This window comes from Micromonospora sp. CPCC 205739 (genome assembly GCF_036906795.1).
GTDB lineage: Bacteria > Actinomycetota > Actinomycetes > Mycobacteriales > Micromonosporaceae > Micromonospora.
Genome location: NZ_JBAKHS010000009.1, coordinates 111,234 through 226,576 on the forward strand (window position 1 = coordinate 111,234; position 115,343 = coordinate 226,576).

A 115,343-nucleotide genomic window follows, 5' to 3' on the forward strand; every position below is an offset into this window, starting at 1 on the left:
GTGGTCTTCCTGGTCGGGGCCGAGGACGGGCTGCTGCCGCTGCGCTGGCCCGGCACCGAGCCGGACGACGACGCGGTCGCCGAGGAGCGGCGGCTCTTCTTCGTCGGCCTGACCCGCGCCCAGGACCGCCTCTACGTCAGCCACGCCGCCCGCCGGGTCCGGCACGGCTCGGAACGGGAGTGCCGCCCGTCGCCGTTCCTCGACGTGATCGACCCCGGGCTGTTCGAACGCTTCGGTGAGACCGAGCCCCGCCGGCCCAAGGACCGCCAACTCCGGCTGATCTGACCGCCGCCCGGCTGACGCCGACCACTCACCGTCCCTGAGTTGGAGGGCATGCCCAGGTGAGCCATATGCCTGTCAGGCATAAATATGCCTCCCAGGCATATTGCTCGCAGCGGTTGTCCGACCCGTCCCGCGACTCGCCCGGCGTCTCGGGAGGCCGTGGGTGCGGTCGCGGGCGCCGGTGGCCCCGGCGGCGGATGCGGCAAGCCGGCCCAGCGGCATCAGCGCAGCGGCGAAACACCGGCCGGGTCATCCGGTGGACCGGCCACAGGCGGCTCAGGACAGCAGCACGGCCAGCCAGGCGCCGGCGAGCAGCGCCGGGCCGAACGGCAGGGCGGTGTCCCGGCGTACCCGGCGGGCGGCCAGCAGGGCGAGCACCACCACGCCGTTGAGCAGGTGCGGCAGGAGCAGCCCGTAGCCGAGGGTCGACCAGCCCAGCCAGCCGAGCGGCGGGCCGAGAGCGGCGGCGAGCTTCACGTCGCCGAAGCCGAGCCGGGCGCCGGGCAGCAGCGCCAGCGCCACGTACCCGGTGAAGGAGAGCGCGGCCCCGGCGAGGGCGACCGCCAGGCGGCCCGGCGTGCCGGCGGCGAGCGCGGCCACGCCGAGGCCGGCGCAGCCGCCGAGGGCGGCGGCGCCCACCAGCGGGTCGGGCAGTCGCAGGCAGGCCAGGTCAACCGCCGCGAGCACCACCCCGCACCCCGCCACCAGCAGGTACGCCGGCAGGGCAGGGTCCGGCCCGAGCGCGGCGGCCAGCCCGCCGCACACCACCGCCCCGAGCACAGCCCAGCCACCCGACGGCCGGACCGGGGTGGGGGCGGGCGGGTCCGGGACGGGGGCGAAACGGCGGGCGGACGCCGGCGCCATCGCGCCGACCAGCGCGCCGCAGAGCGCGGCGACGGTCACCAGCCCGACGGACACGGGCCGGGACGTTACCGGTGCGCCGGGTCCGTGGCTGTCCCGTCGGCGCTCTCCGCCGCCGGCCGCCGGGGTCGCTCGGTGCTCACCACCAGTGCCACACCGGCCACGATCACCGCGCCGCCGAGCAGCACCTGGGCGGTGATCGGCTCGGCGACCAGCAGCGCGCCGAGCCCGACCGCGACGGCCGGGTTGACGTAGGCGTAGGTGGCGACCAGGGAGATGGGCGCGTGGTGCAGCAGCCAGACGTACGCGGTGAAGGCGACCAGGGAGCCGGCCACCATCAGGTACGCCAGCGCCGCCCAGGACCGGGTGCTCACCTCGGCCGGCGAGAAGCCGCGCAGCTCGCCCCGGGCCAGGGCGAACCCGGCGAGCGCCGCCGCGCCGGCGAACATCTCGTACACGGTGGCGACGAACGGGTCGGCGGGCATGGCCAGCCGGCCGGAGAGGAACGAGCCGACCGACCAGGAGGTGGCCGCCGCGACCACGGTGAGCGCGCCGGCCAGCGGCACCGCGCCCGTGCCGCCGGTGGGGAGCACCAGCAGCACCAGGCCGAGGAAACCGAGCGTCACCCCGGCGAAGGTCCACCCGCGCGGCCGGTCCCCGGTGGCGGTGCGCAGCAGCACCACCAGCAGCGGCACGGTGGCCACCAGCAGCGCGGCGATGCCGGACGGCACGGCCACCCCGGGCGGACCCGACTCGGCGAGCACCACCAGACCGTTGCCGCCGGCCAGCAGCAGCACCCCGACCAGGGCGGCGGAGCCGAGTTGACGCCGGTCGACCCGCAGCGCCCCAGGTCCGCGCCGCAGCCGCAGGACGACGGCGAGCACCAGCCCGGCGGCGCCGAACCGGAGGGCCGCCGACCCGAGCGGCGGCAGCGTCTCCACGGCGATCCGGATGCCGAGATAGGTGGAGCCCCACAGGACGTAGACCAGCAGCAGCGCGGTCCAGATCAGACCGGGCCGGGCCGGTGTCGCACTTGCGGGAGGTGAGCTCATCGGTGGACCACGCTACGGTGACCACGGCGTCGGTGTCCCATACGGGTGGCCGGCCTCTCAGCACGAGTACGCAGGAGGCGTGCATGGCGAACTACGGGCCACCGGGTGGCGCCCCGGAGCCGTGGGGCGGGCGACGCCCGGACGACGCGTACGGCGCCGCACCGGACCCGCACGGCGCGCCGGGTTGGGCCCCGCCGCCCGCCGGCTACCCGCCCTACCAGCAGCCGGGCTACCCGGCCACCGAGGTGCACCCGGCAGCCGAGCCGTACCGGTCGGCCGGCCCGAGCGCGTACCTCGGCGACCCGGCACCGCCGCGCCCGGCGCGGGGCCGGGGTCCGCTGATCGCGGTGGTGGCTGTGCTGGCGGTGCTCGTCCTCGCCGGTGCCGCCACCCTGTGGTACCTGGCCGGGCGGGACGACGATTCGGCGCCGACCACCGCGCCGAGCGCCTCCGCCGAACCGGGTGGGGCGCTGCCCGGGCCGGCCGAGCCGGCACCGACCACCCCCGCGCCGGCCTCCTCCGCCGACCCGCGCTTCGTGAAGGCGGGGCAGTGCGTCCGCAACGAGGGCACGGCGGGCGGCAAACCCAAGCTGCTGATCAGCGACTGCGCCGCGAAGACGTACGAGGTGCTGCGGCGCTTCGACGGGGAGACCAGCGGGGAGAAGGACGCCGAGGCGAAGTGCGCCAAGGTGACCGGCTACACCAACTGGTACTTCTTCGACAGCGAGCTGGACACCCTCGACTTCGTCCTCTGCCTGAAGCAGCGCTGACCTCGGTAGGCCAATCTTGTCCTGTCTAGCGTCTGCGCTAGACAGGACAAGATTCCGGTCGAGGACCGGAGACACGCCGGTAGCCCCATCTATGCATCTCTAGTCCTGCGGCTAGACGGCCCGATACTGTGCGATGCGTGGATCCGGTCCGCAACCCGTACGCCCCCGGCGCCGGCCAGCGCCCGCCCGAGCTCGCCGGCCGGGGGCGGGAGCTGGACGTCTTCGACGTGGTCCTGGAACGCATCGCCCGGGGCCGCCCCGAACGCAGCCTGATGCTCACCGGGCTGCGGGGCGTCGGCAAGACGGTGCTGCTCAACACCCTCCGCTCGCAGGCGATCAACCACCTCTGGGGCACCGGCAAGATCGAGGCTCGGCCGGACCAGTCGCTGCGCCGACCGGTGGCCGCCGCCCTGCACATGGCCGTCCGCGAGCTGGCCCCCCGGCACCGCGCCCCCGACCGGATCGACGCCTTCCTCGGCGTGCTCAAGGCGTTCGCCCAGCGCTCCGCGCCGACCGGGCGCGGGGCCGCCGCCCCGAAGCTGCGCGACCGCTGGCAGCCCGGCATCGACGTGCCGGCGAGCAGCGGCCGGGCCGACTCCGGCGACATCGAGATCGACCTGGTCGAGCTGCTCACCGACGCGGCGGGGGTGGCCGCCGACGTGGGCACCGGAATCGCCGTCTTCATCGACGAGATGCAGGACCTCGGCGCGGAGGACGTCTCCGCGCTCTGCGCCGCCTGCCACGAGCTGTCCCAGCTCGGCGCGCCCCTGATCGTGGTGGGCGCCGGCCTGCCGCACCTGCCGGCCGTGCTCAGCGCCGCCAAGTCCTACTCCGAGCGGCTCTTCCGCTACCAGCGCATCGACCGCCTCGACCGGATCGCCGCCGACCACGCGCTCTGCGCCCCGGCCGAGCGGGAGCAGGTCGAGTACGAGCAGAAGGCCCTCGACCTGCTCTACGAGAAGTCCGGCGGCTATCCCTACTTCGTCCAGGCGTACGGGAAGGCGACCTGGGACCACGCGCCCCGCTCCCCGATCACCGCGGCTGACGTCCGGGTGGCCGCGCCCGAGGCGGAGGCCGAACTGGCCGTCGGCTTCTTCGGCTCCCGCTTCGAGCGGGCCACCCCGGCCGAGCGGGAGTACATGCGCGCCATGGCCACGCTGTCGCTGGTGGAGGGGGAGGCCGACGGCGGCGGCCGGGACGACATGGACGCGGCCGTGCCGACCGCGGAGATCGCCCGGGCGCTGGGGCGCAAGCCGGCCAGCCTGTCGCCCGCCCGGGACGCGCTGATCAAGAAGGGGCTGATCTACTCGGGTGAGCGGGGCACGGTCGCCTTCACCGTCCCGCACTTCGGCCGCTACCTGCGTACCCAGCCGGCCTGACCGCCGCCGCGGGCGTCCGCGACGGGCGGGTTGGGGTCAGACGCGGGACCAGGGCGCGGGAAAGAGCACCTCGCCGCGCGGCGGCGGGCCCTCGCCGCTGACGCTCGGCGGCAGCACCAGCGCCTGCCAGGGCTCTCCCAGGCCCGACCAGGGGCTGGTCAGCCCCATCCGGTCCGCCCGGCTGAACCCGAACCGGCGGTAGTAGCCGGGGTCGCCGAGCACCACCACCAGGCGCTCACCCAGCTCGGTCGCCGCGTCCAGCACGGCCTGCACCGCCGCCGTGCCGTGCCCGACCCGCTGCCGGTGCGGGGCCACCGCGACCGGTCCGAGCGCCAACGCCGGAGCGCGGTGGTCGTCGGAGCTGACGAAGACCCGGCTGAGCAGGGCGTAGCCGACCACCTCACCGCCGTACTCGGCCACCATCGCCAGCTCGGGGATCCACGCGTCGCTGTCGCGCAGGTCGTCGACGAGCGCCACCTCGCCGGGGACCGCGGCGTCCGGGCGGGCGAAGGCGGCGGCCAGCACCATCCGGACCGGGGCGATGTCCGCCGGGTCCTCGGGGCGCAGCCGCAGGGTCGTCACCCGCGCGACGTTACCCGTCCGGGCGCGTCCATCAGCGACGGTCGCTCGAATCGGCGTGGCGTCACGTCCATGTCGGAAGGTCCCGGATCGGCCGTTGCCGGGGTAGCGGACGCCCGGACGGGGTATGACTGATCCATGAAACCCGTGCGCTCCCTCGCCCGCGTCATGTTGAGCGGCATCTTCGTGGTCAGCGGCGCCCGCAACTTCCAGAACCCCCAGCGCCTCGCGGCCGCCGCCCAGCCGATCGCCGACCGGATCGCTCCCCTGATCTCCAACGCCGCGCCGCAGCTTCCCACCGACACCACCACACTGATCCGCGCCAACTCGGCGGTGCAGTTCGCCGCCGGCCTGATGCTGGCCACCGGAAAGTTCGCCCGGCCGGCCGCGCTGGTCCTCGCCGGCACGCTGGTGCCGGTCACCGTGGCCGGGCACCCCTTCTGGAAGAACGACGACCCGGCCATGCGCAACAACAACCAGATCCACTTCCTGAAGAATCTCGGGCTCTTCGGCGGCCTGCTGCTCGCCGCCGCCGACACCGAGGGGAAGCCGGGTCTGCGCTGGCGGACGGGCCACCGCATCGATCACTCTCGCCGTTCCGTGACCCGCGCGGTGCGTACCGCCCGCCGGGAGGCGCGGATCGCCGCACTCTCGGCCTCCACCGCCCGGCGACTTCCGGGCTGACCTGCGTCAATACGGCCACCACCCCCCGCAAGGCCGCGAATTACCTGAACCACCCGACTGCCGTTAACGCGGTGGAAATGTCAAAAACATGTGTGGGATCGGACACGGTCGCATAACGCGGGAGGCATCAACGTGAGGCGCCGTTCTAGGCTCCGTACCGGACCTGGACGGGTAGGACGACCTTGGTACGGGGGTGGCCACGCCATGCCGGCGATCGTCGGTAGACGGCTGGACCGCCTCGCCCCAGTCCGTCGCGCAACGCGTGGGATCGATCGTAGGACAGTCGTACGGACCGGCATCGTGGCCGCCGTCGCCTATGCCGCATGGCTCGCCATCGGTGCTTTCGGGCGGCCGTACAACTTCTTCGACATGAAGATCTACCACGGCGCGGTGGTGTGGTGGGCGAGCGGTCACGAGCTGTACGAGTTCATCGCGCCGACCACCACCCTCGGCTTCACCTACCCGCCGTTCGCCGGCCTGATGATGCTGCCGATGGCGCGACTGCCGGTCGAGGCGGCGGGCTGGATCAACGCCGCGGGCAGCATCGCCGCCCTCGCTCTCGTGCTGGCCGCGCTGCTGCGCCCGATCGTGGACCGGCTCGGCTGGCCGCTCTGGTTCACCGTGGGCATCGCGACGTCGATGTCCGTCGCCATCGAACCGGTCCGGGAGACCCTCGGGTACGGCCAGGTCAACGTGCTGCTCTTCGGGCTGATCATGGCCGACCTGATCGGGCTTCGCTGGCGGTCCCGGCGGGGCACCCACGGCCGCCCGACCGACGGGGTGTTCCTGCGCTTCCTCTACAGCGGGGCGTGGGCCGGCATGGGCATCGGCCTGGCCACCGCCGTCAAGCTGACCCCCGCGCTCTTCATCGTGTACCTGCTGATCACCCGGCAGTGGCGGACGGCGGCCACCGCCGTCGGCACCACCATCGGCGTGACGCTGGGAACGTTCGCGCTGGTCGGGACCGAGTCCCGGGCCTACTTCGGCGGCGTGCTCTGGCAGACCGAGCGGGTCGGCGCGGCGGACATGACCCCCAACCAGTCGCTGGCCGGCCTGCTCGCCCGGCTGTACGACTCGATCGAGACGCCCGGGCTGCTCTGGCTGTCGTTCTCGGTGCTGATCCTGGCGGTCGGGCTCTCCCGGGCCGCCACCGCCCGCGCCGACGGCGACGAACTGACCGCGTTCACCCTGGTCGGGCTGACCGCCAACGTGATCAGCCCGATCTCCTGGACGCACCACCTGGTGTGGGTCATTCCCGCGATCGTCGTGCTCGCCGACGCCGCCGTACGCCGCCGCGAGGCGAGCCGGGGCCTGGCGGCGCGCGGCGGCCAGGCGTCCTCGTACGGGGGGCCGCCCGGGGTCAACGGGCTGCGCCCGCCGATCTGGTACCCGACGCTGACCGGCCTGCGGCACGCCGTCGCGGCGATCGGGCTCTACCTGCTCTTCCTCGTCTCGCCCATCTGGCCGTACGAGCACCAGCTCCCGGAGGTGTCGCACTACCAGGACGGGCTCTTCGGCGCGCTGATGGAGAACTCCCTCGCGCTGGCCCTGATCGTGCTGGTCGCCGCGCTGCCCTGGCGCCCCGGCGCGGAGCCCGCCTTCTACACCGACCGCCTGGCCCGCACCGCCACCACCGCCCGGCGCTGACCTCCGCCGGCCGCCCCACGGTCAGGGGCAGTTGACCCATTCCTCGGTGCCGTCGGCGAAGACCTGGCGCTTCCAGATCGGCAGGCGGGCCTTGACCTCGTCGACCAGGCGGGCGCAGGCCGCGAAGGCGGCGGCGCGGTGCGCGGTGCTGACCGCGGCGACCAGTGCCACGTCACCGATCTCCAGCCGGCCGATCCGGTGCGACACCGCGACCGCGTACACGTCGGGGTCGGCGGCGACCTCGGCGGCGACCTCGCGGAGCACGTCGGCGGCGCTCGGGTGACCCTCGTACTCCAGCAGGGTGACCGGGCGGCCGTGGTCGTGGTCGCGGACCGCGCCCTGGAAGGAGACCACCGCGCCGGCCCGGCGGTCGGCGACCGCCGCCTCGTGCGCGGCCAGGTCGAGCGGCTGGTCGGTGACCGCCAGCACGGGCACCGTCGGATCGGCGGTCACCACGAGCGCTCCCCGGGCAGCAGCGGCAGCGGCACGACCGGCACCCGGGCCCCGGCCTCGCCGGTGGTGCCCGGACGGATCACCGCGAACCCGTCGGCGCCGGCCAGCCCGCGCAGCATCGCCGAGCCGACGTGGCGCAGCGGGTGGGCGGTGCCGGCGGCCCGGTCCAGCCGGACCAGGGCCAGGTGGGTGTAGTCGCCCCGGCCGGGCACCGGCTCGGCGAGCGTGGCGTGCGGCAGCGCCGGCATCGGCCGGCCGGTCAGCCCGGCGAGCAGCGGTGCGACCAGCGAGACCAGGGCGACGATCGCCGACTGCGGGTTGCCCGGCAGGCCGGCGACGAAGCGGACCCGGCCGTCGGCGCCGGCGAGCCGGGCCAGCAGCATCGGGAAGCCGGGGCGGACCGCGACGGTGTTGACCACGTAGTCCGCTCCCAGCGCCTCCAGCGTGGGGTGCAGGTGGTCGACCGGGCCGTGCATCGTCCCGCCGGTGGTGCAGACCAGGTCCGCGTTGGTCAGCGCGGACCGCAGGGCCGCCACGTGGGCGGGAAGGGTGTCCGCCACCGGGCCGACCACGTCGGAGGAGCGCACCTGGCAGCCGTACCGGCGCAGCCAGGCCGGTACCGCCGGGCCGAGCGCGTCGCGTACCCGGCCGGCGCCGGGCGGGCCGGCGGTCAGCAGCTCGTCGCCGAAGACCAGCAGCGCGGCCCGGGGCTGCCGCCGCACCGCCAGCTGATCGTGGCCGCAGGAGGCGGCCAGCCCGATCAGGGCCGGGTCGACCGGGGTGCCGGCGGGGAGCAGTTCCTCCCCCGCGTACGCCTCCTCGCCCGGCTCCCGCCATTCCGGGTTGGACCGCGGCATGCCGGTCACCCGTCCGTCGGCGGTACGGCTCGACTCCTCGATCCGGAGCACGGCGGTGGTGCCCTCGGGAACCATCGCGCCGGTGGCGATCTCGACGGTGGTGCCGTCGCCGGTCAGCGGGGGCGGGGTGTTGCCGGCCAGCACCCGCCCGACCACGTCCCACGGACCGTCGCCGCGCACCGCCCAGCCGTCCACGCTGGAGGTCGGGAAGGCGGGCAGGTCGGTGCGCGTGGTCAGCGGCTCGGCCAGGGTGTGCCCGTCGACGTCGGCGAGGGGGCGCCGGACCGCAGGGAGCACGGCGGCGAGGCCCACCGCGTACACCCGGGAGCGGGCCTCCTCCCAACCGGCCGGCGGCGGCGCCGCGACCTGCGCCGCGGCGGCGGCGGTTTCCGTGCTCACCGGGGGGCCTCCGTTCACCGATGTGCGGTGCGCGCGTCACTCCGCGCGCTCACCGGGCGAGCCTATCGCCGTGGACGCCGGACCGGCGTCAGTGGTCGCCGCCCCGTAGCTGATCGACGGCGTGGACGAGGATCGGGCCGAGCACGGCGAGGCCGTCCCGCGCGCCGCCGGTCGACCCGGGCAGGTTGACCACGAGCATCCGGCCGGCCACCCCGGCGACCCCCCGGGACAGCGCCGAGGTGGGGACCCGGTCACGGCTGTGCGCCCGGACCGCCTCGGCGATGCCGGGAATCTCGTAGTCGAGCAGCGCCCGGGTCACGTCGGGTGTCCGGTCGGTGGGGGTGATGCCGGTGCCACCGCTGGTCAGCACCACGTCGATCCCGTCGGCCAGGGCGACGCGCAAGGCCTCGCCGACCGGCTCACCGTCGGGGACCACCACCGGCTCGTCGACGGCACAGCCCAGCTCGCGCAGGCCCGCGACGAGCAGCGGACCGCTGGTGTCGGCGTAGACACCGGCGGCGGCCCGGTTGGAGGCCACCACCACCCGGGCCCGGATCACGGCCGACCCTCCGGCCGGACCCACTCGCCGGTCTTGCCGCCCTCCTTACGGAGCACCCGCACCGCGTCGACCGAGGCGGCCGGGTCGACCGCCTTGACCATGTCGACCAGGGCCAGCCCGGCCACCGCCACCGCGGTCAGCGCCTCCATCTCCACGCCCGTCCGGTCGGCGGTGCGCGCCGTGGCGGTGATCTCGACGGTGTCCTCGGTGAGCCGCAGGTCGACCGTCACGCCGTGCAACGCGATCGGATGGCAGAGCGGAATCAGGTCGGGGGTGCGCTTGGCGCCCATGATGCCGGCGAGCCGACCGACCGCCAGCGCGTCGCCCTTGGGCAGGCCGTCGCGACGCAGCAGGTCGACCACCTCGGCGGTGGTACGCAGCCGACCGGCGGCCACGGCGAGCCGGCCGGTCACCGGCTTGGCGGAGACGTCGACCATGCGGGCCGCGCCGGCCGGGTCGACGTGGGTGAGCTGCGCGGGATCGGTCACGATGGCGAGCCTATCCGCCGGGTACGACCGGAACTGTCGCCGACGCCGACGACAAGGCGGCCACTGACACGTTCCGTCACCCCGGAATTGCGCGGTGAACTCGAATCGCATCGGTTCCCGGATCGTCCGGACGGGTATTCAGATGATCACCCAGGGGACTCGCTGCGGACCGAGAATGTTCGCACGCACGTCATCCGCGATGTGCGGCACCTTCACCTTCGACACACGCCACAGAGGTCGTCGGGCATCACCGCAGGAGATGGTCCGATCCGTCGATTGAAACGAGGGGCGGCAACGTCACACTGAAGATTGTTCGGGTTCGGTCGCCCACGCCACGTACCGCATCCGATCACCTGAGCTGGGATGACCGGCGAGGGGCCACAGCGCTCCGCACCGAATGCATGGACAGACTGTTACAAATCCCATCGACTTCACTGATATTGCGCATACAGACATTTATCCGTACAAGGCCGGGTGAATTCGCTTTACGCTTCCCCCATCGGAAAGACCGGAACGCAACAGTTGGGGGTCGCGGTGAAGTCGCACGAGTGGGCGTGAGGAACCTTCTACAACAACACAAAGAGCAGTACGCTTGCGGAGCGCGCAGCCATCGGTGACTGAATGAGGACGATGGGTGGCTCCACAAGACCGACGAAACGGGACCGATCGGCGACTGTTGTCGCTAGTCGGTCTCGTCGTCGTTCTGGCAACCGTCTCCGCCGTCGTATCGATCGTCGACCTTCAGGGGCACCCGGGCTCCCCGGCCGGTGCCCCCGCGATGTGGCTGGCGCTGATCTCCCTGGCCGCGGTCGGCTTCACGGTGAAGGTGCGGATCCGGATCCGGGCGACCAACCATCACATCGCCTGGACGGAGACGGCCATCGTGATCGGGCTGACCGTGGCCCCGACCTCGATGGTGGTCCTCGCCACGGGCCTCGGCCTCGCGGTCGCCACGTCGCTCGCCCGACTGCCCCCGATCAAGATCGCCTTCGGCGTGTGCAAGAACATGCTGGTGGCGGCGGTCGCGGGAAGCGTCCTCCAAGCCGCCGGCTGGCGGCTCGACGAGGAGTCCGTGGTGAGCGCGATCCTGCCGCTCTCCCTCGCCTACCTGGCCGCGGTCCTGCTCGACGAGGTGGTCACCCTCCCGGTCATCGCCCTGGCCACCGGTGAACAACTCGCGGACCTGTTCCGGGAGGACGTCGGCCTCCGTTTGGCCGCCGCCCTGGCCCGACTCGTCGTCATCATCGGCACCGTCCTCATCCTCCTGGGCGACAGCCGGCTCCTGCTGGCGGTGCCGCCGCTGGTCCTCAGCCTCCACCTGCTCTACTCCAACCGGGTCAAGGCCCGCACCGAGCAGCAGGCCTGGCAGCGCCTCGCCCGGACCACCGACGCGCTCAACGTCGTCGACCTGGACAGGGTCCTCACCACCGCGGTCACCCAGGCCGGCGAGCTGTTCTCCGCCGACGAGGTCGAGATCGAACTGCACGACGGGGGCCGCACCGTCCGCGGCGCCGGCGGCACCATCGGGTACGACGGGCCGGCCGGCGAACCGAGCACCGTCGACGGCGCGGTGCTCTCGGCCCGGCTGGAGGGGCACGACGGCAGCGCCGACGTGGGCGTGCTGCGGCTGCGCTTCCGCGGCCCGGTCCAGCTCTCCGAGCGGGAGCAGTACACGCTGCGCACCTTCGCCTCGGCGCTGTGCACCGCGGTCCGCAACGCCCAGGCGTACGCCGAGCTGGCCCGGGTGGCCGCCGAACACGCGCACGCCGCCACCCACGACGCGCTGACCGGGCTGGCCAACCGACGGCACCTGCTGGAGCGCGGCACCGAGCAGCTCAGCACCCGGCACGCCGAAGGGGTGACCGCGCTGGTGCTGATCGACCTCAACCACTTCAAGGAGGTCAACGACACCCTCGGCCACGCCGCCGGGGACCAGGTGCTGATGCAGGTCGCCGACCGGCTGCGGGCGGCCGCGCGACCCGAGGACCTGGTGGCCCGCCTCGGCGGCGACGAGTTCGCCGTGCTGCTGCGCGGGCTGCCCGCCCCGGCGGTCGCCGCGCACCGGGCGGAGGCCCTGATCGGCACCCTGCACGAGCCGCTGGACGTGGACGGCATGCGGATCAGCGTCGAGGCCAGCGGCGGCATCGCCGCGGCCCCGGCCAGCGGCGGCATGCCCGAGCTGCTGCGCCGCGCCGACGTGGCGATGTACCAGGCCAAGCGGGCCGGCCAGCGGGTCTCCACGTACGCCCCGACCCGCGACACCGCCGACCTCGGCCGGCTCACCCTCGGCGGCGAGCTGCCCAGGGCGGTGGCCGACCACGAGTTCACCGTCAACTTCCAGCCGATCGTGGACCTGGGCAGCGGCGAGGTGACCGGCGCCGAGGCGCTGGCCCGCTGGCACCACCCCACCCACGGCATGATCGACCCGCTGCGCTTCCTGGAGGCCGTGGAACGCTCCGGCCTGCTCCCCGCGTTCGCCGAGGCGATCCTCGACCAGGCGCTGCTGGCCGCCGGCAGCTGGCGGGCGGCCGGCTTCGACCTGCCGGTCTCGGTCAACGTCTCGCCGCGCAGCCTGCTCGACGCCCGCTTCCCCGGCGCGGTGCTGGCCCGGCTGCGGGCGCACGACCTCCCGCCCGACCGGCTGGTGCTGGAGCTGACCGAGACGCTGACGCTGAGCCAGCTCGACGTGGTCGACCAGGTGCTCAGCCGGCTCCGCGACTCCGGCGTACGGCTGGCCCTGGACGACTTCGGGACCGGCTACTCCTCCCTCTCGCTGCTCTCCCGCATCCCGGTGCACGAGCTGAAGATCGACCGCAGCTTCGTCACCGCCATGGAGAGCTCGGCGGAGGCCGCCGCCGTCATCCGCTCCACCCTCGACCTCGGTCGCAGCCTCGACCTCACGGTGGTCGCCGAGGGGGTGGAGAGCGAGCCGCAGCGCCGGGCGCTCTGGGAGCTGGGCTGCGCCGCCGGCCAGGGCCACCTCTTCGCCCGCCCGCTGCCCGCCGGCAGTCTCCTCGCCGCCCTGCAACGCGGCTCGGGCGGCCGCCCGGGCACCCTCGTCGCGCCGCTGCACGACACCGGCGCCGTCATCCGCCTCGCCCCCGGCCGTCGCCAGCCCGGCCGGAGCCGTCCGACGGGTCTGCCACACTTGCCGGCGTGACCGCCGCCTCCCGCACCTGGCGGGCCCTCGACTCCGCCGCCGGCGGCCTCGCCCTCGACCTCGGCCTGTACGCGCTCTCCGCCGCGTTCGCCGCGATCACCGCCGCCACCTCCACCCTGCCCCCGCACCGCGCCTGGGGCAGCGTCGCCGCCGTCGGCTACCTGCTGGCGACCCTGCTGGTCGTCGGCCAACTCCTGCTCCGGGGGCGCCGTCCCGGGCTGGCCGGGGTGCCGGCCCGCTGGGCGGTCACCGGGCTCGCCTGGGCCACCACGGCCCTGCTGCCCCTCGTGCTGCAGAGCGCGCAACGGGCGTCGGGGCGTACGGACCGGGCGCAGGAGGAGGTGGTGGTCGTCGAGCACGCCGGGATCCGGCTCGCCGAACACGGCACCCCCTACCTGGGGCACGACGCGATCGCCGCGCTCCCCGCCGACGAGCGGCTGCTCGGCTACACGCCGTACCAGCCGGGGATGGCGCTGTTCGGGCTGCCCCGGGCCGCCGTCGACGCCTGGTGGACCGACTCCCGGGTCTGGTTCGCGCTGGTCACCGCACTGGTGCTGGCCGTCGCGGTGGGGGCGCTGCGCCGCGCCGGCCGCCCGTCGGCGACCCGCCCCGACGCGGCGGCGGTACTGCGCGGCGTGCAGGCCGCGACCGTGCTGCCGGTCTGCGCGCTCACCCTCGCCACCGGCGGCGACGACCTCCCCGTACTCGCGCTCTGCCTGCTGGCGCTGGCGTTCGCCGCCGTCGACCGGCCCGGCGCGGCCGGGGTGGCGGTCGGGCTCGCCGGCGCGTTGAAGCTCTTCGCCTGGCCGGTCGCCCTGGTCCTGATCTTCTGGGGCGCCACCCGGCGGGCCGGCCTGCGGGTCGCCCTCGGCGCGCTCGGCCTGCCCCTGCTCGCCCTGGTCCCGGCACTGCTGGTCGACCGGGACGCGCTGGTGGAGAACGTGCTGCGGTTCCCGCTCGGCCACGGACTGGTGACCAGCCCCGCCCAGTCCCCCTTCCCCGGGTACCTGATCGCCACCGGGCTGCCCGGGGGCCGGGTGATCGCCGCCGCGCTGCTCGTCGCGGTCGGCGTGGCGATCGGCGTCCGGCTGCTGCGTCGCCCGCCCGGCACCGCCGTCGTCACCGCGCTGATCTGCGGATACGGCCTGCTGGCGGCGATCCTGCTGATGCCCACCACCCGCTTCGGCTACCTGCTCTACCCGCTCGCCCTGCTCGTCTGGGCACCCGCGCTGGCCACCCGACCGGCCACGGTTTCGCCGGAGTCGCCGACGCGAGCCCTCAACAGGGCGTAGACCTGAGGACATGAGCAGCACCTACCGCGATCGTGAGGACGCCGGCCGCCAGCTCGCCGAACGGCTGGCCGGTCTCGTCGGGGAACCGGACGTCATCGTGCTGGGGTTGGTCCGGGGCGGCGTGCCGGTGGCCCGGGTGATCGCCGACCGGATCGGCGCGCCCCTGGACGTCCTGGTGGTCCGCAAGCTCGGCATGCCCTGGGCGCCCGAGGTCGCCTTCGGCGCGCTCGGCCCCGGCGGCGTCCGGGTGCTCAACGACGTGGTCGCCGCGCGGCTGGGCCCCGACGACATCGCCGAGGTGCAGCGCCGGGAGCAGGCCGAACTGGAACGCCGCGAGGCCCGGTACCGGGGCGGCCGGCCGCCGCTGGACCTCACCGGCCGGACCGCCGTGATCGTCGACGACGGGCTGGCCACCGGCGCGACGGCCCGGGTCTCCGTCCAGGTCGCCCGTCACCTCGGCGCCCGCCGGGTGGTCGTCGCCGTGCCGGTCGGCTCCCAGGAGGCGTACGAGATGCTCGCCGCCGAGGCCGACCAGGTGATCTGCGCCCAACGCCCGCCCGAGTTCGGCGCGGTCGGCGCGTACTACGAGGACTTCCACGAGGTCTCCGACGACGAGGTCAACGAGGCGCTGATCGCCACCGCCTGAATCTCGCGCCGACCGGGTACGGTCGAGCGATGCAGCTCACCTGTCCCAAGTGTCACGGAGACATGCGCCAGTACGAGCGCAGTGGAATCGTCATCGACCAGTGCACCGAGTGCCGGGGGATCTTCCTCGACCGCGGTGAACTCGAGAAGCTGTTCGAGGCCGAGGCGAACTGGAACCAGCAGCACGTCGCCGCCCCGACGCCCGGGCAGCCCACCGGCCACGGCCCTCAGCCCGGCGGGTACGCGCCGCCCCCGCCGCCGCCCCCGCACCAGCCGGGCTACCCGGCCGCCCCGCCGCCGCACGCGCCGGCCTACCCGCCGCAGCCGGCGTACGGCCACAGCGGGCACCAGCAGCAGCATCACGGCTACCACGGGCACTACAAGCGCAAGAAGCAGAAGAGCTTCCTCGACGAGATGTTCGGCTGACGGCACCGGGGCCGGGGCACCCGCCCCGGCCCGTTCCGTCCTGCCGACCGGGGAGCTCCGTGGCAGGCTGCACCCCATGACGCCGATCGCGCAGCACGAGGCGCTCGCCCAGGCGTACCAGGGGATCACCGCCGTGGTCACCGGGCGGGACGACGCCGACCTGCAACGACCCACGCGCTGCCGGGGCTGGCTCGTCGCCGACCTGCTCTTCCACGTGCTCTGCGACGCCCAGCGCGCCCTGGTCGCCCTGGCCACCCCCGCCGACGGACCGCCGGATGTGGACGACGTCAGCTACTGGCGCTCCTTCCCGGCCGGCGGTGACGGCGACGGCGCCCGGCACGCCTGGTGGGCCCGCCGCTCCGCCGCCGCCTTCGACCGTCCGAGCGGCGTGGTCCGCGTCTGGGCGGACACCGCCCCGGCCGCCGTCCGCGCCGCGGCCGCCGCCGACCCGGCCGGCTGCGTCCGCACCCAGGGGCACGTGCTGCGCGTACCCGACTTCCTGGCCACGCTGACCACCGAGGCCGTGATCCACCACCTCGACCTGGTGCTCGACCTGCCCGATGCACCGGCACCCGGGCCGCTCGCCTGCCGCGTCGCGGTGACGACCATGGACGGGCTGCTCAGCGACGAGGCGGTCCGCCCGGGTGACTGGGACGACGCGGAATACCTGCTCAAGGCCACCGGCCGCGAGCCGCTCACCGACCGGGACCGCGCGCAGCTGGGCGAGGCGGGCGGCTGGTTCCCGCTGCTCGGGTGAGTCGCCGCCGTCAGCCCAGCATCGCCGCAGTCGTGGTCACCGTGCCGCCGGCCGGTTGGCGGGCAGATACGCGCCGGTCACGGGACCGGTGCCGGCGCCTGCAACCGACTGCGCTGCGCGGGGTCGGCGGGCTGCAGGCCAGGCGGTTCTGGGGCGACGCTCAGACGATCGCCATGTCGACGAAGCGGGAGAGGTGCAGCTGGGCAGCGACCGTGATGCTGTCGGTGGGCCCGTTTCTGTGCTTCGCGACGATGAAGTCCGCCTCGCCGGCGCGGGGCGACTCCTTGTCGTAGTAGTCGTCGCGGTGCAGCAGGATGACGACGTCGGCGTCCTGCTCGATCGACCCGGATTCACGCAGGTCAGACAGTTGTGGCCGCTTGTCGGTGCGCTGCTCGGGGCCACGGTTCAGCTGGCTGACCGCGATCACCGGGCATTCGACCTCCTTGGCCAGCAGCTTCAGGCCCCGGGAGAGGTCCGCGACCTCCTGCTGACGGCTCTCGGTCCGCTTCGGCGAGGTCATCAGCTGGAGATAGTCGACCACGATCATCTTGAGGTCGTGCTTCTGCTTGAGCCGGCGCGCCTTGGCCCGGATCTCCATCAGGTTCATGCTGGGCGTGTCGTCGACGAAGAGCGGCGCCTCGCTGATCTCACCCATGCAGCGGGCCAGCTTGGTCCAGTCGTCGTCGGAGAGCTGGCCGCTGCGCAGCACGTGCAGCGGGACCCGCGCCTCGGCCGAGAGCAGTCGCATGACGATCTCGACCTTGCTCATTTCCAGGGAGAAGATCGCCGCCGCCTGGTTGGCGCGAATCGCTGCATTTCGGGCAAAGTCCATACTGGCCGTAGATTTACCCAAACCAGGCCGGCCAGCCACGATGATGAGCTGCCCCGGGTGCAGCCCGTTGAGCAGCCGGTCCAGGTCGGTGAAGCCGGTCGGCACCCCGGTCATCACCCCGCCCTGCGCCCCGACGGCCTCGATCTCGTCGAGGGTCGGCTGGAGCATGTCGGCCAGCACCGCGAAGTCCTCGCTGACCCGACGCTCGGTCACCTCGTAGACGGCCTGCTGGGCGAGGTCGACGATGTCGTCGACGTCCCGGCTGCCGCCGTTGGCGGTGCCGTAGCCGAGCTGCACGATGCGGGTGCCGGCCTCGACCAGCCGGCGCAGCACCGCCCGCTCGCCGACGATCCGGGCGTAGTACGCCGCGTTCGCGGCGGTGGGCACGCTGGCGATGAGGGTGTGCAGGTAGGGCGCGCCACCCACCCGGGCGAGGTCGCCGGAATCGGCCAGGGCCGCCGCGACGGTGATCGGGTCGGCCGGCTCGCCCCGACCGTAGATGTCGAGGATCGCGTCGAAGATGGTGGCGTGCACCGGCCGGTAGAAATCGTTCGTCTTGAGGATCTCGACGACGTCGGCGATGGCGTCCTTGGACAGCAGCATGCCGCCGAGGACGCACTGCTCCGCGGCCACGTCCTGGGGCGGGGTCTTGTCGAACTGCCCGTCGCGCTGTGCGGGGGCGGGCGACTGCCCGCCGGATCGGGGCTCCGCCCGCATGTCGTCGGTGACCGACACGGATCCCCCTCCACTGCGTCGGGTCGATACCAGCTCTACCGGCCGGGTGCGACAACTTCCGATCGACCCGGCCGGTCGATCGGGGGCGATCGCGCGACCGGTCGGTGCCCCACGATACGGATCCCGAGGTCAGACCCCAACCAGGCCGGTGGACGAGCCTCGGGACAACCTGTGGACGGCGGTGGACGAGCATGTGCGCAGCGTGTGCACAGGTTGTGGAAAACCAATGGGGATTTCTGGGCCGCTCGGCTCTGACCTGCGGAAACACGATCCCCACCCTGTGGACGGGTATTTTCCGGTAAAGCTTTGGGGTCGGATTTCCCGTACTATCTCCTGCGAACGGCTACACCTGGACAGCGGATTGCGCTTTCGGTTGAGAAGGGTCACGCTCCGGCCGTGAGTTACCGGGACTGGGAGCGCGGGGAGGGCAGCCCGCGCGAGCGTCAGCCGGTCGCCCCGTGGGACGACCTCGGCGAGGCTGTCCCGGCTGATCCCTACAGTTCCGCGACCGACCGCTACCGCGCGCCCAGCCGCCGCCGCGCAATCGAGCGGGGCCAGCGGGAGCCGGTCGACGCCTACCTGCCGCGCTGGGCCGTGGAGTCGGGAATCGCGCACGCCGACGGCCGGGGGCGGCACGCCGCGCCGGACGACGACGAGGACGACGACCGCCCGGTGTCCGGGGGCGGGCGGCGTTCGGCCGGGCGGCGCAGCGAGCGCAGCTGGGGCGAGGTGCGGGCGATCGGCGCCGCACCCGAGTCCGACCACACCCGGGAATGGACCTTCGACCGTCCGCAGGAGCAGGGGTACGTCGGCAGCCGGCGCGCCGACGACGATCCGGTCTCCGGTGCGGCGCCGACGCCCCGTCCGCGCCGGTCGGCGTCCCGCCGGCCACAGGTGGTCTGGTCCGGTGTCGAGGAGTCCGACGACGAGTCGGGCGCGGCGGCCCGGGAGGTGGAGCGGCCGACCCGGCGCAGACGGCGGGCCTCGGCCGAGGGCTGGTCCCGTCCGGCGGTCGACTCGTGGAGCCGTAGCGAGCCGGTGGCCGAGCCGGAGCCGGAGTACCGGCCGGCGGTGGACCCGTGGGACGCCTCCGGGGTGCACGCCTGGCAGCGCTCGGAGCCGGAGCCCCGCTGGGACGGCGCCGGTGGCGCCGCCGGCTGGGATCAGGGCGACAGCACCGGTCAGTGGGACCGGTTCACCGACACCGGCCAGTGGGACCGTGGCGACCTGGCCCGGCGCGGGCGGTACGACGAGCCGAGCCGGTGGGAGGACCGCACCGACGTCGGCCGCTGGGACCGCACCGAACCACCCCGGTCGACGGAGCCGGTGACGGGTGAGGGTTGGTCCTGGCCGGAGCAGCCGGAGGGGTTCTGGTCGGGCACGCGGCTGGCCGGAGACGATCCGAGGTGGATGGATCCGCCGCCGTCGGCACCCCGCTCCCCGGCGGTCGCCTACACCGCGCCCCGGCCCCGGCCGGCACCTCGGCGTCGAGTGGAGCCCGCCGCCGCCGTTCCCGCGTCGTCGTGGCGCGACCGCATCGAGTCGGTCGGCGGCGGAGGGTGGAACCGCCGGCTCGAGGACGATCTGCTGGACCCGGATCCGGGTGGCCCGCTGCGCCCTCTGCTCTACACCGCCGCCTGCTACCTGGTGCCGGCGGCGCTGGTCTTCGCGTGGCTGTTGACGCTGGACGGCCAGGCACCGGCGGGTTGCGTGACGGACATCAGCGGCGGCGGTTGCGACTCGGCGCGGGCGCACGCGTTCGCGTCGCTGGTGGCCGGGGGGCCGCGTTTCGGGCTGGCGCTGGTGAGCAGCCTCGTCGTCGCGGTGCTGCTGCGCCGGGTGGGTACGACCTGGCGGTCGGCGACGGTGGCGCTGGCCGCGGCGGTGGTCGGCGGCGGACTGTCGACCGTGATGATCAGCGCGGTGACCGGTCAGCCGATCGGCTGACGCCACCCGGCGGCGCCGGGAAAATGCGGAAAGGCCCGCACCGGGCGTCCGGTGCGGGCCTTTCCGTCGTGCGGTGGGTGTCAGCCCTGAACGACGTTGAGGTCGAACGTGGCGGTCACCTCGGGGTGCAGCTTGATCCGCACCGGGTAGGTGCCGGTCGACTTGATGTGACCGGGCATCTCCAGCCGACGACGGTCGAGGGCCGGGCCGCCGGCCGCCTTGACGGCGTCGACGATCTCGGCCGAAGTGACCGAGCCGAAGAGCCGGCCACCGTCACCGGCGCGGGCCTTCAGGTTGACCTTCAGACCCTCGAGCTGGGCCTTGACCTCGTTGGCGTGGCCGAGGTCGCGGATCTCACGGGCCGAGCGGGCCCGCTTGATGACCGTGACCTGCTTCTCCGCACCCTTGGTCCAGCTGATCGCGAAGCCCTGCGGCAGCAGGTAGTTACGGCCGTAGCCGTTCTTGACCTCGACGATGTCGCCGGGGGCACCGAGACCGGAAACTTCCTGGGTCAGGATGATCTTCATGTCGGTGCCTCCTCTCAGCGGGCCGTGGCGGTGTACGGCAGGAGCGCCATCTCACGGGCGTTCTTGACCGCACGGGCGATCTGCCGCTGCTGCTGCGAGGTCACGCCGGTCACCCGCCGAGCGCGGATCTTGCCGCGGTCGGAGATGAACTTGCGCAGCAGCGCGGTGTCCTTGTAGTCGATGTAGGTGATCCCGTCCTTGTCGAGCGGGTTCACCTTCTTCTTCGGCTTGCGAAGTGCCGCAGCCTTGGCCATTGCTCGTGCTCCTGGTTTGCGATCGCGGGCGCTCGGCGCCATTAGAACGGGGGCTCCTCGTCGAAGTTGCCGCCGCCCGAACCGGAGCGCGACGGAGAGGGCGCGGCCGAAGCCCAGGGGTCGTCGAAGTTGCCTCCGCCGCCACCCTGGCCACCACCGCCACCAGAACCGAAGCCACCGCCTCCGCCACCCGAGCGCGACATCTTCTGCACCTTCGCCGTGGCGTAGCGCAGCGACGGGCCGATCTCGTCGACCTCGAGCTCGATGACGGTGCGCTTCTCACCCTCGCGGGTCTCGTACGACCGCTGACGCAGCCGACCCGAGACGATCACGCGGGCGCCCCGCTGGAGCGACTCGGCGACGTGCTCCGCCGCCTGCCGCCACACGGTGCAGGCCAGGAAGAGCGGCTCGCCGTCCTTCCATTCGCCGGAGGCCTTGTCCATGAACCGGGGCGTCGAAGCGACCCGGAACTTGGCGACCGCCGCACCGGACGGGGTGAACCGCAACTCGGGGTCATCGGTCAGGTTGCCGATGACCGTGATGGTGGTGTCTCCTGCCATGACCATCTCCTCGCGCACTCATCAGTTCTGCCGTACAGGCTCTCAGAGCCCTCCGACAGCGCCGATGAGGCTGATCCGGGCGAACCGGGATTTGAATGCTTAGCGCATCTCCGGCCGGATGACCTTGGTGCGCAGCACGGACTCGTTGAGCCGCAGCTGACGGTCCAGCTCGGCCACCGCCTCCGGCGTCGCCTGCAGGTCGATGACGGCGTAGATGCCTTCGGCCTTCTTGTTGATCTCGTACGCGAGGCGCCGGCGGCCCCACACGTCGGTCTTCTCCACCGAGCCACCCGCGGTCCGAATCACGTTCAGGTACGTGTCGAGCGACGGGGCGACGGTGCGCTCCTCGAGGCTGGGGTCGAGGATCACCATGACTTCGTAATGACGCAAGACGTGCTCACCTCCTGTGGGCTGTGCGGCCACGGTCCTTCCGTGGCAGGAGGTCGTGCGTCGCTGCCGCTCCGGATCCGGGGGGACCCGGCCGGACGCGGACAACCGGACCAGGATACCCGGTCCGGACGATCATGCCCGGGCAGGTCCGACGACCGTCCGGGCGTGGTGACAGGGGCCCGCCCCCGACGCCCGAAGGCCGGTGGCGGACCCCTGTCCACGAGACCGCGGGGCGTCCCGTCCGCATTCCTTGGGTGGGACCTGGGGAGGAACGACCACACCGATGAGGTTGGATCGAGGCGCCCCGCGGAGCTTTTTCCTGTTGTTATCCGACGGTACAACGGCTCTCGTCACCAGTAGGTGGAAATACCACTTTTAGTCCGAGATTCCTGTTGGGGACCGGTGCTACCGGCCGGGGGTCCCGCCCCCGACGTGCCGGGCCGCACGACGGGGGGGTGACCCGCACCGGGATCGACCGCCGTGACCCCGGCCGCCGTGGCGGAAGAGCCCAGCATCGATCCCACCCCGGTCAACGACCGCCCGCCCCGACGGTGACGCAACGGGGCCCGCGACTCCCCGCCACCGTCACCCCGACCGTCGGGGAGGCGACGTAGGCTCGCCTGCATGCGTATCGGAGCCCACGTCGACCAGGCCGACCCGTTGGCGGAAGCGGCCGCCCGTTCCGCCGAGGCGGTGCAGTTCTTCCTCTCCGACCCGCAGGGCTGGAAGGCCCCGAAACCCCGGGAGGACGCGGAACGGCTGCGCGCCGCCGAGGTGGACCTCTACGTCCACGCCCCGTACGTGATCAACGTGGCCACCCTGAACAACCGGATCCGGATCCCCAGCCGCAAGCTGCTGCTCGGGCACGCGGCCGCGGCGGCGGAGATCGGCGCCAAGGGGCTGATCGTGCACGGCGGCCACGTCAACGCCGGTGACGACCTGGCGGTCGGCTTCGACAACTGGCGCAAGACCTTCGCGTACGCGGCGGACTCCGGCGGCTTCCCCCTGCCGGTGCTGATCGAGAACACCGCCGGCGGCGACAACGCCTGCGCCCGGCGCCTCGACGGGCTGGCCCGGCTCTGGGACGCCCTCGGCGACTACGAGGTCGGCTTCTGTCTGGACACCTGCCACGCGTACGCGGGCGGCGAGGAGCTGCTCGACCTGGTCGACCGGGTCAAGGCGATCACCGGGCGGATCGACCTGGTGCACGCGAACAACTCCAAGGGCGGCTTCAACTCCGGGCAGGACCGGCACGACAACCTCGACGGCGGCACGATCGACCCGGACCTGGTGGTCGCGGTGATCCGCGCCGCCGACGCCCCGGTGATCGTGGAGACGCCCGGCGGGGCGGCGGGTCAGGGGGCGGACATCGCCTTCCTGCGTGACCGGCTCGGCACGGGGGCCTGACCCGGATGACCACGCACGCGACCGGCGGCCAGCCGACCGGACAGACCGACGGGACCGAGGACCGGAACGGCACGCTCCCGGGCGGCACCGCAGCCCCGACCTCCGGCCGGGCCGACGCCGGCGAGGTGGCTACCGCCGACTCCGCGAAGACGGCGGGCGCGGACACCAGCCCACGCACCCCCGCCGACGACACGCAGCCCGGTACCGCCGACCCGGCGAAGGCCGGAAGCGCGGGTGCCGCGACGTCCACGACCAACGACGCCGGAGGAAGCGACACCACCGACGCGAAGCCGACGACCGCCGCGAGCGACAGTGCGCAGGGCGGGAAGACCGGCGACGCGAAGCCCACGAAGCCCGCGACCGACCCCGGACAGGGCGACGCCACCGGGGCGAAGGCCACGACCGGCACGAAGACCGCGAGCGACGGCGAACAGGGCGCGAAGACCGCCGACACGAAGCCCACGAAGGCCGTGACCGACGCCAAGGCAACCACCGAGACGAAGACCGTGACCGACACGAAGGCCGTGACCGACGCAAAGGCCACGGGCGACACGGAGCCTACGGGCGACGGCGCACAGGCTGGAAAGGGCGACGCCACCAGTGCGAAAGCCACCGCCGGCACGAAGACCACGAGCGACAGCGAACAAGGCGGGAAGACCGGCGACGCCGGCGACAGCAAGAAGAAGGACGGCGACGCCGAGCCGCCGGACCGCTGGTCGGCGTTCGCCCCGGCCCCCGAGCCGGTGCCCGGCCGTCCGCGTCGCGCGGTGCGCGCCGTCGGCCGGCTCCTGGTTCACGAGTGGACGCTGGCCGCCTTCGCGTCGCTGGCCCTCGCCGTCGCCATGACCTGGCCGACGCTGCGCTACCCGCTCTACACCCTGCCCCAGGACTACTGGGACCCGAGCCTGCAGGCCTGGCAGATGGCCTGGTCGGGGCATGCCCTGCGGACCGAGCCGGCGCAGTTGTTCCACTCGAACACGTTCTTCCCGGAGCAGTGGAGCTTCGCCTTCTCGGACATGCTGCTCGGCTACGCCCCGGCCGGCATGATCGGCACCGGTCCCGAGGCCGCCGTGCTCCGCTACAACATCATGTTCGTGCTGGCCCACGCGCTGGCCACGTTCGGGGCGTACGCGCTGGCCCGGCAGCTGGGTGCGGGCCGGGCCGGTGCCGCGGTGGCCGGGGTCAGCTACACGTACGCCCCGTGGCTGCTCGCCCAGGCGGGGCACCTGCACATCGTCTCCAACGGCGGCATCCCGCTGGCGCTGGCCATGCTGGCCCGGGGCCACGGCTGGTCGCTGCGGTACGGCTACCGCCCGGAGCGGCGGCACGAGGGCTGGACGTACACCGGTTGGATGGTGGCGGCCTGGCAGCTCAGCCTGGGCTTCGGCATCGGCCTGCCGTTCGCGTACGTGCTGGCCGGTACGGTGCTGGTCGCGGCGACGACCTGGTTCCTGCGGCGCTGGGTGATCCGGCCGGTGAAGCGTCCGTTCGGCACCCGGCTGCTCGTCGCCGACCTGGTCGGCGGGCTGCTCTTCGCCGGTGTGGGCGCGCTGCTGGCCATTCCGTACTTCAAGGTCGCCGACCTGCACCCGAACGCCGCACGCACGCTCGCCGACATCGGCATCTACTCGCCCCCGGCGTCGGGCTTCTTCACCGCTCCCGCAGAGTCCCGGGTCTGGGGCGGGCTGCACGAGGGGGCGCGGGCGACGCTGCCGTGGCACCCGGAGATGACCCTGCTGCCCGGCTTCGTGCTCTACGCGCTGGCCACTGGCGGCCTGTTCTTCTCGGTCTGGCGGCTGCGGCACCGGCTGCTGCTGCTCGCGGGGGTGCTGGTCACCATGGTGCTGGCCATGGGCACCCGGTTCTTCGACGGCACCTTCACCTACGGCCTGCTCTTCGAGTATCTGCCGGGCTGGAACGGGCTGCGCACCCCCGGCCGGATGATGCTCTGGACCACCCTGCTGCTCGGCCTGCTCGCCGCCGGTGCGGTGAGCGCCCTGGCCGAGCGGGTGGGCGAGATCGCCGCGGAGCGTGCCCCGTACCGGCCGTCGCCGTGGCTCCGGGTGGCCGTCCTGCTGCCGGTGCTGCTGGTCCTCGCAGAGGGGTTGAACGCCACGCCGCACCCGGTGGTGCCGGAGCAGCCGGTGGCGATGCGGACCGTGGACGGCCCGATGCTGGTGCTGCCGAGCAGCCAGAACCTCGACCAGCCGGTGATGCTCTGGTCCACCAGCACGTTCCCGGACGTGGTCAACGGCGGCAGCGGCTTCACCCCCACGCAGCTCGACGAGGTACGCCGGGTGACGCTCGCCTTCCCCGACCAGACCAGCGTCGACTACCTGCGTACCCTCGGCGTCCGCAACGTGGTGCTGCTGCGCGACCAGATCGTCGGCACCCCGTGGGAGGTGACCGTCAACTCTCCGGTCGACCAGCTCGGCATCACCCGCGAGGAGGTCGGCGACGCGGTGGTCTTCCGGCTCTGAGCGCGGCTCGGGTCGTCAGGTCGCGGCGGCGGCCAGCGGTTCGGGCGTCCGGGCGGTGCGGCGGTCGGCGAGCCAGGGGGCGTCGGGGGTGCCGTCGAACACCCCGCCGTCCGGATCGTCGGCGTAGGTGCGCCGCACCACGTCGCGTTCCGGGTGCAGGATGTCCCGGATCACCAGCACGCAGAGCAGCACGACGGTGCCCAGCCGGAGCGTCGAGGCCAGCACGAACACGCCCTCGGGGAAGACCGGCCGGCTGGTCGCCGCGCCGAGCAGCTCGCCGTAGAAGGCGGTGAAGTAGCAGACCTCGGCGAGCTGCCAGGCGAGGAAGGCGCCCCAGCGGGGACGGGCCAGCACCGCCAGCGGCAGCAGCCAGAGCACGAACTGCTGCGACCAGACCTTGCTGAAGATCAGGAACGCGGCGACCACCAGGAAGGCGAGCTGGGCCAGCCGGGGACGGCGGGGCGCCAGCAGGGCCAGCGCGGCCACGCCCAGGCAGGCCAGGATGAACAGCGCGTACGACAGGATGTTGAGCGTCGGGATGTGCGCGTTCAACCACTGGAACGGCCCCTGGTCACCGGCCACGCCGCTGTTCACCTTGCCGTCCAGGTACCGGCCGATGTACCAGAGCGTGCCCCAGTCGATGGGCCGGGTGCTGTTCAGCTCGAAGAAGCGGTTCCAGTTGTCGTGGTACGGGATCGCGGCCGGCAGGTTGACCACGATCAGCGCCGCCGCACCGGTGCCGATGGCGGTCAGCGCGGCACGGATCCGGGCGCTCCGCAACGCGAGCAGCAGGATGGGCCAGAACAGGAACAGCGGCCACAGCTTGGCGGCGCCACCGAGGCCGAGCAGCAACCCGGCGAGCGCGGGTCGGCGGCGGGCCCACGCGGCCAGGCCGAAGGCGGCCAGCCCGATGGCGAGGAAGTCCCAGTTGACGGTGGTGGTGAGCAGCAGCGCCGGAGCCAGCGCGAAGAGCGCGGCGTCCCAGGGTCGTCGGCGCCGCAGGGCGAGGATCACCGCGACGGTGGCGACCGCGAGCGCGCTGAGCGTCAGCGCGTTCAGGTTGTAGAACCACTGGCCCTGGTTGAGCTGCGGGTCGTCGGCGCCGAGGCTGTGCACCGGAAGGCCGAGCGCGCCCATGAAGTAGCCGGTGAGCACCGGGTACTCGACCGGGTGGTCCCGGTAGGGCACCTTGCCCTCGTTGAGCCCCTCGGCGTAGTAGAGGGCGAGCACGTCGGTGTAGCAGAGCCGGGTGTACTGCACGTTGTTCTGCCAGGCGCCGTCCTGGCAGGGCGACTTCTGCACCCAGTGCAGCGCCAGGGTGAGGCAGGCCAGCGCGAGGACGATCCGGGTGGCGGTCCAGAAGCGTCGTTCCCGACCGGCGGGCCGGTCCAGCGCGACCGCGTGGTCGCCGAGCGGGCCGCCGATCACCTCGGAGACGCCACGGACGAAACCGTCCGACCGGGACGGGTGGTCGCTGGTCCCGGAGTCGTCCAGGCCGGCCGTCGACTGGGTGCTCATGAAGAGGCATCCTGCCGTACGCCCGGGGTCTTCGTCCCGTCCCGTGGCGCGGCGTTGAAGAAAATCGACGCGCGACCGCGTCGTCGAACGCCGACGGCGGCCGGACCCTGAGGTCCGGCCGCCGTCGGCGGTGTCACGGGTGGTTACTCCCGGGGGCGGGGTGACAGGGTCGGCAGGATGCCGCCACCACCACCACCGTCGTTGTCGCCGCCACCGCCCGGTCCGCGGGGATCGTTCGGCGTGTCCGGGCCCTGGTTCCCGCCGCCGTTGGGGTTCAGCGGACAGAACAGGCCGCAGTCCTGCGGCTGCCCGGGGTCGGTCGGCGGGGGCGGCGGCGGCGGGGGCGGGGTGCCGTTGCCCGCTTCCTTGTCGCCGATGTTCGCCGCCGGCGGGAAGTCCATCTTCTCCTCGCCCTTGAGCGAGTCGTCCATCACCCGCTCCCAGATGTCACCGGGCATGAGGGAGCCGCTGATGTTGCGGCCGTCCTTCATCTTGATGGCTTCCCGCTTGCCCTTGTTGCCCACCCAGACGGCGGTGGCGAGCTGCGGGGTGTAGCCGATCATCCAGGCGTCACCGTTCTCGTTGGTGCCCTCCTTGAGCTCCCACGTACCGGTCTTGGCGGTCGCCTTGCGGCCACCGTCGAGCGAGTGTTGAACCTTGGCCGGGTAGTCCTCCAGCACGTTGGTGACGTCGGCGACCACGTCGGGGTTGATCCGCTTCTGGGGCTTGAGCTGCTCGCCCCCGAGCTTCTCCCACTTGCCGGTGTTCTTGTTCTGCTTCTCGGCCGACAGCAGGAAGTGGGCCTTGTTGTAGACGCCCTTGTTGGCGAAGGTGGCGATGCCGTTGGCGTGGTCGAGCACGGTGATCGGGTACTGACCGTAGGAGACCACGTGGTAGAAGGGGTCGGGCGCCAGGTCCTTGGCGTCCGCCTTGGTGAGGTCGTGACCCTTCGGCGGGTTGGTGTTGGTCTGCCACATCATGCTGACGCCGGCCCGCTTGGCCATGTCGACGATCTTGTCCGGCCCGATGTCGAGGCTGACGTGGTAGAAGGGCACGTTCAGCGACTGCAAGGTCGACTCCCGCAGCGTGCAGGAGTCACCGCAGCGGGGGTTGTCGGTGCCGGCGTTGCTGACCCGGAACTGCACGCCGTCGGGCTTGAAGGCCTTGCCCTTCCAGCGCGAGTCGATGGCCTTGCCCGCGTCGATCGCCGCGGCCAAGGTGTAGATCTTGAAGCTCGAGCCCGGCGAGTGGCCACCGGTGACGTTGCCGCTCGCGTCGGTGTTCTTACCGGCGTAGTCGGTGCCCGTGCCGTCGTCACCGCCGTAGTAGCCGAGCACCCGGCCGTTGCGCGGGTCGATCGACACCACGGCCGCCATCAGGTTCTTCTTGGTGCCTTCCAGCTCCGAACCCTTGGTGCTGCGCTGGGCCGCGCCGGTGATCGCCTTCTGGACCTTCGGGTCGATGGTGGTCCGGATCCGGTACCCGCCCTGCTTCAGCATGAGCGAGCAGAGCGGCTTGCGATCCGTCGCCTCGGCCTCGTTGTCGGTGCAGAGCTTCTTCTCCCGCATCTCCGGCACGAGGTAGTTGACGACGTTGCCGATCGGGTTGTTGACGCCGAACTTCTGGCCGGCCCTCGACTCCTTCGGCGTCTGCAGCGTCTTGCTGGGATACGCGGTGGGGCGCTTTGCCGCGTCGACCCAGCCCTCGCTCACCATGTTGTTGATGACGTAGTCCCACCGGAGCTTGGCGTCGGTCGGGTTGACCGCCGGGTCGTAGCCCTTGTGGCCCCCCGGGGTGAGGCTGGGCTCCGGCTGCTTGATCAACGCCGCCAGCACCGCGGCCTCCGCCACGTCGACCTTGGAGACGGACTTGCCGAAGTAGGCGTACGAGGCTGCCTCGATGCCGTACGCGTTCCGGCCGAAGTAGATGGTGTTCAGGTAGTGCTCCATGATCTCTTCCTTGGTGAACTGATCATTGAGCTTGGAGGCGACGATCGCCTCCTTCACCTTCCGGGCGTACGAGTCGTCCTGGAGGTTCTCGTAGGCGTTGCGGGCGTACTGCTGGGTGATCGTCGACGCACCCTGCTTGTCGCCACCGCTGAGGTTGTTCCAGGCGGCCCGGGCGATGCCCTTGTAGTCCACGCCGGAGTGGCGGTAGAAGTTCTTGTCCTCGGCCGCCGCCACCGCGTCCCGCACGTGCGGCGGGATCTGGCCGATCGAGACGAAGGTGCGGTTCTGCTCGCCCACCTTGGCAATGATCGTCTTGTTGTCAGCGGCGTAGATCGTGGTGGCCAGCGGCAGGTTGATCTGGTTGGGCAGCACCACGCTGGTCGAGTAGTAGGTGAACCCGATCACGCCGATGCCGGCCAGCATGATGAAGACCGCGAAGCCCGCGATCAGCATGTTGACCCGCTTGCGCTTCTTCGCCCGGGCCACCGCGTCCGGGTCGCGGGGCCCGCGTCCGCCGCCACTGCCGCCGCGTCCCGGGCCGTGGGGACCACCCGGGCCGCCGGGGCCACCGCCGGAGACCGGCGCCACGCCCGCGCGGGCCACCGCTGCCCGGCCGCCGACGGCCGCCGCTCCGACGCTGGCCCGCCCGGCGGAGCCCACGCCCACCGACGCGCGGCCGGCCGGGCCGGGTGCCGGGGAGACCGGGACGGACGCGCGTCCGGCGCCGGGTCGCCCGCCGGGTGCCGGGGAGACCGGCACGGAGGCCCGTCCCGCGCCCGCGCGGCCCACCGAGGCCGCGCCGGACGCTCCCGTCGCGCGCGGCGGCGGCACCGCCGCCGAGGCCCGACCGGCGGGCGCGCCGCCGACCGAGGCCCGGCCGGCCGGAGCCACGCCGGGGTCACCGTTCGAGCCCGGTACCTGGGCCCGCGCACGCGGGGAACTGGGATCGCCGTACGAGTTCATTCCTCACACCCTGCCGGTCGCGGTGGGACGCGGGGGCGCCACCACCGGGTTGCCGTGAGTTGACACACGTGACGCCCGCTCATGGTGGGACCGGAGCGGGACCGTTGTATACGTACTATTCGGACCTATCGGGCCAGGTAGCTGCCGGGCGGGGGGGCCGTCGTCGACGGCACCGGTAGCGACCGGTCCAGCCAGCTTCACCGTTGCGCCTCTCGCCTTCGCTCCTGGGCCGGCCCGGCCCCGGGGGCGGTCACGCCGCCCACCGCACCCGACTCCGACCCGCCCTCGGCCAGCCCGTCCCGGCCGAGCAGGAACTGCTCGACGAGATGGTTCCAGTCACAGCCGAGGCACACCTCCACCACGAAGACCTGGAACTCACGCAGCGTCATCGCCAGCGCGGGCAACTCGGCCAACGTGCGCGCCTGGCCGGCGGACTGCTTGAGTTCGTCCCCGTAAATGTAGTGGACGTGCGTGAGGTTCTCGCTCCGGCAGATCGGGCAGCGCTCCTCGGTGGGTTCGCCGTGGAACCGGGCGGCGTTCTTCAGGTACGGCGAGGCGTCGCAGACGTCGTACGTACCGACCCGGCCGGCGAGGAGCTCACGCAGCACCGCCCGCTTCTGGAGCGAGTAGTCCACCACCTGGCGCGCCGTACGCATGCGGTGAAGGGTACGCGGTCCCGCCGGGTGAGGCGACCACCGTCACGATGAGTGACAGAAACATCCCGAAGCGAAGGTTTGCCCTGATCGCTGGTGAGGTACTAACGTGCGATGTATCGGTCCGATACATCGAGGCGGTTAACGTCCCTGCACCCGGGGTAGGAAGGATGGCCCGTGCTCGAGCTCGCCATCCTCGGCCTCCTGCAGGAGTCACCGATGCACGGCTACGAGATCCGCAAGGAGCTCACCGCCAAGCTCGGTGCCATCCGGGCGGCGATCAGCTACGGCTCGCTCTACCCGACCCTGCGCCGGCTGCAGGCGGCGGGCTGGATCACCGAGGCCGCCGAGACACCCGCGTCCGCCGAGGAGGTTCCCGCGCTGACCAGCCGACGAGGTCGGGTGGTCTACAAAATCACCGCGGATGGCAAGGAACGCTTCGCCCAGCTCATCGCACAGGCGGGGCCCGAGACGTACGACGACACGGGCTTCGGCGTGCACTTCGCGTTCTTCGCCCGGACCGACCAGGCGACCCGACTCCGGATCCTGGAGGGTCGCCGACGCACGATCGAGGAACGTCGCGAAGGGCTTCGTGACGTGCTGGGCCGGGCGGCCGAGCGCCTCGACGCGTACACCCTGGAACTGCAACGCCACGGGCTCGACGCCTGTGAGCGCGAGGTCCGCTGGCTGGAGGAGCTCATCGCCAACGAGCGCTCCGGCCGTGCCCCGACAGTCCCGCAACCCGGGACGGCCGGCGGCCGACGAGACAACAACAGCCCGCCCCCGCCTGGAGAGTCCAGGAAAGAGCGGCCGTGATGAAGAAGAAGGAGGCAGACGCTATGGGCTCCGTCCGCGTCGCCATCGTCGGTGTGGGTAACTGCGCCTCGTCCCTGGTTCAGGGCGTGGAGTACTACCGGAACGCCGACCCGAACGACCGCGTCCCGGGTCTCATGCACGTCACCTTCGGCGACTACCACGTCTCGGACGTGGAGTTTGTCGCGGCGTTCGACGTGGACGCCAAGAAGGTGGGCATGGACCTCGCGGAGGCGATCGTCGCCAGCGAGAACAACACCATCAAGCTCTGTGACGTGCCGCCGACCGGCGTCAGCGTGCAGCGCGGTCCGACCTTCGACGGGCTGGGCCAGTACTACCGCGAGATCGTCGAGGAGTCCGACGCCGAGCCGGTCGACGTGGCCAAGGCGCTGCGTGACGCGCAGGTCGACGTGGTCGTGTCCTACCTGCCGGTGGGCTCGGAGCAGGCCGACAAGTTCTACGCCCAGGCCGCGATCGACGCCGGTTGCGCGTTCGTGAACGCCCTGCCGGTCTTCATCGCCTCCGACCCCGAGTGGGCGAAGAAGTTCGAGGACGCGGGCCTGCCGATCGTCGGTGACGACATCAAGAGCCAGGTCGGCGCCACCATCGTGCACCGCGCGCTGGCGAAGCTCTTCGAGGACCGCGGTGTCGAGCTGCTGCGCACGTACCAGCTCAACTTCGGCGGCAACATGGACTTCATGAACATGCTGGAGCGCAACCGCCTGGTCTCCAAGAAGATCTCGAAGACCCAGTCGGTGACCTCGCAGATCCCGCACGAGATGAGCAAGAGCGACGTGCACATCGGCCCGTCGGACCACGTGCCGTGGCTCGACGACCGCAAGTGGGCCTACATCCGCCTGGAGGGCCGCTCCTTCGGTGACACCCCGCTCAACGCCGAGCTCAAGCTCGAGGTGTGGGACTCGCCGAACTCCGCCGGGGTCATCATCGACGCCGTCCGCGCCGCGAAGATCGCCCTGGACCGCAAGATCGGCGGCCCGATCCTGTCCGCCTCGTCGTACTTCATGAAGTCCCCGCCGGTGCAGTACGCCGACCACGACGCGCACGCCGCCGTCGAGGCCTTCATCGCCGGTGAGGTCGAGCGCTGACGCGCTGACCATCAGCACGGCCGAGGGCCGGGTCCACACGGACCCGGCCCTCGTCGCGTACGTGCGGGGGCTACTTGGCCCAGGACGGCTTGGTCCGCCGGGCCAGCTGCGTCCGCCGGTCCTCCGCCGCCAGTGGATCGTCGGTGGGCAGGATCGCCGGGTTGACCCGGCCGCCCGCGACGACGAACGCCACCACGTCGAGGATCACGTGGGTGGTCTGCTGCGCGTGCACGGAGATGTAGTCGATCACCGGGCTGATCCCGGTCAGGAAGAAGTTCGACAGCGTCTGGCCGGCCTGAAAGTTGATCGTCGAGAACGCCGGCGGACGCTGAACCGAGTGCGGGTAGACCTGCAGGAACCCGGCGGCGAGCGCGCCGGTGACGGTCACGTTGCCGTACACGGCCTGACCGTAGTAGACGAATTCATCCAGGTTGACCTGGATGGTGCGGCCGCGCATCAGCCGGCCCGAGCTGTCCAGGTTGCCGGCCGGGTTCACGATGCGGGCCCGACCGGCGGCGGTACGGGTGTCGATCACCCGCTGCGGCACGACCGGCACCAGTTGGTTGCTGTTCGTCTCCGTCCGGATGTACTCGACGAAGTTGCCCGTCTCGGACGGCATGGCCTCGCTGGTGACCGCCCAGATCGTCCCGGAACGATCCATCGCGATCGAGCCCATCTCGGACTTCTGGTTGAGGCTCTCCCCGTTCGGGGTCAGCCGCAGGGCCGGGCTGGCGACCTCGACACCCGCGTCGTCGGTGATGGTGGAGTTCTCCAGTCGGAGGGTGGCCGAGGTGGCCGAGCCGCCGCGCAGCGTGGTGGGCGTGCCCGCCTCGTTGACCTGCCCCTGGAGCACCGGGTCGCCCGGTGCGGCGTGGGCGGGGCCGGCGGCGGCCGCGCCCACCGCGGCGGCGCCGGCGAGGCCGGCGGCGACGGTGCCCGCCCGACGCAGCAGGCGGCGACGGCCGATGGCGCTGTCCTGGTCCTTGTTCACGCTGTGTCCCCCATGTGGTGGTGGCGAGTGGCGCCTCGGTCGTACCGGTGATCGAGATGCCTTATGCCGGGGGAACGCCTGATCGGACGATCAGGTTGCAGTCGGGCGCAACAATTTTTCAGACTCAGGACCAGGCGCGTCGCAGGGCGACCCCGGCCTCCAGCTCCAGCAGCCGTACCTTGCGGGGCAGTCCGCCGCCGAAGCCGACCAGCTTGCCGCCCGCGCCGACGATCCGGTGGCACGGCACGAGCACCGGGATCGGGTTGCGGTTGCAGGCCACCCCGACCGCCCGGGCGGCACCGGGGTCGCCGACCAGCCGGGCCACCTCGCCGTAGGTGAGCGTCTCCCCGTACGGGATGCGGGTCATCTCCCGCCAGACCGCGCGCTCGAACTCGGAGCCGCGCCGCGCCGCCACCGGCACCCCGAAGTCGGTCAGCTCCCCGGCGAAGTACGCCCGCAGCTCCGCCACCGCCCGCCGGGCCAGCTCGTCACCGGGCTCGTCGACCCCCGACTCCACCCGGCCGAAGTGCGCGCCGCACACCGCCTCGTCATCGGTGGCCACGGAGAACTCCCCGATCGGCGAGTCGAGCACGGTCCAGCGCATGGCGGCCATTCTTCCCCGCCGGTACGACGGGCGGGCCACCCGCCTTCGTCGCGACGGCCCTGGGAAGGGCCGAAGAAGCCGCCCCGGCAACCGACCCGTGCCGAAATGATCACGCGGGAATGTTGCGCGACGTCGATACCGTGCAGGTCGTGGCCACGGGGACGTTCATCTTTCTGATCATCGGTGGGGCGGGCGTCGCCGTGCTGGCGCTCTCCCTGCTCGGCGCCGAGTTGCTCCACTTCGCCGACATCGACGGCCCGGTGTCGGTCGAGGCGGTCGGCGGTTTCCTCGGCGCCTTCGGCTTCGGCGCCGCGATCGTCAACGAGCTGGTCGGTGGCCGTACCCCGGGGATGATCGCGGCGGCGGTCGCCGGTGGCGCAGTCGCCGCCGTGCCCACCGCGTGGCTCGCGGCCCGGCTCAGCCGGGCGGCGCGGGACATGCGCACCGACCCCACCCCCACCCGCGACGACCTGGTCGGCGCGCTCGGCCTGGTGGTCACCCCGGTACCCGCCGTCGGTTACGGCGAGGTCCGGGTACGCGTGGCCGGCCAGCCGGTGAAGCTCAACGCCCGCGCCGACCACCCGATCCCGGTCGGCGCGCAGATCTTCGTGGTGCAGGCGCTGAGCGAGACCAGCGTCCACGTCGAGACCTACTGACCACCCCCTCCTCACCCCCTTTCGCAGAGACGGAACTGCCCATGCCCCTTGTCATCGCCGTCGGCGGCGCGGTCCTGCTGGCGCTCGTCCTGGTGCTCTTCGTGCTCTCCCGGATCAAGGTCGCCGGCCCGAACGAGGCGTTCATCGTCACCGGCCGCAAGGGCCGGACCACGCAGACCGCCGACGGTGGTCGCTCCACCGACATGTCCGGTCAGAAGGTGGTGCTCGGCGCCTCGGTCTTCGTGCTGCCGGTGGTCCAGAAGCTCCAGTCGCTCGACCTGTCCAGCCGCCGCATCGACGTGGGCATCCGGGGCGCGGTGAGCAAGCAGGGCATCCGCACCGACCTGCACGGCGTGGCGATCGTCAAGGTCGGCGGCACCGAGGACGCCATCCGCGCCGCCGCCCAGCGCTTCCTGCACCAGCAGGACGAGATCGACAACTTCACCCGGGAGGTGCTGGCCGGCGCGCTGCGCTCGATCGTCGGCCGGCTCACCGTCGAGGAGGTCATCCGGGACCGGGCGGCGTTCGCCAGCGCGGTCGCCGAGGAGGCCGAGCACTCGATGACCAACCAGGGTCTGGTGCTGGACACCTTCCAGCTCCAGGACATCCTCGCCGAGGGCTCCTACCTGCAGGACCTGGGTCGGCCGGAGGCCGCCCGGGTGCTCAAGGACGCGGCCATCGCCGAGGCGCGCGCCCGCCAGCAGGCCGAGCAGGAGCGGCTGCTCGCCGAGGAGGCGATCGCCGAGGCGAACCGGAACCTCTCGCTCAAGCAGGCCGGAATCCAGGCCGAAATCGACGCGGCCAAGGCCCGGTCCGCGGCGGCCGGCCCGCTCGCTCAGGCCGAGCGGGACCAGGCGATCCTCTCCGAGCAGCAGAAGGTGGCCGAGCGCAACGCCGAGCTGAAGCAGCGCCAGCTCGACACCGAGGTGCGCAAGCCGGCCGACGCGGCGCGCTACAAGGTGGAGCAGGAGGCCGAAGCGGCCCGCAACGCGGCGGTGCTCAACGCCGACGCGCAGCGGCAGGCCGTCATCGCCGCCGCCCAGGCCGCCGCCGAGCAGTCCCGGCTGACCGGTGAGGGCGAGCGGGCCCGCCGGGCCGCGCTCGCCGAGGCGAACGCGATCGAGGGCGCCAAGGAGGGTGAGGCGGAGCAGCGCCGGCGTTCGGCGATCGCCGAGGCGGTCGAGCGGGAGGGTCAGGCCGAGGCCGCGGCCATCCTGGCCAAGGGACAGGCCGAGGCCGACGCGATGGCCCGCAAGGCGGAGGCGTTCGCCGCGTACGGCGAGGCGGCCGTGCTGGACCTGCTGGTCAAGGTACTGCCGCAGGTGGTCGAGGCGGCCAGCGCCCCGATCGGGGCGATCGACAAGATGACCGTCATCTCCACCGACGGCGCGTCGTCGCTGACCAAGTCGGTGGCCGGTAACGTGGCGCAGGGCCTCCAGCTCGGCTCCGACCTCACCGGCATCGACCTGCCCGGCCTGCTCGCCCGGCTCGGCTCGGCGTCCGCCGGCGGTTCGCAGTCGGCGGGCAACGGCAAGGCCGCGGTCGACGGCAGCGCGGTCGAGACCCGCTGACCGACCGCCGAGGGCGCCGTCCTGGTGGACGGCGCCCTCGGCGTCAGCTCTGCTCGATGAGGCCCTGCTCGCGGGCCCAGCGCAGCAGCTCCGCCTCGGCCTCGTCGCGCTCCAGCGGGCCGCGCTCCAGGCGCAGCTCCTTGAGGTACTGCCAGGCCCGCCCGACCACCGGCCCCGGCGGTACGCCGAGCAGCTCCATGATCGCGTTGCCGTCCAGGTCGGGGCGGACCCGGGCGAGGTCCTCCTCGGCGGCGATCCGGGCGATCCGCTCCTCCAGCGCGTCGTAGTCCGCCGCGAGCTGGGCCGCCTTGCGGCGGTTGCGGGTGGTGCAGTCCGAGCGGGTCAGTTTGTGCAGCCGGGGCAGCAGGTCACCGGCGTCGGTGACGTACCGGCGCACCGCCGAGTCGGTCCACTCGCCCCGGCCGTACCCGTAGAACCGCAGGTGCAGGGCGACCAGGGCGACCACCTGCGCGGTCACGTCCTTGGGGTAGCGCAGCGCCTTCATCCGGGCCTTGGTCAGCCGGGCGCCGACCACCTCGTGGTGGTGGAAGCTGACCCGGCCGTCCGGCCCGACCGACTTGGTGGCCGGCTTGCCCACGTCGTGCATGAGCGCGGCCATCCGGAGCACGAAGTCGCAGCCGTCGGTCTCGAAGGAGACCGCATTGCTGACCACGGTGAGGGTGTGCTCGTAGACGTCCTTGTGCTGGGCGTGCTCGTCGATCTCCAGCTTCAGCCCGGTCAGCTCGGGCAGGAAGCGCTCGGCCAGCCCGGTGTCGACCAGCAGCCGCAGCCCGGTGATCGGGTCGGCGCCGCAGAGCAGCTTGGTGAACTCGTCCCGGATCCGCTCGGCGGTGATCCGGTCCAGATCGGCGGCCATCCGGGTCATCGCCTCGTGCACGTCGGGGTGCACGGCGAAGCGCAGCTGGGCGGCGAAGCGGGCCGCCCGCAGCATCCGCAGCGGGTCGTCGCCGAAGGACTCCCGGGGCGTGCCGGGGGTACGGATCACCTTGGCCGCGAGGTCGTCCAGGCCGCCGTGCGGGTCGGTGAACCGGTGGTCGGGGAGGCTGACCGCCATCGCGTTGATGGTGAAGTCCCGCCGCCGCAGGTCCTCGCTGAGGCTGGTCCCGTACTCGACGATCGGGTTGCGGCTGACCTGGTCGTACGCCTCGGCGCGGAAGGTGGTGATCTCCAGCCGGAGCCCGTCGCGCTGAAGCCCGATGGTGCCGAACTCGCGGCCGGTCTCCCAGATCGACTCGGCCCAGCCCTTGATGATCCGCAGCGTCTGGTCCGGGTGGGCGTCGGTGCAGAAGTCCAGGTCTTCGCCGAGCCGGCCGAGCAGGGCGTCGCGGACGGAACCACCCACCAGGTGCAACTCGTGCCCGGCGCGCGCGAAGCGGCGACCGAGCTCGTCGGCGACCGGGGACACGCGGAGCAGTTCGGCGACGGCGTTGCGCTGCGCGGCGGTGAGCTCGCGGCGGTCGGCGGCGTGGGGTGCGGAGGCAGCTTCGGACATGGGATCGCCAGCCTATCGGGCCGGGGCGGGATCTGATCCGCCGGGCGCGGGTATGAGGGCGGCGTTGACTAAGGTCTTGGGCGTGCGGGCCGGTCGTCCGGCTCCGACGTACCCCCTTGGAGGCAGGAGATGAGCGGCGGGCTCTACCGCAGCGCGAACGCCACGCCGGACGGTGCGATCCCGCCGACCGACGAGGCGACCTTCATCTCCGCCGAGCCGCTGAACCAGCCGGCGGTGGAGGCCACCGCGCCGCCGCCGGAGCAGGTGGGGGAGGCCAGCGCCGCGGCGAACAGCGCGGTGATGGCGGTCGGCAGCCTGATCAGCCGGGGTACGGGCTTCATCCGCAACCTGATGATCGGCGCGGCGCTGGGCAACCTGGTCGGCAACGCGTACACCACCGCGCAGTTCCTGCCCAACCAGGTGTACGAGTTCCTGCTCGGCGGCGTGCTCACCAGCGTGCTGATCCCGGTGCTGGTCCGCCGCAGCAAGGCCGACGCCGACCGGGGCGAGGCGTACGCGCAGCGGCTGCTCAGCCTGGCGGTGATCACGCTGGCGGCCGCCGCGCTCATCGCGGTGACGTCGGCGTCAGCGCTGACCGCCATCTACGCCAGCGGCAAGGACCAGGACTACACGGACCTCGTCACCAGCCTGTCGTACCTGATGCTGCCGATGCTGTTCTTCACCGGCGTCAGCGCGCTGATCGCCGCGGTGCTGAACACCCGGGGCCACTTCGCCGCGCCGATGTGGGCACCGATCCTGAACAACCTGGTGGTCATCGGCGTCTTCGGCCTCTACATCCTGATCTACGGGGCCGAGGCGCTGAAGCCCGGCGACCTGGGCGTGGGCCAGATCCTGCTGGTCGGCGGCGGCACCCTGCTCGGCGTGGCGGTGCAGGCCGCCGGGCTGCTGCCGGCGCTGCGCAAGGTGGGCTTCCGGTGGAAGTGGCGGTTCGACTTCCGCGAGCTGGGGCTGCGCGAGCTGGCCCAGCTCGGGGCCTGGATGTTCTGCTACGTCGCGGTCAACCAGCTCGGGCTCTTCGTGGTGGTCAACCTGCTCACCCGGGCGGCGGGCGAGGACAGCGCCGGAATCCTGATCTACAACAACGTCTTCCTGCTGCTGATGATGGCGCACGGCATCATCGCCGTCTCGATCATCACCGCGCTGATGCCGCGGATGAGCGCCGCCGCAGCGGACGGGCGCTTCCACGACGTCACCGCCGACCTGGCCCGGGGCACCCGGATGGTGACGGCGGTGCTCGCCCCGATCGCGGTCTGCTACGCGGTCCTGGCCGGGCCGATCTCCCGGGTGGTCTTCCAGTACGGCGCCTTCGACGCCGAGAACGCCCGGGCCACGTCCACCGTGCTGCTGGTCGCGGCCGTGGGGCTGGTGCCGTTCGCGATCAGCCAGCTCTTCACCTTCGCCTTCTACGCGCTGCCGGACACCCGCACCCCGGCTCTGATCAACATCCCGGTGGTGGCGCTGCGGGTGCTGCTCCAGGTGGGACTCTTCGTCGTCTTCTCGCCCGCCTTCGCGGCGGCCGGCATGATGCTCGGCAACGCGATCTCGTACGTGGCGGCGGCCGTCATCTCCGCGATGCTGCTCCGGCCGCGGGTCGGCCGGATCGGGCTCGGCGGGATCATGCGGACCATGGGCAAGGTGGTCGTCGCCGCGCTCGGGGCGGCGCTGGTCGGCCTGCTGGTGGTGAGCCTGCTCCCCGGCGACCCGGCCGACCTGGGCTGGCTGGCGGCGGCGGTCCAGCTGGCGGTCGGCGGCGCGGTGATCGGCGTGACGTACCTGGGGTTGGCCATGGTGCTGCGGATCGGGGAGATCACCGAGGTGGTCGGGATGGTCCGCCGCCGGCTCGGCCGCTGAGTCGACCGGACGGCGTCGGGCTGCCGGCACGGAGCGTGAACGAGGATCACCAGCCTGGGGATGCGGCTGTGGATAACTCCGCGTTTCCCCGGTCAGCAACCGGATCGGCCTGTGGACAACCAACCGTACGGCTGAGTATGGAGGGCCGTTCGGAGGGAACCTCGTCGAACGTCGGCGGACTGCCACACCCGGACCGGCCCCTGCTACGACTACTTGCGGTCAACCTCTAGATTGGCTAGTACATGTGCCAGCAACGTGGCCGACAACGGTCGTAACCGGGCGAGGTCGTCCACATCCGGCACGTCGCCGGGTACGGCGGGAAGATGACATGTCGGTATGACGGGTGGTCCGGGTAAGGTCGCTCTCGACGGACACGGCAGGTGTTCGACGTACGCGTCGACACGCCGGTCGGTTCCTTCGACGGCAGAGCGGGAAGCCACATGCCCAGCAGCGCGGGTCCATCGATCGACACGATCACCGAGGGAGGACGGGTGACCCAGGTCGGCGAGGGTCAGGAGGCGGAGGAGACTGCTCCGCCCGTCATGACCTTCGGTGCTCCCACGGCCGGTGAGATCCTCGCCGAGCGGTACGAGCTGGTCGAGCACATCAACAACGACAGCGCCGGGCGACTGGTCTGGCGAGGGGTCGACGTCGTGCTGCGCCGACCGGTCGCGGTCGTGCTGCGCTACCCCGGCGGCGACTCGGCCACCGAGATGCTCCAGGCCGCGGTGGCGGCGAGCCGCGTGATCCACCCCAACCTGGTCGGCGTCTACGACGCGATCGACGAGGACGAGCGGGCCTACGTCGTCCGCGAGTGGGTCGACGGCCTCTCCCTGCGCGAGATGGTCGCCGACGGGCCGCTGGACCCGGCCCGGGCCACGGCCATCGGCAACGCCGTCGCCAGCGCGCTGGCCGCCGTGCACGCCACCGGCATGGTGCACGGCAACGTGCACCCCGGCACCGTGATGATCAGCGACGAGGGCCGGGTGGTGCTGGCCGACGCGCGCACCGACGGCGCGGACAGCCAGGAGAACGACATCCGGGCGGTCGGCGGCATCCTCTACTTCGCCCTCACCGGGCACTGGCCGCACGCCGAGGCCCCGCTGCGCGGCGCGACCGCCGGGCACGGCCGGGCCGCCATCCCGGACGCGGTCCGGGACGCCAGCGGCGCGATCGCCGCGCCCCGGCAGGTCCGGGCCGGTGTGCCGGCGTACCTCGACGACCTGACCATGGACCTGCTCGACGCCGAGATCGCCCCGCCCTCGTCGGACGTGCTCGCCGCCGAACTGGCCCGGCTCGACGTGCCGACCGAGGACCACTTCCTCGACCAAACCGGCACGATCCGGTTCACCGCGGACCCGGGCGACGACCCGTCCCCGCTGGCCGCCGCCGGTGGGCGCAAGGTCGCGGTGGGCATCGCCGGCCTACTGGCGGTCGCCCTGGTCGGTCTGCTCATCGGGATCAGCGCGCTCGGCGGCGACGACAAGTCGCCCGACACCGAGCCGGTCGCCCAGCCGACGAACAGCGCCCCGTCCAGCGGGGCCAGCGCGCCCGCGCCCGTCGTGCGCAAGCTTCCCGTCGAGGAAGTCCGGATCATCGACCCGGACAGCAAGCTCCGCGACGAGCTCGACGACGCCGAGAAGGTCATCGACGGCGACGAGGACGAGGGCTGGGGCACGGACACCTACACCACCGCGAACTTCGGCAACCGCAAGAAGGGCATGGGGGTCCTGATCGACCTCGGCGCCCCGCGCACGGTGAAGTCGGTGCAGGCCATCCTCTCCTCCACCGGCGCCTCCGCCGAGCTGTTCTGGGGCACGAGCGACTTCCCGTCCAGCTCCTCGGGCGACAAGCAGCTCGTGGCGAGCTACAAGAACCAGATCGGTCAGCCGTTCGAGGAGCACGACGGCACCACGATGACCTTCAACGGGTTCAACCCGGAGCAGAAGTACCAGTACCTGCTCTTCTGGATCACCAAGCTGCCGGCGAGCGACCTCAAGATCGACGTGCAGGAAGTCAAGGTCTACGGGTCGTGAGCCGCCCATCGCGCGCCCGGCACCGCACCCGACGGACGTGGTGATGGCCGGTCGCGGGGGGCGTACGCCCGATCCGGCGACCGGCGACGCGGTGCCGGTGGTACCGCCGCGCCCGGTGCCGCCGGCCGAGCCCGGCGACTTCGAGCTGCTGCGCGCCCACGTCGCCGGTGACCGGGACGCGTTCACCGAGCTCTTCCACCGGCACCGGGACCGCCTCTGGGCGGTGGCCCTGCGCACGCTCGGCGACCGCGAGGAAGCCGCCGACGCCCTCCAGGACGCGCTGCTCTCCGCCCACCGGGCCGCCGCACGCTTCCGGGGCGACTCGGCCGTGACGACCTGGCTGCACCGGATCGTGGTGAACGCCTGCCTGGACCGGATCCGTCGCCGCCAGGCGCACCCGACCGTTCCGCTGCCCGACGGCACCCGGGTCGACGAGGGCGGCTCCGGCGGTGTCGAGCCGGCCGCCCCGGCCCCCGACCACGACACCGCGCTGGTCGTCCGGCAGGCCCTGGCCACGTTGCCGGTCGAGCAGCGGGCCGCGCTGGTGCTGGTGGACGTGCAGGGCTACCCGGTCGCCGAGGTGGCTCGGATCCTCGGCGTGGCCGAGGGGACGGTGAAGAGCCGCTGCGCCCGTGGCCGCGCCCGGCTGGCGCTCCAGCTCGGCCACCTGCGTACCGGCTCCACCGGCGCGACGCCCGGCGTGGTCCCGTCCGCCGGCCGGAGCGTGCCCGGCGTCACCCTCGGGAACCCGCGAGCGCCCGAGGGCGTCGGATCGGGGTCGGGGCACTCCCGACGGGACGCCAACCAGGAGGACACGTGACGGCCGGGGAGTTCAGCGGGGTCGACCACGACCTGCTCGCCGACTACCTCGGCGGGGCGCTGGACGGCACCCCGGAGGAGGCCACCGTGGCCCGGCTGGTCGAACAGGACCCGGCCTGGGCCGAGGCGTACGCCGCCCTGGCGCCCGCCGTGGCCCTGGTCCGCGCCGACCTCGCCGACTGGGCCGAGCCGGCCCCGCAGATGCCGCTCGCGGTCACCGAACGACTCACCGCCGCACTGGCCGGCGCCGGGCCCGCTCCGGTCGACCTCCCTGCTTCCGACGCTCACCTCGCCCCGGCGGATGCCACCTCGCCGACGGACGGGCGGGGTCCGGGGCATTCGGTGCCGGCGCAGCCCGGGTCGGGGCGTACCGCCGGGGTCCGGCGGGGCGACGCCAGCGGGCCGGGCCGACGGCGCCGGCGCTGGACGCGGCTCGCCGCTCCGGTCGCGCTGGCCGCGGCCTCGCTCGCGGCCGTCGGCTTCGGCGTCGACCAGCTGCTGGACCGGTCGGGCTTCGGCGGCACGGCCGACTCGACGGTCGCCGAGGGCCGCGGCGAGGCCGCCTCCGCCGGGGCGGCGCCGTTCCGGGTCACCGGCACCGCGCAGCGCAGCGGCACCGACTGGACGCCGCAGACGCTGGCCGACGGGGCTGCCGCGACCGTGCTGCCCCGGATCGCCACCGCCGACCCGGGGCTCGCCCCCGGCGGCTCGACAGAGAAGGCCCCCGAGGAGGGCCGGCGAGCGTCCAACGCCAACGGGCTCGACCGGCTGGCCGCAGCGGGCGCGCTGGACGCCTGTCTCGCCGACGTCTCCACCGAGCACGGACGCGGAGCCATCACCGTGGAACTGCTCGACTACGCCGCCTTCCAGGGTGAGCCGGCGCTGGTGCTCCGCTTCACCGACCCGTCCGGGGCGCGTTGGGCCTGGGTGAGCGGCGCGGAATGCGGAGTGCCGGGATCCGGCGCGGACACCCGCTACCAGGCACAGGTAGGGTGAGTTCGCGGTCACCGGTCGTCCGTTGCCGCGTGACGTGACCCACCGGATGACCGGTTCGGGAATCCCCGGTTCGTACGATGACGTTCTGCAAGTCAGTCGCCGGCGTCGCTGGGCCGTCGGCACTCGGATCGACGTCGACCCCGGCCGCAAGGCCAGCCGGGAGCGGCTGTCGAACACACACATCGGGAGACGGCAGTGGACGAGGTCCGCAACCTGATCATCATTGGCTCCGGGCCGGCCGGTTACACCGCGGCGGTCTACGCCGCGCGCGCCAACCTCAAGCCGCTCGTCATCGAGGGTGTGCAGTCCGGCGGCGCCCTGATGACCACCACCGAGGTGGAGAACTTCCCCGGCTTCGCCGACGGCATCCTCGGCCCCGAGCTGATGGACAACATGCGCAAGCAGGCCGAGCGGTTCGGCGCGGAGTTCCTCACCGACGACGTCACCCGGGTCGAGCTCAAGGACACCGGGATGATCGGCTCGGACGCGGTCAGCACCGTGTGGGTCGGCGAGACCGCCTACCGGGCCCGGGCCGTCATCCTCTCCACCGGCTCGGCCTGGCGCCCGCTGGGCGTACCGGGCGAGCAGGAGTACCTGGGCCACGGCGTGTCGTCCTGCGCCACCTGTGACGGTTTCTTCTTCCGCGGCCAGCACATCGTCGTCGTCGGCGGTGGCGACTCCGCGATGGAGGAGGCGAGCTTCCTCACCCGGTTCGCCGAGTCGGTCACCATCATCCACCGGCGCGACTCGTTCCGCGCCAGCAAGATCATGGCCGACCGCGCGCTCGGCAACGACAAGATCAAGGTCGAGTGGAACACCACCGTCGAGGAGATCCTCGGCGAGGACGGCAAGGTCAGCGGGGTACGGGTCCGTAACGTGCACACCGGCGAGACCAAGGTGCTGGACGTGACCGGTGTGTTCGTCGCGATCGGCCACGACCCGCGCAGCGAACTCTTCCGCGGGCAGGTGGAGCTGGACGACGAGGGTTACGTGAAGGTCGAGGCGCCGAGCACCCGCACCAGCGTGCCGGGTGTCTTCGCCGCCGGCGACCTGGTCGACCACACCTACCGGCAGGCCATCACGGCGGCCGGCACGGGTTGCGCCGCCGCCCTCGACGCCGAGCGCTTCATCGCCACGATCAGCGGCTGAACAACTCAAGAACGAAAGTCCCGGAGGAGGGTCATAGTGGGAGCAACAAAGGTCGTCACCGACGCGAACTTCGCCACTGACGTGCTGAAGTCCGACAAGCCGGTACTGGTGGACTTCTGGGCGGAGTGGTGCGGGCCGTGCCGCAAGGTCTCCCCGCTGCTGGAGGAGATCGCGGGCGAGATGGGCGACCAGGTCACCATCGTCAAGCTCAACATCGACGAGAACCCGGAGACCGCCCGCGCCTACCGGGTGATGTCCGTACCGACCCTCACCATCTTCAAGAACGGCGAGCCGGTGCAGTCGATCGCCGGCGCCAAGCCCAAGGGCGAGCTGGTCCGGCTGATCGAGTCGGCGCTCTGACGCTCGTACCACCGGAACCCCCGCGCCCTCCCGGGTGCGGGGGTTCCGTCGTTGCGGGCCCTGAACTGGGCGAACGCCGGGCGGGGGACCACCGGTCACGGTACGCTCCGTAGGCATCCGCTACGCGGAGTGCACCTCCGGTCGCGCGACCGTGGCGCCCGGCCAGCCAGCATCCGTGCAGAGGGGGTCGTGCGTGCGTCCGATCCGACCCGGTGACCGTGGGCCCGCGGTGACGGAGATCCGCACGGTCCTCACCGGCCTCGATCTCCTCCCGCCCGACGCCGGCGACGAGTTCGACGTCGCCACCGAACGCGCCGTCCGCGCCTTCCAGCAGTCCCGGGGCCTCAGCGTCGACGGGCGGGTGGGCGCCGAGACCTGGCGGGCCCTGGACGCCGCCCGCTGGCGGCTCGGCGCCCGCACCCTCTACCACGCGGTGCCCGAACCCCTCACCGGCGAGGACGTCCGGTCGCTGCAGGAGCGGCTGCTGGAGATGGGGTACGACGTGGGCCACGCCGACGCCATCTACGGCATCCGCACCTCCCGCGCGGTGGCCCAGTTCCAGCGCGAGGTGGGACTCAAGCCGGACGGCTCCTGCGGCCCGCACACCATGGGTGCGCTGCGCCGCCTCGGTCGCAAGGTGGTCGGCGGCCGGCCGCAGTGGCTGCGCGAGTCCGACGCGATCCGGCAGTCCGGGCCGGCCCTGGTCGGGCGGACCGTGGTGATCGACCCCGGCCACGGCGGCACCGACCCCGGCGTGGTGGTGCCGGACGGCCCGCTGCGCTGGACCGAGGCGGAGCTGGTGCACGACCTGGCCAGCCGGCTGGAGGGGCGGCTGGCCGCCGCCGGGGTACGGGTGCAGCTCACCCGGGGCCCGACGCCGGCGACCTGCCTGCCGGACACCGACCGGGCGCAGCTGGCCAACTCGCTCGGCGCCGACGTCTTCATCTCCCTGCACACCGACGGGCACGCCAACCCGGAGGCCGAGGGGGTGGCGACCTACCACTACGGCACCGACAACGGCGTCACGTCCGCGACCGGGGAGCGACTGGCCGGGCTGGTGCAGCGGGAGATCGTGGCGCGTACCGGGCTGCGGGACTGCCGTACCCACGCCAAGGCCTGGGACCTGCTGCGGCTGACCCGGATGCCGGCGGTACGCGTCGAGGTCGGCTACCTCACCTCCCCCGGCGACCGGCACCGGCTGGTGGACCCCCGGTTCCGGGACAAGGTCGTCGAGGCGATCGTGGCCGCGGTGCAGCGGATGTTCTTCCCGATCGAGCGGGACGTGCCGACCGGCTCAATCGACGTCAGCGAGCTGCGCGCGGTGGTGGCCGCCGGTGCGGTGCGGGACTGACCCGGGAGCGCTCGACCTCAGTTGGTGGTGGCGCGGGTGGCCGGGGCGGGGCGCACCGGGCGGAGCAGGGTCTCCGGGCTCATCGAGCCGAGCAGCTTCTCCAGCGCGTACTCGACGTCGGACTTCCAGCTCAGCGCGGTCCGTAGCTCCAGCCGCAGCCGGGGGTAGCGCGGGTGCGGCCGGACGGTCTTGAAGCCCACCGAGAGGAAGAAGTCGGCGGGCGCGACGCAGGCCCGGGTCGCGTCCTCGCCGTCGCCGAACTTGGCGTCGCCGAACGCCTCGATCGCCTTGATGCCGCGCTTGGTGAGGTCCCGGGCGACGCCCTGGACGAGCATCCGGCCCAGCCCGCCCCCGGCGAACGAGGGCACCACGTTGGCGGTCATCAGCAGCGCCGCGTCCGCGGAGACCGGTGAGGTGGGGAAGGCCATCGAGCGGGGGACGTACGCCGGTGGGGCGTACATGACGAACCCGGCGGGCATGCCGTCGACGTAGGCGAGCTTGCCGCAGGAGCCCCATTCGAGCAGGGTCTGGGAGACCCATGCCTCCTTCTCCAGGCCGGGGTCGCCGGCCGCACAGGCCCGGTCGGCGGAGACCGGGTCCAGCTCCCAGTAGACGCACTGCCGGCACGGACGGGGCAGGTCTTCCAAGGTGTCGAGGGTCAGACTGACCAGACGTCGCGACATTGGCGCATCCCCACAATAGGCTCGGAGGTGAAACCAGCGCGGAGGAGACGCCGCCGCCTTCCTGCCCCCCGACGAGCGATCGTACGCCGCCAGCCGACCGTACGGGATCAGACGCGCGAACGGCCACCCGAGCCGGGGATGCCGGTCCGGGATGTGGACGCACCCCACGTCAGCGGTTCCGGAACGGTTGCCGCGGACTAGGATCGACCAACCGGCGTCCCGCGCCGCCATGGTCGCCGGCTCCGCGGGTACCACACGGGGCGGGAGCCCGACCGACACCCGATCGAGGTGATGTCATGACCGGCACGACGCTCGACGACTACACCGACCGGTACGCCCGGCGCGTCCGGGGGATGACCGCCTCGGAGATCCGGGCGCTCTTCGCGGTGGCCAGCCGGCCGGAGGTCGTCTCGCTCGCCGGTGGGGCACCCTACATCGCCGCGCTGCCGCTCGACGCGGTCGGCGAGATGCTCGGCAGGCTCGGCTCCGAACACGGCGTCACCACCCTCCAGTACGGCATCGGCCAGGGCACCCTGGAGCTGCGCGAGCGGATCTGCGAGGTGATGGCCCTCTCCGGCATCGACGCGTCCTGCGGCGCCTCCCCGGAGGACGTGGTGGTGACCGTCGGCGGCCAGCAGGCCCTCGACCTGGTGGCCCGGCTCTTCCTCGACCCCGGGGACGTGGTGCTCGCCGAGGGCCCGACCTACGTCGGCGCGCTCGGGGTGTTCCAGGCCGCCCAGGCCCAGGTGGCGCACGTGCCGATGGACGACGAGGGGCTGATCCCCGAGGCGCTGGAGGTGGCCATCGCCGACCTGGCCCGCGCCGGGCGCCGGGTCAAGTTCCTCTACACCATCCCCACCTACCAGAACCCGACCGGCGTAACGCTGAGCGAGGAGCGGCGCGAGCGGGTGCTGGACATCTGCGAGCGCGCCGGCCTCCTCGTGGTGGAGGACGACCCGTACGGTCAGCTCGGTTTCGAGGGGGAGGCGCCCGCGCCGCTGCGGGCCCGCCGCCGCGACGGGGTCTTCTACCTGAGCACCTTCTCCAAGACCTTCGCCCCCGGTCTGCGGGTCGGCTGGATCCTGGCCCCGCACGCGGTCCGCGACAAGCTGGTGATCGCCAGCGAGGCGCAGATCCTCTGCCCCAGCGGCTACGCGCAGGCGGCGGTGGCGACGTACCTGTCGACGATGCCGTGGCGGCAGCAGCTGAAGGTCTACCGGGAGGTCTACCGGGAGCGGCGGGACGCGATGCTGACCGCGCTGGAGGACCTGATGCCGGCCGGCACCACCTGGACCACCCCGGCGGGCGGTCTGTTCGTCTGGGCGAACCTGCCGGACGGGCTGGACGCCAAGGCGATGATGCCCCGGGCCATCGCCGCCCGGGTCGCCTACGTGCCGGGCACCGGCTTCTACGCGGACGGCTCCGGCACCGGCAACATGCGGCTCAACTTCTCCTTCCCGTCGCCGGAGCGCATCCGCGAGGGGGTGCGCCGGCTGGCCGGCGTGATGGAACAGGACATCGCCATGCGGCGCGTCTTCGGCACGGTGACGCCCGCCGGTCGCCGGCGGCAGGGCGGCGCGGACGCGCCGGGACCCGACTTGGCATGATTCCGGCATGGTCGTGACCTCTGCCGGAGCATCCCCCGTGACCGATCCCGCCGTCACCGCCGACCTGCACGTGCTCGTGCTCGCCGGTGGCCTCTCCTACGAGCGGGACGTCTCGCTGCGTTCCGGCCGCCGGGTGCTCGACGCGCTGCGCGCGGTCGGCGTGGAGGCCGAGCTGCGGGACGCCGACGTGGCGCTGCTGCCCGCACTGGCCGCCGACCCGCCGGACGCGGTGGTGATCGCGCTGCACGGGGCGACCGGCGAGGACGGATCGCTGCGCGGCGTACTGGACCTCTGCGGCGTCCCCTACGTCGGCTGCGACGCCCGGGCCTCCCGGCTGGCCTGGGACAAGCCGTCGGCGAAGGCGGTGCTGCGGGAGAACGGCATCCCCACCCCGGACTGGGTGGCGCTGCCGCACGACCGCTTCTCCGAGCTGGGCGCGGTGGCGGTGCTCGACCGGATCGTGGACCGGTTGGGGCTGCCACTGATGGTCAAGCCGACCCAGGGTGGTTCCGGCCTGGGCGCCGCCGTGGTCCGGGACGCCGCGGCGCTCCCGGCCGCGATGGTCGGCTGCTTCGCGTACGACTCGACGGCGCTGGTCGAGCGGTACGTGCCCGGCATGGACGTGGCGGTCTCCGTGGTCGACCTCGGCGACGGCCCGCGTGCCCTGCCGCCGGTGGAGATCGTGCCGCGCAACGGCGTGTACGACTACGCGGCGCGCTACACCGCCGGCCGGACCACCTGGCACGCTCCGGCTCGGCTCGACAGCGCGGTCGCCGACACGGTCACCGAGGTGGCGCTGGCGGCGCACACCGCCCTGGGCCTGCGTGACCTGTCCCGCGTCGACCTGATCGTCGACGCCGAGGGCCGGCCGCACGTGCTGGAGGTCAACGTCTCGCCGGGCATGACCGAGACGTCGCTGCTGCCGCTGGCGATCCAGGCCGCCGGACTGGACTTCGGCCGGGTGCTCGGGTCACTGGTCAGCCGCGCGGCTGCCCGGCGCGGCTGACCTTCCCTTCGCGCTCACCGGGCGGGCTGGGCTCCTCGACGGGCTTCCGCAGCGGCCTCGGCGTTGCTACCCGGGGCTTCGGTCCTGTCCTTGCTGCCGTCGGCGTCCTGAGAACGGCCGGCGTCCTGGCCGCGGTCGCCGTGCTCCGCGTCGTCGCTCATTCCGGCGTGGCCGCCCGCCCCGGCGTCGCTGCCGCTGCTGCTGTTGATGTCTGCGGCGTCTGCGGCGTCGGCCGTATCCGCGGTGTCGGCGGTGTCGTCCAGGTCGTCCGCCGGCACGGGGATCTCCTCGTCCGACTCGATCACCGACACCGGCTCCTCCTCCGCGCGCTGCTCCTTCTCCCGGGACGCCTGCGCGGACAGGCTGGACGGCGCCTGCCACTGGATGCGCGGCGGCTCGGCCAGCGGACGCCCGCCGAACTCGGCGAGCCACGCGGCCACCATCGCGAGGTTCTCCCGCCACTGCGCCTCGGAGATGGGCGGAAGGATCGAGTCCCACAGCGACAGGAACGTGCCCCGGAGCTGGAGCCGTCCGTACGGCCGGGCCAGGAACCACATGTGCAGGTGCGCGGACCCGTCACCCCACCGGTTGACGTGCACCCGGGCGACACCGTCCAACGAGCGGATGGCGCGTTCCAGCCGGACCGTCATGACCCCGAGTTCGGCGGCGAGCAGGTTGGGAAGGTCTCCGAGGTCGAGGTGGGAGCGGGACTCCAGGATCAGCACCATCGGCAGCCCGGTCGGGCGGTCCATGGCGCGTACCCGCCATCGCTCGCCCACCCAGATGTAGGCGTCGTCGGGGGCGTTGCAGGCGGTGCATTCCCGGTGTCCTTCGCCCTTGCGGGGCGGCTCGACCGGGACCGGGTCGTCGAGGTGCTTGACGTGGAGGTCGCCCTCGAAGGGAAACGAGGGCCACTGGGTGAAGTCCGGGACTGCGGGAGGGGTGTCGTGCACGACGCTGACCCTAACCGAGTCGGGGACCGCTGTCCCTACCCGAACGACGGCGATCGTGAGGACGCCTCGGGCGGTCAGGGGGATTCACCGAGGGGCGCATGAGGCCAGCTGGAGAGAGGTTTTCCACAGGCTGGTGAGATCACCACCACAGCACGTCATCCACAGGGCAGAACGTGCTCTGACACCGTGTTTCACGTGAAACGGAGGGGGCCTGTGGAAAACTGCTGTGGATAACTTTGGGGCCGAATCCACAGTTTCAGCCACAGGCGTGGCGGGCCCGTTTTTCCCAACGAGCGAGTCGCCGGTTGGCTGCTGCTCGGAGGGTGTTTTCCGGGGGCTGGCCGCTCGACGCGGAGCGCGCCGAGGCGGTTCCGAGCCGACGACCGGGCGCTCTCGTCGCAGCGCCTCCGGCGGTCGCCCGTGTCTCCGGCGGTCGCCGGGCCTCCGGCGGTCGCCGCAGTCCGGCTTTACGCCGCGACCTCCGGCCGAGATCCTCGGGTCGCCCTTCCCCGGAGCGTGCGGGGGGCAGTTCATTGCACAAGGGCACCCGGGCGCGCGTCGCGCGGAACCGCCGCGTGCATGTTCCACGTGAAACGGAGTGCCCTCACCGAACCCGGCGAGGGGGTGAATCGGGCTGAGGATGGATCGCGGCCATCGCAGGGCCACCCGGACAGCAAGGGGCCGCAGGGGACCCGGAGTTTGAGGAAGCTATCCGGGAGCGGCCCGGTGAGCGGCCGTCTCGGATCGGGCGAGCTTCAGGAGAGCTGGCATCCACTCGCTCAGCGGCTCGTCCGGCACCAGCCCACCGCGGCGCCCAGGCGGTCGTGGCGCGGCGCAAGTGGCGATGGCAGGAGGCGGCGCTGCGCTGCGCACCTCCCCAGTCGGAGAAGAACAGGGGCCGAGCAGGTGGCGGACCGATTCCGCGTCTGGCGGTGCCGGTGCCGGCAGTCCTCGGCGCGCCGCCTGTGCCCGGCCGGTTCACGACCGATCCGTGGCGGTCCGCAGCCCGTGTCGGCCCGGCCCGCAGCCGACGTCCGTCCCCGGCGCGCTGCCTGTGCCCGGCCCGTCCACGACCGGTCCGCAGCCGGTCCGCAGCCCGTGTCGGTCCGGCCCGCAACCCGAGTCGGCCGAGTCCAGCACGTCGAGCCGGTCCCCGGTGCGCTCCCCGCACGGCCGCAGCCAGCGCCTCGGGCGCCCGCGCCGTGGCCCGCCGCCCGTGTCGGCGGGTCCGCTGCGCGCTGAGGCTCCCCCGGTCGAGCTGCCATCGCTGGGCTCGACGATCGCGACGCGCAGCGGAGCGGAGCGTGTGGCAGGCGGCAATCGGAGCGGCCCACCTGAGGCTCGCCCAAGTTGAGCCACCGGGTGTGGCATGAGGCCGAATCCGGCCCGGGCACCGCTGGCCCTCATCCTTGTCGGCGGGAGCGCACTTTCAGGCCCCCGTTTCACGTGAAACAGAACCGGAGACAGCGATGGCCGCATGCAACCACTGCGCCTCCTCCCTGCGACGGCTCGGCAACGCCTCCTCAGGCGTCACAGACGGAAGGAGACGCGCGACTGGCACCCGTGGACGTCTCGGGCACGCCAGTCGCTCACAGGGCCCATGGGGCGGTTTGCGAACAAGCGTCGACGCGACCCTCTGCGGTTCGTCCGCTCGGCAAAGGGTCGGGCCAACTCCAGGCCCGCCCGCAGCGGGCTCGCGGCGGAGGCCGAACGAACTCGTCATGGGCGAGCCCCGGTGGCGGGGCCGCCAGGCGGTGGCTCGGAAGAGCATCGGGACGATCGCCCCGCGACACCGAGGACGATGACGTAGACGTGGAGGCCTGACTCTGATCGAGGCCTGCGTCGGTAGGGCAGCCGGCCGCAGCCCTCGGCCGTGGCGCAGCCCCCGGGTCCGGCGCAACCCCCGGGTCCGGCGCAGCCTTCGGACCCGGTCGCAGCCATCAGCCAACCGGGGTCGAGCGTCGGGCGCATCGTCGGGGCCATGTCGCCACCCAGAGCCGTGCGCAGCTCGATGAGCGACGAACACGTTTCACGTGAAACGCGGCCCGAACAACGCCCGGCCACCCGAGCCCTCGCGCCGTGGCGCCTCGCCACCGGAGCGGAAAACGAACCGGCCGCGTCCCCCGCAGAGGGGCGACGCGGCCGGTCGACGAACGTCGGAGCGGTCAGCTCTCCGGTTCCTGCTCGCCCACGCCGATGATCCCCACGATCCGCTCCAGGTCGTCCACTGTGGCGAACTCGATCGTGATCTTGCCCTTGCTCCGGCCGATGTCGACCTTCACCCGGGTGTCGAAACGGTCGGAGAGCCGGTCGGCCAGATCGGTGAGGGCCGGGGCGTGCGGCTTGGTGCGCCGCTTCGCCGCCGGGGTCTTCGCCGGTCCGTCGCTGAGCGCGAGGGCCACGATCTCCTCGGTCGCGCGTACGGACAGGCCCTCGGCGACGATTCGCAGGGCGAGCTGTTCCTGCGCCTCCGCCTCGTCCAGGCTCAGCAGTGCCCGCGCGTGCCCGGCCGAGAGCACGCCGGCGGCGACCCGGCGCTGTACCTGGGCCGGGAGGTTCAGCAGGCGGATGGTGTTGGAGATCTGCGGCCGGCTACGACCGATCCGTCGCGCCAGCTCCTCGTGGGTGGCGCCGAACTCCTCCAGCAGCTGCTGGTAGGCCGCGGCCTCTTCCAGCGGGTTGAGGTTGGCCCGGTGGATGTTCTCCAGGAGCGCGTCCCGGAGCATCGCGTCGTCCTTGGTGTCCCGGACGATCGCCGGAATGTTCTCCCGGCCCACCGCCTGGGCGGCCCGCCACCGGCGCTCGCCCATGACGAGTTCGTACTTCTCGGCGTCGAGCTGGCGGACGACGATCGGCTGGAGGAAGCCGACCTCCTGGATGGAGGTCTTCAGCTCCTCCAGCGCCTCCTCGTCGAAGACGTGCCGTGGCTGCTTCGGGTTCGGCACGATCGCGTCGACCGGAATCTCGGCGAAGCGGGCCCCCGGGACCGGGCTCAGCTGCGGCTCGGACGGCTCCGGCAGCGTGACGACCGGTGCGGGCGCCGCCTCGACGGGGGCGGCAGCCGCCGTACCGTCGGCGTCGGCCTCGACCGGCGCGGTGAGGGTCGTTCCCGGCGCCTCCGGTGCCGGCCCGGTCGGGATCAGCGCCCCGAGCCCTCGACCCAGACCGCCACGGGGACGGTTCTTCATGCGACGCCTCCCAGCGACTCGTCCGCACTACGCATTCCGGCTCACCGGCTCCTTGACACCGCGCTCGGCGATCTCCTGGGCGGCCTCGAAGTAGCTCGTCGCCCCCCGCGAACCGGGATCGTAGGTCATCACGGACTGCCCGTAGCTGGGCGCCTCCGACACCCGCACGTTGCGCGGGATGACGGCCTGGAGGACCTTGTCGCCGAAGTGGTTCCGGACGTCCTGCTCCACCGCGTCGGCGAGCCGGGTACGCCGGTCGTACATGGTGAGCAGGATCGTGGAAACCTCGAGCTTGGGGTTGAGGTGCTGCCGGACCAGGTTGATGTTGTTGATCAGCTGGTTCAGGCCCTCCAGCGCGTAGTACTCGCACTGGATGGGAATCAGCACCTCCTGCGCGGCCACGAGCGCGTTGACCGTCAGCAGGCCGAGCGAGGGCGGGCAGTCGATGAAGACGTAGTCGAAGTGCCCCGGGTACGCGGCGATGGCGCGGGCCAACCGGGACTCCCGGGCGACCACGGACACCAGCTCGATCTCCGCACCGGCCAGGTCGATGGTGGCCGGCACGCACCACAGGTTGGGGATGCCCTCGACCTCCTGGGCGACCTCCTCCAGCGGCACGCTGTTGATCAGGCAGTCGTAGACGTCCGGCACCCCGGTGTGGTGCGGCACGTTGAGCCCGGTCGAGGCGTTGCCCTGCGGATCGAGGTCGACCACGAGCACCCGGTTGCCGTGCAGGGCGAGCGCCACCGCCAGGTTCACCGTGGTCGTGGTCTTGCCCACGCCGCCCTTCTGGTTCGCGACGCACATGACCCGGGTCCGCTCGGGCCGAGGCATGGTCACCTCGCCACTCGGATTCAGGATCTGCACGGCGCGCATCGCCTCCATAGCCAACGGTGGGTCATCCTCTTCGCGCGTCGGGGTTTCACGTGAAACGTACGCGGCGTCGGCCGGGTCCACGGCCACGCCCCCGGCCGCCGGCCCCGGCGTGTCCGCGGCGACGGACGCGGAGTCCGCCACCGCACCCGGGTGCGTCTGCTGGGGTACGGCGGGAGGCACGTTGCCCCCGACCGGTGTCTCGAAGCGGGACGGTGCGCCGGAGTTGCGGCGGACCGGGGCGGTGCGCTCGCTGGGCGCGTTGACCGGGCGCCCCGCGTCGTCCACGATGGCGGGCGGGGGGACGTACGACTCGGGCGTGGGGCGGGCGGCACCGACTGCGGGCACCTCCCGGCGTACCACCGGGTCGCAGTCTGGTGGACCGGCGGGGCCCGGCTGGTCGCCGACGGGCCACGAGTCGTGGTCGGTTTCACGTGAAACAGGGTCTGCTCCGGAGGGAAGGCCCTCCGGACGTCTCACCCGTGGATCGTCGTACCTGTCGTCGTCATGCACCTGTCATCCCTACCCGCTCCGGATGGTCGGTCCGCACCCGTCAATCAGGCCGCGCGCTCTCGCACCGCAGCGCCTACGGCCCCGGCGGGAGCGGTCGGGACCCGGTGCGCCCGACGCCCGCCCGCCCCACACTATCGACGCGCGGCCAGCCTACGGGGGACGGGCGCGGCGGGTCCATCTCGGTTCTCCGCCGACGGTGCGACACGCCGGAACCCCGGCCGGAGATCAGCGCGCGCGCTTGCGTCCGCCGCGCGAGCGCTTCGGCGCCTTCTTCGCGGCCGGTGGCCGGACCACCCGCTCACGCACGATCTCCACCACGGTGGTGGGCGGGTCGATGACGCCGACTCCGCAGAGCTGCACGCTCGGCTCACCACCGCCGAGCCGCTCGACGGCCTCGGCATGTTCCGCGATCTCGTCGGCGGCGGACGAGCCCTTCAGGGCGACCAGCCGGCCACCGGGCACGGCGAGCGGCAGGCACCAGCTGGAGAGCCGGTCCAGGGGCGCGACCGCTCGCGCGGTCACCACGTCGGCACTGAGCGGGCCGACGCCGGTGGCGCCCGACGCCGCCTCGTCGGCCCGGCCACGGAACACCCGGACCATCTTGGCCAGCCCGAGGTGCTGCACCGCCTCGATGAGAAAGGAGGTACGCCGGGCCAGCGGCTCGACCAGGGTCACCTGGAGATCCGGACGGGCGATCGCCAGCACCAGGCCGGGCAGCCCGGCACCGGAGCCGACGTCGATGACGCTCGCGCCCTCCGGGATGCGCTCGGCCACCGCGGCGCAGTTGAGCAGGTGCCGGTCCCAGATCCGGGGTGCCTCGCGCGGGCCGATGAGCCCGCGTACCACCCCGTCGGTGGCGAGCAGCTCGGCGTACCCGGCGGCCAGGTCCAGCCGGTCACCGAAGAGCGCCTGGGCGGCGGCGGCCAGCTCGGCCGGGAGCGCGGCGTCCTCCGGTGAGGGGACCGGGCGCACAGGCGGCGGCCCGGGCGGCGTGCCACCCGGGCCGGACACGGCGTCGGCCGTGGCGTCGTCGTGGGTCACCCGGTCAGTCCGCCGGCCGGACGATGATGCGCCGGTTCGGCTCGACGCCCTCGGACTCGCTCTCCACGCCACTCATGGCGTTGACCACGTCGTGCACGCACTTGCGCTCGAAGGCGGACATCGGCTCCAGCCGGACCGGCTCGCCGTGCTCCTTGACCTTCTCCACCGCGTTCTTCGCGACGGCGGCGAGCTCCTTGCGCCGGGTGGCGCGGTAGCCGCCGACGTCGAGCAGCAGGCGGCTGGGCGTACCGGTCTGGCGGAACACCGCGAGCCGGGCCAGCTCCTGGAGCGCCTCCAGGGTGGCGCCGCGCTGACCCACCAGGTTCTGCAGCCGCCCGCCGACGACCTCGACCACCGGGCGACCGCCGGAGACGAGCTCGTCGATGTCGCCGTCGTAGTCGAGGATGTCGAGCAGGCCCTCGATGTAGTCGGCGGCGATCTCGCTCTGCGCGAAGAGTTCGCCCTCGCCGGCGGCCTTCTTCGGAGCACCCGCCTCGGCCGCCGCCTCCTCGGTCTCCTCGGGCTCGCCGTCACCGGTCGCGGCGGTCGGCACGGTCTCCTCGTCCACGGACTGCTCCGTGCTGGGGATGCTGGTGTCGGTCACGGTGTCATCTCCGTACTCGCTCGGCCGGACCGTCGGGTCCGCTGGTTTCCCGGGGCGCCCGGCGGGAGATGGCCGGTGCCCACGGGCACGTCTGTACGGGCAGTCTCGCCCGTGACCGCGCCAGGCGCGGCGGTTCCGGCCCGGCGCCGGCCATACGGCGGCTGCGCGGTGCCGGAAGGCCGCCGCCGGTTGGTCCCGACGGCGGCCCGGTGGGTCAGCCCTGCCGCTTGGCGGGCCGGCCCTTCTTCGGGTTGACCGGCTTCGCACCCGGCTTCGGCCCGGCGACCTTCGGCGCGGCGGGCTTGGCCGACACCTGCGCGGCCGGCTTGGCGCGGTTGAGGAAGCCACCGGTCTTCGCCGGCTGCACCGGGTTGCGGGACGGCGTGCTGCCGGGCTTGGCGTTGGTCACCATCGGCGGGAACTTACGCAGCACCCACTGCTGCTGGCCGAGCGTGAAGAGGTTGTTGGTGACCCAGTAGATGATCACACCGATCGGGAAGATCGCGCCGGAGATCAGCAGCGACAGGGGGATGCCGTAGAGCATCAGTCGCTGCACCATCCGCTGCTGCGGGTCCTCCGCCCAGCCGGTCTTGAGGATCATCTGGCGGCTGGTCAGGTAGGTGGTGCCCATCATGACCAGGACCAGGATGCCGGCGATCACCTTGACGGTGGTGCCGTTGGCGCCGAGGCGGGCCAGTTCGTCGGCGGTCGAGCCGAACTTGCCGGCGATCGGGGCGGTGAAGATCTTCGCCTGCGAGGCGCTCTGGAACTGGTCGACGGTCCAGCCGTAGAGGGTCTTGCTCTCCTTCGCCGGGTCGAGGCGGCGCAGCACGTGGAAGAGGCCGAGGAAGACCGGGATCTGGAGGAACATCGGAAGGCAGCCCATCAGGGGGTTGGCCTTTTCCTTCCGGTAGAGCTCCATCATCTCCTTCTGGAGCGTCTCCCGGTCACCCTTGTGCTTCTCCTGCAGCTCCTTGACCTTGGGCTGGAGCGCCTGCATCGCCCGCTGCGACTTGATCTGCTTGACGAAGACCGGGAAGAGGATCACCCGGACGGTGACCACCAGGAAGATGATGGCGAGGATCCAGGCCCAGTTCGTGCCGAGCACCGCCTTGACCGGCACCCCGATGGCGTCCCAGGCCGAGTGCCAGGTCAGCAGGATCCACGAGATCGCGTAGTAGATCCAGTCGAGACTCAATTCTCAGGCTCCAGTCACGTCGGCACGGCGGCGGCCGCCCGGCTCCGGCACCGGGTCATGTCCACCTGGGTGGAAAGGGTGGCAGCGCGACAAGCGCAGGACCGTCAGGCCGGCTCCCCGGAGCGCGCCGTGCCGGGCCACCGCCTCCAGGGCGTAAGCACTGCACGACGGGTAGAACCGACAGCGGGCCGGCAGCGCCGGGCTTATCCAACGACGGTACGCGATGATGGGGCCACTCAGCACTCGGGCACCCACGCTGGTAGGCCGCGAACCGGCCGATCCGGTGCTCAACGGGACCGCCGTCCCCGGGGTGCCCGCGCGGCGGCGATCGCCGCGTCCAGGTCGGCTCCGAGCCGGAGGTAGGTCGCCTCGGCCGCGGCGGGCAGTGCGCGTACCACCAGGGTGCTCCCCTCAGGGAGCGCGGCCAGGCGCTCGCGGACCAGGTGCCGCAGCCGGCGCCGGACCTTGTTGCGGACCACCGCGGGGCCGACGGCCTTGGACACGACGAAGCCGGCGCGGGTCGGCACGGAGATCGTCTCCGTGCCACTGGCCCGCGCCGGCTCCGGCGAGGTTGTCGCGGTGGGTTCCGGGGTCGGCGGCAGGGTCAGGTGGACGACGACGGCGCCTCGTCCGGCCCGTCGACCACCCCTGACCGCTGCGGCAAAGTCGTTACTGCGCCGCAGTCGCTGTGCGGCCGTCAGCACGACTGCCCACGTCCCCCGGCCCGGACCCGGTCGGCTCAGGCCGACAGGCGGGTACGGCCCTTGGCGCGGCGGGTCGAGAGGATGGCACGGCCGGCACGGGTGCGCATGCGCAGCCGGAAGCCGTGGGTCTTCGCGCGCCGGCGGTTGTTCGGCTGGTAGGTGCGCTTGCTCACGTCAGGCTCTCCGTTTTCGTACGTCCACGGCGCGGGATCGCCGGGGTCGTGTGGTGGTCCAGGCCACCTTCGGCGGCGGCCTCCGATCGGTGCTGCCCGGCGGAGCGGAACCTCGGCGATGCGGGGATGCGACCGCGGACAGCAAGCACCCATCACCCTAGCAGAGGGCCACAGAGCAGCCGTTCCAGCCTACGCAGGGGGGCAATGACCGTCAAACAGGTCACCGGGGGCACGAGCAGGGCGGCCGGACGACCGAACCGGCGGTTTTCACTTATGCCGCCAAGCGGCCGGAGCGTCGGCGGTTGATGGTGGCACGCCGTCGCTGTTACCGTGCCCGATTGCGGTCAGCGTCGGGGGTCCGGGTTGTCGCTGGCAGGCAAGACCGGACACGACAGTGAATCGTTCGGCACGGTGAACCCGCTCAACGTCCCGCCCGACCAGGGGGGCAGGTCCGACCCGCAGACGGCGGGCGGCACAATCGGTCGGTACACACAGGCTGTGGATAACTTGTGGATGCCGGTCGGCGAGCCGCCCGGCGGGGTGAGGTACCACCCGCTCGAACGCGGTGGCGGGCCCGGAACGGCCGACTGGACGACAGCGGCGACCGGGAGCAGAGGCGAGGGGGTGGCACGACGGTGGCCGGTACGACCGACCTTGCCGCGGTGTGGACCGCGGCGACGGACGAACTCGCCGACGAGATCATCTCCGCGCAGCAGCGCGCGTACCTGCGGCTGACCCGGCTGCGGGCGATCGTCGAGGACACCGCACTGCTCTCCGTTCCGGACGCGTTCACCCGGGACGTGATCGAGTCGCGCCTGCGTCCGGCCATCACCGAGGCGCTCACCCGCCGGTTGGGCCGGCCGATCCAGGTCGCCGTCACCGTACGGGTCGCCGAGGACGCCGGCGGCCGCCCGGCCGGCACCGTCTACCGCAGCGCCCCGGAGCCGGCGCAGCTCGGGCTGGACGGGCCCGCGGACGATTTCGCCGCGGCACCGCCCGCCTTCCCCGACCTGACGCCGGCCTACCCGGAGCTGCCCGCCGAGGCGGCGCCACCGGCCGCACCGTCGGCGCGCGACGGCCATCGCACGGGGCGCATCCCGGCCAGCCGGGACGGCGGTCAGGACACCCTCTTCGGCGCGGCGTTCGCCGAGCCGCTGCGCGGCGCCGGTCCCGGCCCCGATCGGCGTGGCTTCGAGGAGCGCGCCCTGCCGGAGGCGCCGGAAGTCGACGGCCGGGGCTTCGAGCCCGCGTACCGGGGCGACGCCCGGCCGCCGCGTGACTCGCACGGTCCGCGCGGCCTGCCCCGCGACAGCGGTACGGACAGCGGCCCCGGCCGGGCCGGCCCCGACCACCGCCCCGGCGGGCGCGACGACCGCCGCCCCGGGGGCGCGGAGAGCGGCGGCAACCGGCTCAACCCGAAGTACATGTTCGAGACGTTCGTCATCGGCTCGTCCAACCGGTTCGCCCACGCGGCGAGCGTCGCGGTGGCCGAGTCACCGGCGAAGGCGTACAACCCGCTCTTCATCTACGGCAGCTCCGGGCTGGGCAAGACCCACCTGCTGCACGCCATCGGGCACTACGCCACCACGTTGGGCAACGCCCGCTCGGTCCGGTACGTCTCGACCGAGGAGTTCACCAACGACTTCATCAACTCGCTGCGCGACGACAAGACCAGCGCGTTCCAGCGCCGCTACCGCGACGTCGACATCCTGCTGATCGACGACATCCAGTTCCTGGAGAACCGCGAGCGGACGCAGGAGGAGTTCTTCCACACCTTCAACACCCTGCACAATGCCAACAAGCAGATCGTGATCACCTCCGACCGCTCGCCCAAGCAGCTGGCGACGCTGGAGGACCGGCTGCGGACCCGCTTCGAGTGGGGTCTGCTCGCCGACATCCAGCCGCCGGACCTGGAGACCCGGATCGCGATTCTGCAGAAGAAGGCGGCCCAGGAGCGGCTGTACGCCCCGCCGGACGTGCTGGAGTTCATCGCCTCCCGGGTGTCGAACTCGATCCGGGAGCTGGAGGGCGCCCTCATCCGGGTCACCGCGTTCGCCAGCCTCACCCGGTCGAACGTCGAACTGTCGCTGGCCGAGGAGGTGCTGCGGGACTTCATCCCGGACGGCGCCGGGCCGGAGATCACCGCCGACCAGATCATGGTCTCCACCGCGGACTACTTCGGGGTGAGCCTGGAGGACCTGCGCGGGCACTCCCGGTCCCGGGTGCTGGTCAACGCCCGCCAGGTCGCCATGTACCTGTGCCGGGAGCTGACCGACCTGTCGCTGCCCCGGATCGGGCAGGCCTTCGGCGGTCGGGACCACACCACGGTCATGCACGCCGACCGGAAGATCCGCCAGCAGATGGCGGAGCGCCGCTCGCTCTACAACCAGATCGCCGAGCTGACCAACCGGATCAAGCAGAACACCTGAGCGACGGCTTCAGGTCGCGGCGCGGCGTCAGACGCGCCGAACTGAAGCCGTCGTCACGTATGCCACGCCGAACCAGCGCCGGAAGCGCCCGACCGAGGACCGGTCGGGCGTTTTTTCGTGCCTGTGGAGAGCCGCCGGTTGACCCTGCACCGGGTCGAGGGCCCAGGATCGGTGTCGTGTTCGTCCACAGCACGCACCGGTTGTCCACAACCCCTGTTCCACAGGCGGTGGAAAACCACGCACCGTTCCGGCCCGGTTACCCACAGACTGTGGACAAACCCTGGGGACGGGGCTGTGGACGCCTGGGGACGACGGTCGCGTTGTCCACCGACGACGATCAACCTGTGGGCGGCCTGTTGAAGGTTCTGGGGACGACGCCGGCGAGGGCCGTCGGCGCTGTCCACAGCACTGGGGAGAAACCCGGTGGATTACCCGTGGACAACCGGTGGACAACCGTGGACAACCTGGGGGTTCGGTCGGCCTGTGGACTCCGACACCGGTTTACCCCCCGGTTCTCCACAGCTAAACCACCGGTGGATAACCTGTCTGACCTGGGCGGACGCGGGTTCTCCACAGTTTGCACAGGTGCGATGAAGACGATGAGTTATCTCTTCTAAACAACAAAAACCAATCATCACCGTTGGACTTCCTGTGGATCGGGCCGGAACGCTGCCGTCGGCAGTCGCCCCGGCACCTGGAACCACGGGGTCGGGCGCACAGCCGATGCCCACGCGCCCTAAGGTGCGATGGGTACCCGCACGGTCGGGCGGGACGGTGGGCAGCGGTCGGCATGAGAGAGTTGTCGCTGACGTCGACGCGGAGGCATTGATGAAGTTCCGAGTGGAGCGCGACGCGCTCGCCGAAGCGGTGGCGTGGACCGCGAAGAGCCTGCCCAACCGGCCGTCCGTACCGGTGCTCGCCGGGGTGATGCTCCGGGTCACCGACGGCAACCTCCAGGTTTCCGGCTTCGACTACGAGGTCTCCAGCCAGGTGACCGTCGAGGTGCAGGGGGACGCCGACGGCGCCGCCCTCGTCTCCGGCCGCCTGCTCGCCGAGATCACCAAGGCGCTGCCGGCCAAGCCGGTGGACATCGCCGCGGTCGGCGCCCACCTGGAGCTGGTCTGCGGCAGCGCCCGGTTCACCCTGCCGACCATGCCGGTGGAGGACTACCCGGCCCTGCCGGAGATGCCCGAGAGCGCCGGCACCGTCGATGCGGCCGCCTTCGCCGCCGCCGTCGCCCAGGTGGCCGTGGCGGCCGGGCGCGACGAGACGCTGCCGATGATGACCGGCGTCCGGCTGGAGCTCTCCGGCGGCACGCTGGCGATGCTCGCCACCGACCGGTACCGCCTCGCCCTGCGCGAGATGGAGTGGAACCCGGACGACCCGGAGATCAGCATCAACGCGCTGGTGCCAGCACGCACCCTGCACGACACCGCCAAGGCCCTCGGCCCGCTCGGCGGCCAGGTCACCATGGCGCTTTCCCAGGGCGCTGCCGGCGAGGGCATGATCGGCTTCTCGGGCGGCACCCGGCGCACCACCAGCCGGCTGCTCGACGGGGCGAACTACCCGCCGGTGCGCTCGCTCTTCCCGGCCACCCACAACGCCGAGGCGCGGGTGGCGGTCAGCACGCTGATCGAGGTCGTCAAGCGGGTCGCCCTCGTCGCCGAGCGGACCACCCCGGTGCTGCTGAGCTTCAGCTCCGACGGTCTGGTGGTCGAGGCGGGCGGCACCGAGGAGGCGCGCGCCAGCGAGGCGATGGAGGCCACCTTCACCGGCGAGCCGCTGACCATCGGCTTCAACCCGCAGTACCTGATCGACGGCCTGGCCAACCTGGGCGCCCAGTTCGCGCAGCTGGCGTTCGTCGACGCCTTCAAGCCGGCGGTGATTTCCCCCGCCGGCGAGGATGGCGAGGTCGTCCCGGGGTACCGGTACCTCATCATGCCGATCCGCGTGTCCCGCTGATCGCAGCACCGACAGACCCAGACGCACGGAGGTAGGAGCAGATGCAGCTCGGCCTGGTAGGACTCGGCCGGATGGGCGGCAACATGCGCGAACGGTTGCGCGCCGCCGGGCACGAGGTGGTCGGCTTCGACCACAACGCGGAGCTGAGCGACGTCGCGAGCCTGTCGGCGCTGGCCGAGAAGCTGGAGTCGCCCCGCGCGGTCTGGGTGATGGTCCCGGCCGGCGTCACCGACGCGACCATCGACGAGCTCGCCGGCGTGCTGGGCGAGGGCGACATCATCATCGACGGGGGCAACTCGCGCTTCAGCGACGACGCCCCCCGGGCCGAGCGCCTCGCCGAGCAGGGCATCGGCTACCTGGACGTCGGCGTCTCCGGCGGCGTCTGGGGCCGGCAGAACGGGTACGCCCTGATGGTCGGCGGCGCCCAGGAGCACGTCGAGCGGCTGATGCCGATCTTCGAGTCGCTCAAGCCGGAGGGCGAGTTCGGCTTCGTGCACGCCGGTCCGGTCGGTGCCGGCCACTACGCCAAGATGGTGCACAACGGCATCGAGTACGGCCTGATGCACGCCTACGCCGAGGGCTACGAGCTGCTGGCGGCCTCCGAGCTGGTGACCAACGTGCCGGGCGTCTTCAAGTCCTGGCGCGAGGGGACCGTGGTCCGCTCCTGGCTGCTCGACCTGCTCGACCGGGCCCTCGACGAGGACCCGGAGCTGGCCGAGCTGAGCGGCTACACCGAGGACACCGGTGAGGGGCGCTGGACGGTCGACGAGGCCGTCCGGCTCGCCGTGCCGCTGAACGTCATCACCGCCTCGCTCTTCGCGCGGTTCGCCTCCCGCCAGGACGACTCGCCCGCGATGAAGGCGGTCGCCGCGCTGCGCCAGCAGTTCGGCGGGCACGCCGTCCGCAAGCGCTGACCGGTATCCACAGCCTGTGTACGTCCGCCGGCTCGAACTGGTCGACTTCCGCTCGTACGAGCGGGTCGGCGTCGACCTGGAGCCGGGGCCGAACGTCCTGATCGGCGCCAACGGCGTCGGCAAGACCAATCTGGTCGAGGCGCTGGGCTACGTGGCGACCCTGGACTCGCACCGGGTCGCCACGGACGCCCCCCTCGTCCGGATGGGCGCCACCTCGGCGGTGATCCGCTGCGCGGTGGCGCACGAGGGGCGGGAACTCCTGGTCGAGCTGGAGATCGTTCCCGGCAAGGCCAACCGGGCCCGGCTGGGGCGCTCACCGGCCCGACGGGCCCGGGACGTGATCGGCGCGCTGCGGCTGGTGCTCTTCGCCCCCGAGGACCTGGAACTGGTCCGGGGCGATCCGGCGGAGCGCCGCCGCTACCTGGACGACCTGCTGGTCCTGCGGCAGCCCCGGTACGCCGGGGTGCGCGCCGACTACGAGCGGGTGGTCAAGCAGCGCAACGCCCTGCTGCGCACCGCGTACCTGGCCCGCAAGACGGGTGGTTCGCGCGGCGGGGACCTGTCCACCCTGGCGGTCTGGGACACCCACCTGGCCCGGCACGGCGCCGAGCTGCTGGCCGGCCGGCTGGAGCTGGTCGCCGCGCTGGCCCCGCACGTGACGAAGGCGTACGACGCGGTCGCGGCGGGTCGGGGCGCGGCGGGGATCGCGTACCGGCCGTCGCTGGAGCTGGCCGAGCCGACCACCGACCGGGCGGTGCTGGCCGAGGCGCTGACCGCCGCGCTGGCCGAGGCGCGGTCCAACGAGATCGACCGCGGCACGACGCTGGTCGGCCCGCACCGGGACGAACTCACCCTCACCCTCGGCCCGCTGCCCGCCAAGGGGTACGCCAGCCACGGCGAGTCCTGGTCGTACGCGCTGGCCCTGCGGCTGGCCGGGTACGACCTGCTGCGCGCCGACGGCATCGAGCCGGTGCTGGTGCTCGACGACGTCTTCGCCGAGCTGGACGCCGGCCGGCGGGAGCGCCTGGCGGAACTGGTCGGCGGGGCCGGTCAGCTCCTGGTGACCTGTGCGGTCGACGACGACGTGCCCGCGGCGCTGCGCGGCACCCGGTACGCGGTGAGCGAGGGGACGGTACGTCGTGTCGACTGAACCGGAGCGCGGCGCCGAGGGCGGTGAGTCGGTTCGCCGGACGGGTGGCCCGAGCCGCGCCGCCTCGGGCGGCCGGCGCGGTGTGCGTACCCCTCGGGAGGCTGGAACCGACGCGGGCGGTGCCGCCGCCCACGCGGCCGGTGCCGGCGCGGACGCCGCGCCTGGTGGTCGGGGCGCCGGAACCGGCAAGCCGGCCCGGCCGGCCGGTGCGACCGGTGGGCAGGGTGCCGGGGCCGTCGACGGGGCGCGACCGACCGGTGCCGGTGCGGACGCGGCAGCCGGGGTGGGCGCGGCCGGGCCGGAGCTGGCTCGGGCGGTGCTGGACGCGGCGAAGGCCCGACGGGCGGAGACGGCGAAGAGCCGGCGGAAGAGCGCGGTCTCCGGCGACGGCGGCGAGCGGCGGCTGCGCGGCTACTCCGGGCCGGGTCCGGACCCGCGCGACCCGCAGCCGCTCGGGGTGGTGCTGGAACGGCTGATGAAGGCGCGCGGCTGGCAGCAGCCGGCCGCCGAGGCGACCGTCTTCGGCGCCTGGGAGAAGGTCGTCGGGTCGGAGATCGCCCAGCACAGCCGCCCGGTCAAGCTGGAGGACGGCGAGCTGACCGTGGAGGCGCGGTCCACCGCCTGGGCCACCCAGCTGCGGCTGCTCGCCGGCTCGCTGCTGAAGCGGATCGCCGGCGAGGTGGGCCACAACGTGGTGCGCAAGCTGCACATCCACGGCCCGGCGGCGCCGTCCTGGTCCAAGGGGCCGCGCCGGGTCCGGGGCCGGGGGCCCCGCGACACCTACGGCTGACGGTCCCGCTCGGCGCGTCGGGCCGCGCGCTCGGCGCGCTTGCGCTCCCGCTGCTCACGGCTCCACTGCTTGCGCTTCTCCAGGTCGCGCTTCCACAGTTCGCGGGCCTGCGTCGACCCGCCCTGCACGGCACCCTGCACCCCCTCGGCCGGCCCGGCCAGGTACTTGTAGGCCCAGGCCCAGAACCGGCCGCCCTCGCCGGGGGCCTTCTGGTCCCGCTTCGCCTCGCTCATCGCGCCCGACCTCTCCTGACAGCGTTTTGTGCGCCAACGATTGGTGTACCAATCGTTGGTACGATAGCAACGACCGCAAGGAGGCCGAACGGTGCGTGACCAGTTGGACGGGGATCCGCTGGCGTTGGAGCAGCAGGTGTGTTTCGCGCTCTCCGTCGCCGCACGCGGGGTGGTCGCCGTCTACCGGCCGCTGCTGGAGCCGATGGGGCTGACCCACCCGCAGTACCTGGTGATGCTCGCCCTGTGGCAGCACGCGCCGTTGTCGGTCCGGGACCTCAGCCGCTTGCTACAGCTCGACCCCGGCACACTGTCGCCGCTGCTCAAGCGACTGGAGGCCGCGGGCTACGTGCGGCGCGAGCGGGACGCGGCGGACGAGCGGAGCCTCGCCGTCACGCTCACCGCCAGCGGCCAGGCGCTGCGCGCCCGGGCCGAGCAGATCCCGCCGGCAATCGTGGCGCGGCTCGGCATGCCGGTCGAGGAACTGCTGCGGCTGCACACGATGCTGACCGAGGTGATCGGGGCGGCCAACCGGGCCACGACCGGCACCGCACCCGCCCGGCGACTGCCGGACGGCGACAGCGACCCGCCCGGCCAGGCCGACCGGGCGGGCCGGGATCAGGCGTCGGCGTAGACGGCGAAGCCGCGGTCCGCGCAGCGGCGGTAGAAGGCGGCCAGCACGCCCAGTTCGGCGCAGGTGAAGTCCCACTGCGGCGGGTCGCCGCTCTCGTCGCGCAGCGCGTCGAGCCGGGTGTCCAGCCAGCGCAGCTGCTGCTCGGCGAGGCGCCCGTCGGCCATCAGGGAGCGGAGCACCTCGCTGACCGACTCGAAGGTGACCGTCTCGCCGAAGGGGCGGTGCTGGGCGACGAACTTCTCCACCCCGCCCGCGATCCAGGAGCACCCGTCCGGGTCGATCACCGGGTCCTCGTCCTCGGCGGCGGCGTCCGTGGCGTAGAGCACATTTTCCAGGCCGAGGATCAGGTCGACCAGTTCGGTGTAGGCGGTCGCCCGGACCGTACCGGTCTTGGCGATGTGTTCGGCGAGCGCGGCCGTCGGTGCGGAGATCCGCGGGATGTCCACGATCTCCCCGAAATCGACGAACTCGGCCGGCGCGACCGGATCGTAGAAGCGGCCGGTCCGCGGCCAGTGCACCGCGACGTTGTCCAGCCCCATCTGGCGTCACCCCTTGTGAGCACGTGTCGGATCGATCAGGTCGATCGTCCCGGTTACGGATGGAAAAGATCAAGACCAGCACCCGTGGCGCCGCAAAGCTACGGTACGGCCGGTCTGCGCGCGACCCCGACCGGCCGTCGGCCCGGCCCGATCCCGTGGCGGTGCCGCCCCCGAACCCCCCTTGGCGTGTAGGGGGAGTCGCGGACAGCGCGATTCGGGCCGCTACGGAGGTCTCAGGCGCCGCGCAGGGGGTGCCGAGTGGCGTCTCTGTCGTCCGCGCACAGTAGGATTGACGACGAGACGAAGGCCGGACGCGGAGCGACGGACACGGGCCCCCGGGGCCCTTGATCAAAGTCCTGCGTCGGGTCGAGCCGATCGCGATCCGCGGGCAACCGCGGCGACCGGCGTACGCGATCCGTCACCTGGAGTTCCCGGGGCGGTCCGTGCGCCGACGTCGCGTCCTGTCCGCCGAACCCGCGCCCGAGCGCGCCCACCCGGCGCGCACGGCGCGAGAAAGTGGCCGAGGGTGGCAGCGCAGGACAAGCAGGAGTACGGCGCAGAGTCGATCACCGTTCTCGAGGGGCTGGAGGCGGTCCGCAAGCGGCCCGGTATGTACATCGGGTCGACCGGCGAGCGCGGTCTGCACCACCTCGTGTGGGAGGTCGTCGACAACGCCGTCGACGAGGCGCTGGCCGGTTACTGCGACACCATCGACGTGGTGCTGCTGGCCGACGGCGGCGTCCGGGTCACCGACAACGGCCGTGGCTTCCCGGTCGACCTGCACCCCAAGCTGAAGAAGCCGGGCGTCGAGGTGGCCCTGACCGTGCTGCACGCCGGCGGCAAGTTCGACGGCAAGGCGTACGCGGTCTCCGGCGGTCTGCACGGCGTCGGCGTCTCCGTCGTGAACGCGCTCTCCACCCGGATGGCCGTCGAGATCCACAAGTCCGGTCACGTGTGGCGGCAGCAGTACCACAACTCCAAGCCGAGCCCGCTCGACAAGGGCGAGACCACCGACCGCAGCGGCTCGGCGGTCTCCTTCTGGCCGGACCCGGACGTCTTCGAGACCGTCGACTTCGACTTCCAGACCATCTACCGGCGCCTCCAGGAGATGGCCTTCCTCAACCGAGCGCTGCGCATCCACCTGCTCGACGAGCGGGTGGCCGAGGAGGAGGACGGCCGGCAGCGCGAGGTGACCTTCTACTACGAGGGCGGCATCGCCGACTTCGTCCGGCACCTCAACGCCTCCAAGAACCCGATCCACAAGACGGTGGTCGAGTTCGGCGCCGAGGAGGAGGGCATGTCGGTCGAGATCGCCATGCAGTGGAACGAGTCGTACGGCGAGTCGGTCTACACCTTCGCCAACACCATCAACACCCACGAGGGCGGTACCCACGAGGAGGGCTTCCGGGCCGCGCTGACCAGCGTGGTGAACCGCTACGGCGCGGACAAGAAGCTGCTCAAGGGCGACGAGAAGCTCTCCGGTGAGGACATCCGCGAGGGCCTGGCGGCGATCATCTCGGTCAAGCTGGCCAACCCGCAGTTCGAGGGCCAGACGAAGACCAAGCTGGGCAACACCCCGGTGAAGAGCTTCGTGCAGCGGGTCTGCAACGAGTGGCTGGTCGACTGGTTCGACCGGAACCCGGCCGAGGCGAAGATCATCATCCAGAAGGCCTCCCAGGCGGCCCGGGCCCGGATCGCCGCGCAGCAGGCGCGCAAGCTGGCCCGGCGCAAGTCGCTGCTGGAGTCCGGCTCGATGCCGGGCAAGCTGGCCGACTGCCAGTCCACCGACCCGCGCGAGTCCGAGGTCTTCATCGTCGAGGGCGACTCGGCCGGCGGCTCGGCCAAGCAGGGGCGCGACCCGCGGACCCAGGCGATCCTGCCGATCCGCGGCAAGATCCTCAACGTGGAGAAGGCCCGGATCGACCGGGTGCTGAAGAACAACGAGGTCCAGGCGCTGATCACCGCGCTGGGCACCGGCATCCACGACGACTTCGACATGGAGAAGCTGCGGTACCACAAGGTGGTGCTGATGGCCGACGCCGACGTCGACGGCCAGCACATCCAGACGCTGCTGCTCACTCTGCTGTTCCGCTTCATGCGCCCGCTGGTCGAGCTGGGGCACGTCTACCTGGCCGCCCCGCCGCTCTACAAGATCAAGTGGAACAAGAAGGGCGACGACGCGCAGTACGCGTACTCGGACCGGGAGCGCGACGGGCTGATCGCGCTGCGCCAGCAGAAGAAGCCCAACGCCCGGCCGGACGACATCCAGCGGTTCAAGGGTCTCGGTGAGATGAACTATCCCGAGCTGTGGGAGACCACGATGAACCCGGCCACCCGTACGCTGCGCCAGGTCACGCTCGACGACGCCGCGACGGCCGACGAGCTGTTCAGCGTGCTGATGGGTGAGGACGTCGAGGCGCGCCGCTCGTTCATCCAGCGCAACGCCAAGGACGTGCGGTTCCTCGACATCTGACGGTGCCCGACGGGTCGGCCGGGCAGTCCCCGGCCGACCCGTCGGTCCACAGAGTTATCCACAGCTTGGCCGGTTTCCACAGCCGTTATCCACAGCACGAAAACGACTCTGAGTCTGATAAGGGTTAACAGTGACCGATACTCCCGAGTCCACCCCGAACGAGCCGGAGATCCCGGAGACACTTGCGGCCGTCGTGGCGCACGACCGGATCGAGCCGGTCGGCCTCGAGGTCGAGATGCAGCGCTCGTACCTCGACTACGCCATGAGTGTCATCGTCGGACGGGCCCTGCCGGACGTCCGGGACGGGCTCAAGCCGGTCCACCGCAAGATCCTTTACGCCATGTTCGACTCCGGCTACCGGCCGGACCGCGGCTACGTGAAGTGCTCCCGCGTCGTCGGTGACGTGATGGGTCAGTTCCACCCGCACGGCGACTCGGCGATCTACGACGCGCTGGTCCGGATGGCGCAGCCCTGGTCGCTGCGGTACCCGCTGGTGGACGGCAACGGCAACTTCGGCTCCCCGGGCAACGACCCGGCCGCCGCCATGCGGTACACCGAGTGCAAGCTCGACCCGCTGGCCATGGAGATGCTGCGGGACATCGACGAGGACACCGTCGACCTCCAGGACAACTACGACGGCCGGGCCAAGGAGCCCACCATCCTGCCGTCGCGGATCCCCAACCTGCTGGTCAACGGCTCCGAGGGCATCGCGGTCGGCATGGCCACCAAGATCCCCCCGCACAACCTGCGCGAGATCGGCGCGGCGGTGCAGTGGTGCCTGGAGCACCCGGAGGAGGACGAGGCCACCACCCTCGACGCGCTGCTGGAGATCGTCAAGGGACCGGACTTCCCCACCCACGGCCTGATCGTCGGCACCCAGGCGATCCAGGACGCGTACCGGACCGGGCGCGGCTCGATCCGGATGCGCGCCGTGGTGGAGGTCGAGGAGGACAAGCGCGGCCGCCCCTGCCTGGTGGTCAGCGAGCTGCCCTACCAGGTGAACCCGGACAACCTGGCCGAGCGGATCGCCGAGCTGATCAAGGAGGGCAAGCTCGCCGGCATCGCCGACATCCGCGACGAGTCCTCCGGGCGCACCGGCATGCGGATCGTGCTCGTCCTGAAGCGCGACGCGGTCGCCAAGGTGGTGCTGAACAACCTCTACAAGCACACCCAGCTCCAGGAGACCTTCGGCGCCAACATGCTGGCCCTGGTCGACGGGGTGCCGCGCACGCTGAACCTGGCCCAGTTCATCCGCTACTACGTCGAGCACCAGATCGACGTGATCCGCCGGCGGACCGCGTTCCGGCTGCGCAAGGCCGAGGAGCGGGCGCACATCCTGCGCGGTCTGGCCAAGGCGCTGGACGCCCTCGACGAGGTGATCGCGCTGATCCGGCGCTCGCCCACCGTCGACGACGCCCGCCAGGGCCTGATCCGGCTGCTGGAGATCGACGAGATCCAGGCGACCGCGATCCTGGACATGCAGCTGCGTCGCCTGGCCGCCCTGGAGCGGCAGCGGATCATCGACGACCTCACCAAGCTCGAGATCGAGATCGCCGACCTCAAGGACATCCTCGCCAAGCCGGAGCGGCAGCGGCGGATCGTCTCGGAGGAGCTCGGCGAGATCGTCGCGAAGTGGGGCGACGACCGGCGTACGAAGATCATGCCGTTCGACGGCGAGGTCTCGATGGAGGACCTGATCGCCCGCGAGGACGTGGTGGTCACCATCACCCGCACCGGGTACGCCAAGCGGACCAAGGTCGACCTGTACCGCTCCCAGCGGCGCGGCGGCAAGGGCGTCAGCGGGGCGACCCTGCGGCAGGACGACATCGTGAGCCACTTTTTCGTATGCTCCACCCACGACTGGATCCTGTTCTTCACGAACAAGGGCCGCGTCTACCGGGCCAAGGCGTACGAGCTGCCGGAAGCCAGTAGGGTGGCCAAGGGCCAGCACGTGGCCAACCTGCTCGCCTTCCAACCGGACGAGCAGATCGCGCAGATCATCGAAATCCCGAACTACCAGGTGGCTCCCTACCTGGTACTGGCCACGAAGAACGGCCTGGTGAAGAAGACGCGGCTCGAGGAGTTCGACTCCAACCGTTCCGGCGGCATCATCGCGATCAACCTGCGCGATGAGGACGAGCTGGTCGGTGCTGCCCTCGTTGCGCCCTCCGACGACCTGCTGATGGTGTCGAAGAAGGCGCAGGCGATCCGGTTCAACGCCAGCGACGAGGCGTTGCGGCCGATGGGGCGGGCGACCACCGGCGTCATCGGCATGCGCTTCACCGACGACGACGTCCTGCTGGCCATGGAGGTGGTTCGGGAGGGTCTGGACGTTCTGGTGGCCACGAACGGGGGATACGCGAAACGTACCCCGATCGAGGAATACCCGGTCCAGGGCCGGGGAGGTAAGGGCGTGCTGACTGCGAAGATCACCGAGCGCCGCGGTGGTCTGGTCGGCGCTGTCGTGATCGACCCGGAGGACGAACTGTTCGCGATCACCAGCAACGGCGGCGTCATTCGGACTCCGGTGAAGCCTGTACGCCGTACGCGTGACCGGAACACAATGGGGGTCAAGCTGATGGACCTCCCGGACGGCGTGACTATCGTGGCGATTGCTCGCAATGCCGACGAGCCTGACGAACAGGACTAGTTGATGACGGAGACACAGGCGAAGTCGGGGAACAAGGGACCCTCGGCCACCCCGGTCGACGAGGAGGCCGCCAAGAGCGGCACAACGGCGGCCGGTCGGGCCGCCGTGGGCCGGGCAACCGTCCCCGCCGACGCGCCTGCCCCGAAGTTCACCCGGGCCCCCGGCATGGCACCGCCGCCGGACAAGCCCGGGGAGGACTCGGGGGCGAGCGAGAAGGCCGAGACGCCGACCGACGCGCCGACCTCCGCGGCCATGCCGGTCAGCGCCCCGGTCGCCGCCAGCACCACCACCCAGCCGATCAAGGCGGGCACCGCCACGTCTCCGTCCAGCACCGGCACCCAGCCGAAGGTGGGCGGCCCGACCAAGCCGTCACCCGACGGCGGCCGTCCGGCCGGCTCCGGTCGCCCCGCCAACGGGGGCGGCCTGCCGCCGGGCATCGGCGGCGCCGCAGCCGTCGGGGCCGCGCGGGTGGGTGAGGCGGTACGCGCGGCGCGTAGCTCGGTCAGCTCGGCCGCGTCCCGCGGACCGCGCCGGGCCCGGCTGAACCTCAAGCGGATCGACCCGTGGTCCGTGATGAAGTTCGCGTTCGCCGTCTCGGTGGTGCTCTTCATCGTCGTCGTGGTGGCCACCTCGGTGCTCTACCTGGCGCTGGACGCGATGGGGGTCTTCCAGAGCGTCAACGAGAGCCTGACCGACCTGGTCAACGCCGGCGGCCAGGGCACCGGGGGCTTCCAGATCACCGCCCGGGGCGTGATCCTCAGCTCGGCGCTGATCGGCCTGGTGAACGTCGTCCTGTTCACGGCGCTCGCCACGCTGGGCGCGTTCGTCTACAACGTCTGCGCCGACCTGGTCGGCGGGATCGAGCTGACGCTCGCCGAGCGCGACTGACGCAAAACGTCGACGCCGGGGCCACCGCGAATGCGGTAGCCCCGGCGTCGCCGCGTCCGGCCCCGATCTCCGCCGGGCGTGGCCGGCGGGTGAAGCCCCGTTTGCGGCGTGTCGGGGTGTCCCGGCGAGCTGACACCCCGACACGCCGCGAAACGGGAGTCGATCTCGGCACGAGACCCCCGGGAAAGCGGTCGCCGCCGCGCGGCCGCTCCCGGTACGGTCACAGAGGGCCACGAGCGCCACGGCCACCCCGATTTGGGGCCGGACGTGGCGATGGGTTAACCTTGCTCGTCGCCACGCGGGGCTATAGCTCAGTCGGTTAGAGCGCAGAGCTGATAACTCTGAGGTCGCTGGTTCGATTCCAGCTAGCCCCACCGCACACCGTTCCGACGGCAGCAGTCGAGCGCGAGGGGTCGCCCCATGTTCAAGAAGCTTCTGTTCCTGGTCGGCGTCGTCGGCGTGGCCGCTGTGGTTGCCAAGAAGGTCAAGGCTTCCAACGACGAGCGCGCCCTCTGGCACGAGGCCACCACCGCGCCCGACCTGCGCTGACACCCGGCTGGCAACGGCCAGCACCAGGCGGCTCCGACCGCCCTCGGGGCCCTAGCTCAACTGGCAGAGCACTGCCTTTGCAAGGCAGGGGTTAGGGGTTCAAGTCCCCTGGGCTCCACCATCTTCACCTCTCACCTGCGGGTTCGCAGTCTGCTTGATCGACTAGTACAACGTCAGTACAGATCAGGCTTGATCTTGGCTTGAGAGCGCCGACCGTAGGACGCTCCCGACGATGCCGCGAGGCCGGTCCCGCTTCGGCCACCAGTGCACGTACGTCACGATGCCCTCGAGGTCGATCCCGCTTGGGCCACCAGCTCGCGACCAGATCCTTTGCCAACTGATGATCAGCGTTTCCCGTAGCGGCTGCGAAGCCGAGGGTAGGCCGGGCTGCAGGAGCAGGGCTGGGGCGCGCCGCCGGGCGGTGGCGCGCCCCAGCAGGTCAGGCCAGCCGCTGGGCGCGGGTCGCGGTGACCGTCGCGGTGCCGCTGCTCGACAGGCCGGAGATCAGGTACGCCCGGTAGGTGCCGTCGGGCAGGACGGTCCACAGGTCCGGGGTGCCGTCGAGGTTGATGTCGGCGGCCGACAGCGTGCTGATCGCGACGCCGGTGTTCCAGTTCGCCGCCACCTCGTACTGGGTGTGGGTCAGCGAGCCTGTGCCGTCACCGTTGTCGACCATGGTGACCCCGGTCCACAGGTACAGATCACCGGTGGTGGCGTTGCGCAGGAACAGCGCGAGGCCGGAGGCGGTCTGGGTGCTCGTGATGCTCCAGTTCTGCCAGTCGCTTTCACCCGTCGGAGTGGCGTTCGTCAGGGTGGTGGTGCCGAAGTACAGGCCCGGCGCGCCGAAGCTGGGGTGGTAGCCGAGGCGGTAGCCGTTGGTGGCGTCACCGGAGATGCCGATCAGGTCCGGGATGCCGTTGTCGACACCGTCAGCGGTGTACCCGTTGACCAGCGTCAGCGGCGAGTTGCCGTTGGCGTCAAGGAGGTAGTCCGGGCTGATGCTCGCCTGGTTGCCGCTGACCGGGTCGAGCATCGTGCCGTCGCCGGCACCCTTGATGACGGCGCCACCGCCGGCGTAGGGCCCGCCCGGGTAGTAGACGAGGAAGTCCTGTGCGGTGCTGCCGAAGAAGTGGCCGGTGATGACCTGTCCGCCGTCGAACTCGGCCGCCGAATAGGTGCCGCCGAAGCCATTGCCGCGCAGTCCGATGTTGGCGGCCGGGGTGTGCACCTGGCCGGTGCCGACGCCGGTCTTGCGGGACTTCACGCCGAGCGCGGACCAGACGCCGGACCCGAGCCCGGCGCCCGGGCCGCCGACGGCGACCAGGTCGGCGACGCCGTCACCGTTGAGGTCCTTGTCGACTGGGCCGGTAGCGACGGTGGGCGTGGGCTTCGGCGCGGCCTGAGCCGGCAGGGCCGGGGCGAGCGCGGTCAGCGCGAGCGCCGCGGGCATGCTCCAGGCGATCAGGCGACGTGAACTGAAGGAATTCGTCATAGGTTCCCCCGTGGGTTGTGGAATTTGCCGCTCGCTCGGACGGTACTGGAAGTGGGCAACCGCCAAGATCCGGCGCTAGCAGCCCTTCGGGATTCGTTCAGCAGAGTTGGCCGCCCGGAAGGATGAGCAGGCGGCGACGAACGGGAGCGGTCAACGCAGCCAGCGGCGCGCGCAGATGTATGGCGTGCCAGGGCTCCGCCGCGAACCCCGGCCCTCCTCGTAGATGCCGTCGCGGAGATCGCACTCAGCGGCCAAGGAACCGCACGATGGCGTCGCGGAGCAGTCGGTCGGGGTCGCGCGGATTCAGGTCAGGGTCGGGAAACGGCGGATCGGCAATGAGCTCAGCCAGAACCGATGCCAGCCGCTCCCGATCCGTTCGTAATGTCGACCATGCCGAGTCAGGCAGCCGCAGCACGGTGGAGAGCAGGTCGCCGGGGTAATGATCGCCCTCAGCCAGCGGATCGCGGAGCAGGACCTGCACTGCGCGGGGCAGCAAGGCGGGTACGCCGATTCCCTGCCCGAGCATGATGCGCAGGTCCTCGACCGTGAACTCAGCCAACGGCTTACGTCGCAGCTCGGCGCAACGCTTGATGAGGAAGGTGGCGTCCGGACCGGGATCGGGCCAGACCTCCCGCTCAAGCTGCTCAACCGTCGTCACGGCCGTCAGGGTAGTCCGCACCGCGGTCCTGGGTTTCCCAGAAGGTTGGCGGGCCATCCACGGCCAGTAGCCACACGGCCCGCTCCACCACTCGAATGACGTTGTCAGGAGCTCGTGAGGATGACGAGTTGCTGGGTCGCTCGGGTCATCGCGACATAGCGGTCGACCGCTCCTTCGATGCCTTCGCCGAAGGCCTCGGGGTCGACGAGGACGACCAGGTCGAACTCCAGCCCCTTGGACAGCTCCGGGGTCAGCGACCGGACGCGGGACGTGGCCTGGAATGTGGAATCGCCGATGACGCAGGCGATCCCGTCGGCGTGCGCGGCGAGCCAGGTGTCGAGGATCGAGCTCAGATCGGAGACAGATCCGTGTACGACGGGAACGTCGCTGCTGCGAATGGAGGTCGGCACGTTGGCGTCCGGGAGCACGGCCCGGATGACCGGCTCGGCTTCCGCCATGACCTCTTTCGGCGTCCGGTAGTTGATGCTCAGGGAGGCCAGGTTGATCCGGTCGAGCCCGATCCGCTCGAGCCGTTCCTGCCAAGACTCCGTGAACCCGTGCCGGGCCTGGGCGCGGTCCCCGACGATGGTGAAGCTCCGGGACGGGCAGCGGAGCAGCAACATCTGCCATTCCGCGTCGGTCAGTTCCTGCGCCTCGTCCACGACGATGTGCGCGAACGGGCCGGCGAGCCGGTCCGGGTCGGTGCTGGGCAGTGCGGCCTCGTCGTCAACCAGGGCATCCTGGAGATCGAGTTGGCGCAGGCTCGACAGCACACCTTCACCGTCGTCATAGGCGTGAGCCTCGATCAGCTCGTCGATGACCGTGGCCCTGCGCTCCCGTTCGACGGCGAGAATGGCGTCGTGCTGGCGGTTGCGCCGTGACGCCTCCGGGTCGCCGAGCCGCTGCCGTGCCGCGTCCAGGAGCGGCAGGTCGGACACCGTCCAAGCCTGGGCGTCCGCGCGCTGCAACTTCCGAACGTCATCCGGGCTGAGCCAGGGAGCGCACTTGCGTAGGTAGGCGGGTACCGACCACAGGTCTCCGACGAGGTCGGTCGCTTCGAGCAGCGGCCAGGCACGGTTGAGGGTCGTGAGCAGCTCCCTGTTCTGCAGCAGCGACCTGCGGACCAGGTCGTCCGGCTCGTCGCCGTCGTACTTCTCCATCAGGATCGTCAGCAGCTCTTCCCAGATCTCGTCACGCGCCTCGTTGTGCGGGGTACCGGGTCCCGGCGCCTCGAACGCCTCGGCCCACTCGTCGGCGCTCAGCCAGATGTCGGAATCGCCGATCGTGACCGTCATTCCCTTGGCCAGCGGCTCCTCGTAGAACCGGACGGCCGTCTCGATGGCCTTCACCAGATCCGCGGACGACTTGAGGCGGGCCACGTCCGGGTCGGCTTCCATCGTTGCCGCGGCGCCCTCGGGGACGAGGTCCCGCAGGGTGCAGGTCTGCACGTCCTCCTCGCCGAGGCTGGGCAGGACGTCGGAGACGTAGGCGAGGTAGGGCTGGTGCGGACCGACGAACAGCACCCCGCCCCGGCGGTGACCGAGGCGAGGGTCGGCGTAGCGGAGGTAGGCGGTGCGGTGCAGAGCGACGACCGTCTTCCCGGTGCCCGGACCGCCGTCGACGACCAGAGCGCCGCGGGATCCCGCGCGGATGATCGCGTCCTGGTCGGCCTGGATCGTGCCGAGCACGTCTCGCATCCGGGCCGACCGGCTGCCGCCCAGGCTGGCGATGAAGGCGGACTGGTCGTCGAGGGCGGCGTGCCCTTCCAGCCCGTCCGGGGTGAACACCTCGTCCCAGTAGTCGTTGATGCGGCCGCGGGTCCAGCGATACCTGCGGCGGCTGGCCAGACCCATCGGGTTGGCGTGGGTCGCTCCGAAGAACGGCTCGGCCGCGGGGGAGCGCCAGTCGAGCAACAGCCGACGACCCGTGCTGTCGGTGAGGCCACGACGTCCGACGTACACGGGCTCGGGGTTGTCCGCGCTGACCATGCGTCCGATGCACAGGTCCAGACCGAAGCGACGCAGGGCGCGCAGGCGAGCAGTCAGCCGGCGGACCTCCATGTCCCGGTCCACCGCCTGCCGGCCTTTGCCGCCGGGCGCCCTGCGCGCGGCGTCGAGGCGGTCGGACAGGTCGGCGAACAACTGCTCGAGGCTCTCCGCGATGGCCCCGAAGTGCTCCTCGTCGCGAGCGATCAGCGCCGGGTCGGCCTTGGCAGAGAGCTGGTCGGGAAGGTCGAACGCGCTGGTGGTCGGAGGATTCATCTCATCGGTTCCGATCTGAGGTCGCATGCGATCAAGGTCCTGGCTCGCCCAATTCCGCGTGTTCACGCCGACACGTGGGGCCTTTCCCGGCTGACCGCGTCGAGCAGCAGTTTCGCGGCCACCGTCGCCCCGTCGGTGCGGATCGTGCCGGCCACGGCCCTCGCTCGTGCTCGGGTCTCCGGGGTCAGTGCCGTTCTGAGCGCGGCCGACAGGGAGTCGAGGGTCGGCGTCGGACCGTCGTGCGCCGCGCCGATGCCCAGCTCGGCCACCCGACCGGCCCAGTACGGCTGGTCCACGATCTGGGGTACCACCACCTGAGGCGCGCCGGCCCGGGCGGCCGTCGTCGTGGTGCCCGCGCCGCCGTGGTGCACGACGGCGGCCACCCGGCCGAACAGCGCCTGCTGGTTGACCTCGCCGACGACGAAGCAGTCGTCCCGGTCGTCGATCAGGGCCAGGTCGGCCCAGCCGCGCCCGACGAGTACGCGGCGGCCCTGCGCGCGGACCGCCTCGATGGCCACCTGGGCGACGTCCGCCGAGGCGCGCATGGGCATGCTGCCGAAGCCCACGTACACCGGCGGTGCGCCGGCGCCCAGGAACGCCTCCACCTCGGCCGGGAGCGGGCGCTCGTCGGGCAGGATCCACGCCCCGGTCTGCACGACGTCGAGGTTCGACAGGCCCTGCCACGGGCACAGGGTCGGGTCTGCCGCCAGCCACGGCCGGTCGGTGAAGACGTGGTCACGGACGTTGTCCACCGGTGGCAGGCCGATCGACGCCCGGTGGCTGTTGTGTGCCTCGCCGTACAGCGCGTTCACGCGCTCGGCGTCCAGGTCCCACAGCACCCGGTTGTCGGTCACGTCCGGTGGGAACGGCCGGCCCGGCCGCGGTGGCGGCGGGTGGTGCGGCGACGGCAGTTCCAACGGTTGGAAGCACGCGTACACGTAGCGGATGCCCAGTTTCTCGGCCACCGACCGTGTCCCGGCCGGCATCAGGCCGGTCGCCACCACTGCGTCACATCCCTCGGCCGCCGCGGCGAGCGCGTCGAAGCGCGCGGCGACCAGCTCGGCCGCGAGCCGGAACGGGTCCGTCCCGGACCGCGCCGTCATGCCGGTCACCAGCGCGCGCACGGACGGGCCGAACGGCACCAGCGGCACGCCGACACCGGCCAGCAGCACCGCGAACTCCTCGTCGGGCGGCGCGCACACCCGCACCTCCGCACCGAGTTCCCGCAACCGCACCGCCAGTCCCGCCAGCGGTTCGACATCGCCGCGCGAACCATACGTCGACAACAACACTCGCATTTAGTGACTTCCGTTTCCGCAGGTCCTGGCCTCGGCCGACGATTCTGCGGCACGACCCCGGTCTTGCCGCAAGTCCCCCTTTGCGCTATATTCTGAAAGTGGAAAGGAGCGGGCTGTTCCCCTTTCCACTTGAACAAGCCCAGCGGATCCCGTAGGCGTCGGGGTGCAAGTCCCCTGGACCTCCACCGATCGATTCGGTACGGGACATAAGTCATCCGCACTTGTGGCACGGCCCCACGACCAGCCGGAAGCGAATCGCTCCAGGCTGCCGAGGTCGCTGGAACCGGGGCGGTGCCCTCAGTGGGAATCGCGATGTCCTCCTGCCGACGGCGGCGGTCCTGGACGGAGTCTGGGCGGTCCGCCGGTCGCGCAAGCGTCGGTGAGGGAACAGCCGGGCGGAAGCAGCACCGGGCCACGGTGTGGCCCTTACGGCATTTCGCCGGCTACACCGACCGGAGCGGCTGACCCATGGCGTCGAGGTCGTCGGCGAGGTCGGCCAGCGACAGTTCGGGGTTGAGCCGCCGTACCAGCTCCTCGGTGAGCGGTCGCGCAGCGTAGATCTCCGTGAGCGCACCCGGGTCCACGTCGAGCTCGTAGTAGTCCTCGGCGAAGCCACGGTAGGTGGCTGGCGTCGGGTCCAGCAGCACCCCGAACAGTCCCAGCGCGCAGTCCGGGTCGATGCCGTCCGGGAAGTCGATCTCGCCGGCGTGCCACCGGTCGTCGGCCACCTGCCGCCAGAGGCAGCAGGTGGCCTCGATCGTGTCGTCGAAGCTGAACGCCGGCTCGTCGACCTGGTCGGCGAAGACCTCGGGAACCTGGTCGACCACCCCGGGCCACACCTCCCCGTCGTTGACCGCCGGGCTCATCTGTGACTCGTGGTCGAATCCTCGGATGAAGGTGCCGACGGCGGTGAACACGATCGAGTAGGCGTCCCCGGAGCCGTTGTCCATCGAGGCCAGCTCCGCACCCGGGCCCCAGTGGGCGTCGTAGCGGTAGTACCGGCTCTCCTGGTCGGGACTCAGGATCGCCTCGGCGAGCGCCAGCGCGCGGCACCGGCGCCGCAGCGCCTCCGGATCGGGCAGGGCGCGGGCCACCTCGTGAACGGTCACCGGCAGATCAAAGCCCACCGGTGCGACATCCGTGCGGCCGACCGGGAGGCCGGTCCGTCGGCAGGCTAGCGTCGGGGCGTGAGCACCGGATCCCCACGCGTCCTGCCCGCCGCCAGCGGCATCGCCGAGGCCGCCGCCGTCCTGCGCGACGGTGGGCTGGTGGCCTTCCCGACCGAGACCGTCTACGGCCTCGGCGCGAACGCGCTGGACGCCCGCGCCGCCGCCCGGATCTTCGAGGCCAAGGCCCGGCCCAGCTTCGACCCGCTGATCACCCACCTGGCCGACGCCGCCGACCTGGAGAAGCTGGTCGGGCCGGTACCCCCGGCGGTGGCCGCGCTGGCCGAGCGGTTCTGGCCGGGGCCGCTCACGCTGATCGTGGACCGGCCCGCCGAGATTCCGCCGATCGTCACCTCGGGACTGGACACCATGGCCGTCCGGGTGCCGGACGAGCCGTCCGCCCGGGCCCTGATCCGGGCCGCCGGGGTGCCGGTGGCGGCGCCGAGCGCCAACCGGTTCGGGCAGCTCAGCCCGACCCGCGCCGAGCACGTGGTCAAGGGGCTCGGCGCGGCGGTGGACGTGGTGCTCGACGGCGGGCCGACGCGGTGCGGCATCGAGTCGACCATCGTCGACGCGCGTGGCGCCCAGCCGGTGGTGCTGCGGCTCGGCGCGCTCGCCCTGGAGGAACTGGTCGAGGCGGTCGGGCCGGTGAGCGTACGGCCGGGCAGTTCCGGGCAGCCGGTGGCGCCCGGGACGCTGGCGGCGCACTACGCGCCGCGTACCCCGTTGCGGGTGGTGGCGGGGGCGCAGCCGGCGCCCGCCGACGGCGGCCGGCGCGGCTTCCTGGCCTTCCGGGAGCGGCCGGCCGACGGGTACGCGGCGGTCGAGGTGCTCTCGCCCGCCGGGGACGTGACGGAGGCCGCCGCCCGGCTCTTCGACGCGCTGCACCGGCTCGACGCGGCCGGGGTGACCGAGATCCTGGCCGAGGCGGCCCCCGACGCCGGGGTGGGCCGCGCGATCAACGACCGGCTGCGCCGCGCTGCCGCCACCTGGGACGCGGCCGGCTGAGGGTCGGATGCATGGCCGGGCGGACCGAGGGTACCGATTCAGGTACCAACCCCCGGAAAGCGAGGTGTCACCATGCCGACCGCACGCGACATCATGACCCACGACGTGACCTGCGTCCGCGAGCAGGACGACCTGCGGGCCGCCGCCAAGCGGATGGCCGACCTCGGCGTCGGCTCCCTGCCGATCTGCGGCGACGACAACAAGCTGAAGGGCATGCTCACCGACCGCGACATCGTGGTCAAGGTCCTCGCGCAGGGCAAGGACCCGGCCAACGTGACCGCCGGTGAACTCGCCCAGGGCGAGGCGGTGACCATCGGCGCCGACGACGACGCCGCGGAGATCCTCCGCACGATGGGCCAGCACAAGGTCCGCCGGCTGCCGGTGATCGACGGGCACGAGCTCGTCGGGATCGTGGCCGTGGCCGACGTGGCCCGGTCGCTGCCGGAGCGCCCGGTGGGCGACCTGATCGAGGCCATCTCCGAGCGCGCCTGATCGGCTTCGCACCGTCGATCGCCGCCGTCCGGCTCCGCGCCGGGCGGCGGCGATCGGCGTACGAGGGGGCGGCTCAGACGGTCAGCGGCACGGTCTCGCCCCGCAGGATCGTCCGGACGCCGGAGACCAGGCCCCGCCGCTTCGCCTCCTCGACGAAGTGCCGCAGCGGCGACCGGAACACCGGGTAGTCGTCGTAGTGGATCGGCACGGTCAGCTTCGGCCGGACCAGCTCGACCAGGTCGGCGCCCTGTTTCGCGTCCATGGTGAGCAGGATGCCGGCGATCCGGGTGCCGCCGAGGTGGATCAGCATCGCGTCGATGTCCGGGAACCGCTGCGGGATCTCGGCGAGTTGCGGGCGGCGCAGGGTGTCCCCGGTGACGTAGAGGCGGAACCGGCGCGTCCCGTCGCGTTCCAGGTCGATCATCGTGCCCATCACGTCGGGCAGCAGCCGGTCCATCGCCCCGGGGCCGTGCTGCCCGGGCAACGAGGTCAGCCGCAGCGTGGCGGGACCCCGGTGCAGCTCGCGGGAGCGCCAGGTGGGCAGCCCCTCGGCCGCCCGGAATCCCCAGCGGCGCAGCTTCCGTTCGGCCTGCCGGGTGGTGATGATCGGCAGCTCCCGGTCGAGTTCCCGGCGGGCCACCCGGTCGAAGTGGTCACCGTGCAGGTGGGACAGGACCACCGCGTCCAGGGCGGGCAGCTCGGGGATGGTCAGCGCCGGCTCGGTGCTGCGCCGGGACCACATCCCCTTGCCCAGGTACGCCCGCTGGCCCCGGTGCAGGAAGTTCGGATCGGTCAGCAGGGTGAATCCCCCGATCCGGAGCACCGTCGTCGCGGTGCCGATGAACGTCACGTTCGGCTGATCCGTCTCCACCTGTCCACCTCCACCCGGCCCGTACCCGGGACGGGCGCGGCCATGCGGCCCGCCGCCCTAGCGACCGGGCGTCTCCTCGGGCGCGGACCCCTCGCCGCCCGGGCCGCCGCCGTCACCGGCCCCGTCGTCACCGGCCGTCTCGTCATCGGTCGATCCGTCACCGGCCGCTCCGTCGCCGGTCGGCGGGAAACGCTCGACCAGCCGGGTCAACGCACCGTTGGCGAAGGTGGCGCCGAGCGCGGAGCCGGCCGCGATCCCCCACCCGACGGGCCCGAGCGGGGTGCAGCCGAAGAACTGGCTCAACCCCGGCGTCTGCACCACCGTGCCCAGCACGCCGAGGGACACGGCGGTGGAGGCGAGCACCGCCGGGCTGGTGCCGCCGGCCAGCACCGTCTGCCCGAGCTGGGTGCCGACCAGCGACACCAGCGCCACCGTGCCGGCCCGCTTCCGTCGGCCGGTGTACCGGGCCAGCGTCCAGCCGGCGGTCGCGCCGAGGGTGGTGGCCCCCGCGCGCAGGCTGATCTCCCGGGTCATCGTCTCGCCGAGCGAGGTGTCCGGGCCTTCGCGCAGCAGCCCGTCGGCGTGGTCGGCGCCGGGTGGCCGGACCGCGATGGCCAGCGCCGGCGCGAGGTCGGTGAGCAGGTTGACCAGGAGCAGCTGCCGCCCGGTGAGCGCGGACCGGCCGGTCGCCGCGGCGGTCAGCACGCTGAACGCGATCTCCCCGAGGTTGCCGCCGACCAGGATGCTCAGCGCGTGACGTACCGAGGACCACATCGCCCGCCCCTCGACCAGGGTGGCGATGATGGTCTCCAGCCGGTCGTCGGTGACCACCAGGTCGGCGGCGGCCCGCGCGGCCGGGGTGCCCCGCTGACCGAGGGCGATACCCACGTCGGCCAGCCGGATCGCCGGCGCGTCGTTGGCGCCGTCGCCGGTCATCGCGACGGTACGGCCGCACTTCTGCAACGCCTGGATGATCCGCACCTTGTGCGTCGGGGTGCAGCGGGCGACCACGTCGGTGCGGGCCAGCCGCTCGCCGAGCGCGTCGTCGTCGAGCCGGTCCAGCTCGGTGGCGGTCACCACCCGCTGCGCCTCGTGGTCGGCGCTGATGATCGAGGCGATCGCCTCGGCGGTGGCCGGATGGTCGCCGGTGATCATGATGGTGTGCACGCCGGCCTGCCGGATCCGGCGTACGGCGGGGGCGGCGCTCTCGCGTACCCCGTCGGCGAGGGCGAGGAAGCCGACGAAGACCAGGTCGCGCACGTCGTCGTCGGTGACCGTCTCGGCGTCGACCCGGCACTCGGCGACGGCGAGGATACGGTGACCGGCCCTGGCCCGGTCGGCGAGCATCGCGTGCAGCCCGGCCCGCCCCTCGTCGTCCAGGCGCTCCTCCCGGCCGTCCTGCATACGCCGGGTGCTGCACCGGGGCAGCACCGTCTCCGGTGCCCCCTTCACGCTGAGCAGCAGCCGGTCACCGGTCCGCCCGACGGTGGCGTGGTAGCCGCGGGACGGCTCGAAGGGCAGTCCGCCGACCGCCGCCCAGTCGTCCGCGCCGACCTGCTCCGCCACCCCGGTCTCCCGGGCGCCGCGGCGCACCGCCCGGTCGGTGTGCTGGGGCAGTTCGTCGGGGTCGTCCGCGGCCGGGGTGGCCCGCAGCGCGGCGGCGAGGATCGGGCGCAGCCCGTCGTCGAGGCGGTCCACCGGGGCGTACCGGCCGTCGTCGCCGACGCCCGCCAGCCGCAGGCTTCCCTCGGTGAGGGTGCCGGTCTTGTCGAAGCAGAGCACGTCGACCCGGCCCAGCGCCTCGATGGTGCGCGGGTTGCGGACCAGCGCGCCGTGCTCGGCCAGCCGCCGGGCCGCGGCCAGCTGCGCGGCGCTGACCAGGAACGGCAGCCCCTCCGGCACCGAGGCCACGGCCAGGTTCGCGGCGGTCGCCGCCGTCTCCGCCAGCGGTACGCCCCGCAACAGTCCCGCCCCGGCCACCGCGATCGCCGACCCGGCCGCCAGCGGCAGTGCCGCACTGGTCAGCTTGCCGAGCCGGGCTTCCACCCCGCTGACCGGCGGGGCCTGCCGGGCCAGGGCGAGACTCCGGCCGGACTCGGTGTCGGCGCCGGTCGCCACCACCACGGCGGTGCCGTGACCGGCGGCGACGGTGGTGCCCTCGTAGAGCATCGAGTGGCGGTCCGCCACGGCGGCGGCGACCACCGGCTCGACGGTCTTGCCCACCGGCAGCGACTCCCCGGTCAGCGAGGACTCGTCCGCCTCCAGCCCGTCGGCGGTGAGCACCCGGCAGTCGGCCGGCACCGCGTCACCCGTCCCGAGCGTGACCACGTCACCGGGGACCAGTTCGTCGGCGGCGAGCACCCGCTCGGCCCCGTCCCGCACGACCCGCGCGGTCACCGCCGAGCGGGACAGCAACTCGGCGAGGGACCGTTCGGTGTGGTGCTGGTGGACCGCGCCGATCAGCGCGGAGCCGCCCACCACCGCACCGACCAGGGCGGCGTCGACCGGCGAACCGAACGCGGTGGAGAGCACCGCACCGCCGGCCAGGACCGGGGTGAGCGGATTGGACAGCTCGTCGACGAAGGCGCGGAGCAGGCCGCCGCCCGACCCCGGCCCCGCGCCCGGGCCGTCCGTCCGCCGGCGACGCGCCTCCGTCTCGCCGAGCCCGCGCGGCGTGGTGTCGAGCTGCCGCAGCACGGTTTCCACCGGCATCAGGTGCCAGGCGGTGGTGGCCGGGGTGGGCGTGCCGTCCGGGTGGGGCAGCCGGTGCGCCCGCCACACCCCGTTGGCGAAGGCCAGCGCCGCCGCGCCGTTCACCGAGGACAGGGCCCGGCCGGGGAGCTGTTCGCGCTCGGCGGTGAGCGCGCCCAACGCGCCGAAGCCGGCGCCGGCCACGGCGAGCCGGATGTTCTGCCGGGTCATCCGGCGGGCCACCCCGGCCGCCTCGATCACCAGTGCCGGAATCCGCAGGTCGGTGCCGACCAGCAGGTGGGCGCCCCAGGGCGGCAGCGCCTCCGGATCGGCCACGCCGAGACCGCAGTCGGACGCGGCGAGCGCCGCCCGGTCCCCGGACACCACCAGCACCACCCCGCCCTCGCGCTGCAGGGTGCGCACCGACTCGGCGAGGCGGTCACCACCGGGCAGCACGGTGTCGGCGAAGGCGTACCGCTGCGGGTCGTCGCCGGCCACGACGAGCCGTAACCCGGCGTGCCGGGCGGCGGTGGGCAGCGCGTCGACGCCCGGTGCCGGCTCGGGCTCGACCCGGATGATGGCGGCGAGGGTGTCCTGGTGGGCGAGACCGAGGAGCTGGCCGCCGCCGTCGCGCAGCCGGCGGCTGTCCGGCGTGTCACCGGGATCGGCGATGTCCAGCCCGTCGAGCGGGCCGAGCCGCCAGCCGTCCGCCTCCCGCGACGCGTCCGGATCGGCCGGGTCGAAGAGCGCGAACGCGCGGGCGGCCACCTCGCCGGTCGCCGCGTCGCCGAGCGGGGCCAGGTCGGCGAGCACGCTCCGCGCCGAGGCGAGCACGGCCGCGTCCAGCACCACGGTGTCGATCCGGTCGAGTTCGCGCAGCACCATCCGGTCCATCGCGATCACGCCGCGCCGGGCGAGCATCCGGCCGAGTTGGGCGGCGTACCCCTCACGGCCGGTGCCCGGGGCTCTCGGCAGCGAGGAGAGCGCGAGCGCGGCGGCCCGCTTACGGCCGACGACCGGCAGCGCGGCGGCCCCGGCCGCCGCTCCGGCGGCCAGGGCCCAGCTGCTGTACCGCTCGACGGGGCCGTCGGGTTTCGGCTGGCCCCGTTCGCTGTCGGGCGAGCGGGCGACGGCCCGCTCCGGATCGCCGGTCAGCCGTGGTTCCGCCTTGTTCCAGGCGGAGAGCTGCGCCCGCGCCTCACCCCACTGCACGATCCGCTGCAGGCTGTCCAGGGCGATGCCCGTCCAGCCGCCGGTGAGGCCCTGGACCACCGCCTCGACCAGCGGGAAGAGCACCTCGGCGCGGGGGTCGGAGGGCATCCCCCGGTCGGCCAGCCGGTGCAGCTTCGGGTGCAGGTCGATCGCGCCCAGCAGGCCGGCCACCTCGCCGGGCACCGGCGTGAGGGGCAGGATCCGGGTGGCCGCCGAGATGGTCAGGCCGAACGCGTCGGAGGCGAGCGCGCCGAGCGTCCGGGGCGTCCGCGGCCCCTCCTCGGGCGGGTGCGGAGGTGGGATGTCCGGGTCCGGTTCGTGCGGGCAGACCCGCTCGGTGCGGGCCACCGTGGCGATCAGGTCACCCAGCCGGGGCTTCGGCTCCTCGACGGCCACCACCACCCGGCCGGAGGGCGCGTTGACCCGGGCCCAGCTCACCCCGGGCATCCGTTCCAGCGCCGTCTCGACCTGCCGGGCCAGCCGGTCGCCGCCGTCCTGGCAGACGCCGTGCACCTCGATGTGGTGCCGTCCGCCGCGGGACCAGACCCGGCGCCGGGTCAGACCGGCCACGCGGGCCAGCCGCGACGCGGCCGAGCCGACGGTACGGGACGCGTCGGCGACCAGCGGTGGCACCGGCGGGAGCACGCGGCCGGCGACCCGGCCCAGCGCCGTCATCTAGCGGTACGGCCGTGCCGCCGGCCCCGCTCCCCGCCGTGCCCGCCGCTGCTGCCGTACGCCATCTCGCCTCCCGCGCTCGTCAGGCGGCCTGGCTTCCCGGCGAGCCTCCCGTTATGCCGCCGGTACGGCGGAAGTTTCCGCCAGGGGGTTCGGTGAGGCGCTGGAGCCGGCCTGACGAGATCGGGCTCACGGTTGACCTCAACCCGGGTTGAGGTCGCAGGCTGAGGTCATGTCGATCACAGCTCCCGCGGGCCGGTCGGGCCGGTGACGGCCACCGCCACCACGCCGGTCACCCCGGCTCCCCGCCTGTACGACCCCCGCCTGCGGGCGATGACGGTGGGCAGCGTCGCCCTGGTCTCCCTGCTGGCGTTCGAGGCGCTGGCGGTGGGCACCGCGATGCCCACGGTCGCCCGCGCCCTGGACGGTCTCGCCCTGTACGCGCTCGCCTTCGGTGGCACGTTCGCCGCCGGGGTGCTCGCCATGGTGCTCTCCGGCATCTGGTGCGACGCCCGGGGGCCCCGGGTGCCGATGTGGAGCGGGGTCGGGCTCTTCGTCGCCGGGCTGCTGCTGGCCGGCACCGCCACCGCGATGGGGCAGCTCGTCGTCGGCCGGGCGGTGCAGGGCTTCGGCTCGGGGCTGCTCTCCGTCGCGCTGTACGTGGTGGTCGGCCAGGCGTACCCGGAGGAGCTGCGGCGGCGGGTGTTCGCGGCGTTCGCCGCCGCCTGGGTCGTACCGTCGCTGGTCGGGCCGGCGGTGGCCGGGCTGATCGTGGAACACCTGGGGTGGCGCTGGGTCTTCCTCCTCGTGCCGGCGGTGGCGGTGCCGGCGGCGCTGCTGGTCCACTCCGGCCTGCGCACCCTGCCCGCGCCGGCCGCCGGTCGGCCGCCCGCCGGAGCGTTGGCACGGATCGGCTGGGCGGCCGGGGCAGGGGTGAGCGCCGCACTGCTGCACCACGGGGGGGCAGCAGCGCGGCGCGCTCGCCGTACCGCTGGTGGTGCTGGCGCTGGTCGGCCTGGCCTGCGGCGCGCCCCGGCTGCTGCCGGCGGGTTTCCTGCGCGCGGCGCGTGGGCTGCCGACGGTGATCGGGCTGCGCGGTCTGGCCTCGGCGGCGTTCACCGGCGCCGAGGTGGTGATCCCGCTGATGCTCTCCCGGGAGCGCGGCTTCACGCCGACCGCCGCGGGCCTGGTGCTCACCGTCGGCGCGGTGTCCTGGTCGGCCGGCTCCTGGTTGCAGGGCCGGCTGCCGGCGCCCCGCTCGTCGGCGGCGTTCCCCCGGGCCGGGCTGGCCTGCATCACGCTGGGGACGGCGACCGTCGCGCTGGCGGTCGCGCCGGCCGTGCCGGTGGCGGTCGCGGTGGCGGGCTGGGCGGTGGCCGGCACCGGGATGGGTCTGCTCTTCCCGTCTCTGTCGGTGCTCACCCTGGAGCCGTCCGCCCCCGCCGAGCAGGGGCGTAACAGCTCCTCCCTGCAACTGGGCGACTCGCTCTTCGCCGCCACGGTGCTGGCGCTCACCGGCACCGTGCTGGCCGCCGGGTCGGCGCCGGGTCCGGCCGGCTACGCGGGGATGCTGGCGGTCGCGGCGGCCTGCGGCCTGCTCGGGCTGCTGCTCGCCGGGCGGGTGGTGCCCGCCGCCGCGCTTCGCTGACCCACCCCGCCCGGGCTGACGATCCGCCGGAACCCCTCGCTTCGCGGCGAATCCGCGTCGCCCGGAAGCCGGGACACCCGCCACCAGCCGGAGCCGATCAGGCGGCGGACCAGGGTGATGCGGCGAATCAGCCCTGGTCGGCGGGGTCGGCCGGGAGGATGGGAAGGCGATGAGCATCCTGACCGTGCTGCCGCTGGCCGTGGTCATGGTGGCCGGCACGCAGCTGGTCGCGGCGGTCTTCCTCGCCTCCGGGGAGCGGCCCCGGCAGGCCTCGCTGGGCTTCCTGGCCGGCGCGGCGATCGTGGTGTTCACCGGTACGACGATCGCCTGGGTGGTCGCCCGGACCGTGGACGGCACGGCGGGCGGTGGTGGCGGTGGTCGCCGCGAAGCGATCCGGACGGCGATCGACTGGGTGGTGCTGGCGCTGCTCGTCGCGCTGGCCGTCGTGGTGTTCCTGCGTCGGCACTCGACCGGCCAACCGGCCTGGATGAACCGGCTCCGGCACGCCGGCCCCGGGTACGGCCTCCGGCTCGGCCTGGTGCTCTTCGTGGCGATGCCCGCCGACGACATCACCATGGCGACCGTGGGGGCGACTGCCGCCCGGCGGGAGCTGACCTGGTGGCACCTGCTGCCGTTCGTCCTGCTCACCCTGCTGCTGCTCGCCCTGCCGCTGCTGGCGCTGCTGCTGATGGGGCGGCGTGCCGAACGGGTGCTGCCGAGGATGCGGGACTGGGCCGCCCGGAACTCCTGGATCGTCAGCGAGGTCGTGATCGCCTTCTTCATCCTGATGATCGGGGTCGACCTGCTCACCTGACGTCACGATCGGCCCGGCCGCCCCGTCGAGTCGTCGACCGGAAGGAGTCGAGATGAAGGTGCTGGTCACCGGTGCCGGTGGCACCCTCGGGCGGGCGGTGCTGCCCCGGCTGCGGGCGGACGGGTTCGCCGTACGGGCGATGAGCCGGCGCCCCCGGCACGACCCGGCGGCGGAGTGGGTGGTCGCCGACGTGGAGACCGGGGTCGGGTTGGCGGAGGCGGTGGACGGCGTGGACGCGGTGCTGCACCTGGCGTCGCTGCCGAACAGCCGGCGTACCCACCGGGTCGACGTGCTGGGCACCCGGGAACTGGCCGTCGCGGCCGGTGCGGCCGGCGTCGCCCACCTGCTGTACGTCTCGATCGTCGGCGTCGACCGGGTGCCCCTGGCCTATTACAAACACAAGCTGGCGGCCGAGCGGGTGGTGGCCGCCGGTCCGGTGCCCTGGACGGTGCTGCGGGCCACCCAGTTCCCGCCGTTCCTCGACGCGATGCTGCGGACGGCGAGCCGGCTCGGCCCGGTGATCGGTGACCCGGCGGTGCTCGCCCAGCCGGTCGACCAACACGAGGTCGCCGGCCGGCTCAGCGAACGGCTCACCGCCGGCCCGCTGGGCGGCATCGAGGAGTACGGCGGCCCGCAGGTGCTCCGCTTCGACGAGGCGGTACGCGCCTGGCGGACGGCCCGGGGCTCGCGCCGTCCGTTGCTGCCGGTGCGGATCCCCGGCCGGCTGGGCAGCGCGCTGCGCGCGGGCGGGCTGACCACCACCGCCACCCCGACGGGCCGGCGGACCTGGGCGGACCACCTGGCTGACACGTACGGGGGAACCGACCGGAGATGAAACCTCTCCCCGTTCACGTTCGCCCTACCGTGGCGCCATGCTCACCTTCGTCGCCACCGTCATCCTCTACGTCTTCGGGTTCGTCTTCCTCTACGGCGTGATCCGGCTGGCCGTCCGGCACGGCATGGAGGACCTGGAGAGCCGTCGGCCGCAGGTCCAGCGGGTCGCCCACTCGGCCCACGCCGACGACCGGGCCTTCCTGCGCGAGAACGCCTTCCTCAGCGGCAACTGACCGCACCCGCTCGTTTGCGGCGTGTCGTGGCTTCGGCAGCGTGGGACACCACGACACGCCGCAAACGGGGTCGATCAACAGGGGCCGGCGGGACAGGGCGCCGACAGGCGGATCGGGGCCGCGGGTGCGAGGATCGCAACCGTGATGGGGACGCTGAAGACCGAACCGGCCCGTGCCCGACTCGACCTGCTGGCACCGCCGGTCGCCGCCGCGCTGGAGCAGTGGCCGCTCGAGGCCCCGGTGGACGCCGACGACGTGCTGGTCGCCCCGATCGACGCGACGCTCGCCGACACCGCCGCCTTCTGCGCGGCGTACGAGGTGGGGCTGGACGTGTCGGCGAACTGCGTGGTGGTCGCCGGTAAGCGCGAGGGGGAGATCCGCTACGCCGCCTGCATGGTGCTCGCCACTACGCGGGCGGACGTCAACGGGGTGGTCCGCCGGGCGCTCGACGTCCGCAAGGCGAGCTTCGCCCCGATGGCCGACGCGGTTGAGCTGACCGGCATGGAGTACGGCGGGATCACCCCGATCGGCCTGCCGGAGAGCTGGCCGATCCTGGTCGACGCCCGGGTGATCGCCACTCCGCACGTGATCATCGGCTCCGGGGTGCGGCACAGCAAGATCGCGCTTCCCGGCCCGGCGCTCGGCGCGCTGCCCGGTGCCCGGGTGGTCGAAGGGCTGGCCAGACCGGCCTGACCCGTCACGCCCGTCGATGTGGTTGCACGTGAAACATCACGGCCGTCGATGGCCGGTCAGGCACCCGACTCGCGGCGCTCCACCTCGGAGAGCGCGGCCAGCAGCGTCTCCGGCTCCTGCGCGCCGGTGACCGCGTACCTGCCGGCCAGTACGAAGGTGGGCACGCTGCTCACCCCGAGCTGCTGGGCGGCGGCCAGGTCGGCGGCGACCTCACGGCGACCGGCCGGGGAGTCGAGGTGGTCGCGGACCTCGCCCTCGTCCAGGCCGACCTTGACGGCCAGTTCGGCCAGCGCGTCCCGCGAGCCGAGGTCCACCCCGTCGGTGAAGTGCGCCGCGTAGAGCGCCTCGACCGTCTCCTCGGCCAGGCCCCGCTCGGTGGCGAACCGGATCAGCCGGTGCGCCTCGAAGGTGTTGGCCTGCACCGCGCGATCGAAGCGCATGTCCAGCCCCACCCCGGCGGCGACCTGCGTGACGTGGGCGAACATCGATTCCGCCCCCTCCCGGCCACCGAACTTCGCGGCCAGCGCCTCGACCAGCGGCCTCGGCTCGGTCACCGGCGTGGGGTCGAGCTGGAAGGGGCGGTAGCGGACGGTCACGTCACCGCCGTACGACGCCAACGCCTGCTCCAGTCGGCGCTTGCCGATCCAGCACCAGGGGCAGACCACGTCGGCGTAGATCTCGATCTCCATAACCGGACCGAACAGCCGGCTCAGCCGGCTTGTTCCCGGACCTGGCGCTTGAGCCGGGCCAGGATGGCCGTCCCGCCGCGTACCCGCAGCGGGCTGATCGCCTGGGCCAGCCCCATCCGCTGGTAGAGGTCGTCCGGCACGGCCAGCACCTGCTCGGCGCTCGCCCCGTCCAACCCCTCGGCGAGGATGCCGGCGAAGGCCCGGGTGGTCGGCGCCTCCGGCGGGCAGTCGAAGACCGTGCTCACCGTCCGGTCCGGGTTGACCTCGGCCCGGAGGAAGAACGAGGTCTGGCACTCGGGCACCTGCTCCATGCCCTCCCGGTCCACCCCTGGCGGCAGGGGCGGGATGACGTCGGCGTATTCGAGCAGCATCTCCAGCACCACGTCGCGGGGCGCGGCGGCGAACTCCTCGACGATCTCGGCCAGCTTCGTCGGCATCTCGGGCATCCCGTCAGGCTACCGCCGCCCGCCCGGCACCCTCGGCGCTCGGCGGATCGGCCGTGACGACGCCCGTCGGCCCGGTGCCGCCCCTCGGGCCGGCGCACCGGGTCGATCGGGTCACGCGTTCGGCGCCGCCTCGCTGATGTCGGCCAGCGCCGAGGTCGGGTCGAGCTGCATGGCCAGGTCACCCAGGGAGACGATGCCCACCAGCTTGCGCTCGTTGTCGCAGACCAGCACCCGCCGGATGTTGCGCTCCCGCATCAGCGACGCCGCCTCGGAGGCGGTGGAGTGCTGCTCGATCATTACCACCTCGCGGGTGATGACCGAACCGATGGTGGTGGTCGACGGGTCGCTGCGCTCGGCGACCGCCCGCACCACGATGTCGCGGTCGGTCAGCACACCGGCGAGGGTGGCGCCGTCGGTGACCACCACGTCGCCGATGTCCGCCTCCTTCATCACCCTGGCCGCCTCGTCCAGGGTGGTCTCCGTCGACAGGTAGACCACCTGCTTCGTCATCACGTCACTGACCCGGTACATGAGAGCCTCCGAAAAACCCCTTGTCGATCCCGGAGCGGTACCCCGTGGCGCGTCTGCTACACCCGGTTGCGAAGGGCTGCACCCACCTCGTCGGCGAGCCGCTCGACCAGCCCGTCCACCGGCAGCTCCACCCGCTCCCCGCCGGCCCGGTCGCGCAGCTCGACGTACCCGTCGGCGAGACGGCGGCCGACCACGACGGCGCGGGGGATGCCGATCAGCTCCGCGTCGGTGAACTTCACCCCGGCGGAGACGTTCACCCGGTCGTCGACCAGCACCCGCAGGCCGGCGGCGGAAAGCCGCCCGCCGAGGTCGAGCGCCGCGTCGAGCTGCGGCCCCTTGCCGGCGGCGATCAGGTGTACGTCGACCGGCGCGATCGCCGCCGGCCAGACCAGTCCCCGCTCGTCGTGGTGCTGTTCGGCGATCGCGGCCACCGCCCGGGACACCCCGATGCCGTAGCAGCCCATGGTCGGCCGGACCGGCTTGCCCGCCGCGCCCAGCACGTCGACGGCGAACGCGTCGGTGAACCGGCGGCCGAGCTGGAAGATGTGCCCGATCTCGATGCCCCGGCGCATGGTCAGCTCACCGGTGTCGCAGGCCGGGCAGGGGTCGCCGGGACGGACCTCGGCCGCCTCGATGGTGCCGTCCGGGGTGAAGTCCCGGCCGGCGACCACATCGGTGGCGTGCCGGCCCGGCTCGTTCGCGCCGGTCAGCCAGGCGGTGCCGGTGACCACCCGCGGGTCGACCAGATAGCGGATGCCGAGCTTCGCCATGACCTGCGGTCCGATGTAGCCGCGCACCAGTTCGGGGCGCTCCGCCCAGCCGTCGAAGACGGTCACGGTGGCTGGGTGCAGGGCCGCCCCGACCCGCTTCAGGTCCACCTCCCGGTCGCCGGGCAGCCCGATGACCAGCAGGTCCGAAGACTCCGCGCCCGGCCGGCGCACGCTCAACACGACGTTCTTCAGGGTGTCGGCGGCGGTCCAGTCGTCGCGGTCGGCCAGCCGGCGGGCGTTCGCCAACTCCACCAGCGAGGCGATGGTGGGCGTCTCCGGGGTGTCGTGCACCTCGCTGGCCCGGTGCGCGTCCGGGTCGCCGGCGGCCGGCGCGCGGGTGGTCACCGCCTCGGTGTTCGCCGCGTAGTCGCAGGCCGTGCAGCCCACGAAGGTGTCCTCGCCAACCGGCGTCGCGGCCAGGAACTCCTCCGATGCGGAGCCGCCCATCGCCCCGGACATCGCGTGCACCACCGTGTAGTCCAGCCCCAGCCGGTCGAAGACCCGCCGGTACGCCGCCTGGTGTCGCTCGTACGACTCTGCCAGCCCGGCCTCGTCGAGGTCGAACGAGTAGGCGTCCTTCATCAGGAACTCGCGCCCGCGCAACAGGCCGGCCCGGGGCCGGGCCTCGTCGCGGAACTTCGTCTGGATCTGGAACAGCGTCACCGGGAAGTCCCGGTACGAGGTGAAGAGGTCCTTCACCAGCAGGGCGGCCATCTCCTCGTGCGTCGGGGCGAGCAGGTGCTCCGCGCCCTTGCGGTCGGCGAGGGTGAAGATGTCGTCGCCGTACTCCGTCCACCGGCCGCTGGTCCGGTAGGGCTCCGCCGGCAGCAGCGCCGGGAAGTGCACCTCCTGGTCACCGATGGCGGTCATCTCCGACCGGACGATCTCGGTGACCCGGTCCAGCACGAGCTTGCCCAGCGGCAGCCAGGTGTACCCGCCTGGCGCGGCGCGGCGAACGTAGCCGGCGCGCAGCAGGAGCCGGTGGCTCGGCACCTCCGCGTCCGCCGGGTCCTCGCGCAGGGTCCGCAGCAGCAGGGTCGACGTACGTAGCAGCATCCGCGCAGCGTACGACCGGCGCGGCGGGGTGGGCGACGCCATTACGCGGGTCGGTGTCGAGAACTTGTCGCCCACATGGGCCCGCCGGGCGGCAACCCGGCGATCCGGGGGTGGCGTCTGGGAAGGCATCAACGACTACCGAAGGATGGGCTCGTGTGGACCCTCAGCTGAGTGAGTTCGACTCGTTCGTCCGTACCCGGACGCCGGCGCTGCTGCGCTCGGCCTACCTACTGACCGGTGACCAGCACCTCGCCGAGGATCTCGTCCAGTCTGCGCTGGCCCGTACCCACCGCTCGTGGGCCCGGCTGCACGACAGCGGCAACGCCGAGGCGTACACCCGCAAGATCATGTATCACCTGCAGGTCTCCTGGTGGCGACGCCGGCGGGTGCCCGAGTCGGTGACGGGCGAGCTGCCCGAACCACGCGGAGGCGACTCGGGCCCCGACCACGCCCACCAGACCACCCTGCGGCTGACCCTGCGGGCGGCGCTGGCCAAGCTCTCCCCGAAGCAGCGGGCCGTGCTGGTGCTGCGCTTCTTCGAGGACCGCACCGAGGCCGAGGCCGCCGAGCTGCTCGGCGTCACCGTCGGCACCGTCAAGAGCCAAACCTCCAAGGCCCTGGCCAAGTTGCGCACCGTCGCACCCGAGCTCGCCGAGCTGTACGTCCTGGAAGGAAGCGCCCGATGAACGACCAGCGTCTCCGGCTCGACCTGGCCGACCTGGCCGACGAGGTCACCCCGGTCGACCTGCGGGACCGCGCCTTGCGGACGTCCCGCCGGATCGGCATCCAGCGCGCGATCGCCACCTCGGCCGCGGTGGTGGTGTTGTTCGGGGCGGCCACCGGCACCGCCTTCGCGGTCCTGCCGAACCGGGGTGCGGACCCGGTCCCCGGCACCTCGCCGTCGGTCACCGCCAGCCCGTCGCCCACCGCTTCCCCGACGCCATCGCCCACCACCAGCCCGTCGATCGCCCCGCCGGTCGCCTCGACCAGTAGCCAGCCGGCCACCAGCGCCACCTTCGGCCGGCTCCACTACGGCCCGTTCGGCCTGGGCGGGGCCGACACCGCCCACCTCTACTCCTGGACGCCGGGTGACACCCCCGTCCGTCGGCTCGCCCTGCCGAGAAACCCGGCGCAGGTCAACGCCGCCGTCTCGCCGGACGGCCGCCGGGTGGCCTGGGTCGAGGACGGCGGGGCGCTCTGGACCTCCGCCCTCGACGGCTCCGGCAAGCGCAAGCTCCACGACCTGGTCGACGGCCTGTGCTGGTCGCCCACGTGGTCGCCGAACTCCCGGCAGCTCACGGTGCGGCTGGGCGCGGCGGACGGCAGCTACAGCAAGGCCGGTCTGCTGGACGTCTCGTCCGGCGCCTTCACCGAGGTGGCCGGCTTCCAGGGCTGCCACCCGGTCTGGGCCGCCGGCGGCACGGTGGCCTTCGCCGACGGTTCCGACGGCACCGTCGTCGTCACCGACCGCACCGGCACCGGGCGGCGCACCGTCCCCGGTCTCGGCAGCAAGGGCAGCCGGTACGTCTGCTACGACGTCGCCAGCATCTCCCCGGACGGACGGCGGATCGCGCTGTTCCGGATCGACCGCGCCGGCGAAGCCGGCGACGCCGCCCGGGACCTGTTGGTCAACGCGGTGCTCGACACCCGGACCGGCAAGGAGATCAGCCTGCCGCTGGGCGGCCGCGAACTGCGGCAGGCCTACTTCCAGGCGGACGGCTCGCTGGTGGCGCGGGTGCGCAGCGGCGGCCGGTACACCCTGATCCTCGTCGACAAGGCCGGGAAGAAGGTCGCCGAGAAGCCCGAGCCGAGCAGCCTGGCGTCGATGCAGATCATCGCCGCCGTGGACTGATCCATCGGGTACGACAGGGGCGGGCCGTCCTCCGGGACGGCTCGCCTCTTTCGGAAAAACCGTCGATGGCGATTCGCCGAATGCCATCCGCGAGTTGTCACGACTGTGGCGGCGACATGAATTGGTCGTTGTCGGCGACTGAGATGCCCGGTGTTCCACTTCCGTAATGGTCAGGGGCCGTGGATGTCCGCAAGATCCACTATGCTGCGACGGGTCGTGCCGGCGTAGCCGGCGAATTCATCGACCGATTCTTCGCCAGCCGGCCAGCCATGTTGCCGGAAGTGAGCGCGCAATCTCGGAACGTTCGGAGGCCTCGACGATGAGCCGCCCAAGGCTGCGACCAATTGCCGCAACCATCGCTATCGCACTGTCGCTCGCCGGTGTCGTCTCGACACCGGCCCCCGCGTCGGCCGCATTCAGCCAGCCCCAGACCGTGTCACCAGCCGGGTACGACTCCTACGATCAGCAGCAGGCCCTCGACCGGCAGGGAGACGCGCTCTTCGTCTGGGTACGTGAATCCCACACCTACCCGCATCCGCGGCACGTGCAGATCAGATCCCGCAGCGCCAGGGGCACCTGGGGTGCCACGACCAACCTGTCACCGTCCGGCCAGGCCCCGCACAGCCCGCGGGTCGCGGTCGATGACGACGGCGACGCGATCGTGGTGTGGCGCGCCTACAACGGCGTCGAGAACGCCGCCTATGCGCGGAGAGTCTCCCGGAGTGGCACGCTAGGACCGCTCATCACGCTGTCGGCGGGCGGGGTGCAGGTACACGGCACCAACGTGGCCATCGACTCCGACGGCGACGCGGTGGTGACCTGGGCCGAGGGGCGCGCGGACGGGGGCTATTTCCCGATGATGCGCCGGTACAGCATGAACGGTTCCCTGTCGTCGCCGGTGGTGCTCACGTCGACCCGGGCAGCTGCGGAGACTCCGGCGGTGGCGGTCGACCGCGAAGGCGACGCCGTCATCGCCTGGGCCAACGACAACATCGTGGAGGCTCGAACCGTCAGCGCGGCCGGGACGCTCAGTGAGGTCAAGACCGTGTCGGCACCCCTCTCGCCGATCGACCGGCACTCCACCGCTGCCGTGACAGTGGACCGGGACGGCGACGCACTCGTGACCTGGCGCCACTGGAGCGCCCAGAATCAGAGCACGGAGGTCTGGGGTCGCTGGGTGTCCCGCGACGGGACCGTCGGCGACGTCCGCCAGCTGACCCCCGCATCGCATACGGACGTGGTGAACCACTCGGTCGCGGGCGACCTCGACGGCGATGTGCTGCTGACCTGGGACCTGTTCTCCACCGGGCACCTCTACGCCCTATCCATCAGCCCCGCGCAGACGGTCGGACAGCCGGTCCTCCTGTCGACCTTCGGCCGTCTGCACACGGTCCGCGTCGACGACGACGGTGACGGCATCGTGGTCTGGCAGGGGAAGGGTGAGAACAACGTGGTCGGCAACGTGGAGGCACGCCGGGTGACCCGGTCGGGCGCGTTCGGCACTACGGAGGTGATCGTGGCGATCGGTGTGGACCCGACGGTGGCGGTGACCCCTGCGGGACGCGCCGCCGTCGCGTGGGAACGGCGGTTCCAGGTCGACCTGCAGATCCAGGTGAGCCTCGATCCCTACCTCACCGGTCAGACGACCCGGTCCTAGCTGCTGACGTAGCACCAGACCGGACGGGCGACGCGAAGCGCCCCCGACAGTTGGCGGGGGCGCTTCGCACGTTCCGCGCCGGCCGATGCTCATATCGAGTACGCCGACCCGCCCGTCGACCTGGCCATCTACCTGTCCGGGCTCTACCACGAGGCGACCCACGACCTGTTCCGGCTCAACCCGGACGACGGCCCGACCCCGCGCGAGCTGTTCGCGCGGTTCGTCGGCTGGGGGCCGTACCGCAGGCCCCTCGTCGAACCGGATCGATGACCTCCGCCACGTTCGCCCGACGGGTGGCAGCGCTGGGAACCGACCCGGTGACAGACTGGTCGCCGCAGGCAACCAAGAGCGTGAGGGAGGCGGCGTGCGCTGGCGCAGCTTCGTCGCGGTGGGGGACAGCTTCACCGAGGGCATGGACGACGCGTACCCGGACGGCACCTACCGCGGGTGGGCGGACCTGGTGGCGACCCGACTGGCCGCCGAGGCCGGTCCGGACTTCGGGTACGCCAACCTGGCGATCCGGGGTCGCCTCTTCCCCGGCGTGGTGGCCGAGCAGGTGCCCGCCGCGCTGGCGATGAAGCCGGATCTCATCAGCTTCGCGGCCGGCGGCAACGACGTGCTGCGCCGCAACTTCGACCCGGACGCCCTGGTCACCCGCTTCGACGACGTGGTCCGGCAGCTCCGCTCCGGCGGTGCCGACGTGATCCTCTTCCGATTCGCCGACGTGATGGCGCGGCTGCCCGGCCAGCGTCTGGTCGCTCCCCGGATCGAGCTGCTCAACCGGGCGGTGGGCGAGACCGCCGAGCGGCACGGCGCGATCATGGTCGACCTGTACGCCGACGACACCTTCCTCAACCCGATGCTGTGGAGCACCGACCGGCTGCACCTCTCGGCCGCCGGGCACCGGCGGGTCGCCGCCCAGGTGCTGACCGCGCTCGGCGTCGGCTGCGACGAGGAGTGGCTGCTGGTGCCCGAGCAGCCGGCCCCCACCCCCTGGCTGGCCGCCCGCGCCGCCGACCTGCGCTGGGCCGGCCGGCATCTGGCCCCGTGGATCAAGCGCCGGCTGACCGGGCGTTCCTCCGGCGACACGGTCACCGCCAAGCGCCCGCTGCTCGGGCCGATCGCCGACTGACCGTGCGGACCATCCACGCCGCCGCGCTGCTCCGGCCGACCCTCGACGACGAGCCGGTGCCGGGTCGGGCGGTGCTGGTCACCGGGAACCGGATCGAGGCGGTCGGGCCGCTGGACGAGCTGACCGAGGCGTACCCGCAGGTGCGGGTGCGGCGGTGGGCTGGCACCCTCGGGCCGGCGCTGGTGCACGACGGGCCGCTGCCGCCCGCGCCGAGCCCGCGCGAGCGGGTGCACGCGCTGTTCCGGCTCGGCGTCGCCGCGGTGCTCGCCGCGCACGTCACCGAGCCGGAGCTGCGGGCCGCCGCCGCCCGCAACGACGTCGCGGTGCTCGACCGGGTACGCCCGCCGGCGCTGGTCCCGACCGGCCGCGCCGACCTGGCCGTCTTCGCCGACGACGGGAGCTGCCTCGCCACCGTGGTCGCCGGGCGGCTGGTGCACCGCCGCGCCTGACATCCGGTCGGTCGGCCGGGTGCGCGTCGCTCCTCAATGGTCGCGTGCCGGCGGTCACGTCCGCGGCACCCGATTTCCGATGGCCGGTCGCCGTGCCGGAATCGGGCGTACCTTGGGGATCATGCCTGTGCCGAGCGATCCGAATCCCCGCCTCCAGTCGTACGCCGATCCGCAGCGCCTGGTCACCACGGAGTGGCTGGCCGAGCACCTGGGCGACGAGGGCCTCGTCGTGGTGGAGTCCGACGAGGACGTGCTGCTCTACGACACCGGTCACCTCCCGGGTGCCGTCAAGGTCGACTGGCACACCGAGCTGAACGACCAGGTCACCCGGGACTACCTCGACGCGAAGAGCTTCGCCGAGCTGTGCGCCGCCAAGGGCATCGGCCGGAACGACACGGTGGTCTTCTACGGCGACAACTTCAACTGGTGGGCCGCGTACGCCCTCTGGGTCTTCTCCCTCTTCGGCCACCCCGACGTGCGGCTGCTCGACGGCGGCCGGCAGAAATGGATCGCCGAGGGGCGGGAGCTGACCCGGGAGAAGGTGACCCGCCCCCGCGCCGAGTACCCGGTGCCGCAGCGCGACGACACGCCGATCCGGGCGTACCGCGAGCAGGTGATGGCGCACGTCGCCGCCGGCCGCCCGCTGGTGGACGTCCGCTCGCCTGGCGAGTACACCGGCGAGATGCTGCACATGCCGGACTACCCGCAGGAGGGCGCGCTGCGCGGCGGGCACATCCCGGGCGCGGTCAGCAAGCCGTGGAAGTCGGCCGCCAACGAGGACGGCACCTTCAAGTCCGCCGACGAGCTGCGCGCGATCTACGCCGACCAGCTCGGGCTGAGCCCGTCGGACGACGTGGTGGCGTACTGCCGGATCGGTGAGCGGTCCAGTCACACCTGGTTCGTGCTGCGGCACCTGCTCGGCTACCCGCAGGTGCGCAACTACGACGGCTCGTGGACCGAGTGGGGCAACCTGGTCCGGGCGCCCGTCGTCAAGGGCGACCAGCCGGGCGGCCTCGCCGGCTGAGCCCTCCCGCCCTACCGACGGCCGTGGTCACCGCTGGGTGACCACGGCCGTCGTCGTTCAGGGGTTACGCGCGTCCGGGGCCGCCCCGGTCAGGTAGCGCTGGAGGGTGGGGCCGATCCAGGCGACCAGCTCGGCCGGCGACGCGTCCACCATGGGCGGCAGGCCGACGATGTAACGGGTGAAGGCCAGGCCGAGGGTCTGGCTGGCCACCAGGCCGGCGCGGCGCGCGGTGGTCGCCGGGTCGGCGCCGAACCGCGCCACGGCCGCGCCGAGCTGATCGGCGAAGATGCCCCGGATCCGCTCGGCGGCGCCCGGGTTGGTGCTGGCCGCCCGGAGCAGAGCCGCGAGGGTCTCGTCGCCCTCCCAGCGGTCCAGGAAGTGCCGGACCAGCACCTCGCCGAGCTGCCCGGTCGGCACGTCGGTCAGGTCGGGCAGCCGCAGGTCGAACTCGGCCGCCGCCGCGAACAGCCCCTCCTTGTTGCCGTAGTAGCGCATCACCATCGACGGGTCGATCCGGGCGTCGGCGGCGATGGCGCGGATGGTGGCGCGTTCGTACCCGTCGGCGGCGAACCGTTCCCGGGCGGCGCGCAGGATCGCGGCGCGGGTGGCGTCCGAGCGGCGGGCGGGGGTTGCGGCGGTCATGTCCCCGACTCTATGCCAACAAGCGTTGACATGACCCTCCGACCCGGCCTAGCCTTGCCTACAAGCGTTGGCAAACGTTTGTTGACATAGGAGGTGGGCCATGTTGCCCGAGCGCACCGACGTCCTGGTGGTGGGGGCCGGGCCGACCGGCCTGACCGTCGCCGCCACCCTCGCCCGGCGGGGGGTGGACGTGACCGTGGTCGACCGCGCCGCGCAACCGCCGGTCACCTCCCGGGCCGCCGTCGTGCACGCGCACACCCTGGAGGTGCTGGACCGGATCGGCGCCGCCGCGCTGCTGGTCGCCCAGGGGGCGGCGTCGCGCCGGTTCACCGTCCGCGACCGCGACCGGGTGCTGTTCGGCGTCGGCTTCGGCGACCTGCCGAGCCGGTACCCGTACGCGTTGCTGATCTCCCAGGCGGTCACCGAGGCCGTGCTGACCGAACGGCTCACCGGGCTCGGCGCCCGGGTGCACCGGCCGTACGAGGTGAGCAGCCTCGACCGCGACGACGCCGGCGCGGTGGTCGGGTTCGCCGGCGGCGGCCGCGTCCGCGCCCGGTGGGTGATCGGCGCGGACGGCATGCACAGCACCGTGCGCGAGCTGGCTGGCATCGGCTTCGGCGGACCGGACGACCGCGGCGAGTCGTTCGTCCTCGCCGACGTGCGGGTGCGCAGCGCGCTGCCCCGCGACGAGATCGCCCTCTTCCTGGCCCGGCCGGGGCCGCTGGTCTGGGCGCCGCTGCCCGACGGGTTGGTCCGGGTGGTCGCCTCGGTCGCCCAGGCCCCGCGCGCGCCGGACGCCGGATACTTCCAGGCGCTGCTCGACGAGCGTGGGCCGGCCCGACGGCCGGACCGGGTGACCGACGTGATCTGGAGTTCCCGGTTCCGGATCCACCACCGGGTCGCCGAGACCTACCGCGCCGGTCCGGTGCTGCTGGCCGGCGACGCCGCGCACGTGCACAGCCCGGCCGGCGGGCAGGGGATGAACCTCGGCATCTGCGACGGGTTCGCCCTCGGTGACACCCTCGCCGACGTGGTCGCCGGGGGACCCGACACCCTGCTCGACGCCTACTCGGCCGCGCGCCGCCCGCTCGCCGAGGAGGTTGCCGGCTTCGCCGACCGGTTGACCCGGCTCGCCACGGTTCCGCCGGCCGTCCGCCCGCTGCGCGACCTGCTGCTCCGCGCCGTCGCCGCAGCGCCGACCGTCCGTCGGCGGCTGGCGCTGCGCCTCTCCGGCCTGGCCCAGCGGCCGGGCTAGGCTGCCCCGATGGGGCAGGTGTGGCGGGAGTGGGGCGACGTGCTGCTCGCCACGCTGGTGGCGGTGCCGGTGACGGTGCTGCTCGTCGCGCTGCTCGCCCGGGTCCGGGCCGCGCCGACCCGCCGGGAGGCGTGGCGGCGCAGCGCCGCCGAGGTGGGCATGGTCGCCGGGACGCTGCCCTGGGTGTGGATGATCCTCACCCCGCGCGCCGCGCCCGGCGAGGTGAAGCTGGTGCCGCTGCGTGATCTCGCCGACCTCGTCGAGGCCGGCCCGCCGGCCACCGTCGTGGTCCAGGTGGTCGGCAACCTGCTGGTCTTCGCCGCGCTGGGCTTCCTCGCCCCGGTACGCTCCGCCGACCTCGCCGGCGTCGGTCGGCTATTCCTGCTCGGGGCCGCCGGCTCGGTGCTGGTCGAGTCCGCCCAGTACGCGCTGGACCTCGGCCGGGTCACCTCCGTCGACGACGTGCTGCCTCAACGCGACCGGAGCGGCCCTGGCCGGGCTGCTGTCCCGGCGCTGGTGGGCGGGGCGTCCTCCGGCTCCGGTGCGGCCGGCCGCAGTGCCCGCCACGCCGCGAGCGTGACCAGCGCGAAGACCACCGCCGCCGCGCCGACCACCGGCCCCACCCCGTACGCCGCCCCGGCCAGCCCGGCGAGCGTCGCGCCGACGGGAGCGGTGAGCACTGCGGCCATCCGCTGGGTGGCACCCACCCGACCGAGCAGCGCGGTCGGCACCCGACCCTGCCCGTACGCCGCCCAAAGGCTGTTCCACACCGTGCCGCCGCCCGCGAAGACGGCCAGCGCGAGCCCGGCCGCCACCGGATGCCGGACCAGCGCGAAACCGGCCAGGGCGACGGTCTGCGTGGCGAGCACCGCACGCAGGGCGGCGGTGGTGCTGAGCCGCGCGGCGAGGCGGCCCGCGCCGAGCGCCCCGGCCAGCCCGCCGAGCACCACCGCCGCCATGAACAGGCCGTACCCGGCCGGCGGGACGCGCAGCACGTCCAGCGCGTAGAGCACCAGCACCGCCATCAGCGCGCTGATCGCCAGGTTCGTCCCCGCGGTGAGCAGGGTGATCCGCCACATCGTCGGCTCGCCCCGCAGCCACCGCACCCCGTCGGCGGCCTCCCGCCACACCGAGCGCCCCGCGCTCCCGCCTCCGGGGCGGCCCCGGTGTCGGTCCGGGGCGGCGGCGGAGCGGGACAGGGCGAGGGTGAGCAGGGCGGCGAGGGCGAAGGTGGCGGCGTCCACGGTCAGCGGAACGCTCGGCGAGACCGCGAAGAGGACACCGGCGAGCGGGGCGCCGAGCAGACCGCCGGCCAGCGCGGTGCCGGCCTGGAGGCGGCCGTTGGCGGTGGGCAGGGCCGGCGCGGGCACCAGCGCGGGGAGCAGCGCGAACGAGGCGGCGTCGAAGAGGACGCCGAGCGCGGCGAGCAGGAACGCCGTCACCACCAGCGCCGGCACCCCGGCCAGGCCCCCGGCCACCGTGACCGCCAGCGCGGCGACCACGGCCGCCCGCAGGCCGTCCACCAGCGCCATCGTCCGGCGGCGGTCCCAGCGGTCCGCGTACACGCCGCCGAGCAGGCCGAGCAGCAGCGGCGGAAGCTGCCCGGCGACGGTCACCAGGGCCACCGCCCGGGGGTCGCGGGTCAGCGACGCGGCCAGCAGGGCCAGCGCCGGCGTACGCAGGGCGTCGCCGAAGCGGGAGGAGACGGCGGCGGACCAGAGCAGCCGGTAGTCGCGGCCGAGCGGGGTGTCGGTCATGCCGACGGACCCTGCCGCCTCCACCGGGTCGAGGGTCAACCCGGCCGGAAAGGGGTCGGACAGTGTCGGTGATCACCGGTACGGTGAGCGCCGAATCCGACCGGGGAGAGCGCGTGGACCGCACCTTCCAGGTCGACCTCCGTGGCGTGGTCGACCTGCTCAGTCATCACCTCTACGGCAGCCCACGCGTGTACGTCCGGGAACTGCTCCAGAACGCCGTCGACGCGATCACCGCTCGCCGGGCGACCGAACCCGACGCCCCCGCCCGGGTCCGGATCGAGCCGCCCGAGCTGACCGGCGACGGCACCCTGCGGGTGCACGACACCGGGATCGGCCTCACCGAGGCGCAGGTACACGAGCTGCTGGCCACCATCGGTCGCAGCTCCAAGCGGGACGAGCTGGGCTTCTCCCGGCACGAGTTCCTCGGCCAGTTCGGCATCGGCCTGCTCTCCTGCTTCCTGGTCGCCGACGAGATCCGGGTGGTGACCCGGCACGCCGACCAGCCGACCGTGCTCTGGACGGGCTGGTCCGACGGCCGGTACGCGGTCCGCCTCGCCGAGCCCGAGCAGGCCCGGCCGGAGCCCGGCACCACCGTCACGCTGGTGCCGCGCCGCGACGCCGACCAGTGGTTCGGCGTGCCGACGGTGACCGAGCTGGCGCGCCTCTACGGCAGCCTGCTGCCGGTCGACGTCCGGGTCGGCGACACCCCGACCACCGCCGGTCCGCCGCCCTGGCCGACCACCCCCGGTGCCCCGCTGGACCGGGCGGCCCTGGTCCGCTACGCGCAGGAGACCCTCGGCTTCGTCCCGTTCGACGTGGTGCCGCTCGCGGTACCGGAGGCCGGGCTGACCGGCGTGGCGTTCATCCTGCCCACCCCGGTGAACCCGGCGGCGCGGGCCGGGCACCGGGTCTACCTCAAGCGGATGCTGCTCACCGAGCACGCCGACGGGCTGTTGCCGGACTGGGCCTTCTTCGCGCACTGCGTGGTCGACGCCAGCGAGCTGCGGCCCACCGCCAGCCGCGAGGCGCTCTACGAGGACACCCTGCTCACCGGCACCCGGGACGCCCTCGGCGACCAGGTGCGCGGCTGGCTGGTCCGGCTGGCCAAGCACGATCCGCGCCGACTGGCCGAGTTCCTCCAGGTGCACCACCTGGGGGTCAAGGCGCTCGCCCTGCACGACGACGAGATGCTGCGCCTGGTCGACCAGTGGTGGCCGATGGACACCAACGTCGGCACGCTCACCCTCGCCGAGTTCCGCCAGCGCCACGGCCTGATCCGGTACGCCGCCGGCCTCGACGAGTTCCGCCAGCTCGCCGCGGTCGCGGCGGCGCAGGACCTGGCCGTGGTCAATGGCGGCTACACGTACGACACCGAGCTGATCGAGCGGCTGCCCGCGGTGGACCGGTCGGTGCTCATCGAACGGCTGGAGCCCAGCGACCTGACCACCCGCTTCGAGGCGCTCGAACCGCACGTCGAGCTGGCGCTGCGGCCGTTCCTGACCGGTGCCCAGCGGGCCCTGGAACGGCTCGGGTGCGAGGTGGTCCTCCGGGCGTACGACCCGGTCTCGCTGCCGGCGCTCTACCTGGTCAGCCGCTCGGCGGCGTTCAACGACCAGCTCGCCGCCAGCCGGGAGAAGGCCGACGAGCTGTGGGGCGGCGTGCTGGACGCGCTGGCCGCCTCCGCCCCGCCGGACCGCCCGCAACTGGTGCTCAACCACCGCAATGCACTGGTCCGCCGGGTCACCACGCTGACCGACCCGGAGCTGGTCGGGCTCGCCGTCGAGGCGCTCTACGGGCAGGCACTGCTGCTCGGGCACCACCCCATCCGCGCGGCCGACGCCGCCCTGCTGAACAGTTCCTTCCTCGGCCTGCTCGGCCGGGCCGTACCGGGACGGGAGTGAACCGACCGTGAGCGACGACGACCTGTGGCGGGTGCTGCACGAGGCCCACAACATGCCGTACGGGGCGGGGCAGACCGCCGCCCTGGAACAGCTGATCCGGCGCGCCGACGCCGGCGACGACCGGCACCTCGCCTTCGCCGCCCGGATGCAGGCCACCACCTCGTACGTCTACGGCGGTGAGCCGGCGAAGTCCTTCGTGACCTTCTCCTGGTGCCTGGCCGAGTTCGACCGGGACCCGCAGCCCTACCACCAGCGCTTCGCCCACCAGCTGCTCTGGCACTTCAAGTACATGATCAGCGCGATGCTGAAGTTCCCCGAGCTGCCGCTGGACCGCACCTACGCGGTGCTGGAGGACATGGAGCGGCGCTACCGGGACACCGGGCACTCGCTGCAGGCCGTGTACAAGCACCGCTACCTGGTGGCGTCGCACCTCGGGGCGCAGGACGAGGCGGCCGAGTGGTACCGCCGGTGGATGACCACCCCCCGGGACGCGCTCTCCGACTGCGCCGGCTGCGACCCGACCACCCAGGTGCACCACCTGTGCGAGGTGGGCCGGCACGACGAGGCGGTGGCGCTGGCCGAGCCGGTGCTCGCCGGCCGGCTCAGCTGCACCGAGCAGCCGCAGGCGATCCTCACCGCGCTGCTGCCGGCGTACCTGGGTACCGGGCGGGGCGAGGCCGCGCGGGACGCGCACCGGGAGGCGTACCGGCGGCTGCGGTCGAACCTCTCCGACCTCTGGGAGATCGCCGACCACGTCGAGTTCTGCACGGTGACCGGCAACGACGCCCGCGCCCTGGAACTCGTCGAGCGGCACCTGGACTGGCTGGACCGGGCACCCACCCCGGCCGCCGCCATGCACTTCGCGGCCACCGCCGCGGCGGCGCTGCGGCAGGTGCCCGGCGAGCTGACCGTGCACCGCCGGGCGTTCGGGGACCGACCGGCCGGGGAGGTGCCGGTGGCCGCGCTCGCCGCCGAGCTGACCGACACGGCGACCGCGCTGGCCGGCCGGTTCGACGCGCGCAACGGCACGACGTACCAGTCGGAGGTGGTCGCGCGGCGGCTCGCCGCGCAGCCCGTCGGGGAGCACCTGCCGCTCTCGGCGAGCCTGCGTCGCCGCCCGGCCCGCACCCCGCAGCCGGCCCCGGCCGACGTGGTCACGACCGAGCCGGTGCAGGTGCCGGCCGGGGCGAGCGCCGAGGAGCTGCTGGCCCTCGCCGACGAGTGCTGGCGCACCCACCGCACCGACGACTGCACCACCGTCCTGAAGGCGTACGACGAGCGTTTCGGTGCCGCGGAGCTGCCGGCGGCCACCGTGGCGCGGAGGCTGGAGCTGCGCGCGGGTGAGCTGAACGACGACGGTGACCCGGCGGCCTCCATCGAGGCCAACCGGGTCGCGCTGGCCGCCTGGCGGGAGGTGCCCGACCCGGTGCGCGCGCAGGTGGTGGCGGGGCGTCTCGGCGCGCTGCTCTGCATGACCGACGAGGGCGCCGAGGAGGGGCTGGCCCTGGTCCGCGAGTCGGTGGAGCAGCTCGACCGGCACGGCGACCAGCGGGAGCGGGCCGCCGCCCACGATCGGCTGGCCCTGGCGTACGTGCACCGGCAGCGCTGGGCCGACGCGCTCGACGAGGTCGACCGGGCCGCCGCCGAGGCGGACGTCGACCCGTGGCTGGCGGCCCGGGTGGCGCTGCACCGCGCGCACGTCCTGGAGGAGCTGGAGCGCGGCGACGAGGTGGGCGAGGCGGCCGAGCGGGCCCGTCGGCTCAGCCGCGAGGTGGGCTCGGCCGGCATGCTGGCGGCCGCCTGCCTGGCGTACGCCCGCTGGGCCGACGACCCGGCCGAGGCCGTCGCCGCCTGTGACGAGGCGCTGCGGGTGGCCCCGGCGGACGCCCGGCTCGCGGTCCGGGTGGCCCGGGGCCGGGCGCTGCTCGCCGCCGATCGGGCCGCCGACGCGGTGGACGACCTGGCCGAGGCGGTGACCCTCTGCGTGGAGCAGGGTGCCGAGGGCGACGCGTTCCTGCGGTGGGAGCTGGCCAACGCCTACCGGGTGGCCGGTCGGCTGAGCGAGGCCGCCGAGGTGGCGGAGGAGGCGGTGCTCGGGCTGGACCGGCTCGGTGCGCAGACCGAGGCGGACCGGTGCCGGCACCTGCTGGCCGGCGTCTACGAGAGCCTGGGCGAGATCGATCCCGCGCTCGCGCTGCTGGAACAGCTCGCGGAGAACCTGGACAGCCCGGACAACCTCCCGCACCGGGCGCAGGTGCTGGAGGAGGCCGGCGGGATCCTCTACGACGCCGACCGGGACGCGGTGGCCGCGCAACGGTTCGCCGCAGCGGCTGCGGCGTACCGGCTGGCCGAGCTGCCGCTGGACGAGCTGCGCGCCCGGCGGCGGCAGCTGCTGGCCCTCTTCTGGGCCGGTGACCTCCCGGCCGCCTCGGCGCTGGTCGACGCGGTGGACGAGGCCATGGCGGCGCTCACCGGGCTGCCCGAGGAGCCGCCCGTGGTGACGTACGAGCGGGCGCTGGCCGCCGAGGCGGTGGCCCGGGTGTTGACCGCCGAGGGCCGTACGGTCGCCGCGCTGGACCGGCTGGACGGGGTGGCCGGTCGGCTGCGGTCGATCGAGGCGTTCGGCGAGGCGGCCCAGGTCGAACTCCTCACCGGTGACCTGCTGCTGCGCAGCGACCGGCCGGCCGACGCCGAGCGTCTGCTCCGCGAGGTGCTGGGTGGGCTGCCGTCCGACTCCCGGCCGGCGAGCCAGGCGGCCTGGCTGCTGGCTCGGGCCCTGGACGAGCTGGGCCGGTCGGCCGAGGCGGCGAAGCTGCGCGCCGAGCACGGCATCGAGGAGGACTGACGGCGGTCGCGCTCCCGCCGGGAGGTACCCGGCGGGCGGTGGACCGACCGACGGGTAACCGAGCCTCCACCACGGCCGGTGCGCGGTCTAGGCTTGCCCGGTGGCGGTGGAACAGCAGGCGCGGGGCGGGGCGAACGGCGCGACGGGCGCGGGTCGACGCCGGTCCCGTCGGGACGAGATCCTGGAGATCGCGGTCGGCCTCTTCGCCGCGCGCGGCTACCACGGCGTGTCGATGGACGACATCGGCGCCGCCGCGGGGGTGACCGGCCCGGCGCTCTACCACCACTTCGCCGGCAAGGAGGCGATGCTGGTCGCCGCGCTGATCCCGGTCAGCGAGGGGCTGCTCGACGGCGGCCGGGACCGGGCCGCCGGCCACCCGGACGACCCGCGCGGCGCGCTGGAGTCGCTGATCGACTTCCACGTCGACTTCGCGCTGGCCAACCCGGCGGTGATCGCGCTGCACCTGCACGAGCTGGACCGGCTCCCCGACGAGCCGCGTCGCAAGATCCGCCGGCTCCAGCGGCTCTACGTCGAGGAGTGGGTGACGGTGCTGACCGCGCTGCACCCGGGGCTGCCCGACGGCGAGGCGCGGGTGCTGGCGCACGCCGCGTTCGGCCTGATGAACTCCACCCCGTTCCTCGGCGGCGAGGTCGACCGCCGCCGCCGCGCCGAACTGCTCCGGGCCGCCACCCTCGCCGCCCTCCTCGCCCCCACCAACCCCGCCTGACCCGGCCCCGCGCGCCCGCGCGGCGCGCGACCCGCGCCTCCCGTCCGCCTCAGATGATCAAGAGGTTTGCGTCGGGAATCGGGGGCAAGCTGACGCAAACTTCTTGATCACCGCGCCGGTGGGTGCCGGGCGACTCGTGAGTAACCGGCGGCTCATGGTTACCTGGCACCCGTCCCCACCCCTGGACGTCGGGAGGAAACATGATCGAGTCGCTGCTGGTCGCCAACCGGGGCGAGATCGCCCGCCGGATCATCCGTACCGCCAAGCGGCTCGGTATCCGCGCGATCGCGGTGCACTCGGAGGCCGACGCCGGCCTGCCGTTCGTCACCGAGGCCGACGAGGCGGTCTGCGTCGGCCCGGCCAACCCGGCGCAGAGCTACCGGAACGTCGAGGCGATCCTCGCCGCCGCCAAGTCGACCGGCGCGCAGGCGATCCACCCCGGCTACGGCTTCCTGTCGGAGAACGCGGACTTCGCCCGTACCGTCGAGGCCAGCGGCCTGATCTGGGTCGGGCCCCGCGCGGACGCGATCACCGCGATGGGCGACAAGATCAACGCCCGGAACCTGATGGCGGCGGCCGGGGTTCCGGTCGCGCCCGGCACCACCGACCCGGCGGCCGACCTGGACGCGGCGGTCGCCGCCGCCGAGGAGATCGGCTACCCGGTGATGGTGAAGGCCGCGGCCGGAGGCGGCGGCATGGGCATGGGCGTGGCCACCGACGAGACCGCGCTGCGCACCGAGTACGACAAGGTGCGCGCCTTCGCCGAGCGGATGTTCGGCGACGGCTCGGTGCTGATCGAGCGGTACTTCCCCCGGGTACGCCACGTCGAGGTGCAGATCCTCGGCCTGGCCGACGGCCGGGTGGTGGCGCTGGGCGAGCGGGAGTGCTCGGTGCAGCGGCGCAACCAGAAGCTGGTGGAGGAGTCCCCGTCGCCGGCGGTCTCCCCGGAGCTGCGCGAGCGCTTCCTGGCGGCGGCGGTACGCGCCGGCGAGGCGGTCGGCTACCGCAACGCGGGCACGGTGGAGTGCCTGCTCGACCCCGCCACGAACGAGTTCTTCTTCCTGGAGATGAACACCCGTCTCCAGGTCGAGCACCCGGTGACCGAGCTGGTCTACGGCGTGGACCTGGTCGAGGAGCAGCTGCGGGTGGCGGCCGGCCTGGCGCCGACCTTCGACCCGGACGCGCTCGCTCCGCGCGGGCACGCCATCGAGCTGCGGATCAACGCCGAGGACCCGAAGCGCTTCCTGCCCGGCCCCGGCGCGATCAAGACCTGGGTCGAGCCGACCGGCGAGGGCGTCCGCGTCGACTCCGGCTACGTTGCCGGCAACACGGTCACCCCGTTCTACGACAGCCTGATGGCCAAGCTCATCGTCAACGGCAAGGACCGGGCCGAGGCCATCGAGCGCGCCAAGGCGGCCGTCGCCGCCTTCGAACTCACCGGCCCGAAGTGCAACCTCCCCTTCTTCGCCGAGCTGCTGGAGAACTCCGAGTTCATTTCCGGCGACTACGACACCGGCATCGTCTCCCGCATGCGCTGACCCCGTCCGCCTGCCCTCCCCGCGCCGTTGATCATGAAGTTGACCTGGTGACTCGCCCCTTTCGTCCCGGTCAACTTCATGATCAACGCCGGTGGAGGTGGGGAGTGGGATGCTGGGGGGAACCCACCAGCGCTACGTCACAGTGAGGTGACCCCTTATGGCGGAACTGCCGGACTTCGTCTCCATCCGTGAGGTCGGGCCGCGGGACGGACTCCAGAACGAGGAGCCGATCCCCACCGACGCCAAGGTGCGGCTGCTCGACGCGCTCTCCGGCACCGGCGTCCAGCGGATCGAGGCGGTGTCCTTCGTGCACCCGAAGGCGATCCCGCAGATGGCCGACGCCGACGAGGTGTGGCAGCGGGCGACCCGGGCCGAGGGGGTGCGCTACTCGGCGCTGGTGCCCAACACGCGGGGCGCGCAGCGGGCCCTCGCCGCCGGGTTCACCGAGATCGAGGTGGTGGTCTCGGCCAGCGACACGCACAACCGGCGCAACGTGAACCGCTCCACCGAGGAGTCGCTGGACGACATCGCCGAGCTGATCGACCTGCTGCACGGCGCCGGCGCCCGGGCCGAGGTGATCGTGGCGACCAGCTTCGGCTGCCCCTACGAGGGGGACGTCGACCCGGGGCGGGTCGCCGGCATCGTCGACCGGGTCGTCCGCGACGGCGCCGACCGCGTCGCCTTCGGCGACACCACCGGCATGGGTACGCCCCGGCGGGTCCGCGAGCTGATCACCGCCGTACGGGACCGCAACGCGCACGTGCCGGTGCTGCTGCACTTCCACAACACCCGGGGCACCGCCCTGGCCAACCTGCTGACCGCGCTGGAGCTGGGCGTGACCGAGTTCGACGCCAGCGTCGGCGGCCTCGGCGGCTGTCCGTACGCCCCCGGGGCCAGCGGCAACCTGGCCACCGAGGAGGCGGTGCACATGCTGCACGACATGGGCATCGACACCGGCATCGACCTGGACGCGCTGATCGAGGCGGCCGAGCTGGCCGAGGAACTGGTCGGCAAGAAGCTCCCCTCCGGCGTCCTGCGCGCCGGCCCCCGCACCCGCCTCACCCCCACCCCCTGACCCGCACCCCGCACCCTGCACCCCGCGCCGGGTCGCCCACCTCGCGGTGATCAAGAGGTTTGCGTCGGTTTCACGCGACATCCCTGACGCAAACTTCTTGATCACCGACGCCAGGCCGACGCCAGGCCGACGCCGGGCTGCCGCCGGGCGGCTGCCGCCGGGCGGTAGGGCCTGCCGCCGGGCGGGCGCGTGCGCGGGCGCGGCGGTGGGTCGCCGGAGGGTGGTCCGATGCGCTAGCCTAACGATCGTTCAGGTCGGTCGGTCCGCTCACGAGGCGACCGGCCCAGGCGGCGAGGGAGTCGGCGTGACGCTCGACGGTGAGGCACTGGAGCAGCTGCGCAAGCGCGCCCGGGCCGGCGGTGCGGACAAGTACCACGCGGCGAACGCCGCCAAGGGCAAGCTCTTCGCCCGCGAGCGGGTGGCGCTCCTGGTCGACGAGGGCTCCTTCGTCGAGGACGGCCTCTACGCCAACGCGATGGCCGACGGGCTGCCCGCCGACGGCGTGGTCACCGGCACCGCCACCATCGACGGCCGCCAGGTCTGCCTGATGGCCAACGACTCCACGGTCAAGGCCGGCAGCTGGGGCGCCCGGACGGTCGAGAAGATCATCCGGATCATCGAGCGGGCGTACTCGACCGGCGTGCCGATGGTCTACCTGGTCGACTCGGCCGGCGCCCGGATCACCGACCAGGTCGACCTCTTCCCCGGTCGGCGCGGCGCCGGCAAGATCTTCTGGAACCAGGTCCGCGCCTCGGGTTCGATCCCGCAGGTCTGCGCGCTGTTCGGGCCGAGCGCGGCCGGCGGGGCGTACATCCCGGCGTTCTGCGACGTGGTGGCCATGGTGGACGGCAACGCCAGCATGTACCTCGGCTCCGACCGGATGGTCGAGATGGTCACCGGCGAGAAGACGACGCTGGAGGCGATGGGCGGGGCCAAGGTTCACTGCGCCGAGTCCGGCGTCGGGCACTTCCTCTGCAAGACCGAGGCCGACGCGCTCGACGTGGTGCGGACCTACCTGTCGTACCTGCCGGCGAACTGGACCGAGCAGCCGCCCGCCGCGCCCGCCAAGCAGGCGTCCGACAAGGTCGACCTGGCCGCGCTGGTCCCGGCCAGCGAGCGGCAGGCGTTCGACATGCGCCGGTACGTCAAGGGCCTGCTCGACGACGGCTCGTTCTTCGAGATCCAGGCGCTCTGGGCCAAGGAGCTGACCATCGGCTTCGGCCGGCTGAACGGCGAGGTCGTCGGCGTGGTCGGCAACAACTCGATGTTCAAGGGCGGGGTGCTCTTCGTCGACTCGGCCGACAAGGCGACCCGGTTCGTGCAGCTCTGCGACGCGTTCAACGTGCCGCTGCTCTTCCTCAGCGACGTGCCCGGCTTCATGGTCGGCAGCGCGGTGGAGAAGCAGGGCATCATCCGGCACGGCGCCAAGATGATCACCGCAATCTCCGAGGCGACCGTACCGAAGATCTGCGTGGTGGTCCGCAAGGCGTACGGCGCGGGCCTCTACGCGATGGCCGGCCCGGGCTTCGAGCCGGACGCGACCATCGCGCTGCCCACCGCGAAGATCGCGGTGATGGGCGCGGAGGCCGCGGTGAACGCCGTCTACGCCAACAAGATCGCCGCGATCGCCGACGAGGCGGAGCGGGCCGCCTTCGTCGCCGCGAAGCGCGAGGAGTACGAGCGGGACATCGACGTCGTCCGGCTCGCCAGCGAGCTGGTCATCGACGCGATCGTCGAGCCGCACGAGCTGCGCGCCGAGCTGGTCCGCCGGTTCGCCGCCGCCCGAACCAAGGACCGCCACTTCTCGCGGCGGCGCCACGGCGTCACCCCGGTCTGACCCGGTCCCACCTCAGCCCGC

100 protein-coding genes, 2 tRNA genes and 2 pseudogenes (1 of these 104 only partly in view) are annotated in these 115,343 nt (G+C 72.8%); 60 read left to right on the forward strand and 44 right to left on the reverse strand.

Features of this window, described 5'->3' with window-relative positions:
• Window positions 1-285: the final stretch of a UvrD-helicase domain-containing protein gene (locus V6U88_RS15745; RefSeq protein WP_334453697.1), read on the forward strand. Its footprint begins 2,910 nt before the window's first position; 285 of the gene's 3,195 nt are visible here — the last part of the coding sequence; its start codon lies beyond the left edge, outside the window; the stop codon is at window positions 283-285.
• A 273-nt stretch (window positions 286-558) separates the two neighbouring features.
• On the opposite strand, the gene V6U88_RS15750 is transcribed toward V6U88_RS15745, so the two are convergent.
• Window positions 559-1,200, reverse strand: coding sequence for an A24 family peptidase (locus V6U88_RS15750; RefSeq protein ID WP_334453700.1), 642 nt, complete (start codon window positions 1,198-1,200; stop codon window positions 559-561).
• A gap of 11 nt (window positions 1,201-1,211) precedes the next feature.
• Window positions 1,212-2,195 (reverse strand): EamA family transporter, encoded by a 984-nt coding sequence (locus V6U88_RS15755; protein WP_334453702.1) that lies wholly within the window; start codon window positions 2,193-2,195, stop codon window positions 1,212-1,214.
• A 338-nt stretch (window positions 2,196-2,533) separates the two neighbouring features.
• On the opposite strand from V6U88_RS15755, the gene V6U88_RS15760 reads away from it, so the two are divergent.
• Window positions 2,534-2,965, forward strand: coding sequence for an LppU/SCO3897 family protein (locus V6U88_RS15760; protein ID WP_442934639.1), 432 nt, complete (start codon window positions 2,534-2,536; stop codon window positions 2,963-2,965).
• A gap of 137 nt (window positions 2,966-3,102) precedes the next feature.
• Window positions 3,103-4,344, forward strand: coding sequence for an ATP-binding protein (locus tag V6U88_RS15765; RefSeq protein ID WP_334453705.1), 1,242 nt, complete (start codon window positions 3,103-3,105; stop codon window positions 4,342-4,344).
• Between the two features lie 36 nt (window positions 4,345-4,380).
• Here the strand turns inward: V6U88_RS15765 and V6U88_RS15770 are convergent, their stop codons facing one another.
• Window positions 4,381-4,926 carry a GNAT family N-acetyltransferase gene (locus tag V6U88_RS15770; RefSeq protein ID WP_334453706.1) on the reverse strand — a complete coding sequence of 182 codons (546 nt, stop codon included), beginning with the start codon at window positions 4,924-4,926 and terminating at the stop codon, window positions 4,381-4,383.
• 135 nt (window positions 4,927-5,061) lie between these two features.
• Here V6U88_RS15770 and V6U88_RS15775 point away from each other — a divergent pair, with 135 nt between their 5' ends.
• A complete protein-coding gene (locus V6U88_RS15775; protein ID WP_334453707.1) occupies window positions 5,062-5,607 on the forward strand; it encodes a DoxX family protein in 546 nt (181 codons plus the stop codon).
• Window positions 5,608-5,811: 204 nt separating this feature from the next.
• Window positions 5,812-7,254 carry a glycosyltransferase 87 family protein gene (locus V6U88_RS15780; protein ID WP_334453709.1) on the forward strand — a complete coding sequence of 481 codons (1,443 nt, stop codon included), beginning with the start codon at window positions 5,812-5,814 and terminating at the stop codon, window positions 7,252-7,254.
• A gap of 21 nt (window positions 7,255-7,275) precedes the next feature.
• Here the strand turns inward: V6U88_RS15780 and V6U88_RS15785 are convergent, their stop codons facing one another.
• From V6U88_RS15785 to moaC, 4 genes are all read right to left on the reverse strand, one after another.
• Window positions 7,276-7,707 carry a molybdenum cofactor biosynthesis protein MoaE gene (locus V6U88_RS15785; protein WP_334453711.1) on the reverse strand — a complete coding sequence of 144 codons (432 nt, stop codon included), beginning with the start codon at window positions 7,705-7,707 and terminating at the stop codon, window positions 7,276-7,278.
• Complete coding sequence (locus tag V6U88_RS15790) at window positions 7,704-8,963, reverse strand: molybdopterin molybdotransferase MoeA (RefSeq protein ID WP_334453712.1); 1,260 nt, start codon at window positions 8,961-8,963, stop codon at window positions 7,704-7,706. Before V6U88_RS15790 ends, V6U88_RS15785 begins: the two co-directional genes overlap by 4 nt.
• Before the next feature lie 88 nt (window positions 8,964-9,051).
• A complete protein-coding gene (locus V6U88_RS15795; RefSeq protein WP_334453713.1) occupies window positions 9,052-9,522 on the reverse strand; it encodes a MogA/MoaB family molybdenum cofactor biosynthesis protein in 471 nt (156 codons plus the stop codon).
• Window positions 9,519-10,010, reverse strand: a complete 492-nt coding sequence (gene moaC, locus V6U88_RS15800) for a cyclic pyranopterin monophosphate synthase MoaC (RefSeq protein ID WP_334453714.1) — start codon at window positions 10,008-10,010, stop codon at window positions 9,519-9,521. Before moaC ends, V6U88_RS15795 begins: the two co-directional genes overlap by 4 nt.
• Before the next feature lie 634 nt (window positions 10,011-10,644).
• On the opposite strand from moaC, the gene V6U88_RS15805 reads away from it, so the two are divergent.
• The 5 genes from V6U88_RS15805 (at window position 10,645) to V6U88_RS15825 (ending at window position 16,290) form a co-directional block, all read left to right on the forward strand.
• On the forward strand, window positions 10,645-13,170 hold the full coding sequence (locus V6U88_RS15805; RefSeq protein WP_334453715.1) for a putative bifunctional diguanylate cyclase/phosphodiesterase: 2,526 nt from the start codon (window positions 10,645-10,647) through the stop codon (window positions 13,168-13,170).
• Window positions 13,167-14,462 (forward strand): glycosyltransferase 87 family protein, encoded by a 1,296-nt coding sequence (locus V6U88_RS15810; RefSeq protein ID WP_334453716.1) that lies wholly within the window; start codon window positions 13,167-13,169, stop codon window positions 14,460-14,462. The genes V6U88_RS15805 and V6U88_RS15810 overlap by 4 nt, the downstream gene beginning before the upstream one ends.
• Window positions 14,463-14,472: 10 nt before the next feature.
• Window positions 14,473-15,108, forward strand: a complete 636-nt coding sequence (locus tag V6U88_RS15815; RefSeq protein WP_334453717.1) for a phosphoribosyltransferase — start codon at window positions 14,473-14,475, stop codon at window positions 15,106-15,108.
• Window positions 15,109-15,137: 29 nt separating this feature from the next.
• Window positions 15,138-15,533 (forward strand): TFIIB-type zinc ribbon-containing protein, encoded by a 396-nt coding sequence (locus V6U88_RS15820; protein ID WP_334453718.1) that lies wholly within the window; start codon window positions 15,138-15,140, stop codon window positions 15,531-15,533.
• A 76-nt stretch (window positions 15,534-15,609) separates the two neighbouring features.
• Complete coding sequence (locus V6U88_RS15825) at window positions 15,610-16,290, forward strand: maleylpyruvate isomerase N-terminal domain-containing protein (protein WP_334453720.1); 681 nt, start codon at window positions 15,610-15,612, stop codon at window positions 16,288-16,290.
• 160 nt (window positions 16,291-16,450) lie between these two features.
• On the opposite strand, the gene dnaB is transcribed toward V6U88_RS15825, so the two are convergent.
• Window positions 16,451-17,857 (reverse strand): replicative DNA helicase, encoded by a 1,407-nt coding sequence (gene dnaB, locus V6U88_RS15830; RefSeq protein WP_334453722.1) that lies wholly within the window; start codon window positions 17,855-17,857, stop codon window positions 16,451-16,453.
• Between the two features lie 396 nt (window positions 17,858-18,253).
• Between dnaB and V6U88_RS15835 the strand changes: the two genes are divergently transcribed.
• Entirely contained in the window at window positions 18,254-19,804 is a 1,551-nt protein-coding gene (locus V6U88_RS15835; protein ID WP_334453723.1) for a hypothetical protein, read from the forward strand.
• 80 nt (window positions 19,805-19,884) lie between these two features.
• Here V6U88_RS15835 and rplI read toward each other — a convergent pair whose 3' ends face one another.
• The 4 genes from rplI to rpsF form a co-directional block, all read right to left on the reverse strand.
• Window positions 19,885-20,331 (reverse strand): 50S ribosomal protein L9, encoded by a 447-nt coding sequence (gene rplI / locus V6U88_RS15840; protein ID WP_334453724.1) that lies wholly within the window; start codon window positions 20,329-20,331, stop codon window positions 19,885-19,887.
• A 14-nt stretch (window positions 20,332-20,345) separates the two neighbouring features.
• On the reverse strand, window positions 20,346-20,585 hold the full coding sequence (gene rpsR / locus V6U88_RS15845) for a 30S ribosomal protein S18 (RefSeq protein WP_007073789.1): 240 nt from the start codon (window positions 20,583-20,585) through the stop codon (window positions 20,346-20,348).
• 41 nt (window positions 20,586-20,626) lie between these two features.
• A complete protein-coding gene (locus tag V6U88_RS15850; protein WP_179802407.1) occupies window positions 20,627-21,163 on the reverse strand; it encodes a single-stranded DNA-binding protein in 537 nt (178 codons plus the stop codon).
• Window positions 21,164-21,244: 81 nt separating this feature from the next.
• Window positions 21,245-21,535: a 30S ribosomal protein S6 gene (gene rpsF / locus V6U88_RS15855; protein WP_120328341.1), complete on the reverse strand. Its 291-nt coding sequence runs from the start codon at window positions 21,533-21,535 to the stop codon at window positions 21,245-21,247.
• Between the two features lie 624 nt (window positions 21,536-22,159).
• On the opposite strand from rpsF, the gene V6U88_RS15860 reads away from it, so the two are divergent.
• On the forward strand, window positions 22,160-22,942 hold the full coding sequence (locus V6U88_RS15860) for a deoxyribonuclease IV (RefSeq protein ID WP_334453726.1): 783 nt from the start codon (window positions 22,160-22,162) through the stop codon (window positions 22,940-22,942).
• 5 nt (window positions 22,943-22,947) lie between these two features.
• Window positions 22,948-25,422 carry a hypothetical protein gene (locus V6U88_RS15865; protein WP_334453727.1) on the forward strand — a complete coding sequence of 825 codons (2,475 nt, stop codon included), beginning with the start codon at window positions 22,948-22,950 and terminating at the stop codon, window positions 25,420-25,422.
• Between the two features lie 15 nt (window positions 25,423-25,437).
• On the opposite strand, the gene V6U88_RS15870 is transcribed toward V6U88_RS15865, so the two are convergent.
• From V6U88_RS15870 to V6U88_RS15880, 3 genes are all read right to left on the reverse strand, one after another.
• The gene (locus tag V6U88_RS15870; RefSeq protein WP_334453729.1) at window positions 25,438-26,940 is read right to left on the reverse strand and encodes a glycosyltransferase family 87 protein; all 1,503 of its coding nucleotides are present in this window, start codon (window positions 26,938-26,940) and stop codon (window positions 25,438-25,440) included.
• Window positions 26,941-27,083: 143 nt separating this feature from the next.
• Entirely contained in the window at window positions 27,084-29,780 is a 2,697-nt protein-coding gene (locus V6U88_RS15875) for a transglycosylase domain-containing protein (protein WP_334453731.1), read from the reverse strand.
• A gap of 269 nt (window positions 29,781-30,049) precedes the next feature.
• Window positions 30,050-30,508 carry a DUF5318 domain-containing protein gene (locus V6U88_RS15880; RefSeq protein ID WP_334453732.1) on the reverse strand — a complete coding sequence of 153 codons (459 nt, stop codon included), beginning with the start codon at window positions 30,506-30,508 and terminating at the stop codon, window positions 30,050-30,052.
• 174 nt (window positions 30,509-30,682) lie between these two features.
• Between V6U88_RS15880 and V6U88_RS15885 the strand changes: the two genes are divergently transcribed.
• Window positions 30,683-31,321 (forward strand): PadR family transcriptional regulator, encoded by a 639-nt coding sequence (locus V6U88_RS15885; RefSeq protein WP_334453736.1) that lies wholly within the window; start codon window positions 30,683-30,685, stop codon window positions 31,319-31,321.
• A gap of 23 nt (window positions 31,322-31,344) precedes the next feature.
• Window positions 31,345-32,424: an inositol-3-phosphate synthase gene (locus V6U88_RS15890; protein WP_334453737.1), complete on the forward strand. Its 1,080-nt coding sequence runs from the start codon at window positions 31,345-31,347 to the stop codon at window positions 32,422-32,424.
• A 70-nt stretch (window positions 32,425-32,494) separates the two neighbouring features.
• On the opposite strand, the gene V6U88_RS15895 is transcribed toward V6U88_RS15890, so the two are convergent.
• Window positions 32,495-33,415: a hypothetical protein gene (locus V6U88_RS15895; protein WP_334453738.1), complete on the reverse strand. Its 921-nt coding sequence runs from the start codon at window positions 33,413-33,415 to the stop codon at window positions 32,495-32,497.
• 124 nt (window positions 33,416-33,539) lie between these two features.
• Complete coding sequence (locus V6U88_RS15900) at window positions 33,540-34,019, reverse strand: methylated-DNA--[protein]-cysteine S-methyltransferase (protein WP_334453740.1); 480 nt, start codon at window positions 34,017-34,019, stop codon at window positions 33,540-33,542.
• A gap of 119 nt (window positions 34,020-34,138) precedes the next feature.
• Between V6U88_RS15900 and V6U88_RS15905 the strand changes: the two genes are divergently transcribed.
• Window positions 34,139-34,675, forward strand: coding sequence for a hypothetical protein (locus V6U88_RS15905; RefSeq protein WP_334453742.1), 537 nt, complete (start codon window positions 34,139-34,141; stop codon window positions 34,673-34,675).
• Between the two features lie 41 nt (window positions 34,676-34,716).
• The gene (locus tag V6U88_RS15910) at window positions 34,717-36,246 is read left to right on the forward strand and encodes a flotillin family protein (protein ID WP_334453744.1); all 1,530 of its coding nucleotides are present in this window, start codon (window positions 34,717-34,719) and stop codon (window positions 36,244-36,246) included.
• A gap of 43 nt (window positions 36,247-36,289) precedes the next feature.
• On the opposite strand, the gene V6U88_RS15915 is transcribed toward V6U88_RS15910, so the two are convergent.
• The gene (locus tag V6U88_RS15915; RefSeq protein WP_334453746.1) at window positions 36,290-37,759 is read right to left on the reverse strand and encodes a CCA tRNA nucleotidyltransferase; all 1,470 of its coding nucleotides are present in this window, start codon (window positions 37,757-37,759) and stop codon (window positions 36,290-36,292) included.
• A 129-nt stretch (window positions 37,760-37,888) separates the two neighbouring features.
• Here V6U88_RS15915 and murJ point away from each other — a divergent pair, with 129 nt between their 5' ends.
• The 7 genes from murJ to V6U88_RS15950 all read left to right on the forward strand — a co-directional run bounded on the left by murJ (window position 37,889) and on the right by V6U88_RS15950 (window position 46,342).
• Window positions 37,889-39,631, forward strand: a complete 1,743-nt coding sequence (gene murJ / locus V6U88_RS15920; RefSeq protein WP_334453748.1) for a murein biosynthesis integral membrane protein MurJ — start codon at window positions 37,889-37,891, stop codon at window positions 39,629-39,631.
• Between the two features lie 440 nt (window positions 39,632-40,071).
• Window positions 40,072-41,667 carry a protein kinase family protein gene (locus V6U88_RS15925; protein WP_334453750.1) on the forward strand — a complete coding sequence of 532 codons (1,596 nt, stop codon included), beginning with the start codon at window positions 40,072-40,074 and terminating at the stop codon, window positions 41,665-41,667.
• A gap of 43 nt (window positions 41,668-41,710) precedes the next feature.
• Window positions 41,711-42,487: an RNA polymerase sigma factor SigM gene (gene sigM / locus V6U88_RS15930; protein WP_334453752.1), complete on the forward strand. Its 777-nt coding sequence runs from the start codon at window positions 41,711-41,713 to the stop codon at window positions 42,485-42,487.
• Window positions 42,484-43,482 (forward strand): hypothetical protein, encoded by a 999-nt coding sequence (locus V6U88_RS15935; RefSeq protein ID WP_334453754.1) that lies wholly within the window; start codon window positions 42,484-42,486, stop codon window positions 43,480-43,482. The genes sigM and V6U88_RS15935 overlap by 4 nt, the downstream gene beginning before the upstream one ends.
• A gap of 195 nt (window positions 43,483-43,677) precedes the next feature.
• The gene (gene trxB / locus V6U88_RS15940; RefSeq protein ID WP_334453756.1) at window positions 43,678-44,631 is read left to right on the forward strand and encodes a thioredoxin-disulfide reductase; all 954 of its coding nucleotides are present in this window, start codon (window positions 43,678-43,680) and stop codon (window positions 44,629-44,631) included.
• A 36-nt stretch (window positions 44,632-44,667) separates the two neighbouring features.
• Window positions 44,668-44,991, forward strand: coding sequence for a thioredoxin (gene trxA, locus V6U88_RS15945; RefSeq protein ID WP_088959679.1), 324 nt, complete (start codon window positions 44,668-44,670; stop codon window positions 44,989-44,991).
• A gap of 193 nt (window positions 44,992-45,184) precedes the next feature.
• Window positions 45,185-46,342, forward strand: coding sequence for an N-acetylmuramoyl-L-alanine amidase (locus V6U88_RS15950; RefSeq protein WP_334453760.1), 1,158 nt, complete (start codon window positions 45,185-45,187; stop codon window positions 46,340-46,342).
• 17 nt (window positions 46,343-46,359) lie between these two features.
• On the opposite strand, the gene V6U88_RS15955 is transcribed toward V6U88_RS15950, so the two are convergent.
• Entirely contained in the window at window positions 46,360-47,025 is a 666-nt protein-coding gene (locus V6U88_RS15955) for a GNAT family N-acetyltransferase (RefSeq protein WP_334453762.1), read from the reverse strand.
• 296 nt (window positions 47,026-47,321) lie between these two features.
• Between V6U88_RS15955 and V6U88_RS15960 the strand changes: the two genes are divergently transcribed.
• Both V6U88_RS15960 and V6U88_RS15965 read left to right on the forward strand, forming a co-directional pair.
• Window positions 47,322-48,632, forward strand: coding sequence for an aminotransferase-like domain-containing protein (locus V6U88_RS15960; protein ID WP_334453764.1), 1,311 nt, complete (start codon window positions 47,322-47,324; stop codon window positions 48,630-48,632).
• A gap of 7 nt (window positions 48,633-48,639) precedes the next feature.
• Window positions 48,640-49,638, forward strand: coding sequence for a D-alanine--D-alanine ligase family protein (locus V6U88_RS15965; protein ID WP_442934635.1), 999 nt, complete (start codon window positions 48,640-48,642; stop codon window positions 49,636-49,638).
• Window positions 49,639-49,652: 14 nt separating this feature from the next.
• Here the strand turns inward: V6U88_RS15965 and V6U88_RS15970 are convergent, their stop codons facing one another.
• The 9 genes from V6U88_RS15970 to rpmH all read right to left on the reverse strand — a co-directional run bounded on the left by V6U88_RS15970 (window position 49,653) and on the right by rpmH (window position 58,885).
• On the reverse strand, window positions 49,653-50,591 hold the full coding sequence (locus V6U88_RS15970; RefSeq protein ID WP_334453768.1) for a hypothetical protein: 939 nt from the start codon (window positions 50,589-50,591) through the stop codon (window positions 49,653-49,655).
• Window positions 50,592-52,756: 2,165 nt separating this feature from the next.
• Window positions 52,757-53,779, reverse strand: a complete 1,023-nt coding sequence (locus tag V6U88_RS15975) for a ParB/RepB/Spo0J family partition protein (protein WP_334453771.1) — start codon at window positions 53,777-53,779, stop codon at window positions 52,757-52,759.
• Window positions 53,780-53,806: 27 nt separating this feature from the next.
• Window positions 53,807-55,165 (reverse strand): AAA family ATPase, encoded by a 1,359-nt coding sequence (locus V6U88_RS15980; RefSeq protein ID WP_442934636.1) that lies wholly within the window; start codon window positions 55,163-55,165, stop codon window positions 53,807-53,809.
• A gap of 225 nt (window positions 55,166-55,390) precedes the next feature.
• Window positions 55,391-56,137, reverse strand: a complete 747-nt coding sequence (gene rsmG, locus V6U88_RS15985) for a 16S rRNA (guanine(527)-N(7))-methyltransferase RsmG (RefSeq protein WP_334453980.1) — start codon at window positions 56,135-56,137, stop codon at window positions 55,391-55,393.
• 73 nt (window positions 56,138-56,210) lie between these two features.
• Window positions 56,211-56,810: a Jag family protein gene (locus V6U88_RS15990; protein WP_334453773.1), complete on the reverse strand. Its 600-nt coding sequence runs from the start codon at window positions 56,808-56,810 to the stop codon at window positions 56,211-56,213.
• 214 nt (window positions 56,811-57,024) lie between these two features.
• Entirely contained in the window at window positions 57,025-58,008 is a 984-nt protein-coding gene (yidC, locus tag V6U88_RS15995; RefSeq protein ID WP_334453775.1) for a membrane protein insertase YidC, read from the reverse strand.
• 3 nt (window positions 58,009-58,011) lie between these two features.
• On the reverse strand, window positions 58,012-58,251 hold the full coding sequence (gene yidD / locus V6U88_RS16000) for a membrane protein insertion efficiency factor YidD (RefSeq protein WP_334453777.1): 240 nt from the start codon (window positions 58,249-58,251) through the stop codon (window positions 58,012-58,014).
• A gap of 44 nt (window positions 58,252-58,295) precedes the next feature.
• Window positions 58,296-58,712, reverse strand: a complete 417-nt coding sequence (rnpA, locus tag V6U88_RS16005) for a ribonuclease P protein component (RefSeq protein WP_334453779.1) — start codon at window positions 58,710-58,712, stop codon at window positions 58,296-58,298.
• Window positions 58,713-58,747: 35 nt separating this feature from the next.
• Window positions 58,748-58,885: a 50S ribosomal protein L34 gene (gene rpmH / locus V6U88_RS16010; RefSeq protein WP_067300964.1), complete on the reverse strand. Its 138-nt coding sequence runs from the start codon at window positions 58,883-58,885 to the stop codon at window positions 58,748-58,750.
• Between the two features lie 635 nt (window positions 58,886-59,520).
• Here rpmH and dnaA point away from each other — a divergent pair.
• The 5 genes from dnaA (at window position 59,521) to V6U88_RS16035 (ending at window position 66,130) form a co-directional block, all read left to right on the forward strand.
• The gene (dnaA, locus tag V6U88_RS16015; protein ID WP_334453789.1) at window positions 59,521-61,314 is read left to right on the forward strand and encodes a chromosomal replication initiator protein DnaA; all 1,794 of its coding nucleotides are present in this window, start codon (window positions 59,521-59,523) and stop codon (window positions 61,312-61,314) included.
• 828 nt (window positions 61,315-62,142) lie between these two features.
• Entirely contained in the window at window positions 62,143-63,276 is a 1,134-nt protein-coding gene (gene dnaN, locus V6U88_RS16020) for a DNA polymerase III subunit beta (RefSeq protein WP_334453791.1), read from the forward strand.
• A gap of 41 nt (window positions 63,277-63,317) precedes the next feature.
• The gene (gene gnd / locus V6U88_RS16025) at window positions 63,318-64,190 is read left to right on the forward strand and encodes a phosphogluconate dehydrogenase (NAD(+)-dependent, decarboxylating) (protein WP_334453793.1); all 873 of its coding nucleotides are present in this window, start codon (window positions 63,318-63,320) and stop codon (window positions 64,188-64,190) included.
• Between the two features lie 16 nt (window positions 64,191-64,206).
• On the forward strand, window positions 64,207-65,340 hold the full coding sequence (gene recF, locus V6U88_RS16030; protein ID WP_334453795.1) for a DNA replication/repair protein RecF: 1,134 nt from the start codon (window positions 64,207-64,209) through the stop codon (window positions 65,338-65,340).
• Between the two features lie 283 nt (window positions 65,341-65,623).
• A complete protein-coding gene (locus tag V6U88_RS16035) occupies window positions 65,624-66,130 on the forward strand; it encodes a DUF721 domain-containing protein (protein WP_334453982.1) in 507 nt (168 codons plus the stop codon).
• On the opposite strand, the gene V6U88_RS16040 is transcribed toward V6U88_RS16035, so the two are convergent.
• Window positions 66,121-66,363: a hypothetical protein gene (locus V6U88_RS16040; protein WP_334453797.1), complete on the reverse strand. Its 243-nt coding sequence runs from the start codon at window positions 66,361-66,363 to the stop codon at window positions 66,121-66,123. The two genes, V6U88_RS16035 and V6U88_RS16040, sit on opposite strands and share 10 nt — an antisense overlap.
• 91 nt (window positions 66,364-66,454) lie before the next feature.
• Between V6U88_RS16040 and V6U88_RS16045 the strand changes: the two genes are divergently transcribed.
• A complete protein-coding gene (locus V6U88_RS16045; protein WP_334453799.1) occupies window positions 66,455-66,994 on the forward strand; it encodes a MarR family winged helix-turn-helix transcriptional regulator in 540 nt (179 codons plus the stop codon).
• On the opposite strand, the gene V6U88_RS16050 is transcribed toward V6U88_RS16045, so the two are convergent.
• Window positions 66,979-67,533 (reverse strand): hypothetical protein, encoded by a 555-nt coding sequence (locus V6U88_RS16050; protein WP_334453801.1) that lies wholly within the window; start codon window positions 67,531-67,533, stop codon window positions 66,979-66,981. The two genes, V6U88_RS16045 and V6U88_RS16050, sit on opposite strands and share 16 nt — an antisense overlap.
• A gap of 526 nt (window positions 67,534-68,059) precedes the next feature.
• Between V6U88_RS16050 and gyrB the strand changes: the two genes are divergently transcribed.
• From gyrB to V6U88_RS16080, 6 genes are all read left to right on the forward strand, one after another.
• Window positions 68,060-70,006, forward strand: coding sequence for a DNA topoisomerase (ATP-hydrolyzing) subunit B (gyrB, locus tag V6U88_RS16055; RefSeq protein WP_334453803.1), 1,947 nt, complete (start codon window positions 68,060-68,062; stop codon window positions 70,004-70,006).
• Window positions 70,007-70,136: 130 nt separating this feature from the next.
• The gene (gene gyrA / locus V6U88_RS16060; RefSeq protein WP_334453805.1) at window positions 70,137-72,656 is read left to right on the forward strand and encodes a DNA gyrase subunit A; all 2,520 of its coding nucleotides are present in this window, start codon (window positions 70,137-70,139) and stop codon (window positions 72,654-72,656) included.
• Between the two features lie 3 nt (window positions 72,657-72,659).
• Window positions 72,660-73,544: a DUF3566 domain-containing protein gene (locus V6U88_RS16065; protein ID WP_334453807.1), complete on the forward strand. Its 885-nt coding sequence runs from the start codon at window positions 72,660-72,662 to the stop codon at window positions 73,542-73,544.
• Window positions 73,545-73,844: 300 nt separating this feature from the next.
• Window positions 73,845-73,918, forward strand: a tRNA-Ile gene (locus V6U88_RS16070).
• 46 nt (window positions 73,919-73,964) lie between these two features.
• Window positions 73,965-74,093, forward strand: coding sequence for a DLW-39 family protein (locus tag V6U88_RS16075; RefSeq protein ID WP_218105107.1), 129 nt, complete (start codon window positions 73,965-73,967; stop codon window positions 74,091-74,093).
• Between the two features lie 45 nt (window positions 74,094-74,138).
• Window positions 74,139-74,214, forward strand: a tRNA-Ala gene (locus V6U88_RS16080).
• Window positions 74,215-74,532: 318 nt separating this feature from the next.
• Here V6U88_RS16080 and V6U88_RS16085 read toward each other — a convergent pair.
• The 5 genes from V6U88_RS16085 to V6U88_RS16105 all read right to left on the reverse strand — a co-directional run bounded on the left by V6U88_RS16085 (window position 74,533) and on the right by V6U88_RS16105 (window position 80,917).
• Window positions 74,533-75,585 (reverse strand): hypothetical protein, encoded by a 1,053-nt coding sequence (locus V6U88_RS16085; RefSeq protein WP_334453812.1) that lies wholly within the window; start codon window positions 75,583-75,585, stop codon window positions 74,533-74,535.
• Window positions 75,586-75,829: 244 nt separating this feature from the next.
• A complete protein-coding gene (locus tag V6U88_RS16090) occupies window positions 75,830-76,243 on the reverse strand; it encodes a contact-dependent growth inhibition system immunity protein (protein ID WP_334453814.1) in 414 nt (137 codons plus the stop codon).
• A gap of 104 nt (window positions 76,244-76,347) precedes the next feature.
• A complete protein-coding gene (gene helR / locus V6U88_RS16095) occupies window positions 76,348-78,504 on the reverse strand; it encodes an RNA polymerase recycling motor ATPase HelR (protein WP_334453816.1) in 2,157 nt (718 codons plus the stop codon).
• A 62-nt stretch (window positions 78,505-78,566) separates the two neighbouring features.
• Window positions 78,567-79,802, reverse strand: a complete 1,236-nt coding sequence (locus V6U88_RS16100; RefSeq protein ID WP_334453818.1) for a glycosyltransferase — start codon at window positions 79,800-79,802, stop codon at window positions 78,567-78,569.
• A gap of 443 nt (window positions 79,803-80,245) precedes the next feature.
• The gene (locus V6U88_RS16105) at window positions 80,246-80,917 is read right to left on the reverse strand and encodes a hypothetical protein (protein ID WP_334453984.1); all 672 of its coding nucleotides are present in this window, start codon (window positions 80,915-80,917) and stop codon (window positions 80,246-80,248) included.
• 96 nt (window positions 80,918-81,013) lie between these two features.
• On the opposite strand from V6U88_RS16105, the gene V6U88_RS16110 reads away from it, so the two are divergent.
• Together V6U88_RS16110 and V6U88_RS16115 are read left to right on the forward strand one after the other, a co-directional pair.
• Window positions 81,014-81,976 (forward strand): L-threonylcarbamoyladenylate synthase, encoded by a 963-nt coding sequence (locus tag V6U88_RS16110; RefSeq protein ID WP_334453985.1) that lies wholly within the window; start codon window positions 81,014-81,016, stop codon window positions 81,974-81,976.
• A 72-nt stretch (window positions 81,977-82,048) separates the two neighbouring features.
• Entirely contained in the window at window positions 82,049-82,468 is a 420-nt protein-coding gene (locus V6U88_RS16115; RefSeq protein ID WP_334453820.1) for a CBS domain-containing protein, read from the forward strand.
• A gap of 73 nt (window positions 82,469-82,541) precedes the next feature.
• On the opposite strand, the gene V6U88_RS16120 is transcribed toward V6U88_RS16115, so the two are convergent.
• Complete coding sequence (locus tag V6U88_RS16120; protein WP_334453822.1) at window positions 82,542-83,339, reverse strand: MBL fold metallo-hydrolase; 798 nt, start codon at window positions 83,337-83,339, stop codon at window positions 82,542-82,544.
• Between the two features lie 57 nt (window positions 83,340-83,396).
• Window positions 83,397-87,917: a cation-translocating P-type ATPase gene (locus V6U88_RS16125; RefSeq protein WP_334453824.1), complete on the reverse strand. Its 4,521-nt coding sequence runs from the start codon at window positions 87,915-87,917 to the stop codon at window positions 83,397-83,399.
• Window positions 87,918-88,316: 399 nt separating this feature from the next.
• On the opposite strand from V6U88_RS16125, the pseudogene V6U88_RS16130 reads away from it, so the two are divergent.
• The 6 genes and pseudogenes from V6U88_RS16130 to V6U88_RS16155 all read left to right on the forward strand — a co-directional run.
• A pseudogene (locus V6U88_RS16130) lies at window positions 88,317-88,781 on the forward strand (MFS transporter); the annotation flags it as partial.
• Window positions 88,782-88,911: 130 nt separating this feature from the next.
• On the forward strand, window positions 88,912-89,565 hold the full coding sequence (locus V6U88_RS16135) for a hypothetical protein (RefSeq protein WP_334453992.1): 654 nt from the start codon (window positions 88,912-88,914) through the stop codon (window positions 89,563-89,565).
• Between the two features lie 169 nt (window positions 89,566-89,734).
• Complete coding sequence (locus V6U88_RS16140; protein WP_334453826.1) at window positions 89,735-90,379, forward strand: GAP family protein; 645 nt, start codon at window positions 89,735-89,737, stop codon at window positions 90,377-90,379.
• Between the two features lie 52 nt (window positions 90,380-90,431).
• Window positions 90,432-91,214: an SDR family oxidoreductase gene (locus V6U88_RS16145; RefSeq protein ID WP_334453828.1), complete on the forward strand. Its 783-nt coding sequence runs from the start codon at window positions 90,432-90,434 to the stop codon at window positions 91,212-91,214.
• 37 nt (window positions 91,215-91,251) lie between these two features.
• Window positions 91,252-91,446 (forward strand): hypothetical protein, encoded by a 195-nt coding sequence (locus tag V6U88_RS16150; RefSeq protein WP_334453830.1) that lies wholly within the window; start codon window positions 91,252-91,254, stop codon window positions 91,444-91,446.
• 144 nt (window positions 91,447-91,590) lie between these two features.
• Window positions 91,591-92,139, forward strand: a complete 549-nt coding sequence (locus V6U88_RS16155; protein WP_334453832.1) for a YbaK/EbsC family protein — start codon at window positions 91,591-91,593, stop codon at window positions 92,137-92,139.
• 56 nt (window positions 92,140-92,195) lie between these two features.
• On the opposite strand, the gene V6U88_RS16160 is transcribed toward V6U88_RS16155, so the two are convergent.
• From V6U88_RS16160 to V6U88_RS16175, 4 genes are all read right to left on the reverse strand, one after another.
• Window positions 92,196-92,828, reverse strand: a complete 633-nt coding sequence (locus V6U88_RS16160) for a DsbA family oxidoreductase (RefSeq protein ID WP_334453834.1) — start codon at window positions 92,826-92,828, stop codon at window positions 92,196-92,198.
• A 20-nt stretch (window positions 92,829-92,848) separates the two neighbouring features.
• Window positions 92,849-93,274 carry a SufE family protein gene (locus tag V6U88_RS16165; RefSeq protein ID WP_334453836.1) on the reverse strand — a complete coding sequence of 142 codons (426 nt, stop codon included), beginning with the start codon at window positions 93,272-93,274 and terminating at the stop codon, window positions 92,849-92,851.
• 111 nt (window positions 93,275-93,385) lie between these two features.
• Window positions 93,386-93,805: a CBS domain-containing protein gene (locus tag V6U88_RS16170; protein WP_334453839.1), complete on the reverse strand. Its 420-nt coding sequence runs from the start codon at window positions 93,803-93,805 to the stop codon at window positions 93,386-93,388.
• A gap of 56 nt (window positions 93,806-93,861) precedes the next feature.
• Window positions 93,862-95,631 carry a proline--tRNA ligase gene (locus V6U88_RS16175; protein WP_334453841.1) on the reverse strand — a complete coding sequence of 590 codons (1,770 nt, stop codon included), beginning with the start codon at window positions 95,629-95,631 and terminating at the stop codon, window positions 93,862-93,864.
• Window positions 95,632-95,786: 155 nt separating this feature from the next.
• Here V6U88_RS16175 and V6U88_RS16180 point away from each other — a divergent pair, with 155 nt between their 5' ends.
• The 6 genes from V6U88_RS16180 to V6U88_RS16205 all read left to right on the forward strand — a co-directional run bounded on the left by V6U88_RS16180 (window position 95,787) and on the right by V6U88_RS16205 (window position 101,745).
• A complete protein-coding gene (locus V6U88_RS16180; RefSeq protein ID WP_334453843.1) occupies window positions 95,787-96,317 on the forward strand; it encodes a SigE family RNA polymerase sigma factor in 531 nt (176 codons plus the stop codon).
• Complete coding sequence (locus V6U88_RS16185) at window positions 96,314-97,483, forward strand: hypothetical protein (protein WP_334453845.1); 1,170 nt, start codon at window positions 96,314-96,316, stop codon at window positions 97,481-97,483. The genes V6U88_RS16180 and V6U88_RS16185 overlap by 4 nt, the downstream gene beginning before the upstream one ends.
• 166 nt (window positions 97,484-97,649) lie before the next feature.
• The gene (locus V6U88_RS16190; protein WP_334453847.1) at window positions 97,650-99,140 is read left to right on the forward strand and encodes a hypothetical protein; all 1,491 of its coding nucleotides are present in this window, start codon (window positions 97,650-97,652) and stop codon (window positions 99,138-99,140) included.
• 364 nt (window positions 99,141-99,504) lie between these two features.
• Window positions 99,505-100,272: an SGNH/GDSL hydrolase family protein gene (locus V6U88_RS16195; RefSeq protein WP_334453849.1), complete on the forward strand. Its 768-nt coding sequence runs from the start codon at window positions 99,505-99,507 to the stop codon at window positions 100,270-100,272.
• A gap of 2 nt (window positions 100,273-100,274) precedes the next feature.
• The gene (locus V6U88_RS16200) at window positions 100,275-100,721 is read left to right on the forward strand and encodes an imidazolonepropionase-like domain-containing protein (RefSeq protein WP_334453852.1); all 447 of its coding nucleotides are present in this window, start codon (window positions 100,275-100,277) and stop codon (window positions 100,719-100,721) included.
• A gap of 121 nt (window positions 100,722-100,842) precedes the next feature.
• A complete protein-coding gene (locus tag V6U88_RS16205) occupies window positions 100,843-101,745 on the forward strand; it encodes a sulfurtransferase (RefSeq protein ID WP_334453854.1) in 903 nt (300 codons plus the stop codon).
• Window positions 101,746-101,802: 57 nt separating this feature from the next.
• On the opposite strand, the gene V6U88_RS16210 is transcribed toward V6U88_RS16205, so the two are convergent.
• A complete protein-coding gene (locus V6U88_RS16210) occupies window positions 101,803-102,387 on the reverse strand; it encodes a TetR/AcrR family transcriptional regulator (protein WP_334453856.1) in 585 nt (194 codons plus the stop codon).
• Window positions 102,388-102,487: 100 nt separating this feature from the next.
• Here V6U88_RS16210 and V6U88_RS16215 point away from each other — a divergent pair, with 100 nt between their 5' ends.
• Complete coding sequence (locus tag V6U88_RS16215; RefSeq protein WP_334453858.1) at window positions 102,488-103,642, forward strand: FAD-dependent oxidoreductase; 1,155 nt, start codon at window positions 102,488-102,490, stop codon at window positions 103,640-103,642.
• On the opposite strand, the gene V6U88_RS16220 is transcribed toward V6U88_RS16215, so the two are convergent.
• Window positions 103,639-103,947: a hypothetical protein gene (locus V6U88_RS16220; protein ID WP_334453860.1), complete on the reverse strand. Its 309-nt coding sequence runs from the start codon at window positions 103,945-103,947 to the stop codon at window positions 103,639-103,641. The genes V6U88_RS16215 and V6U88_RS16220 overlap by 4 nt on opposite strands.
• Here V6U88_RS16220 and V6U88_RS16225 point away from each other — a divergent pair.
• A pseudogene (locus V6U88_RS16225) lies at window positions 103,874-104,050 on the forward strand (VanZ family protein); the annotation flags it as partial. The gene V6U88_RS16220 and the pseudogene V6U88_RS16225 overlap by 74 nt on opposite strands.
• Window positions 104,051-104,112: 62 nt before the next feature.
• Here the strand turns inward: V6U88_RS16225 and V6U88_RS16230 are convergent.
• Window positions 104,113-105,399: an MFS transporter gene (locus V6U88_RS16230; protein WP_334453862.1), complete on the reverse strand. Its 1,287-nt coding sequence runs from the start codon at window positions 105,397-105,399 to the stop codon at window positions 104,113-104,115.
• A gap of 113 nt (window positions 105,400-105,512) precedes the next feature.
• Here V6U88_RS16230 and V6U88_RS16235 point away from each other — a divergent pair, with 113 nt between their 5' ends.
• The 6 genes from V6U88_RS16235 to V6U88_RS16260 all read left to right on the forward strand — a co-directional run bounded on the left by V6U88_RS16235 (window position 105,513) and on the right by V6U88_RS16260 (window position 115,322).
• On the forward strand, window positions 105,513-107,300 hold the full coding sequence (locus V6U88_RS16235) for an HSP90 family protein (RefSeq protein WP_334453864.1): 1,788 nt from the start codon (window positions 105,513-105,515) through the stop codon (window positions 107,298-107,300).
• Window positions 107,301-107,307: 7 nt separating this feature from the next.
• The gene (locus tag V6U88_RS16240; RefSeq protein ID WP_334453866.1) at window positions 107,308-110,145 is read left to right on the forward strand and encodes a hypothetical protein; all 2,838 of its coding nucleotides are present in this window, start codon (window positions 107,308-107,310) and stop codon (window positions 110,143-110,145) included.
• Window positions 110,146-110,245: 100 nt separating this feature from the next.
• A complete protein-coding gene (locus V6U88_RS16245; protein WP_334453868.1) occupies window positions 110,246-110,872 on the forward strand; it encodes a TetR/AcrR family transcriptional regulator in 627 nt (208 codons plus the stop codon).
• A gap of 200 nt (window positions 110,873-111,072) precedes the next feature.
• Window positions 111,073-112,410 (forward strand): acetyl-CoA carboxylase biotin carboxylase subunit, encoded by a 1,338-nt coding sequence (locus V6U88_RS16250; RefSeq protein WP_334453870.1) that lies wholly within the window; start codon window positions 111,073-111,075, stop codon window positions 112,408-112,410.
• Window positions 112,411-112,567: 157 nt separating this feature from the next.
• A complete protein-coding gene (locus V6U88_RS16255) occupies window positions 112,568-113,485 on the forward strand; it encodes a hydroxymethylglutaryl-CoA lyase (RefSeq protein ID WP_334453871.1) in 918 nt (305 codons plus the stop codon).
• A 304-nt stretch (window positions 113,486-113,789) separates the two neighbouring features.
• Window positions 113,790-115,322 (forward strand): acyl-CoA carboxylase subunit beta, encoded by a 1,533-nt coding sequence (locus V6U88_RS16260; protein ID WP_334453873.1) that lies wholly within the window; start codon window positions 113,790-113,792, stop codon window positions 115,320-115,322.
• The last annotated feature ends 21 nt before the right edge of the window (window positions 115,323-115,343 follow it).

Excerpts from the sequence above, each read along its gene's own strand:
- V6U88_RS16100 (WP_334453818.1), bottom strand. The coding sequence starts at position 79,802 with ATGCGAGTGTTGTTGTCGACGTATGGTTCGCGCGGCGATGTCGAACCG.
- V6U88_RS16210 (WP_334453856.1), bottom strand. The coding sequence starts at position 102,387 with ATGACCGCCGCAACCCCCGCCCGCCGCTCGGACGCCACCCGCGCCGCG.
- V6U88_RS15965 (WP_442934635.1), top strand. The coding sequence starts at position 48,640 with ATGGTCGTGACCTCTGCCGGAGCATCCCCCGTGACCGATCCCGCCGTC.
- V6U88_RS15880 (WP_334453732.1), bottom strand. The coding sequence starts at position 30,508 with ATGCGTACGGCGCGCCAGGTGGTGGACTACTCGCTCCAGAAGCGGGCG.
- V6U88_RS16150 (WP_334453830.1), top strand. The coding sequence starts at position 91,252 with ATGCTCACCTTCGTCGCCACCGTCATCCTCTACGTCTTCGGGTTCGTC.
- V6U88_RS16205 (WP_334453854.1), top strand. The coding sequence starts at position 100,843 with ATGCCTGTGCCGAGCGATCCGAATCCCCGCCTCCAGTCGTACGCCGAT.
- V6U88_RS15780 (WP_334453709.1), top strand. The coding sequence starts at position 5,812 with ATGCCGGCGATCGTCGGTAGACGGCTGGACCGCCTCGCCCCAGTCCGT.
- V6U88_RS15870 (WP_334453729.1), bottom strand. The coding sequence starts at position 26,940 with ATGAGCACCCAGTCGACGGCCGGCCTGGACGACTCCGGGACCAGCGAC.
- V6U88_RS16065 (WP_334453807.1), top strand. The coding sequence starts at position 72,660 with ATGACGGAGACACAGGCGAAGTCGGGGAACAAGGGACCCTCGGCCACC.
- helR (WP_334453816.1), bottom strand. The coding sequence starts at position 78,504 with ATGAATCCTCCGACCACCAGCGCGTTCGACCTTCCCGACCAGCTCTCT.
- V6U88_RS15820 (WP_334453718.1), top strand. The coding sequence starts at position 15,138 with ATGCAGCTCACCTGTCCCAAGTGTCACGGAGACATGCGCCAGTACGAG.
- rpsR (WP_007073789.1), bottom strand. The coding sequence starts at position 20,585 with ATGGCCAAGGCTGCGGCACTTCGCAAGCCGAAGAAGAAGGTGAACCCG.
- dnaN (WP_334453791.1), top strand. The coding sequence starts at position 62,143 with ATGAAGTTCCGAGTGGAGCGCGACGCGCTCGCCGAAGCGGTGGCGTGG.
- V6U88_RS16040 (WP_334453797.1), bottom strand. The coding sequence starts at position 66,363 with ATGAGCGAGGCGAAGCGGGACCAGAAGGCCCCCGGCGAGGGCGGCCGG.
- V6U88_RS16160 (WP_334453834.1), bottom strand. The coding sequence starts at position 92,828 with ATGGAGATCGAGATCTACGCCGACGTGGTCTGCCCCTGGTGCTGGATC.
- V6U88_RS15900 (WP_334453740.1), bottom strand. The coding sequence starts at position 34,019 with ATGCGCTGGACCGTGCTCGACTCGCCGATCGGGGAGTTCTCCGTGGCC.
- V6U88_RS15915 (WP_334453746.1), bottom strand. The coding sequence starts at position 37,759 with ATGTCCGAAGCTGCCTCCGCACCCCACGCCGCCGACCGCCGCGAGCTC.
- V6U88_RS15775 (WP_334453707.1), top strand. The coding sequence starts at position 5,062 with ATGAAACCCGTGCGCTCCCTCGCCCGCGTCATGTTGAGCGGCATCTTC.
- V6U88_RS15960 (WP_334453764.1), top strand. The coding sequence starts at position 47,322 with ATGACCGGCACGACGCTCGACGACTACACCGACCGGTACGCCCGGCGC.
- V6U88_RS16215 (WP_334453858.1), top strand. The coding sequence starts at position 102,488 with ATGTTGCCCGAGCGCACCGACGTCCTGGTGGTGGGGGCCGGGCCGACC.
- V6U88_RS16075 (WP_218105107.1), top strand. The coding sequence starts at position 73,965 with ATGTTCAAGAAGCTTCTGTTCCTGGTCGGCGTCGTCGGCGTGGCCGCT.
- sigM (WP_334453752.1), top strand. The coding sequence starts at position 41,711 with ATGGCCGGTCGCGGGGGGCGTACGCCCGATCCGGCGACCGGCGACGCG.
- V6U88_RS15905 (WP_334453742.1), top strand. The coding sequence starts at position 34,139 with ATGTTGCGCGACGTCGATACCGTGCAGGTCGTGGCCACGGGGACGTTC.
- V6U88_RS15925 (WP_334453750.1), top strand. The coding sequence starts at position 40,072 with ATGCCCAGCAGCGCGGGTCCATCGATCGACACGATCACCGAGGGAGGA.
- V6U88_RS15815 (WP_334453717.1), top strand. The coding sequence starts at position 14,473 with ATGAGCAGCACCTACCGCGATCGTGAGGACGCCGGCCGCCAGCTCGCC.
- V6U88_RS16050 (WP_334453801.1), bottom strand. The coding sequence starts at position 67,533 with ATGGGGCTGGACAACGTCGCGGTGCACTGGCCGCGGACCGGCCGCTTC.
- V6U88_RS16165 (WP_334453836.1), bottom strand. The coding sequence starts at position 93,274 with ATGCCCGAGATGCCGACGAAGCTGGCCGAGATCGTCGAGGAGTTCGCC.
- murJ (WP_334453748.1), top strand. The coding sequence starts at position 37,889 with ATGAGCGGCGGGCTCTACCGCAGCGCGAACGCCACGCCGGACGGTGCG.
- V6U88_RS15755 (WP_334453702.1), bottom strand. The coding sequence starts at position 2,195 with ATGAGCTCACCTCCCGCAAGTGCGACACCGGCCCGGCCCGGTCTGATC.
- V6U88_RS16185 (WP_334453845.1), top strand. The coding sequence starts at position 96,314 with ATGAACGACCAGCGTCTCCGGCTCGACCTGGCCGACCTGGCCGACGAG.
- V6U88_RS15890 (WP_334453737.1), top strand. The coding sequence starts at position 31,345 with ATGGGCTCCGTCCGCGTCGCCATCGTCGGTGTGGGTAACTGCGCCTCG.
- rplI (WP_334453724.1), bottom strand. The coding sequence starts at position 20,331 with ATGAAGATCATCCTGACCCAGGAAGTTTCCGGTCTCGGTGCCCCCGGC.
- V6U88_RS15910 (WP_334453744.1), top strand. The coding sequence starts at position 34,717 with ATGCCCCTTGTCATCGCCGTCGGCGGCGCGGTCCTGCTGGCGCTCGTC.
- V6U88_RS15860 (WP_334453726.1), top strand. The coding sequence starts at position 22,160 with ATGCGTATCGGAGCCCACGTCGACCAGGCCGACCCGTTGGCGGAAGCG.
- V6U88_RS16140 (WP_334453826.1), top strand. The coding sequence starts at position 89,735 with ATGAGCATCCTGACCGTGCTGCCGCTGGCCGTGGTCATGGTGGCCGGC.
- V6U88_RS15825 (WP_334453720.1), top strand. The coding sequence starts at position 15,610 with ATGACGCCGATCGCGCAGCACGAGGCGCTCGCCCAGGCGTACCAGGGG.
- V6U88_RS16250 (WP_334453870.1), top strand. The coding sequence starts at position 111,073 with ATGATCGAGTCGCTGCTGGTCGCCAACCGGGGCGAGATCGCCCGCCGG.
- V6U88_RS16085 (WP_334453812.1), bottom strand. The coding sequence starts at position 75,585 with ATGACGAATTCCTTCAGTTCACGTCGCCTGATCGCCTGGAGCATGCCC.
- V6U88_RS16230 (WP_334453862.1), bottom strand. The coding sequence starts at position 105,399 with ATGACCGACACCCCGCTCGGCCGCGACTACCGGCTGCTCTGGTCCGCC.
- V6U88_RS15955 (WP_334453762.1), bottom strand. The coding sequence starts at position 47,025 with ATGTCGCGACGTCTGGTCAGTCTGACCCTCGACACCTTGGAAGACCTG.
- V6U88_RS15865 (WP_334453727.1), top strand. The coding sequence starts at position 22,948 with ATGACCACGCACGCGACCGGCGGCCAGCCGACCGGACAGACCGACGGG.
- V6U88_RS16190 (WP_334453847.1), top strand. The coding sequence starts at position 97,650 with ATGGTCAGGGGCCGTGGATGTCCGCAAGATCCACTATGCTGCGACGGG.
- V6U88_RS16125 (WP_334453824.1), bottom strand. The coding sequence starts at position 87,917 with ATGACGGCGCTGGGCCGGGTCGCCGGCCGCGTGCTCCCGCCGGTGCCA.
- V6U88_RS16170 (WP_334453839.1), bottom strand. The coding sequence starts at position 93,805 with ATGTACCGGGTCAGTGACGTGATGACGAAGCAGGTGGTCTACCTGTCG.
- V6U88_RS16115 (WP_334453820.1), top strand. The coding sequence starts at position 82,049 with ATGCCGACCGCACGCGACATCATGACCCACGACGTGACCTGCGTCCGC.
- V6U88_RS15975 (WP_334453771.1), bottom strand. The coding sequence starts at position 53,779 with ATGAAGAACCGTCCCCGTGGCGGTCTGGGTCGAGGGCTCGGGGCGCTG.
- V6U88_RS16155 (WP_334453832.1), top strand. The coding sequence starts at position 91,591 with ATGGGGACGCTGAAGACCGAACCGGCCCGTGCCCGACTCGACCTGCTG.
- V6U88_RS16175 (WP_334453841.1), bottom strand. The coding sequence starts at position 95,631 with ATGCTGCTACGTACGTCGACCCTGCTGCTGCGGACCCTGCGCGAGGAC.
- gnd (WP_334453793.1), top strand. The coding sequence starts at position 63,318 with ATGCAGCTCGGCCTGGTAGGACTCGGCCGGATGGGCGGCAACATGCGC.
- V6U88_RS16145 (WP_334453828.1), top strand. The coding sequence starts at position 90,432 with ATGAAGGTGCTGGTCACCGGTGCCGGTGGCACCCTCGGGCGGGCGGTG.
- V6U88_RS16255 (WP_334453871.1), top strand. The coding sequence starts at position 112,568 with ATGGCGGAACTGCCGGACTTCGTCTCCATCCGTGAGGTCGGGCCGCGG.